This is a genomic window from Celeribacter sp. HF31 (assembly GCF_011806455.1).
Classification (GTDB): Bacteria; Pseudomonadota; Alphaproteobacteria; order Rhodobacterales; family Rhodobacteraceae; genus Celeribacter.
Map to the genome: position 1 here is coordinate 1 of NZ_JAATOT010000007.1, position 115,343 is coordinate 115,343.

A 115,343-nucleotide genomic window follows, 5' to 3' on the forward strand; every position below is an offset into this window, starting at 1 on the left:
ACACCGGGTCTTTGGGCGACACCTCCACGCTGGCTGAGCCCGCCGTCGTCGAGGAGCTGATCGCGAATTCGCTGTACCAAAAATCTGCGTGACATTTTCGCAGATATGGTAGGCTATTAGCATCACCCCCACGAAATGAGGGGTGATGCGCCCTCACCCCAAGGGAACGCCAGAAACGGGAAACTGGAGTGAGATGGCAAAAAGAGCGGGTCCCGCGAGGAGGCGGGGGTCGTGATTTAAAGGACCCGAATGGTTTCAAAAGCCTCGGGTTTGGGACAAAAGGGAGGACCGCACTCATGGCGGAAAATTCAGAAAACAATGCCTATTGGTCGGCCAACAAGCGGATCATCGGCATCTCATTGGTGATTTGGTTCATCTGTTCTTTCGGCTTCGGCATTCTGCTGCGCCCGATGCTTGCGGGCATCAAAATCGGCGGCACGGATCTCGGCTTCTGGTTCGCCCAGCAAGGCTCGATCCTCGTGTTCCTCGTGCTCATTTTCACCTACGCGGCGAAGATGAACAAACTCGACAAGCAACATGGCGTGGACGAATAAGGAGCATCATCAATGGATCAGTTTACCCTCAACCTTATCGTTGTGGGCGCGACCTTTGCGCTCTACATCGGTATCGCGATCTGGGCCCGCGCGGGTTCCACATCTGAATTCTATGCGGCGGGCCGGGGCGTACACCCCGTCGTCAACGGCATGGCCACGGGCGCGGACTGGATGTCTGCGGCCTCCTTTATCTCCATGGCGGGGATCATCTCTTTCGGCGGCTACAACACCTCGGCCTACCTGATGGGGTGGACCGGCGGCTACGTTTTGCTCGCTATGCTGATCGCGCCTTACCTGCGCAAATTCGGCAAATTCACCGTGCCCGAGTTCATCGGCGACCGTTTTTATAGCCAAACGGCCCGCACCGTGGCCGTGATCTGCCTCATCACCGCGTCCCTGACCTACGTGATTGGCCAGATGACCGGCGTTGGCGTCGCGTTCTCGCGTTTCCTCGAAGTGGACAACACCACCGGGCTCCTGATTGGCGCGGCCATCGTGTTCTTCTACGCCGTCATCGGCGGCATGAAAGGCATCACCTACACCCAGGTGGCACAATACGTCGTGTTGATCACCGCCTACACCATCCCGGCGATCTTCATCTCGCTCAAGCTGACCGGCAACCCGGTCCCGCCGCTTGGCCTGTTCGCAGACGCCAAGTCCACCGGCCTGCCGATCCTCGAGACGCTGAACGGCATGCTCGAAGACCTGGGCTTTGCGGAATACACCCGTCAGACCGACACCACGCTGAACATGTTCCTGTTCACCGTGTCGCTGATGATCGGCACTGCGGGTCTGCCGCACGTGATCGTGCGCTTCTTCACCGTGCCGACCGTGGCGGATGCCCGGTCTTCGGCCGGTTGGGCGCTTGTGTTCATCGCGCTTCTCTACCTCACCGCTCCGGCTGTGGGCGCCATGGCGCGCGTCAACCTGATCGACACCTTCTACCCGAATGGCACGCAGAGCGAAGCTGTGTCCCTCGACGCGATCGAGAACAGTGAAAGCCTCGACTGGGTGCGCAACTGGGAACAAACCGGTCTGCTGGCCTTTGATGACAAGAACGGCGACGGTCTGATCGAGTACAACGGCTCTGCCGACAACGAGTTGACCGTGAACCGCGACATCATCACGTTGGCGAACCCGGAAATCGCGAACCTGCCGGGTTGGGTGATTGCTCTGGTCGCGGCTGGTGGTCTTGCTGCTGCTCTGTCGACCGCAGCCGGTCTGTTGATGGCGATCTCTTCCGCTGTCTCTCACGACCTCATCAAGTCGCAGATCAACCCCTCCATCTCGGAAAAAGGCGAGCTGATGTCGGCGCGTGTCTCCATGGCCGTGGCCATCGTGATCGCGACCTACCTGGGCCTCAACCCTCCGGGCTTTGCGGCGCAAACCGTGGCTCTGGCCTTCGGTCTGGCAGCATCGTCGATCTTCCCGGCACTCCTGATGGGCATCTTCTCGAAGCGCGTGAACAACAAGGGCGCCGTGGCCGGCATGATCGCTGGTCTCGCTGTGACCGTTGTTTACATCTTCCTGCACAAGGGCTGGTTCTTCATCCCGGGCACCAACTCCTTTGACGACAGCGATCCGCTTCTGCTGTCGATCAAATCGACCTCCTTTGGGTCCATCGGTGCTCTGGTGAACTTCGTCGTGGCCTATGTGGTGTCCAACGCCTCGGATGAGCCGCCGGCGGAAATCCAGGAACTCGTCGAAAGCGTCCGCATCCCGCGCGGTGCTGGCGGAGCCGTCGACCACTAAAAAGGTTTGGGCTGGCGTCATCGCCAGTCCATCTTCATATTGGGCGCGGGGGTCATCTTCCGCGCCCTTTTTTGAACCGCTTTTTCCGGGAGGCCAGCGATGAGCGCCACAGCCAAGATCATCGACTTCCTTCAGATCACCCACCCTTATGACGTCCTGCCACAAAGTGAATTGGCCGAGCTTGCCACCGGGTTCTCGCGCAAGACCTATGCCGAAGGTGAGGTGATCTACGCCCATGGCGAATTGCTCGAGGGCCTCTATCTGATCAAGGACGGCACTGTCGAAATCACCGACGCCAATGGCGCGCAGATGTCGCTGTTGCAAAAGTCGAACCATTTCGGCGAGCGCGGGCTTTTGCGTGACGGCATGGCGGCGACCACAGCGACGGCGGCCTCTGCCTGTACGGTGCTGTTGCTCACGCCCGAGGCCTTCAAATCCGAAGTCTCCGCGAACCCTGAATTTGCCCGCTACTTCAATCGCGGCCAGGCCCGACCCAAAGCGGCCTCAGGCCTCATGACCCAACATGTTTCCGATCTCATGGCGAAGGCGCCGGTGAGCTGTGCGGAGACGACACCGATTGCCGAGTGCGCGCAGCTCATGCGCGACGCGAAAGTGTCCTCCGTCGCGGTGACCGAGGGCGAGCGCCTCCTGGGCCTCGTCACCGTGCGCGACATGACGAACAAGGTGCTGGCCGAGGGCAAAGACACCGCCCTGCCCGTTTCCGCCATCATGGCGAAAGACCCGATCACGCTCACCCCCGGCGCGCTTGGCACCGATGTGATCCACGTCATGCTGGAGAACCACATCGGGCACCTGCCCATCGTCGAAGGCGGCAAGCTGGTCGGCATGGTCACCCAGACAGACATCACGCGGTTCTTTGGATCGAGCCAGACCCAAATGGTCTTCGATCTGAGCAAGGCCGAAAGCATCGCCGATATGGCCGCCGTCACCGCGCGCCTGCCCGAGTTTCTCATGCAGCTCGTCGGCAGCCATCTGGCCCATGATGTGGTGACGCGCAAAATCACCGACATCGCCGATATCGTCACGCGGCGCCTGCTCAAAATGGCCGAAGAAGACTTCGGCCCCGCCCCCGTGCCATACCTCTGGGCCGCCTGCGGCTCCCAAGGCCGACGCGAACAGACCGGCGTGTCGGATCAGGACAATTGCTTGATCATCGACAACGCGGCGACGGACGCGGACATGGACTACTTCCGCAAATTGGCACGCTTTGTCTGCGACGGGTTGGACGCCTGCGGCTATGTCTATTGCCCGGGCGATATGATGGCGATGGCCGACCGCTGGTGCCAACCCCTCTCGGTTTGGGAGAGCTATTTCAACAAATGGATCGCGGCACCGGACAATGAGGCACAGATGCTGGCTTCTGTCATGTATGACCTGCGCCCCATCGCGGGGGACGAGAGCCTGTTCACGCCCTTGCAGAAAACCGCTCTGGAGGCCGCGGCGAAAAATTCGATCTTCGTCGCGCATATGATTTCGAACTCTCTGAAACACACGCCGCCTCTGGGACTGCTCAGGGGCTTTGCGACGATCAAATCCGGCGAGCATCGCAATCGGCTCGACATGAAAGCCAACGGCGTCGTCCCCATCGTCGATTTGGGCCGGGTCTACGCGCTTCAGGGCAAGCTGACCGCCGCCAACACCCGCGCGCGGATCGAAGGCGCGATCGAAGCCGGGGTGATTTCGGAAACCGGCGGCAAGGACCTCTTGGCCGCCTATGACATGATCGCCACTGCGCGCCTCGAACATCAGGCCGAACAGGTCCGCAGCGGCCGCAAACCCGACAATTTCCTGAGCCCTTCGGCGCTTCCGGCGTTTGAACGCTCCCACCTGCGCGATGCCTTCGTCATCGTGCGCACCATGCAATCTTTGCTCGGATCATCCTCCGCGCGCTCATAACAAAGAGGGTCAAACCCCATGCTTCTCGAATTTATCGCCACCATTTCCGCAGGCGTCGGTGCCGCCGGGATCATCCTTGCGCTGCAAAAACTCTTGCGCCTGCCGATGCCGAAATGGGCGATGCCCGCCGCCGCCGGTCTCGCCATGCTGGCCTTTACGATCTGGTCGGACTACTCGTGGTTCTCGCGCGCCGAACAAGGGCTTGGCGAGAGCAAGATCACCGCCATGACCGTCGACAAGCGCCAGATCTGGCGGCCCTGGACCTTCGTGTTCCCGGTCACCACACAGTTCATCGCCTTGGACAAAGAAGGCGCCAAGGTCGACGGCGCCATGGTGGAAACCGACATGTATCTTTTGGCCCGCCGCTCCGAAAGCGCCATCGTGCCGGTGGCTTTCGACTGCCTCCTGTCGCGCCGCGCCGACACCGTCGGCTTGCCGGAGGGCGATCTCTCGGGCGCGACATGGTATGACATGGACGAGAATGAACCGATATTGCGGACGGCTTGCGATGAGTTGAGGTAGCATCATCAGAAGGGGAGGAGGAGACATATGGCAGATCAAAAGCGCATCCTTCTGGTTGAGGATGAGGACAATATCGCCATCGCCATCGAGGTGTTGTTGACCCGCGCGGGCTATGAGCTTTTGCGCGTGTCCCATGGTGATCAGGCTCTCCCCAATATTCGCGCGCAAAAGCCCGATCTCGTGCTTCTTGACGTGACGCTTCCGGGGCTGTCGGGCTATGAAGTTTGCCAGCGTCTGCGCCGCGATGCCGAATTGGCCCACATCCCCGTATTGATGATGTCCGCGCGCGCCTCCGAGGCCGAACAGCGCAAAGGCGTGGCCATGGGCGCGAATGCCTTTTTGACGAAACCCTTTGCCATGAGTGATCTTTTGGGCTCCGTCGCTCGCCTGATCGCAGGAGGTGCGCATGAAAATTGAACACTGGTCTTTGCGGCTACGGGTCTTTCTATTTTTCGCCTTTCTTGCCATCGTCGCGATCTCCGGCGAGGCCGTCGGGCTTTACCTCGGCTTTGCCCGGATGGACAACCCCGGCGCCATAGACGGGTTTGTCTTTGCCGGCGTGATCGCGGGCTTTGCCACGTTGGCCGTGGTGGCCTGGGTCTGGTTCCTGTTCGACGAACACCTCGCCCGCCCGATCCAGCGGCTCGCGGGTGGCATGCTGGCGCGGGCGCATGCAGATGTCGATGACTCTCTGGACGAGAAAACCGCGCGATATCTGGGCGACTTGGCCCCCGCCGCGCGCGCGGTGACGGAAAACCTCACCGCCACGCGCAACAAACTGGCCGAAAGCGTCGCGCAGGAAACCACCCGGCTCATCGAGGAAAAGGAAAAGCTCACAGCACTTTCTGCCGAGATGCCGCTTGGGATCGTGCTTGTCTCCGGCCATCACAAGATCGCGTTCTATAATGGTGCGGCCGCCGATCTCATGTCTGCCGATCACGCCCCCGGCCTCGATCATTCGATTTTCGATTTCCTGCGCGCGCGTCCGATTCAATCGGCCTACACGCGGCTTTGCGCGGGCGAAGGCGGCGATGGGCATGTGCTGCCCCTGACGGTTGCCACCACGCATGGCGGCGAGGTGCTCTCCGCCCGCATGCGCCTGATGCATGCTCCGAATGAGGGCGACATCACGCCGCCCTATGTGCTGACGCTCGATGATGTGACCTCTGACCTCACGGTCCATGCCGAACGCGAGAAACTCCTGTCGCGCCTGTTCGCGACGCTGCGCCCCTCCATCGCCTCTCTGCAAACCACGCTGGCCGCGCGCGACGCCGACGACAGCCTGCGCAGCGATCCGCGTCTTGACCGCGCTTTGGTCGATGAGATGGAGAAACTGACCCGCGTCATCGCCACGCTCGACGATCAATATGAGGCGGGCAAAGCGAACTGGTGGCCGATGGCCCAAGTGCGCAGTGCCGAGTTGTGCGATGCGCTCTCTGCGCAGTTGCAACAAGATGACATTCCGCTGGCTGCTGATGCCTCCGACGCCATGGCGCTCACCTTGGATGCGGTTCAGATCATCACGCTTCTGTCCCATATCGCCCGACACATCACCCGCACCGGCGGCCGCGCGCTGTCGTTTTTGATCAGCCGCGACGAGGGCGGTGGCGCGATGCTGGCGCTGGGGTGGAGTGGCGATCCCTTGTCGGTCGATCTGTTGGAAAGCTGGCTGTCTGAGACCCTCGACGTGGGCCTCGTCGACATGAGCGGACGCGATATTCTGGAGGCTCATGGCACGGAGATCTGGCCCGAATTCGGTCGCGCGTCGCGCGCGGTTCTGAAACTTCCGATCCGCGAAGCCCGTCGTTTGCGCCGCACCTTGGGCGATGGCCGTCGTGCCGTGACCTATGACTTTGATCTTCTATCGAAAACCCCACCAAAAGAGTTGATGGACACACCGCTCTCGGACCTGTCTTATGTGGTCTTTGACACGGAAACCACCGGACTGTTGCCGTCCCAAGGCGACGAGATTTGCCAGATCGCCGCGCTCCGTGTGGTGAATGGCAAGGTGATCGAGACCGAAGCCCTCGACCAGCTTGTGAACCCCGGTCGCACCATTCCGAAATCCGCCACGGAGGTGCATCACATCACCAACGCCATGGTGAAGGACGCGCCCAAAATCGACGTGGCCGGACGGCAATTGCACAGCTTTGCCAGAGGTGCCGTGTTGGTCGCCCATAACGCGCCGTTTGATTTGGAATTCCTGCGCCGTCACGAGGCCGAGATCGGCGCGAAATTCACCAATCCCGTGCTCGACACCGTGCTTTTGTCCGCCATCGTTTTTGGCCAATCCGAAGAGCACACGCTCGATGCGATCTCCAAACGTCTCGGCGTCAAAATCCCGCCAGAGGCACGTCACACCGCCATGGGGGACACGATTGCGACGGCGGATGTGTTTATCAAATTGCTGCGCATGGCCGAGGAAAAAGGCATCCGCACCTTTGGCGATGCCCTCACGGAGATGCGCAAACACAAACGGCTTTTGCAAGATGCCAATGAGCCCGCGTAGGTCAGATTAGCGCACGAATTTTGCCGACCGCCTCGCGGTGATCGAAAAACGGCACATGGTCTGGCGGCATGTCTTTGTGGAGGGCCGCCTCGACTTCGGCCAGAACAACACGCGTGACAAAAGGCAGATCAAACGCCCGCGCGCCCTCCAACGTCACCCATTGCAGAAGCGACAGCTCATCCTCGGCACGGGAGAAATCATCCGGGTCATTGGCGATATCCTCGGCCTTGATCAGGAAGAACCGCGCATCGAACCGGCGCGGGCGGCCCGGCGGCGTGATGGCGCGAAAGATGAACTCCGCCTCGCGGGTTTCCTTGAGCAACAATCCGGTTTCTTCGCGCAATTCCCGCACCGCTGCCGTGACCAAAGCCGATGCCAATTCCGGCGAGGCCTCCGCCGACAATCGGCGCAGGGTTTGCGGGTCCAGTACCACGGGGGCCGCGAAATCTTCGGCATCCACTGCGCCACCGGGAAAAACGAATTTGCCGGGCATGAACACGGCACTGCGCCCCCGTTGCCCCATCAACACGCGAGGCCCCTCTGCGCCGTCGCGCAAGAGAACCACCGTGGCGGCATCGCGAATGGGAACATTTGTCATCATGACATCAGCCTAGCGATCCGTCAGGGTTCGCGGAAGGCCTCGCGTGATTTGTAGAGCGGTTTCAGCAGATATTGCAAAAAGGTTTTCGAGCCGGTGTGCAATTCGACCTGCGCGCGCATGCCGGGGCGGATCTCGATCCGCTGTTGCCGCTCCGTGAGGCTGTCGAGATCGACGGTGGCGGTCACCCGATAATAGGGCTGCGCGTTCGGATCACGTTCGTCTTTGAAGGTGTCGGCGGAGACCACCTGAACCTTGCCCTTGAGCGCGCCGTAGATGGTGTAATCATAGGCCGAAAGCTTGATCGTCGCGTCTTGTCCCGGCTCAATATGGGCGATGTCTTCGGGCCGCACCTGTGCCTCGATGAACAGCTCTTCGTCGACGGGAATGATCTGGACCAATTCCTCGCCCGGACGGATCACGCCGCCGATGGTGGTCACCGTCAGGTTGTTGACGATGCCGCGCATGGGCGCCGTAATCACGGTACGATCCAATTGATCATTCGCCAGCGTCAGCGCCTGTTTCACCGACGCAATTTCCTTGAGCGTATCGGAATATTCCTCGGCGCGCTGCAAATCGGCCTGTGTCACGATCTCATTATATTTGAGCTGCGCGTCCGAATGTGCCTTGCGTGCGCGGGTCACCTCGATCAGAGCAACCACGTTTTTTTGCAGCATATCTTCCATCAGGGACCGCTCGTTTTCGGCCTGTTGGAGCACCGCCATGGCGCCGTCTTTACGGGCGAGATAATCGGCGACGCGAGCGCTCAAAAGCGCTTGCTCAGAAGCCACGACATCGGACGCACGCGCGGCCAGATCATCGGACACATCAAAGGCCCCCTCACCCGCCATCTCCGCCTCAAGCCGCAGTTGACGCACATTCAAAGCATCAAGCTTTTCCTGAAGATCATCGGCGGAGGTGCGAAACTCCGTGCCTTGCAAACGCGCAAGCACCTGTCCCTGCGCAACCTCTTGGCCCTCATGCACCAAAAGCTCGGACAGGATACCGCCTTCGAGGTTCTGCACGATCTGCGGGCGGGAGCTTGAGATCATCTGACCGTCTGAGCGCACGATCTCATCGACCCGCGCAATCGCCGCCCAGAGCAGGAACGCCAACACGATCAGCCCCACGATGCGGATCACCCAACCAGGACGATCCATGTCGCGATCCAGCATGTCGTCGAGCGTGACCATTACGCTTGCCCGCCAGGACTTTGGGATTTCGACAGATGCGCCATGACCTGATCACGCGGGCCATCTACCACCATGCGACCGCCCTTGAACACCATCGTGCGGTCCGCCAGCCCGACGATGGGCATACGATGCGTCGCGATCACGGCGGTGCGGCCCGAAAGCCAAGACTTCAAACGGGTCACCAAGGCGGTTTCAAGCGCCTGATCCAAGGCTGCGGTGGGTTCATCGAGCAGGCACACAGACGGGTTCTGCAACCAAAGCCGTGCCCAGCCGATGGATTGCCTCTGCCCGACCGAAAGCCCTTCGCCGCCGTCGCGAATTTCGAGATCGAGCCCGCGGTGATGCCCACGGACAAAAGCACCAAGCCCCGCGAAATCCAGCGCGGCCAAAAGACGGTCGTCATTGCGTTCCAGACCGCTCAGATCGAGGTTGTCTCGCAGGCTCCCGGCAAAGAGCCGCACATCTTGGCCGAGATAGCCGACAGAGCGGCGAATGTCGCGCGGGTCGATCTGACTCATCTCTGCGCCATCGAGCAGCACACGCCCCTGCGTCGGCGCATAAAGCCCCGCAAGCAGTTTGAGAAATGTGCTTTTCCCGGATCCATTGGCGCCCAGAACCGCCACAATCTGTCCCGGTTTGACATCAACGGCCGGCAGATCCAACGTCGGCGCACCTTCCGGGTCATAGCGAAACTGCGTCTCGCGCAGGGCATAGGCGCCGGTGATCTCAGCGCGTCGCAGGAAGTTGCGATCCTCGCCCGAATCTTGCGGCGCGGTCGCGATCGCATCCAGCCCATCGAGCGCGGTTTTGACATTGGTCCACCGCGCCATGGTGCCCGAAAGCTGCGTCAGAGGCGCCAAAGTGCGCGAGGTCAAAATGCCGGTGGCGATGATCGTCCCCACGGTGAATTCACCCGCAAAAACAAGGTAAGTCCCGGCCACAACGGCCAGAACATAGGTGAGCTGTTGCACCGCTTGCGACCAGAAGGTCAACACGCCTGCCAACTTGCGTTGCTCCGAAGATTTCGCGGCGGACAAGAGGTTCAGCTCGTCCCAGATGCGGCGCACGCGCTCTTCGCCGCGCTGGGTCTTGATCGTGTCCAATTCGAAAACGGCTTCGTGCAGCAAACGTGTCGCTTTGGCCGAGGCGCCTTGGGTCTCCTGCGTCAGACGCATCATGCGTTTTTGCATGAAATAGCCGGGGACGACCATGATCACCGCGCCTAGGCCCAAGATGATCACCACCGGCCCGGCGATAGACGCCACCAAGGCGAAGAACAGGAAAATAAAGGGAATATCGGCGACAGAACCGATGGTGGAAGCGGTAAAGAATTCGCGCACCGAGCCGAATTCCCGCATCGCAGAGAATAGCCCTGTCGGCGTGGTCGGACGTGCATCCGAGCGCATCCCCAGGAGCCGCGACATCAACATGGATTGCACGCGCATCTCGATCTGACGCCCGGCACCGTCCATCAATCGCGAACGAGCGAGTTTCAAAACCGCCTCGAAACCGATGGCCAAAGCGGCCCCCAGCGCCAACACCCAAAGCGTCGCCTGCGATTGATGCGGGATCACGCGGTCATAAACCTGGAGCGAGAACATCGCGACCGCGACGGCCAGCATATTGGCCACCAGAGAGCCCAGAGCGATCTCGCCGATCTGACGTTTGAACGCACCAAATTGGCCCCAAAACCAATGCTGTTTTGATATTTCAGGCACATAACTGGCGGCAATTGTCTCAAGCGACTTTCCGGCCCGCACCGCGACACCGGAGAAGAACGGCGCGAATTCGGTCAGAGGCACCTCGGCGCGCTGATCCGGCGCGCTTTGATCGAAGAGGGTGAGAACCTGGCCTTTTTGTTTCAGAACCAAAACCACATGACCCGAGGACATATAGGCCAGAGCGGGCCAGAATTTCGCACTCAAAGATGTTGGTCGCGCCACCTCGGCCTTGAGCCCCGTCATCTCCAACGCGCGGGCCATCGCCTCGGGCGTAACATCGTCGCCCGTCTGATCGGCGAAACTTTCCAACAGGTCGGAGACCATCGCGCGTTGACCAAACTGTGCTGCCATATGGGCGACAAGCTCGGCGCGCTGGATGTGGCGACGCGAGAAAACCGGCTGAGGACGCGGCGCAGGCTCTGGAGCACTTTCGACCGCGCGCTGTGCGGGCGCTTCAACGATCTCTTGGGGTGCAGGGGCCGGCGCAGGACCAGGGGCTTGCGTTTCGGGGAGCGCAGCAGCTTGCGCCTGTGTCGCCTCCACCTGACGCGCTTTGGCGGCGGCTTTCACCTCGGCCTTGACCTCTGCCGCATCGCGTTTCGGTTTGCGGGTCGCATCGGCAGCTTTGCGGGCCTTTTGCAACCGCTCGGCCTTGGCGGCCTCCCGTGCCAAACGCTCTTCTTCGCGCGCCTTGGCGCTCGCGTCTTCGCGGGCACGGGCCTCGGCGGCGGCTTCAGCGGCCTTCGCACGCAGGGCCTCTTTGGCCGCGCGCTTTTTCTCGGCCAAAGGATCGGCGGATGTCGATGCAGGCGCAGCGCGTGTGACCGGTTTCACCTCCGTCTTCGGCGCGCCAAGATGCACCGTCAATGGCGCTTTCGGCGCTTTGACCTCGTTCGACACATCCGTCGGCACAGAAGGCTTCGCGGAGGTGAGTTTAAAGGCGAGTTTCGGGGCTTTGCTCAAATCGACGCCCCATCTGCCAGAGCCCCGTTGACGCGGGCGATTTCCAACTCGGTCAAGGCAATTTCATATTTCAGATCAATGTGTTTCAACTCTTCGCGGATCATCTGTTCGTAGACGTTCAAAACGTCCATGACGGATTTCTGCCCGGCCTCGAATTGATCCTGGAAAATGCGGTAATTGGCGCGGGTCTGTTGCACCAGATCGGCGGCATCGCGTTCCTGACGTCGCAGCGCCGTGAGGTGATTGGTCAGCCGCGCATCCCGGCGGGCGGCGGTTTCACGGGCCTTGTCGATGGCCGCGGTGGCCGCCGCCTCACGCGCCCGGCTGGCTTCCATTTCGGCGGAGGTGCCAAGGCCGAGGCCCGCACCCGCATAGTCCACAGACGAGCTGTTGCCCTGCCCCAAAAGCGTTGAGGCGCTGAGCGTCGGCAGCATGGCGGCCCGTTGCGCTTGAGCTTCGGCGACGGCACGTTTGGCCTCGGCCTCGGCCCGCAAAACCTCAAGAGAGGTCAACCCCGAGGGCGGCAAAGCCACCCCGGTTGCCTGATCCAAAGCCGGCAAAGCGGCCCCACCGGTCAGCGCCGCCAATTCGGCGCGCGCGCTGTCTTCGGCCTCGCGGTGGGTGCGCGCCTCATGTTCCATTTCCGAGATGATCGAGCGCACGACACGCTGATCCGACAGGCTCGACGCACCGCCTTTGACGCGCTCCGTCACCACGCGGTTGAACTCATGCATCCGGCCCAGCCCGCGCTCGGCCATACCAGCCTTTTCGCGCGCTTCCGAGATGGTGATATAGAGCGTCAGCCCCTCGTAGAGCCGGTCGTTCATGTCCTGCGACAGAGCGACGGCAGAGACCTCGACGTCGGCTGCGGCAAAGGCGCGTTCGGCCCGGCGCTTGCCATTGTCGTAAAGCGTCATATCAACCAAAAGCCCGGCGGCCACCTGTCCCAGCGCATCGAGCGAGATCGAGGGCCCAATGGTGGGCAGCCAGTTCTTGGACCGGGCGACAGCGCGCATTTTGGACGCCCGCAATTCGGCCTCGGCCACCCCCGAAGAGGTGGAGAGCACGGCCTCGGCGACCCTGTCGTAGGCAGAGCCATCCCGCAAAACGGAACGCCGCGCGAGAAGATCGGAGATGATCGGAGAATTCGTGTCGGTGTTGGCGGCTGTCAGGCTTGGGGTCGTGCTGTTGCTGGCGGTCCCTTCACCTTTTAGGGCAGCGACAGGTTTGATGTCAGACAGCCCGCCCAGCATGCCGGAGGAGCCGACACAGGCCGACAGGCACATTGCCGCACCGATCAGGATGCTGAGCTGTGTCCGAACTGTCATTGCCTATGCCCCCACGTGCCTTCGGTCTGGCGGGGGATGTCCCCCGCCAAATTTTGCTCTTACGGCAGAACCACCTCGATATCGTGATCGACCAGCACCTGATCATCGCCCAGCGTATAGATGTCGTAGGTCTGCCCGTCGATCAGAGCGGACTGCCCCGTCACCGACGCCCCTTCGAGCACCACACGGTCGTCTTCGCCGCCATGGATGGTCAAGGTGCCCTCCTCGCCGATCAGTCGGTCCAGATCGGCGGCGGAGAGCGTCACTTCGCCCCCGTTGACGAATTGCAGATCGATCGCACCGAGGTCGAACTGCTCAAGCCCCGCATTGTCGATGTCGACCTCGAAATAGGCGCCGTCGGGACGTTCATTCGTGGTGTCGAGCACCAAAAGCGTGTCCGAGCTGTTGCCCGCAGCATCCTCGGAGGCGATCACGATCTGGTCGCCGTTCGAGACGTTGGAGCCGAAGTTCAGCAGCGTCTCAGAGCCGAGATCGTAATCCGCATGGGTGATTTCAGAAGACGAACCGTCCTCGTCCAAGGCGTAGACAGAGATGTCATCATCGGTCTCGGAGATCGAGATCGAGCGGACCCCATCGACGCCGCGCGTGACAGACTCGACCAGAGGCGCCTCGATGTCGGTGTCAACGGTGATGGTGGAGGTCTCGGAGCGCGTGTTGCCCGCCGCATCCGTGGCTTCGATCAGCACGTTGGCCTCGTAAGAGCCCTCCGCGATCTCGCCCGGCGCGTAAGACACTGTCCAGCTGCCGTCCTGCGCCACAGAGGCCAGACGGCGCACGCCACCCATCGTGACATAGACGGTCGAGCCCGGTTCGACATAGCCCGTGAGCGTCGCGCCGGATTGCATCTCGGCCAGGTTCAGGAACGGATCGCCATTGGCATCGCCCGAGAAGCCCAAAGCATTGACGAAAGTGTCATAGCTGATCGTCTCGCTGAGAGACGAGGTGTTGCCCGCCGGGTCGGTGGCCGAGATCACGACATTGGCCGCGCCCTCGCCGGACGGCAGGGCCGAGGCCGGAAGCGTCGCGCTCCAGTTGCCAGCCGCATCGACGGCGGCCATGTAGTTTTGACCTTGGAACGACAGGGTGACGGTGGAGCCAACCTCGACGGTGCCGGAAAGCGCCACGCCAGAGGCCGCCTCTGCGGCATTGACGATACCATCGGCGCCGCCCTGGAGGCCGGTTTCCGCGAAATTCGACACATAGGTGTCGATCTCCACGGCGGATTGAACCGTCGTCGCGTTGCCCGCGCCATCGGTCAGCGTCGCGGTGACAGTGCTGTCATATTCGCCGGACACGATCTCGGAGGCCGCGAAGAAGGCCGCGTAGGTGCCCCCCGAGGTCGAGGTGACCGTATGAGATACACCAGCCAGCGTGACGGTGACCGTCTCGCCCGGCGTCGCCGTGCCGGTGATCCAGACCCCATCGGAGGCCTCGGAGGCGTTGATGACATTGTCGCCCTCGATGGGCGTGGTCAGGGTGATGTTGCCCGCAACCGTGTCGACATGAACCACGCTGGTGGTGGTCGCCGTGTTGCCGGCCGCATCGGCGGAGACGGCGGTGAGCGTTGTGTCATATTCGCCGCCCGCAATCGTGCCCGCCGCGTAGCTCGCGGTCCAGTTGCCGGAGGCATCTGCGACGGTCGTCACCGAGACACCGGCCAGCGTCACGACCACGGTCGCGCCGGCTTCGGCGGTGCCGGTAAAGCTCATCGACTGTTGGCTCTCGGAGAGGTTCACGGTCTCGTCGCCGCCGGAATGACCCGCATCGATGGCGACGCCTGTTACGGTGTCGATGTCGAAAGTTCCGGTCGCGGAGGTGCTGTTGCCCGCCAGATCGGTGGAGGTCGCGGTGACTTCCGTGCTGTAGGTGCCGTCCGGCAGGGTGCCGTTTTCATAGGTCACGGACCAGGTGCCGTCCTCGCCCACAGTGGTCGTGCGGCTCACGCCCTCAACCGTCACGGTGACAGACGCACCCGCCTCGCCCGTACCGGTCAGGGTCACGCCCGCCGCCATTTCTGCGGCGTTGACCATGCCGTCGCCGCCCGTGCCGCCATCGACAGTCAGGTTGGTTTCGAGGTCGATCAGAATGTCATGCGTATAGGTCGCGGCATTGCCATAGGCGTCGGTGACCGTCGCGGTGACCGTGCTGTCATAGGTGCCGGACGGCAGAGTGCTGCCGTCGAAGGTGACCGTCCAGGTGCCGTCTTCAGCCACGGTGGTTTGCAAGGTCTGGCCTTCCAGCTCGACCACCACGGTGGCGCCGGCTTCGGATTGGCCGGAGATCAACACATCGTCGCTGGCCTCACTGATATTGACGACATCGTCGCCTTCGACGGTGTCAAAGCTCAGGTCCTCGGCTTCGGTGTCGACGATCAGCGTGTCGGTCACGGTGGTCGTGTTGCCCGCCTCGTCGATGGCCGTCACGGTGACGCCGGTGGTATATTCGCCGGTGTCGATGGTGCTGCTGTCAAACGTGGTCGTCCAGGTGCCGTCCTCGCCGATCACCACGGTCTGCGAGGTGCCGTTGATCTCGACCGTGACGGAGGCGCCCACTTCGCCCTCGCCGGAAATCGTGTAGCTGCCGCCATCGTAGATCTCGCCATTCACATAGTCGTCGGTGCTTTCGACACCCGACAGGATGCTGACATCCGGCGGCGTCGTGTCGGGGGTGCCACCGCCGCCATTGCCGTCCTCGTCGAGCAAATCGTCCACCACCGCAACACCGGCCACACCCGCGGCCGCGGTTCCAAGACCAAGCCAACCGAGCCCCGCCGCAGCCACGGGGGCCACGACCGGCTCGACCCGTTCGAGATCGAGGAAGGCCAGTTGATCGTATTCGCTCCATTTGCCCGTCAGATCGATGTCCATATAGCTCGCAACGAGATCCCCCTCGCCCTCGGCCATGAAATCGACTTTGGTCATCATGCCATGTTCCGACAGCAACAGCTCATGTTCGCCGTCGAAATAGCCGTCCAGCACGATCACCTTGCCGCCGATCAGCTCGATCACGAGATCGTCGCCCTGGCGCACATAGCCAGAGATCGCCGCACTCGACATGTTAAGGGAGATATCTTCCACTGCCTGAACCGAAAGGGTTTCACTGGGACCGGAAAGGGAAAGCGTGCCTGAGGTTACTGTGCCCGCTTGATCGCGGACGAAATATTGTATGCCCAACATCGTACCAATTCACTTTTGCTCGATAGGTGAACCGCACTTCATTTTAAACGGTGCGGTTGACTGCTTGTTTCGGCGTCAGATTACACAAAAGTGATTCGCTCGCTAGGGGAGAAATACCTCGTCCGTCTTAATTTTAACAAAAATAACACAAAATCAACGGCAGGTTGTGCCCGACTTTGCAAAATATAGCGTAGCTTCCCAAATCTAGACTCCAGAACCGCACAACAGCTTGCGACCCTTAAACTGCGGCCCGCATCCGACGCAGCCGAAGCGCATTGGACACCACAAAGACCGACGACATCGCCATCGCGCCCGCGCCCAACATGGGCGACAATTGCAGCCCGAAGGACGGGTAAAGCACGCCAGCGGCCACGGGAATGAGCGCGGCGTTATAGGCGAAGGCCCAGAACAGGTTCTGGCGAATGTTGCCCATGGTTTTGCGGCTGACATCCACGGCGGTGACCACAGCGCTCGGATCACCGCCCATGAGCACCACATCCGCCGCCTCGATGGCCACATCGGTGCCGGTGCCGACTGCGATACCGACATCCGCCGAGGCCAGCGCGGGCGCATCGTTGATCCCGTCGCCGACAAAACCCACGGCACCATGGCTTTCTTTCAGGGCCGCGACGGTTTTCGCTTTGCCTTTCGGCAGAACTTCGGCCTCGACATGATCAATGCCGAGATCGCGCGCCACGGCCTCCGCCGCGCGGCGCGTGTCGCCGGACACCATCGCCACTTTGATGCCGCGGGCATGAAGCGCCTCAATGGCTTTGCGCGACGCCGGACGGATCGGATCGGAAATGCCAAGAACCATCGCAGCCACGCCGTTTCGCGCCACAAGAACCGGAGTGCGACCTTGGTCGGCCAGATCGGCCAGCGGCGCTTCAAAGGCCGTGACGTCGATCTTTTCGCGGGTCATTAGACGCATGTTACCGACCAAAAGCGAGACCTCTCCGATCTCCGCCTTGATGCCGTGGCCTGCAATCGCGCGAGCCTTGTCCACCTCCGGCAGGTTAAGTCCGCGGGCCTCGGAGGCGCGTTCGATGGCACGGGCAATCGGGTGTTCGGATTTTGCCTCGACGGCAGCCACTTCGGCCAAAAGCGCGGCCTCGTCGCCCACCAGCGTCACAAGATCGGTGACATCCGGGCGGCCTTCGGTCAGCGTGCCGGTCTTATCAAAAGCGATGACTTTCACCTCTTGCAGCCCTTGCAGCGCGTCACCTTTGCGGAACAAGACGCCAAGCTCAGCGGCGCGCCCCGTCCCCACCATGATCGAGGTCGGCGTCGCCAGCCCCATCGCGCAGGGACAGGCGATGATCAGAACCGCAACGCCTGCGACCAGAGCATGCGCCAGCGCGGGCTCCGGCCCGACGGCAAACCAGATCACAACGGTCACGGCGGCCAACGCCATCACGGCAGGCACAAAATACATTGTCACCTTATCCACCATCGACTGGATCGGCAGCTTAGCGCCCTGCGCCTCTTCGACCATGCGGATGATCTGTGCCAGCATCGTGTCCGCACCGACTTTTTCCGCGACATAGGTCATCGCGCCCTCGCGGTTGACCGTACCGGCAATCACCGGGCTGCCTTCGGTCTTGGCGACCGGGATCGGTTCGCCCGAGATCATCGCCTCATCGACATGGCTCTCGCCCGTGAGCACCTTGCCATCCACCGCGATTTTTTCGCCCGGACGCAGGTGTAGCACATCGCCCACAACGACCTCTTCGATCGGCAGTTCGATCACCTCGCCGTCGCGCTCGACCCGCGCGGTTTTGGCCCGCATGCCCGCGAGTTTGCGAATGGCCTCGCCGGTTTGTCCTTTGGCGCGTGCTTCCAGAAAGCGGCCCAGAAGGATCAGGGTGACGATGACGGCGGCGGCTTCGAAATAGACGTTCTGTGCGCCCATCGGCACGATCTGCGGCCAGAAAGTCACGACGGTCGAATAGACAAAGGCCGCGCCAGCGCCCAGCGCAACGAGCGCGTTCATATCCGGCCCGCCCTTCAACAGAGACGGAATGCCTTTGGCGAAAAACACCCGCCCCGGCACGGCCAGAACCACAGCGGTCAAAGCAAATTGCACCATGCGCCAGAGCCACTCCGGCACGGTCATCATCCACCAGTGATGCAGCGCCGGGATCAGATGCCCGCCCATTTCAATGATGAAAATCGGCAAGGTGGGCGCGGCAGCGAGGATCAATTTCGATTTGAGCGCGCGGGCCTCATCGGCTTTGCGGTTCTCCGGCGCGGCGTCGCGGTCGATGCGCGGCTTGGCCTCATACCCCGCTTTCGCGATGGCTTTTGTCAGGCTCTCGACATCCTGAACGCCACTTAAATAGCTAACCGTCGCCGTCTCTGCCGCCAGATTGACGGAGGCCTCCGTGACGCCCTCTTCCTGCGCCAAGGCGCGTTCAACACGGCCAACACAAGACGCGCAGGTCATGCCATGGACATCGAACACCAACTCCTCGACGCGGGCCGGATAGCCCGCTTTGTCCAGCACCGTCACCAGATCGGAGACCTTCACCGCATCGTCAAAGGACACCTCCGCCGTCTCGGTCGCGAGGTTCACATTGGCACGCGTGACACCTTCGGTGCCTGTGAGCGCGCGTTCGACGCGGCCCACGCAAGAGGCGCAGGTCATACCTTCGACGGAAAGACGGGTGCTGTGCATTTTGTGGCTCTGGATTTTGGAACAAGTTTGGCTACATATTTAGGTCAATGCATGCGTGGAGGCGAGGGCGCCCCCGCATAAACCTACGATTTCTCTCAGAAAGGTGACATTATGTCTGTCTTTTCCGTCCCCGACATGAGCTGTGGCCATTGCAAGGCCTCGATCACCGAAGCGCTGGAGGCCATCGACGACACGGTCGAGATCGACGCCGATATGGACGCGCGCGAGATCGACGTGTTTTCCGAAGCGGGCGACGAGGCCATTCTGGTCGCGCTGAAAAACGCGGGCTACCCGGCAACGCTCAAATCCTGATCTTGCCCCTTCCGGCCCATTGCAACCCCTTCCGCGCCACGCGATAAAGGGGTGAACACGGGATCGGAGGGCGCAGGTCATGGCAGAAGCGGGTCTTTGGACGGGAACAGAGCTGCGGCTCTGGGACTTGAATCACCCAAAGGCTGCTCCGCAGACTGTTTCGCTGCCGGATGGTTTCTCGGAAGAGACCAGCCCAAACCTCATTGCAGGCACTCATGCGGCGCCACGCCCCCTGCCCTGCGCGGCTCTGCCCGAAACTTTGGCGTCCGGCACCATTCCCCCGCTCATGCAGACCAATCCCCTGACCGTCACCCGCGGCGAAGAGGTCGCCATGGCGGGGTTCATTGCGCTCAATCCCAAATTCGACGGCATCCTCTGTTTGCCCGGAGCGCAAAGCACGCTTTGGGCGCATGTGAGCGCCGAAGAGATCGTCTCCATGCGACGATTTCTGACCGGGGCGATGGTGTCGGGCGCGCTTAACGCGGAACTGACACGGGCAGACGAGGACGCCTTCAAAGACGCGCTCTCCGACACGATGTCCCGCCCGGAAAACGCCGCCTTGAGGTTGGCGAGTGCGCAGGCGGAAATGTCGCAAAACGGCATGAGCAAAGCCGAAGCCGCGTCCCGCGCCAGCGCCGCTTTGATCGGCGCGGAATTGGCGGCGACACGGGCCTATTGGCTTGGGCAATCCGTGGCGATTATCGGTGCGCCCCTGCCCAGCGCGCCTTACCTTCTCGCCTTGGAAAGCCAATTCGTTCCGGTGGTTCTCGCCGATGAAACCGAGATGTACCGCGCGGGCTTCCAATTGGCCCGAGATCGGATCAGCGGATGAAGGCCCAATTCGGCAAGCTCCGCGACGGGCGGACCGTCGATGCCATCACGCTCTCAGCAGGCGATCTTTCCACCACGATCCTAACCTATGGTGCCATTCTCAACGACGTGCGGCTGCGCGGCGTGCCCTATGGCTTGACGCTGGGCAGCCCAGAGATCGCCGCCTATGAACACGGACCGATGAATTACTTCGGCGCCATTGTCGGCCCGGTCGCCAATCGCATCGCCGAGGCGCAGGCCATGCTGGACAGTGAGATCTTGCAGTTCGACGCCAACGAAGGGCCGACCACGTTGCACGGCGGACACCACGGGCTTTATACCGAGCTGTGGGGGATCGCGAGTCTGACGGCGACCTCCCTGACGCTCACCCTGACCCTGCCCCACGGCAAGGGCGGCTTTCCTGGTAAACGTCTCTTGACCGCGCGCTATACGGTGTCGGCGCCCGCCACTTTGACGCTTGAGCTGACGGCCACGACGGATGCGCCGACGCTGATGAATCTGGCCAATCATTCCTATTGGAACTTGGACGGCACGCCGACCACCGATGGGCATCGGCTACAGGTCTTTGCGGATCGTTACCTGCCGATCGATGCGCGGATGATCCCGACGGAGATCACAGCGGTCGCCGGCACGGGCTTCGATCTTCGCGAGGGGCGCGTGCTCAGCCCGTCGGATGCCCAGCGCTATGATCACAATTTCTGCCTCTCGGACACGCGTGGCACGATGAAGCCCGCTGCCGTGTTGCGCGGCACCTCTGACATAGAGATGCGGATGGACACGACCGAGCCGGGGCTACAGGTGTTTGACGCCGCCCCCATTGGCAGCGGCGATTTTCCCGGTCATCGTGGCGTGCCGGAGATCGGCTTTTGCGGTGTGGCGCTGGAGGCGCAGGGCTGGCCGGATGCGCCGAACCGCCCCGAATTCCCCTCCGTCAGGCTCGACCCGAATGAGACCTACCGGCAGGAAACACGCTGGCAGTTCTCGAAAAAATAAGGCGGGGAAATTCCCGCCTCATCTTCCTGTCTCACCTTAAAGCGCGCCCTCGTACCATTTGCGAATGGCCGCGCGGCTGTCATCATCGAGATACATATAGCTGCCCGCCGGCGGCATCGCATGGGTCACCCCGGCCTGAAGCCAGATCTCTTTTGCCAGCGTCGCCACCTGCTGCGTGGTCTCCAAACGAATGCCCTTGGGCGGAGAGGCCATGCCCTCCCAATAGGGCTCTTTCGCGTGGCACATCGAACAATTGGTGACGACGATGTCATGCACATCCTCGAAGCCTTCAGCAGTCGCGAATTTCTGTGCCATCGGGCCAAGGGCCGCCTCGTCTTCGCCGTCGTCCTGCATGTAAATGCCAGCGGTCGAGAGCCACATCACGATCAGGAACAGACCGACAGTGGCCCCCCAGGTCCACCACAGCATCCCCTTGCGCGCATGCATGGTGTTGAAGAAATGCCGAATGGTGACACCCATCAGGAACACGAGGGCCGCGATAATCCAGTTGTATTTCGACGCAAAGGCCAGCGGGTAGTGGTTCGAGAGCATCATGAACAACACCGGCAGGGTCAGGTAATTGTTGTGTGTCGAACGCTGCTTGGCGATCTTGCCGTATTTCGGATCGGGGGTGCGCCCTGCCTTCAGGTCCGCGACAACGATTTTCTGGTTCGGAATGATGATGAAGAACACATTGGCGCTCATCACCGTGGCGGTAAACGCGCCCAGATGCAGAAACGCCGCGCGGCCCGAGAAGACCTGCGTATAGCCCCAGGCCATCGCCACGAGGATGATGTAGAGAAATATCATCAGCCGTGTGTTGTCATCGCCGAATTTGGATTTGCACAGAAGATCATAGAGAATCCAGCCGATCGACAGCGACACGATGGAGACAATCACCGCCACCCAAGGCGCCATTTCCAAGACGTTCGGATCGACGAGATACAGTTCTGCGCCCAGGTAATAGACCACAGCCATGAGGGCCGCCCCCGAAAGCCAGGTGGCGTAGCTTTCCCATTTGAACCACACCAGATCCTCGGGCATCCGCGCCGGGGCAACCATGTATTTCTGGATGAAATAGAAGCCGCCGCCATGGACCTGCCACTCCTCGCCAGAGACGCCCTGGCGCCGGTCGGAAGACGGATGCAGCCCCAGATCGAGCGCGATGAAATAGAAAGACGAGCCGATCCACGCAATCGCGGTGATCACATGGACCCAGCGCAGGGCAAATTCGGCCCATTCCCAGAAAATCGGTAATAAACTCATCTTAACTCCCCCGGTAGGTCGAATAGCTGAAGGGCGATAGCAAAAGCGGCACGTGATAATGACTGTCGGGGTCGTTGATCCCGAAGCGGATCGGAATTTGATCGAGGAACAGCGGCTCTTCGCCCGCTTGACCCGTGCGTTTCAAATAATCGCCCGCGAAAAAGATCAGCTCATAGGTGCCGGTTTGGAATTTCTCCGCCGGCAGGATCGGCGCATCTGTGCGCCCGTCGCCGTTGGTGACGGCGGTCGCGATTTTCTTGTGGCTGTTGCCGGACACGCGATAAAGCGCGATCTCGATCCCCTCGGCCGGGAGGCCCTTGGCCGTGTCGAGAACATGGGTGGTTAAAAAACCGGACGTCATGGAGAAGCTGCCCAAATTGTTAGCGTTTCATTGCAAGACTGTCGGAAAGCTTTGAGCGCGGCAACAATCATTCTCGCCAGATTGCATACAAAAGAGTATTCGATATTCACAAGCCTACCAATTAGTCAAAAAACACGAAGGCCAAAGGAAATGCCGAAAAATCCACCGCGTTATGTTCGCAACATGTCTGGCTATGGCGCGAAGGCCCCCGATCCGCAGTGGCCGGGTGGGGCGAAAGTCGCGGTGCAATTCGTGTTGAACTATGAGGAAGGCGGCGAGAACTGTGTCCTGCATGGCGATGAGGCGTCCGAGGCCTTTCTGTCGGACATTGCCGGGGCCGCACAGTGGCGTGGCCAGCGCCACTGGAACATGGAATCCATCTACGAATATGGCGCGCGCGCCGGGTTCTGGCGGCTGCATCGCCTGTTCACCGGGGCGGAAATCCCGGTGACGATCTACGGCGTGGCCACTGCCCTCGCACGCTCCCCCGAACAGGTCGCCGCGATGCAGGACGCGGGCTGGGAGATCGCATCCCATGGCCTCAAATGGGTCGAACACAAGGACATGCCCGAAGACGAAGAGCGCGCCGCGATTGCCGAGGCCGTGCGTCTCCACGAGGAAGTCACAGGCGAGCGCCCCTATGGCTGGTACACCGGACGCTGTTCCGAGAACACCGTGCGTCTGGTATCTGAGGAGGGCGGGTTTGACTATGTGTCCGACACCTATGACGACGACCTGCCCTATTGGCTCGAAGTCGGCGACCGCGATCAGCTGATCATCCCCTATACGCTTGAAGCCAACGATATGCGCTTTGCCACGGCGCCGGGCTATATCACCGGCGAGCAGTTCTTTACCTATCTCAAGGACGCCTTCGATGTGCTCTATGCCGAAGGCACGGAAAACACGCCGAAGATGATGAACATCGGGCTGCATTGTCGCCTTATTGGCCGTCCGGGCAAATTGGCAGGGCTCAAGAAGTTCATCGAGTATATCAAAGGCTTCGACGATGTCTGGACGCCGCGGCGCATCGACATCGCGAAACATTGGGCCGCGACCCATCCGCATCGGCGCAAAGCCAAGCCGTCTCAGATGTCCAAAGACGATTTCGTCGCCAAATTCGGGGCCATCTTCGAGCATTCTCCTTGGGTCGCGGAACGGGCCTGGGGGCTGGAACTCGGCCCCGCGCATGACACCTGGATCGGCGTGCATTCCGCGCTCTGCCGCGCCTTCCGTTCGGCTTCCGTGGCGGAAAAGGACGGCGTGTTGATCGCGCATCCCGACTTGGCCGGAAAACTCGCGCAGGCCAAGCGCCTCACCGCCGAGAGCACCTCGGAACAGGCCTCTGCGGGCCTTGACGCCTTGACCGACGACGAGCGCGCCACCTTCGAGCGGCTCAACAGGGAATATACTGAAAAATTCGGCTTCCCCTTTATCATCGCCGTGAAAGACAATACCAAGGAGACAATCCTCGCGGCCTTCCACGCCCGGCTGGAACACTCCAGAGACGAAGAATTCAAAACGGCCTGCCAGCAGGTCGAACGGATCGCGTGGCACCGTTTGCAGGATATGGACCTCTAAGAGACCCCGATGAGCTACGAATACACCTATTGCGCCCCCACGGGCGGCCTGCCCGATCAGAACAACCACGCCCGCGAACGCGCCGTGTTCACCAACTCCTATGCCGTCATACCGCATGGGGTGATGTCGGATATCGTGGTGAGCTATCTGCCCGGCTGGGATAAAACCCGCGCCTGGACTTTGGCCCGTCCGCTCACCGGTTTTGCCGAAACCTTCGCGCAGCTGATCGTCGAGGTCTCGCCCGGTGGCGGTTCGACCGACCCCGAGCCCGATCCGATGGCGGAATGCGTGCTCTTTGTGCTGGCTGGCCACATGCGCATCACCATCGGCGCACGGGCCTATCAGCTCGACCCGGGCGGCTATGTCTTCATCGCGCCGGGCGACAAATACACCGTGCAAAACGACCATGACACGCCCGCGACCTTCGTTTGGATTCGCAAGCGCTACGAACCCGCGCCGGGGATCGACGCGCCCGAAAGCTTTGTCACCGCCGATATGGAAAAACCGCCGATCGAGATGCCCAATACCTCGGGCTATTGGTCCACCTCGCGCTTCGTCGATCCGCATGACCTGCGCTATGATTTCCACGTCAATATCGTGACCTTCCTGCCCGGCGGCACCATTCCTTTCGCGGAGACCCATGTGATGGAGCACGGTCTCTACGTGCTTCAGGGCCGTGGCGTTTACCTTTTGAACCAAGACTGGGTCGAGGTCTCAGAGGGCGATTTCCTCTGGCTGCGCGCCTTCTGCCCGCAGGCCTGTTATGCCGCCGGTCGCCGCCCCTTCCGCTACCTGCTCTACAAAGACGTGAACCGTCACGCGAAGCTGGAGCTGGGGTGAGCTGTAGATGACACGCAGCATCACAACAGAGCCACTCACACCGGAGGCCTTCGCGCCTTATGGTGATGTGATCGACGCCAAAGGCGCGCCGGACAAGGTCATCAACCAAGGCAAATGCGGGCGCTACCACGACCGCGCCTTGATCGATGTGACGCCGGACACCGGCGGGCGCGTCGGCGTGTCGGTGTTTCACGCCGAGTTGCGGGAGTTTCCCTACACGCTCGACCTGATCGAGCGTCACCCGGAAGGCTCTCAGTGCTTTGTGCCGATGTCTGCCGATCCGTTCCTGATCATCGTCTCCGATGGCCCCGACGCCCCGCCCCGCGCGTTTCTCAGCGACGGCACGCAGGCGATCAATTTTCACAAGGGCACATGGCATGGCGTTCTGACCCCGCTGTCCGGCAACGGCCTGTTCGCCGTGATCGACAGAATCGGCGAAACCGCCAACCTCGAAGAGCATTGGTTCGCGACGCCGTGGCTGGTCACGCAGGGCTGATCCCGCCTTGTTTTACGCAGGTTGCAGCAATCTGCAATTTTCGGGCAATTTCCCTCTTGACCCTCTGAGCCGATCCGTCTACCTACGCGGCACTTCGGCGGAGTAGCTCAGTTGGTTAGAGCAGCGGAATCATAATCCGCGTGTCGGGGGTTCAAGTCCCTCCTCCGCTACCATATCCCCTCAGCAAGACCCTGGAATGATGTCGCTTTTCGAAAAGCTTCAATCTGTTCCCACCATTTTTCCACACTTTGGGCAATGGTTCACCTCCTGAACATTCTCCGAGTTCTCGAAAGAGTCCGCGCTTTTAAGAGGCGCCTGACCTGCATTTCATGGCTGTCTGATCATGAGCATTCAAAATCCACGCGGTGGATGCCGCCCCACCGCGTGACGCTCGGGCTTATCCGCGCACGCGCGACCAGATGCGATCATAGGCGCGGGTGGCCTCTTCCGAACACAGTTTGCCGAAATGAATCTCCGCATCGGCAGGCGGTGTGAATTCCGGCGCCTCGGCGACAGCGGCATCGAGATAGGCCAGACCACCCGGCATGCCATTCGGCGAGCCGGTGTAGGCCGACAGGATCGCAGCGTTTTCAGGCGCCATCAGGAAGTTGATAAAGCTCTTGGCATTTTCGGGATGCGCCGCCGTGGTCGGGATCACGACATTGTCCGCCCAGCCGTAAACGCCCTCTTTCGGATAGAGGTATTGCAACGTCTCCTTTTCGCCGCGCGCCTGATAGGCCGCCCCGCTCCAGGCCTGCGCCGCGACCACCTCGCCCGAACCGAGCAATTCGGCCACACCGGAGGCGTCATAGACTTTCACATAGGGTTTCTGTGCCATCAACAGATCGGAAACGGCCTGAAGATCCTCGGGCGCGGCGCTGCATTGCTCTTTGCCGAGATAGACCATCGCGAGATTGATCACTTCGGAGGCGGACCCCGACATGCCGATCTTGCCCTTCAAGTCTTCGGGCGGCTCGAACACCACCGAGAGGCTGTCGAGCGGTCCGGAGTAAACGCCCGTATCGACACTGACCGAGGTGGTGCCCCAGTTCCAGACCACCGAATAGACATTGCCCACATCCCAATCGGGCGTCTTCCAGTTCGCGCCAAGGTTCACGTAATTCAGCATCTCGCTGGCGTGGATTTCCTGAACGAGGCCCTGTTCGATCATGATCGGCACGAAATCCGCCGAGGCGACGGCGATGTCATAGCCCGATGACCCTGCGGTCAGCTTGGCCAAAAGCGTTTCGTTGCTATCGTAAGTGTCGAGCGTCACCTGGATGCCCGTCTCGCTTTCGAACTTCTCGACAAGCTCTGGCGCAATGTAGCCCGCCCAGTTGAAGATCGTCAGCTCCTTGGCCTCGTCAGACTGGGCCGCGGTGGCTAAGACCGCTGTCGCAACGAGGATGGAGGAGGATCGAAGGCAGCGGTGGAGGTGTGTCTCGGGAGTCATCTTGGCAGTCATGGCGTTGTGGTCTCCTGTTGGGAAATATTTTTTGATTTTGGCGCCCTGCGTGGGCGATTGAGGCCCTGCGCCACGGCGGCGAGGACCAGAGAGACGACCAGAAGGAGGGTCGAGATTGCATTGACTTCGGGGGTGATGCCGCGCCGGATCATGCCGTAAACATAGACCGGAAGCGTCGTCGTCCCGGCATCGCCCAAAAGCGCGCTGAGCACGAAATCATCGAGCGAGACGACAAAGGACAAAAGCGCACCACTGACGATCCCCGGCGCCAGAAGCGGCAGGGTCACGCGGCGAAACACCGCGACGGGTGGCGCGTAAAGATCGCGGGCGGCGTTTTGCAAGCCATCGCCAAGCCCCTGAAGCCGCGCGCGGATCGGCATCATGGCGAAGGGGATGCAAAACACGATATGGGCGAGGATCAGATTGCCCAGACCCAGCCGGAGATGAATGCTGGCGAAGAACACCAGCGTGGTGACGGCGGTGACGATCTCCGGCACGATCAGCGGCAGTGCGACAAGGCCAGCCATGAAACCACTGCGCCGCGTCGAGAGCGTTTCGAGCGTGAGGGCCGTCAGGGTCGCAATCGCCGTGGCCACAAGCGTCGCAACGGTGGCGACGAGAAGACTGTTCACCGCCGCGCGTCGGATGTCGTCATTGACCAGCACCGCGCGGAACCACCGCAGCGACAGCCCGTCCCAAACCGTCACAAGCGTGCCACCGTTGAACGCATAGACCCCCAACACCAAAAGCGGCGCGTAGAGAAAGGCCAGCATGACAAAGGCATAGGGGCCAAGACCGGGAGACCTGCGCCAGCGCTGCGACATCATCGGCGCCCTCCCCGACGGGCCGCGCCCGCCCAGAGCAGGAGAAGGATCGCCGCCGTCAAAAGCGTCGACAGCGCCGCACCAAAGGGCCAGTTGCGACCGCTGGTGAACTGGATCTGGATCAGGTTGCCGATCATCAGATGCTGGCCGCCGCCCAAGAGATCGGGGATGATGTAATAGCCGATCGCGGGCGCCAGAACCATGAGCGCCCCCCCCGCGCAGCCCCGGAAGCGCCAGAGGCAGGATGATCCGTGTAAAGACCTGCCACCGCCTTGCGTAGAGATCAAAGCCTGCGTCGATCACCCGCGGATCGATCCGCTCCAACGCGGCATAGACCGGCAGCACCATGAAGGGCAGGAAGTTGTAGACGAGGCCCAAAAGGATCGCCCCGTTGTTGTACATCAGGCCCAAAGGCGCCTCGGTGAGACCCAGCCCCTGAAGCCCCTGATTGATCAACCCCTGATCGCGCAGCAAAAGCACCCAGCAATAGGTGCGGATCAGGCTGTTCACCCAAAACGGCAGGGTGATCAGGAAAATAAGCCGCATGCGCAGGGCCTTCGGACGGGTCGCCACATACCAGGCCAGCGGAAGTGCCAGGAGCGCGCAAAGCACGGTGGTCGCCCCCGCAAGGCCGATGGAGCGCAGGAAAATCCGCAGATAGAGCGGGTCGAACGTGAGGCTGTCGTCCCAGTCGCGCTGGAACACAAGCTGCACATAGGCCGCCACGCTGAATGGTCCTTCGACGCCCCCGTAAGTGCCCGCAGTCAAAAAAGAATAGACCACCGCATAGCCCAAGGGCACCAGCATGAAGACCCCGATGATCAGCGCCGCGGGCAGAAGCGAGAGAACCGTGGAGCCGCGTCGAGTCATGTCACTGCTCCAGCCAAAGCTGGGCGCTGTCGTCCCAGTCGAGATGGACCACCTGCCCCAGGGACAGAGGCTCCCACGAGGGCTCAAGACAGTGCAGCATTAAGCCGGTCACATGGGTCACGGTCAACTCATAGCCCCGGCCCAGAAACCGGCGTTCTGTGACGACGCCCGACACCCGCCCGGCGCCCGGTCGAACCGTCACCGCCTCGGGCCGGACCATGATCACGCCTGTCGCAGGACCATCGTTCAAAAGCTCCGCAGGGATCAGATTGGCCTCGCCCAGAAAATCCGCGACAAAGCTGTTCGCGGGCCGGTGGTAAAGCTCTTCGGGACTGGCCACCTGACGCAGCTTGCCATAGCGCAAGACGGCGATCCGGTCGGAGAGCGACAGCGCCTCCTCCTGATCGTGGGTGACCATGATAAAGGTGATGCCCGCCTCGCGATGCAGCCGCGCCAATTCGCCCTGCATCTCTTTGCGCAGCTTGAGATCGAGCGCCGACATCGGCTCATCGAGCAAAAGCACACGCGGCTCCGGCCCCAGCGCACGGGCCAGCGCGGTGCGTTGTTGTTGCCCGCCTGACAGTTCCTGCGGGAACCGCGTGCCGAAGCCCGCGAGCCCGACAAGCTCCAACACCTCCGCCACCCGCCGATCCGCTTTGGCGCGCGGCCAGCCCAGCATCTCAAGGCCAAAGCGGATATTTCCAGCCACCGTCATATGCGGGAAGAGCGCGAAATTCTGGAACACCGTGTTGACCGGGCGGGCATAGGGCGGCACGCGGGTCACGTCTTTGCCGTCGATGAACACCGCGCCATAGGTCGGATCCTGAAAACCGCCGATCAGCTGAAGCAAACTGGTCTTGCCACAGCCGGAGGGCCCCAGAAGCGTAAAAAATTCCCCGGTCCGGATCTGAAGATGGACATCGTCAAGCGCCGTCACATCGCCATATTCGAGGCGAATGCGATTGAGGCTGACAATGATGTCCTCACCAGAGATCGGGGGCTGTTGCATCATGCCTCGCTCGAGATGTGCCAGAGGTTGATGCCAAGGTCCTTGGCCTCACCGTCGATCAACGACAATTCCTCGTCCGAGAAATCCAGATTGGCGCAGGCCGCGAGGTTTTCTTCGAGCTGGCGGACACTGGAGGCTCCGATCAGGGCCGAGCTGACCACAGGAGTGCGCAGGGTCCAGGACAGCGCCATCTGCGCGAGGCTCTGCCCGCGCGCCTTGGCGATTTCGGTCAGGGCGCGGATATGCGCAAACGTGGTCTCGTTCAGAAACTCCGGTCGCAAAGAGCCATCCTTGGCCCCGCGCGAATCCTCGGGAATGCCGTTCAGATAGCGCGTGGTCAACAGCCCCTGCGCCAGCGGCGAAAAGGCGATGAGACCGATGCCCAGCGCCTCCGCCGTCTCGGTCAACCCGGCCTCGATCCAGCGATTGAACATTGAATAGGAGGGCTGATGGATCAAAAGCGGCGTGCCCATGTCTTTGAGAATGGCCACCGCCTCGCGGGTACGTTCGGGCGAATAGCTCGAAATCCCGGCATAAAGCGCCTTGCCGCTTTGAACCGCGTGATGCAGCGCGCCCATGGTTTCCTCAAGCGGCGTCTCGGGATCGAAGCGATGCGAGTAGAAGATATCAACATAGTCGAGCTTCATGCGTTTGAGCGACTGATCGAGGCTCGCCAGCATGTATTTGCGCGAGCCCCATTCGCCATAGGGCCCCGGCCACATGTCATAGCCCGCCTTGGTCGAGATCACCATTTCATCGCGATAGGCGGCGAAATCTTCGATCAGGATGCGGCCGAAATTCTCCTCGGCGCTGCCATAGGGCGGGCCGTAATTGTTCGCGAGATCGAAATGCGTCACACCGAGATCAAAGGCCCGGCGCAAAATCGCGCGTTGGGTCTCAAACGGTGTGACGTCACCGAAATTCTGCCACAGTCCAAGGGAAATCGCCGGAAGCTTGAGCCCGCTGCGCCCGACCCGGCGATAGGGGGTTGGTTCATAGCGATGGTCTGAAGCGACATAGGGGGATGTCATTGGGGGCTCTCCTTTTGGGCGGGGTTGGGCCAGGATCGGTCAAAGTGCGGCAAGGATGTGATCGCCCGCCCCACCCCCGTGAGGCAAGCGACATGGGATGCGGCGTGTCGCGCCTTGATGGAAACGCACAAGAGGCGCGTCGTTTTTCATGGCAATGCCCCGAGAACGGGCAGAGACGGTTTGATCAGTCACCTCGCGATGACGCCTGGGCAAAAAGGTCTGGCTCATGCGCTCCCCCCCGGCGTCCAGCGCATCTGTGCCGCCGGGTGACTTTCCGGAAGCCGGGCCTGCCCCTGCCCGAACAGCCGTTCGCGGAAGGTGGACGGGTGGCGTTCCCGCCGCATCAATCCCATACGCTGAAGCTGCGGCACCACATCGCGGATCAGATCGGCATAGGAGCCGGGCGAAACAAAGGGCGTAAAGTTGAACCCGTCGAGACCGGTTTCCGCCACGATCTCGGCGATCTCTTCGGCGGCTTCTTTGCCCGTCCCCGTCACGATCAATTCGCGCATGCCCCGACGCAGGAAATCCGCCACGGCCTCCTCGACCGCGACACCTTTGTAGCGCTCGACCTGGGTCTGACTGCCCTCGGTTGTCACATCCGAGAACGAGCCTTTGGGGGCCAGTTTGGCCAGATCGACGCCGGTCATCATGGCGTAATAGGCGCGCATCGCCTCCGGATCGATCCAGGACAGATATTCCTCAAGCCGCTCTTCGGCATGGGCCCGGCTCAGCCCCGTCACTACGGTAAGCCCGGAGATCGCCTTGATCGCATCGGCGCCGCGTCCGTTGTCTTTGGCGCGTTGGCGCAGGTCGTCGATCTGCTCACGCAGCATGGCGCGATCCTTGCCCTGCACAAAGATCACCTCGGCATTGGCCGCCGCAAAGCCGCGGCCCTTCGACGAGGCCCCCGCCTGCACCAGAACCGGCGTGCGTTGCGGCGAGGGTTCACAGTTGAAATAGCCCTGACAGGTGAAATGCGTGCCGTGATGATCGATGGCATGTACCTTGCGCGGGTCGGCGTAGATCCGGCGCGCCTTGTCCGCGATCACAGCGCCTTTTTCCCAGGAACCCTCGAACAGCTTGTAGCTCAGCTCGAGATATTCCTGCGCCATGTCGTAGCGCGCATCATGTGGAACCTGCTTTGTCCCGAACAGGCGCGAGACGACGGCGCTGCTCGTGGTGACCACATTCCAGGCCACGCGCCCCTTGGTCAGGTGATCGAGCGTCGCGAAACGGCGGGCGTTGGCGTAGGGCGGCTCGAAACTCGTGGAGGAGGTGCAAATGAAATTGAGGTCTTTCGTCACGGCGGACAGTGCCGGGATCAAAAGCATCGGATCGTTTTTCGGCAATTCCACCGCCTGCTCGAAGGTGGCGTCGGGCACCTCGCCGTTCAGATCCGGGTAGCCATAGGAATCGGCCAGAAACAGAAAATCGAAATAGCCGCTTTCCAGAAGCTTCGCCAATTCGGTCCAATAGGACAGGTCCTTGTAGCGGAAGGTGGTCTGTTCGGGATGCGCCCAGAGACCCTGACTGGTCAGGTTCACCTGATTGATCTCGAAAGCCCCCAGAATGATCTGTTTCATCGCAATCTCCTACCTTATCCAATCCTCGATATCGGCCAACAAAGCCTCGCGGGTGGCGAGGCTCATCCCCGTGGCCCGCGCGCCGGCACGGGCAAATTCGGCCAGCTCCGCATCCGTCATGCTCCAGACATGGCGCGCCACCTCGAACTGGGCGGTGACCCCGGCGCCGAACCACAGTGAATCATCGGCGTTGAGCGTCACCGGCACGCCCGCGCGCAGCAATTTTGGTGCCGGGTGATGCGCCATATCGGGCACCACGCCGAGCCGCAGATTGGAGATCGGGCAAACGTCGCAAACGATCTGATCGTCGGCCAGGCGTTTGACCGTGTCCTCGGACTCGATGGCCCGAAACCCATGGGCAATCCGTGTGGCGCCCAACTCATCGAGCGCCTCTTCGACACAGTCCGCACCGCCAGTCTGGCCCGCGTGGCTGATGACCGGCAGACCCACGGCCTGCGCGATCTGGGCCGAGCTGCGAAACCGGCGCAGGTTGCCCGGCTCCAGAAACCCAGCGGTGCCAAGACCGTTCACGCCCCGCCCGGCGTATTTCGCGGCAATCCTTGCCAGTTCCCCGGCGATCTCAAAATCCGCATCCGTGTTGATCGTCACCAGAGCACCGATCTCGACGCCACTGTCCGCCGCCGCCTCGGCAAAGGCCATCAACATCGCGCGCGTCACCTGTTCGAGCGAGCCCAGCCGAGGTGCGTAAAGCTGCGGCTCGATGGCGGGTTCGATGTAACGCACCCCCTCGCGCGCCTCGCTCAGGATCAGCGCCCGGCAGAGCATCGCCAGATCGTCGAGCGAGCGGACAAGGTGCGGCACCTGCCCATAGGCATCGAAAAACGCCCAGACATCCGTGAACGCTTCGGGCACGCGAAAATCGATCCCGGACTTGCGCGCCAGTGCCTCGACCGCATCCAGCGGATAGGAACCGTCGAGATGCACATGGAGATGCGTCTTCGGCAGGTCACAAAGCGAGCGTTGCCGCGGGGGCGCGGCCTGGGGCAAAATATCATCGTGCATTGGTGCGTCTCGTGTCGGCGGGCAAGCGTCCGTCACCTCTCTTATTGTGAAGAAGGCTAAAGGGACTCGACGCAGGCGGCGACTTCGGATTTAGTCACCGCATATAAGCGCGAATTATGAGCGCGCGCCCAGATCAACCGCCACAACGACATCTCTCATGACCGATATTGATCTTCGATTGCTGCGCTTTTTTGTCACCGCCGTGGACTGTGCCACCTTCTCGGCCGCCGCGCGCGAATTGGGCGTGACGCAACCCGCGCTCAGCCAGGGCGTGAAGCGGCTCGAAGATCTCGTCGGCGCCCAGATCATCGACAGATCGCCCCAGGGCTCCGCCCGCCCCTTTCGCCTCACCCCCGTCGGGCAACTTCTCTATGACGATGCCACCGAGCTTTTGGCCCGCGCGGGCTCCGTGCTCAATCGCGCCCGCGCCAATGCCACGCGCACGGTCTTGCGCGTCGCCTTCGGGACGAGCACCCCGAGCGCCTTGATCGAACCTCTGTTGGCACTGGCAGGTAAACGCGAAGAGCTTGATCTTCAGCTCCATTTCATGGGCTGGGGGGACGAATACGACGCGCTTTTGCGGGGCGATGTCGATATGATTTTCACCCATTCCGCGCCGCTGATCGACGTTCCCGACTGGGTCACGACAGCCGTCGCCCGCGTCCCGCGCGTCGCCGTTTTCGCCCGCAATCATACCCTCGCCGCCCATCCTCATTTGACCATGTCAGACATCGAAGACGAGCCGATTGTCGATGCGCTGGCCGACCGCGATTTCTGGATCGTGAACCCGAGACCCAGCGGCAAAGCCCCTCGCACCGTGGGGCCGCGCGCCCGCAGTGTCGATGAGATGCTGACCTTCGTGGCGACGGGCACTGGTATGGGGATCACATGCCGCACGGTGGCCGAAAAACATGCCTGGCCGAACATCGCCTATGTGCCGATCGAAGATATCGAGCCAACCGATGTCTTCACCGTCCGCCGCGCCGCCCCGCCCGGGACGCCCTCTGCGGGCTTTTTTGCCGCCTATGAAGCACAGTGTGACGGGCTCCTGCCCTGATCCCACCTTTCGCGCAGGCCACGACCCTGCGTAACCGCTTTTCGTTGCGCCAAGTTGCGAGTAACATCACGCCATGTCTGCGCCCGCACCCTCCCATCGAGACATCGACCCCGACAGGATGATCGCCTGCCCGGCCTGTGACGCTTTGCTGGTCGACCGGGATGTGGCGATGGGCGATACCGCCTCTTGCCCGCGCTGCGGAACAGTGATCGAGGCGCCGCGCCCGCTGGCGATGACCCGGATCATCATGCTGGCTCTGGCCGCGCTCATTTTAATGATCGCCGCCGTGTTCTTTCCGTTTCTGGAACTGGGCGCGGCGGGCATGGTGCGACGCAGTTCGCTTTTGGACACGGTGATGGCCTTTGCGACCGGACTAACAGCCCCCTTGACCATTGCCATGGCGGCACTGATCGTGATCCTCCCCGTGACACGGTTTCTCACCCTTCTATATGTGTTGGGACCGATGGCCTTTGGCTGGCGCCCCGCGCGTCATGCCGCAGGCGCCTTTCGTCTGGCCGAAGCGCTCAGGCCCTGGGCCATGGCGGAGGTCTTTATCGTCGGCGTCGCCGTGGCGCTGGTCAAAGTGGCGGGGCTGGCGCATGTCTCTTTGGGGCCTGCGTTCTGGGCCTTTGTGGCCTTGGTCATCGTGACCGTGTTGAAAGATAATTTTATGAGCAGAGTGACCGTTTGGAAAACACTGGACGCCCGCCGCACATCCTGACCGCGCGTGACGCGGGCCTTGTCGGCTGCACGCATTGCGGCAAGGTGCATCCGCCCTCTGCGGCGGTCTGTGGCCGGTGTGGCGCAGCACTTCATGCGCGCGACATCGCCAATCTGCAAAAGGTCTGGGCCTGGCTGATCGCCGGGATGGTGGTCTATATCCCCGCCAATCTTTACCCGATGCTTTCGACCGCCAGCCTCGGCCACACCACCGAGAACACCATTCTGGGCGGCGTGATCGAGCTGATGCATCATGGCTCTTACGGGGTGGCCGCCATCGTCTTTGTCGCCTCGATCATCATTCCGGTCGCCAAATTCATCGCCATCGCCTTTCTCGGCCTGACCACCACGCGACGGGTCCGCATGTCGGCGCATCATCGTCACGTGCTGTTCGAAGTGGTTGAGTTCATCGGGCGCTGGTCGATGATCGATGTCTTTGTTGTCGCCATCCTCTCCTCTCTGGTAAGGCTGGATTTCGCCGCGACGATCACACCGGGGATCGCCGCGATCAGTTTCGCGCTCTCTGTGGCCTTCACCATGATGGCGGCCCTGAGTTTCGATGAACGCCTGATTTGGGATGCTTTGGAAGATGAGTGACACAAATGAGCAAAAGCCCGACACCGGCCCCGCAGACCTGGTGATCTCGCCGCCCAAACGCAGCTTTTGGCGCAATCTTTCCTATGTTTGGCTGGTGCCTCTCGCGGCGCTCGTCGTCACGCTCTTCATCGCTTGGCAAAGCTGGGCCGAACGCGGGCAGAGGATCGAAATTCTGTTCGAAAACGCCGCAGGGATCACGGCGGATGAAACCACATTGCGCTATCGTGACGTCGAAATCGGCATCGTCGAGGATGTGAAATTCGCGCCTGATCTGGCCTCCGTCGTCATCGGCGCGCGGATCGACCGCACCGTCGCCGCCTCGCTGCCTGAAGATGCGCAATTCTGGATTGTCCGCCCTGAAGTCTCCGCCAGCGGCATCACTGGCCTCTCCACCGTGCTCTCGGGCGCCTATATCCAGGCCGCTTTCGATCCCGTGCCCGAGGCGAAAGCCACGCGTTTTACCGGCCTTGAGGACACGCCGCTGATCCTGCCCGGCATGCGCGGCACGAAAGTGACGCTGCGCACCGACTCCGGCACCCAGCTCACCCCCGGCGCGCCGATCTTTCACCAGGGCATTGAGGTTGGCAAAATCGAAACCCCGCGCCTGACAGAAAGTGGCGAGGGCGTCATGGTCGATGCCTTCATCAACGCGCCTTATGATCGCCGCCTGACCAGTGCCGCGCGGTTCTGGCAAGTCTCCGGCTTTTCGGTCAACATCGGCCCCAGTGGGCTGAACCTCTCGATCGGCTCGATTGCCAGCCTTGTGCGCGGCGGCATCGCCTTTGACACGGTGGTCTCCGGCAGTGAACCGATCCGCAGCGGGCAGGTGTTCGATCTTTACGACGACGAAGACACAGCGCGCGCCAGCGTGTTCCGCGAGGAAATCGAGAATCCGGTCGATCTGACCGTCGAATTCGACGAATCCGTCAGCGGTCTGACGGCGGGCTCTTCCGTGGTCTATAAAGGCGTCAAGATCGGCTCGGTGTCCTTCCTCGGCGCCTTCATCGAAGAGCGCAATAACAGCCAAGAGGTCGTGCTGCGCTCGGTGATCTCCATCGATCCGCAGCGGCTGGGCCTCGATGCCGAAGCCCCGACCGCCGAGGTGATCGCCTTTTTCGCCAATGCCGTCAAAAACGGGCTGCGGGCGCGTTTGGCGACGCAGAGCATCTTTAGCCGCTCTTTGGTGGTCGAGCTGGTAGAATTGCCTGATGCCGCACCGGACACTCTGGGCATTTTCGCGGAAACTGCGCCGCTCCTACCCTCTGTCGCCTCCGATCTGCCGGATGTCGGCGCCACCGCCGAGGGGCTTTTGCAGCGCGTGAACGACCTGCCGGTCGAGGAGTTGTTGGATCAAACCATCGCGACACTCGCAGCCGTTGAGAGCCTCGCGGGGGATGAAAACCTGCGCGCGGCGCCCGATGCCTTTGTCGCGCTTTTGGATGACGCGCGCGGCCTCATCGGCAGCCCGGAGACCCAGGCCCTGCCCGCTGAGTTGAACACCGCCGTCTCGGAACTGCGCGCCGTCGCGGAACAGCTGCGCCAGGCCGATGCGGTGAACCGCCTTGTCGCCGCTCTGGACGCCGCAGAAGAAGCCGCCACCTCCGTCACGGATGTCGCGGCCAATATCGACACGGCGACCGAGACCCTGCCCGCTCTGATCGCGGATTTGCAGGCGCTCACCGAAAAAGCCAATGCGCTTGAGGTCGAACAATTCCTCGCCGCCGCCTCCGCCTTTCTCGAAGGCGCGGATCGGTTGATCGACACGCCCGACATGCGCGCGCTTCCGGCCAGCCTCACGGGCGCGTTGGATGAGGCGCGCGAGGCTTTGGCGGAATTGCGCGAGGGCGGCTTGATCGAGAACACAAACGCCACGCTGGCCTCCGCGCGCGAAGCGGCCTCGGCGGTCGAAGATGCCACCGCGAATCTGCCCGAACTGTCGCGGCGGATCGAGGCGCTGGTGGCCGAGGCCGAGCGCACCCTGTCGGATTACGGGTCGCAATCCAGTTTCAATCGCGAGACGATCTCGTCGCTGCGCGAAGTGCGCGCCGCGGCAGAAGCGCTCAGCAAACTCGCCCGCGCCATCGAGCGCAATCCCAATTCCCTCTTGTTTGGACGGTGACAGAAATGCTTCGTTTTCTCCCCCTCGCTCTTCTTGCGCTGACTGCATGTGGCGGCACCGAACCGCGCTATCTGATCGACAGCGCGCCCACAGAGACCACGGCCGAGACCGCTCAGGTGCGGATGCAGGTGGCGACGCTGGAGATGCGTGAGGTCTCCTTGCCCGCCTATGCCGAAGAGTCGCAGATTTTGATCGAAGGTGCCGATGGTGCCCTGACGCCTTTGGACAATGCGCTTTGGGCCGACGAGCCGCGCCGGGCCGTGACCCTGCGTCTGGCGGAGGCGATTTCGCGGGGCGGCTCCGCCACGGTCGCCGCCGAGCCTTGGCCGCTTGAGACGCCCGCCCAGGCCGCCGTGCATGTGCAGGTTTCCGATATGGTCGCGCGGGCGCCGGGACAATCAGGGGGACAATTTGACCTGAAAGGCCAGTTTGCGATTTCCTCTTATGACCATGTTGTGCGAGAACGGATCAGACGGTTCGACATCTCTGTGCCGATGCCGGACGCGAGCCCCGCAGGCATTGCGCGCGCCTCGGGTCAAGCGCTGCAAAATTTGGCGATTGAGATCACCCAAGAGCTGCGTCGGTGATTTGTCCCCGATTAAATTCCTGTCAAGCGATATCTACATATTGACACCAGACCACCTCAGGAAGCTATATGATGTTGCTTCGGTTCCATCGACTCGCGTCGGTGGCTAAGAGGGAAGATCGGTGTAAATCCGGCACTACCCCCGTAACTGTAAGCGGTGAGCGCGGTTGAAAACGCCACTGGGGCCGCCCTTTGAAAGGGTTCCTGGGAAGGCCAGCCAAGCCATGATCCGCGAAGTCAGGAGACCTGCCAAAGCGGAACAGAACCACGAACGGAGGGTTCGGGGGCGCGGGGTTTTCCGCTGTCCTCGGCACGACACAAGAGGACAAAGAGCAATGACCGCCCAGACCGCGACCATCACCGACACCATCATCGTTTACTCGAAACCCGCCTGCGTGCAATGCACCGCCACAACGCGCGCGCTTGACGCCAAAGGCATCAGCTACGATGTGATCGACCTGACCCAGGACGACGACGCCATGTCCCATGTGACCGGCCTCGGTTACCGTCAGGCGCCTGTTGTCGTCGCCGGTGACGATCACTGGTCCGGCTTTCGCCCCGACATGATCGCACGCCTGTCCTGATCCGATGTCAGACGTGTGTCCAGAGGCATCGCTGCCGACCTGCTTTCCGGATATCGTCTATTATTCTTCCACCTCGGAAAACACCCTGCGCTTCGTCGAAAGGCTCGGCCTTCCGGCGAAACGCATTCCGATCTCTCCGAAGGTGACAGGGCCGGTGATCGACCGGCCTTTCGTCCTGATCTGTCCGACCTATGCGGATGGCGAGGGACGCGGCGCGGTTCCGAAACAGGTGATCCGCCTCTTGAACGATCCCGACACCCGCGCACTGCTGCGCGGCGTGATCGGGTCTGGAAACCGAAATTTCGGCACTTTGTTTGCCAGCGCGGGCGATGTGATCGCCCGGAAATGCAATGTCCCGCTCTTGTACAAATTCGAGCTGGCGGGATTTGACAACGACATCGCGCGGGTTCGCGCCGGATTGGAACAGATGGGCCGGAACCTCGGCCTCGCACAAATGGGGGATGCGCCATGCTCGACGATGGCTTGAAGAGCGGCCAGAAAGCCGGCCAGAAAACCGACCTGAATGGCACCACGGATTATCACGCGCTCAACGCAATGCTCAATCTCTACGACGAAAACGGGCATATCCGGTTTGAGGCCGACCGCATGGCGGCACGTCAGTATTTCCTGCAGCATGTGAACCAGAATACCGTGTTCTTTCACTCGCTCGACGAGAAGCTCGGCTATCTCGTGGAGGAAGGCTATTACGAGGCGGCGGTTCTGGACCAATATTCCAAGAACTTCATGCGCAAGATCTGGGATGAGGCCTATGCCAAGAAATTCCGCTTTCCGACTTTCCTCGGCGCCTTCAAATATTACACCTCTTACACGCTGAAAACCCGCGACGGGCAGCGGTATCTTGAGCGCTATGAGGACCGTGTGGTGATGACCGCTCTGGCTCTGGCGCGCGGTGACGAGGCGCTGGCGCTGTCCTTCATGGACGAAATGCTGTCGGGCCGGTTCCAGCCCGCAACACCGACGTTTTTGAACGCCGGCAAGAAATCCCGTGGCGAGTTGATCTCGTGCTTTCTTCTGCGTCTCGAAGACAACATGGAAAGCATCGGTCGCGGCATCAACTCCGCGCTGCAACTGTCGAAACGCGGGGGCGGTGTGGCGCTTTTGCTGACCAACATCCGCGAGCACGGCGCGCCGATCAAAGGCATTGAGAACCAGTCTTCGGGTGTGATCCCGGTGATGAAGCTGTTGGAAGACAGCTTTTCCTACGCCAACCAATTGGGCGCACGTCAAGGTGCCGGTGCCGTGTACCTGAACGCGCACCACCCTGATATTATGCGGTTTTTGGACACCAAACGCGAAAACGCCGACGAGAAAATCCGCATCAAGACGCTGTCTCTCGGCGTCGTGATCCCCGACGTGACCTTTGAGTTGGCCAAGAAAAACGCCGACATGTATCTCTTCTCCCCGCATGACGTGGAGAAAGTCTACGGCGTGCCCTTTTCTGAGATCTCGGTCACCGAGAAATACGAGGAGATGGTGGACGACAAACGCATCCACAAGAAAAAGATCAACGCGCGGGAATTCTTCCAGACCATCGCGGAGATTCAGTTCGAAAGCGGCTATCCCTACATCATGTTCGAGGACACAGTGAACCGGATGAACCCGATCGCGGGCCGGATCAACATGTCGAACCTCTGCTCCGAGATTTTGCAGGTCAACGAGGCCTCCGAGTTCAACGACGACCTGTCTTACAGCCACCTCGGCACCGATATTTCGTGCAACCTCGGGTCTTTGAATATCGCGAAAACCATGGATGGCAAGGATTTGGGCCAGAGCGTCGGCACCGCCGTGCGTGCGCTGACCGCCGTGTCGGAAATGTCGGCGATTGACTCCGTGCCGTCGATCCGGCGCGGCAATGACGAAAGCCATGCCATCGGCCTGGGCCAGATGAACCTGCATGGATTCCTCGCCCGCGAGCACATCCATTACGGCTCCCCCGAAGGCGTCGAATTCACCTCCGTCTATTTCGCCGCCGTCGCCTATCATGCGATCCGCGAGAGCAACGCTTTGGCGCGCGAACATGGAGAAAGCTTCAAAGGCTTCGCCGACAGCGACTACGCCAATGGCAGCTTCTTCGACAAATACACCGATCGCGACTGGTTGCCGGAAAGCGAGACCGTGAAGGCGCTGTTCGAGGGTATGGACCTGCCGACCCGCGAAGACTGGGCGAAACTCAAAGAAGCGGTGATGAAGGACGGGCTTTACAACCGCAACCTTCAGGCCGTGCCGCCGACCGGGTCTATCTCCTATATCAACAATTCGACCTCCTCGATCCATCCGATTGTGTCGAAAGTTGAAATTCGCAAAGAGGGCAAAATCGGCCGCGTCTATTACCCGGCCGCCTTCATGTCGAACGAGAACCTTGAGTATTACCGCGATGCCTATGAGATCGGGCCGGAAGCCCTGATCGACACCTATGCCGCCGCCACGGAACACGTCGACCAGGGCCTTTCCCTGACGCTGTTCTTCCCGGCAGAGGCCACCACGCGCGACATCAACAAAGCGCAGATTTACGCGTGGAAAAAAGGCATCAAGACCATCTATTACATCCGCTTGCGTCAGGCCGCCCTTGAGGGCACCGAGGTGCAAGGCTGCGTGTCCTGCACGCTCTGAGGAGGCACTTATGAAAGATATGACCGATATCCGCATCCCGCGCGCCATCAACTGGAACCGCCTGGAAGACGACAAGGACCTCGAGGTCTGGAACCGTCTGACGGTGAACTTCTGGCTGCCGGAAAAAGTGCCGCTGTCGAACGACATCCCAAGCTGGGCAACGCTCAAAGATTTTGAGAAAACCCTGACAATCCGGGTGTTTACCGGCCTCACGCTTTTGGACACGATCCAGAACACCGTCGGTGCGCCGTCGTTGATGCCCGACGCGGTGACGCCGCATGAAGAGGCCGTTCTGACCAACGTCGCCTTCATGGAGGCCGTCCACGCACGCTCCTATTCCTCGATCTTCTCGACGCTCTGTTCGACGAAAGAGGTGGACGAGGCCTTCCGCTGGTCCGAGGAAAACCCGCATTTGCAAGCCAAGGCGCGGGCCATTCTTGAGACCTACGCACCCGGGAACGATCCGCTGAAACGCAAGATCGCTTCGGTGTTCCTCGAAAGCTTCCTGTTCTATTCGGGCTTCTACCTGCCGATGTATTGGTCGTCGCGCGCAAAGCTCACGAACACGGCGGATCTCATTCGCCTGATCATCCGCGACGAGGCGGTGCATGGCTATTACATCGGCTATAAATTCCAGCGCGGCATGGAAAAGCTGCCGGAGGCCGAACAACAGGCGCTCAAGGACTATGCCTATAGCCTGTTGTTCGAACTGTACGAGATCGAGAACCAATACACCGAGGAGCTTTATGACGAGATCGGCTTGACCGAGGACGTCAAAACCTTCCTGCATTACAACGCCAACAAGGCGCTGCAAAACCTCGGCTTCGAGGCGCTGTTCCCGCCGGAGGTCTCCGAGGTGAACGCAGCTATTTTGGCCGCTCTCAGCCCCGACAGCGAGAACCACGACTTCTTCTCCGGGTCGGGCTCCAGCTACGTGATCGGCAAAGCGGTCGCGACCGAGGACGAAGACTGGGATTTCTGATCTCGGGCATCGCAGACACAAAACGGCAGGCCGCGAAGCCTGCCGTTTTTCATTTGTATTTAAGCCCTTAGCGGATCGCCAAACCCGCCTCGTCAAACAGATGCGTGCGGCCCTCGCCGAATTTCAGCCCGACCTTTTCGCCCGGCTGATGCGGCGCGTCGCCCAAATCGCGAATGGTCATCTGCCCCGCGCCATTCTCCGCATCGACGATAATGTAGGTGTCGGCGCCCAAGTATTCGACCACGTCGACCACTCCATCGAGATCGCCCTCGCCGGGCGCAACGATGGAGATGTGCTCAGGACGAATGCCCAGATCTTTGCCCTTGTCACCAAGCCCTGTTGAGGCCGCCGGGATGACGTTCATTTTCGGGCTGCCGATAAACTGCGCCACGAAGAGGTTGCCGGGGCGCTCGTACAGCTCTTTCGGCGAGCCGACCTGCGCGATCTTACCCGCCTCCAACACGACGATCCGGTCGGCGAGCGTCATCGCCTCGACCTGATCGTGGGTCACATAGATCATCGTGGATTTCAGCGAGCGGTGCAGTTTGGCAAGCTCGTAGCGCATCTCGACCCGCAGCGCCGCGTCGAGGTTCGACAGAGGTTCATCGAACAGAAACGCCGTGGGGTCACGCACGATGGAACGCCCGATAGCAACCCGCTGACGCTGCCCGCCGGAGAGGTCTTTCGGGCGTCGGTCGAGATAGTCGTCGAGCTTCAAAACCCGCGCGGCCTCGTCGACCTTTTGCTTGATCACATCCTTCGGCTCACCGGCGGCTTTGAGCGCAAAGCCCACATTGTCGCGCACCGACATATGCGGATAAAGCGCGTAAGACTGGAACACCATCGCGAGACCCCGCTTCGACGGCGGCTCGGCGGTGGCATCCCGCTCGCCCACGAAAATCTTGCCGCGAGAGGTCTCTTCCAGCCCCGCGATCATCCGCAACAGCGTGGATTTCCCACAGCCGGACGGCCCCACGAAAATGATGAATTCGCCCTCGTCGATCTTGAGATCAACGCCCTTGATCACCTGCACATCGCCGAACCATTTCTCGACGGCCTGTAGCTCAATGCTCGACATCGCTTACTCCTTCCCAGTCTGTTGCGGGGCACGGGTCTGACCGCACCACGTCAGCCAGACGGCAGCCGTCCAGCCAAAGGAGGCCCCGCCACAGGGCGTGCCATCCATCGGATCGTAATATTCCCAAAAACCACCGCCCTCGATGAGGCGCGCGGTCTCGTCACGTAGCCGCGCTTCGGCCTCTGTGCGGCCCATGTCCTTGAGCCCCATGGCGATGAGCGAATTGACCACCGGCCATGTCGGCCCGCGCCAATAACGCCGCGGCTCGAACCGTTCACTGTCCGGGTCGGCAGACGGAATGCCGTAGGACACCTTGTCCCAAATCCGCGCGAAATGCGCGTCCAGCGCCGGGCGCGAGACGCCCGCGAGATAGGACAAAAACGCCCCCGATCCCAAAACATTCGCGAACTTTCCAGTCCGCATATCATAGGCGTCGAACCAGCCTTTTTCGGCGTTCCACATCTTGTCGAGCCCCTCGCGGAGCTGCGCCTCTTGCGCCTGCAAATGGGTGACATCTTCGCCCAAGATACGGCCCAAGGCGATCAGGTCAGAGAAGGCCCGCAGGAGCACGAAGCTGATCCCCGGATCGGCCATCAGAAACGGGCCGTTCTCGACCATCTCGCGGTCATCCCAATTCACGGAACGGCCAAAGGCCAGGATCGCCAGATAGCGGTCGTAATCCCATTTCTGCGGGCGTTCCTCCACCTTCACATGGGTGGTGTCGCGGCGCAGGTAGGGATCGTCCTCATTGATCGCGATGCCCTCCATGCCGAGGTCCCAATCAGGGCAGTTGTCCCGCCCGCTCTCCCACGGATGGATGATGGCGACAGGCCCGTCTTTGCAGCGTTCCCTGATCCACCAATCGTGCCAGGCGACCAGCTTCGGATAGAGCGATTTCACATGCGGCAGGCCCGCTTCCGGGTCCATGTCATAGATTTTCCGAATGAGCGTCGCGGCCACAGGCGGCTGCGAGATGCCCGAGGTCGGCGGCTCATGGGTGGCGCCCCAGACCTTGGGCCCCGGAAAGTAATCCGGGTCGACCTTGTGGAAAATGATATGCGGCACCATGCCGGTGTCCCATTGCGAGGCGAACAACAGATGCACCTCCTGCCACGCCCGCGCCATGTCGAAAGTGGCATATCCCCAGGCAGAAAACATGCTGTCCCAATTCCACTGATAAGGATAAAGCCGCGCGGTCGGGATGGTGTAGCCGCCACGATCATTGCCCAAAAGGACATCGCGGGCGGCTTGGTCGATGGGGTTTTGATGTGTCATCCTTTAACGCTCCCGGCTGTCAGGCCTTTGGTCATGAATTTCTCAAGCCCCAAGAACAGCGCCATGATCGGCACGGTGGCGATCACCGAGCCTGCCATGAGGTGTTGCCGTGGGATTTCCGACGAGTTGAGCGAGGCGATCCCGCGCGTCAGGGTAAATTTCGACGGATCGTCCAAGAGCATGAAGGCCAAGAGGAACTCGTTCCACGCGATCATGAAGACGTAGAGCGACACGGAGGCGAGTGCCGGAAGGCTGAGCGGCAGGGTGATTTTCCAGATCACCTGAAGCCGCGAGAGACCATCCATCAGCCCGGCTTCTTCGATCTCTGCGGGCAGGCCGCGGAAGTAGCCTTGCAGCATATACAAAGCCACCGGGATCGTCGTCACCGGGTAGATCATCACGATGCCGGTGATCGAATTGCGCAGCCCCATCATCGAAAAGGCGATGTAGATCGGCAACGCCAGAACGATCATCGGCACCATATAGATCAAGAGGATAGACCGCGAAAACGCCGCCTGCCCCCGGAACCGAAGACGCGCCACGGCATAGGCACCGGGGATCGCGAACAGGAGCGTGATGAACACGGTCAGCACGGAAATGTAGAACGACGTCCACATATAGGAGCCGAAATTGAACTCCGTGATCAGTTCGACATAGGACCGGAACAGGCCCCAGCCCTGCGACAGATCAATGGAGAAATCCAAGGGGTTCTGCATCAGTTGCGCCTGATTTTTCAGGCTGGTCATCACCATCACATAGAAGGGAATGACCACGATGGCGGTGAAGAAGATATAGCCAAAGCCCCGGAGCGTGCGGATCACAGCCTCCTCGAATTCATGGCGGGTGAGCGCACCCAGGGTCAGCTCTTCGACGAAGACCTTGAGCGGCCAACCGATGCCGATCCCCATGAACACAGCCGCCGCAACGCGCGCCACCGAGGACACGTTGCCGGTCAAAACCGGACCGATCCCAAGCGACAGGGCAATAAAATAGACCACAGAGAGCACGGCAGAGGCGACCAAAGTCGTCCCGCCCCAGACAAGCGCCAATCCCGTGGGAATGCCAAAGATCACGGACCACGTCAGGGAAGGCCGGAACGCCTCGCCGGTGGCGAAACTCATCGCCACGGCGACGGTCACCGCGATGACGAAGGTCCACAAAACGCCCAAGGCGGGGCCGGTGAGATATCCAAAACGGAGGTGTTTCATAGCCCTTCCTCCTTCGACATGAATTTGAAGAAGAACACGGAGAACAACAGCAGACAGGCAAAGATCACCACGGCCACCGCAGCGCCCGCGCCGATGTTCGACACAGCAAAGGCCTGTTCATAGACATTCACAGTCAAAACGCGCGTTCCCGCGTTGCCGCCGGTCAAAAGGAAAATGTCGTCGAACTTGTTGAACGTCCAAATGAAGCGCAACAGGAAGAGCACCGACAAAATACCCAAAAGCTGCGGCATACTGAGATACCAAAATTGCTGGAACGGCGAGGCGCCATCCATATCGGCGGCCTCATACATATCGGTCGAGATCGACTGCATCCGGGCGAGGATGAAGAGGAACGACAGCGGGAAATAACGCCAGATCTCAAACAGCGTCACCATGATCAGCGCCAAGGGCCGCTCGCCAAAGAAGTTGATCGCCTGATCCGTCACCCCCATCTGCACCAAAAGCGCATTGGCAGAGCCGGAGAAGGGATCGAAAAGCAAAATCCACGCAAAGGCCACCGCGATCACCGGCGCCACATAGGGAAAGAGGTAGAGCCCGCGCAGAATGCCCTGTCCTTTGAAGGAGTGATTGAGCAGCAAGGAGGCGAAAAGCCCCATGACCAGCGCCCCCACCGTGCCGAAGACCGTGTAAAACAGGGTTACTCCAAGGACGTTAAAGAACTCGCCGCCGTCAAACACGGACACAAAGTTCTTTAAGGTGAACTCATTGTTGGTGAGCACGAAAGAGGCTTTGCCATCGACCTGAACCGGCGTGTCCTCGACATCGCTATCCGTATCGAACCAGGCCTGCTCGGTCACGACAGGGATGTTCAGTGTCTCACGATAGCCGCCCTCCCAATCGCCCAGATCGCAGGACAACAGGCCTTCGGCGATCTCGCAGCGCGGGTCCAACTCACCCGCCAATGTCAGCCCCTCGGGCCAAGCGTCTTGCAATGTCACGCCGGTGATTTCGGAACTCGGGGACGAGTTGCGCAGCCGGTATCGGAGCGTCGCCTCATCGCCCGCTGCCGCAGGGCGCCCGCGCAGGTCTTCGCGCACAACCGTGTCCGGCGCCCGCAAATCCGACAATGAGACGGGTTTCACGGAAATCCAGAAGATCGCCAAAAGCGGCAGGATCACGACCAGTGAAACGGCGAGGATGGTGGGGGTCAAAAGGCCCCAGGCAAGGCGCGCCTCGGAACGGGCCAAAGGCCCGGCCCCGCGCGGAGGTCCGATGTCCGACATGGAAAACTCCCTGTCTGTTCTGAAAGAGAGGGGGTGCGCACACCGCACCCCCGATAAGCGCTTATTCGATCGCGCCCAGTTCGGCGTTCATCTCGGCCACGGCCGCGGCCGCGTCGATTTCACCGTCGATATACTCACGCACCACGCGGTTGATGACCTGAGAGTTGATCATCTTGGAGGCGAGCGTCAGTTGACCTTCGGTCACGCCCCACCGCTGCGCCACGTCGAGACCGGCGACGATCTCGTCGATCATGTCCTGCGCGTAAAGTTCGCCCAAAGGCGCTTTGCGATCCACACCGACCGGAAGTTCGGCCCATTCCTTGGCGAACAACTCCGGGTCATCTGCCGTGCCACGACGCACCGGGAACTTGCCCTCGGGCGCGATGGACAGCGTCTGGGTATAGCCCTCATCCATGGAATACATCACGAATTCCTCGGCCGCATCCGTATCTGCATCCGACGTGATGCCGAAATAGCGGATGTCGCCCCAGGCCGCGCCGTCCGGGTTGGACGGGCCGGAGAAGGTCGTCACGATGCCGGTTTTCGACGCCAATTCGCCGGAAGTCGGATCGTCGTTGATGGTCGGCGGAGCACTGTCGCGCAGGCCGGCCAGCTCATCGAGGATGAAGGGCGACCAGATGATCATTGCCGCATTGCCGGAGAAATAAAGCGTGCGGGACTGATCCCAATAGAGATCACCCGGAGGCGAGGCATTGGCGATGGCCTTATAGAAATCAAGCACTTCGGTGGTTTTCGCCTCATCCAAAGGCGCGAAACCGCCCTCGTCCACCGGGCTCACACCATTGGCGAGGAAGACATGTTCCAACACCTGCGACATGAAGTTTTCGTCCACTTTCGTCGCGGCAACGAAGCCATACATTTCCGGCGGGTTGTGCAGTTTTTCGAGAGCCGCTTCGACAGCCGCATAAGACGTCGGTGCCTCAAGGCCTGCTTCGTCGAAGAGGTCTTTGCGGTAGACGATCATCTGCGTCCAGCCATCGACCGGCACGGAGGCATAGCCGTCATCCATCGCCGCCATGCCCAAAGCGCCGGAGGCAAAGGTGTCGACGCCCAGCTCTTCGATCACATCGGTGGCCGCGTCCATATCGAGGATCCCGGCCTCGGCCCAAGGCAGCGCATATTGCAGCGGGTGATAGATCACATCGGGCAGGTCACCTGCGGCAAAGGCGGCTGTGGCGCGGGTGCCAAGCTCGGATTCTGTCACCGGGATCACCTCGACCGCCGTGCCGGTTTTCTCTTCGAACGCTTTCGCCATTTCTTCTTGCTTTGCAAGGCGATCCGGCTGTTCCTCGGTGGTCCAGAACCGCAATGTATCAGCACTTGCCGCAAAGCTGGTCAGTGCCAGCGCGGTCGCCGCACTTGTCAGAAGGATGTGTTTTTTCAGTGTCATCGCTCTCTCCCTGAGTTGATGCATTTAATCGTTACGAATGGGATCGGCCGTCAGGCGGATCACATGTTGCGCCAGCTCTTCTGGCATCTTGCCCGGACGCCCCGTCGAGCCCCCCGGACGAAAATCTGCCGCGATCAGCTCCTGCTGAAGCGGGGCGTTCAGGTCGCGGAGCCGCGCCATGAGCATTGCGCCCAAAGCGGCCCCGGCTTTTCGGTTGTCGACGGCAAAGGTGGCCAAACGCGGCCACATCGCCTGCGCCTCCGGCGAGCCGTCATAACCCACGATCGACAGGTCAGAGCCGATCTGGAGCCCCATCTCATGGGCGACATCATAAACCCCGCGCGCCAAAGTGTCGGTGGCACAGAGAATGGCGGTGGGCGGTTGCTCCAGAGCCAAAAGTTGGCGCGTGGCCTTGGCGGCTTCTTCCGGGTCGAGCACCTCTTCGATCATCAGAGCCGGATCGAACGCCAGCCCCTCTTGCGCAAGCCCCGTGCGATAGCCGTCGCGGCGCAGATGCGCATAGGCGTAGTGACTGGCGGAGCCGATATAAGCGATCCGCTCATGACCAAGCTGCGCAAGCCAGGTCACAGCCTCGACCATCGACACTTCGCTCTGAGCATCAAAATAGGATGTTTCTACGTGATTTTTGCTGCGCCCATAGCAAATATAAGGCGCATCTTCGCGATCCAGAAAGGCGATGCGCGGATCGTCCCACAACACACGTGGCAAGATGAACCCATCGGCTTTGCGGTGCAAAATCAGGTCGCGCATGATCCGCAAGGTGTCGCCTTCGCTCTCGGAGGTCGCGATCGTCAACGTCCAACCCTCAGCGGAAGCGGCCTGCGTCAACCCGGCGAGGAATTCGGCCAGAAACGGCGCGTGGGCATCATGTTCGGACAGTTCGATCACAAGACCCAGAGAACAGCTGCGCCCGGTCTTGATCGCCTGCGCCTGGCTCAGCGGGCGATAGCCCATCGCCTGGGCGGCACGAATGACGCGAATGCGGGTGGTTTCGGAAATATCCGGGTAGCCGTTCAAAGCACGGGAGACCGTTCCCTTCGTCAGGCTCAGCGCCTGAGAAAGATCGGTGATCGTCACCCGCGCGTTGTCGCGGGAGCGTCGATCCGGTTTTACGTCTGACCTCACCTGATTCGCCTCCTCCCTCTCACAAGAAACGCCGAAACCGGTTTCGGCAACGTGTTTTTATCAAATAGTCCATTTTGGCATTGCAGCAAAAATGCTGCGGCGCCAAAATGGAAGCTATTGATTGTGAGGGAAAAATTCAGGCGATGCGGAAGACCTTGGCCGCCTCTTCCTTGGACATATCGGCCTTGTCATGGGTTGAGGTCACACGCCCCCGCTCCATGAAAACAAGGCTGTCGGCGAGGTCGTAAGCGAACTCGAAATACTGCTCCACCAGCACGATCGCCATGTCGCCCCGGTCGCGCAAAAGCGAGATCACGCGACCGATCTGCTGGATGATATTGGGCTGAATCCCCTCGGTCGGCTCATCCAAGAGCAAGAGCTTCGGCTTGATGATCAACGCGCGGGCGATGGCCAATTGCTGTTGCTGACCGCCGGACAAATCGCCGCCGCGCCGGTTCATGAACTCCTTGAGGATCGGGAACAGCTCGAAGATTTCATCGGGGATGACATGTTCGGATTTTGGTAGACAGGTGAACCCGCTCTCAAGGTTTTCCCGCACCGTCAAAAGCGGAAAGATCATCCGCCCCTGCGGCACCACGGCGAGGCCCTTTTTCGCCAGTTCGTGCGCGGGCGCACGCCCGACATCTTCGCCATCGAGCATCATCGAGCCCCCGGAACGCGGATGGGTGCCGGAGATCGCCTTGAGCAAGGAGGTTTTGCCAACGCCGTTGGTGCCCATGACACAGGTCACCTTTCCGGCCTCGGCCGAAATATCCACGTCATAGAGGATTTGCGAGCCACCATAGTGGAGAGAGAGGTTTTTCACATCGAGCATGGTTATCTCTCCTTATCGACCCAGATAGACGTCAATTACGTCCTGGTTTTGCGTCACGTGATCGAGCGAGCCTTCGGCCAGAACCGATCCCTCGTGCAGCACGGTGACCTTGCAGTCGAGGCGCCGGACGAACTCCATATCGTGTTCGACCACCACCACAGCGCGGGTTTTCGCGGCCTCTTTCAGGATGTCCGTCGTGTGCTCGCGCTCGCCCAAGGTCATCCCGGCGGCGGGTTCATCGACCAGCAAAAGCTTCGGGTCCTGCGCCAAGAGCATGCCGATCTCCAGCCATTGCTTTTGACCATGCGACAGCTCGCCGGATTTGCGCTCCAACTGATCGGACAGACCGATCTCGGAGGCCAGTTCCTCGACCTTCGCGAGGTCTTTGAACTTTGGCCGAAAGAACAGAACCTTCAGCGGATTGCGGTCATTCTTGACCGCCATCAGCAGATTTTCGAACACCGTCTGGTCCTCGAACACCGTCGGGCGCTGAAATTTGCGGCCAATCCCGGCGCGCGCAATCTTGGCCTCGTTCATGCCGATCAGATTGCGCGACAGCTCGCCCCAGAGGACCTTGCCCTCATCGGGTTTCGTCTTTCCGGTCACGATGTCCATGAAGGTCGTCTTGCCCGCCCCGTTGGGCCCGATGATGGCGCGCATCTCGGCGGGACCGATCTCAAAGGACAGGTTGTTGATCGCCTTGAACCCATCGAAAGAGACGGAAATGCCGGAGACTTCGAGAAGTGTGCCTGTGTTGCTCATTTCTCCGCCTCCTCTTCGCGCAGGCTGCCTTTGTCGGGACCAAGCGGCAGGCCATGCCGGTTCGGCGACATGCGATGCGTGATCAGATCGAACAATCCGCCGATGCCTTTGGGGGCAAACAGGGTGACGAGCACGAAGGACAGGCCCAGAAGCACAAGCCACCAATCGACCCATTTGATCGTGTAGAACCCGAGGTTGATGTCGGGCGCTTGCCCGCCGGTGAAATAGGTCGAGACCAGCGAGACGAACCCGGCGCCGATCGCCGCGCCGTAGATGCGGCCACGTCCACCGATGGCAACCCAGACCGCGAGGTAGATCGAGGCGATGGGGGCGATCTCGGCGGGGTTGATGATGCCCGCTTGCGGATAATAAAGCGCGCCACCGATGGCCGCGATCACGGCGGTGAGGGTGAAGATGAAAAGTTTGAAGCCTTCGACCGAATAGCCCAGGAACCGCACCCGCGCCTCGTCGTCGCGGATGCCGCGAATGACGGAGCCGAATTTGCCGGAGACGATGAAGGCGGCGATCAGATAGGTGAGCAAGAGCGCGAAAGCCGAGGCCCAGAAGAACCAGATCGAGATATTGTCCTGCGAGATCGCATCCGCGCCGGGCAGGTTTTGCAGGCCCGAGAGACCGTTGTTGCCGCGCAAGCCGCTGTCATTTTGAAAGAGGTAAAGCGAGAGCGCGAGGGTCATTGCCTGGGTCAGGATCGACAGGTAGACGCCCGTGACCCGCGAGCGGAAGGCCAGCCAGCCGAAGACAAGCGCGAGGAGGCCGGGCACCAGCACGACCAAGGCGATCTGCGCCCAGAAACTATGCGCAAACGTCCAGATCAGTGGGAAATCCGACGAGCCGACGACACCGAAAATCTGCGTCCCGATGGCGTCCGAGATTTCCGAGGGCGTGGGTGGCAGGGCGGCGTTGGCCATGCTCTCAACCACGATGATCTCGGTGCGCGCATACATCAGCCACATGCCGATCATATAGCCGCCCAGCCCGAAGAAGGCGAAATGGCCCAAGGAGAGGATGCCCGTGTAGCCCCAGACCAGATCCATCGCGATGGCCACGAGCGCGAGGCAGAGTGTCTTGCCCAAGGTCTTGACGAAAGAGGTCGAAAGCGCTCCCGTGCCATAGGCCTCCGACATGAAGGTGACGGCGAGAGTGAAGATCGCGAGGAGCCCGATGAACACCATAAGGGAAGGGTTTTTCTTGAACATCGTCATGTCTTTAATCCCCCGCCGCACGGCCCTTGAGGGCGATGATGCCCTTGGGTCGGAACTGAATGAAAATGATGATGAAAACGATCATATAGGTCTGCGCCGCCAATGTGTTCGACGGGTTGAACCATTCGATGCCCTTTTGCAGGAAGCCGATCATGGTGGCGCCCAAGAGCGTGCCCCAGATGTTGCCAACGCCGCCGACGACCACGGTCATGAAGCTTTGGACGATGTAGTCGGAGCCCAGCTCGGAGGTGACTTTGGCGTAGAGACCGATGGCCACACCAGCAATGCCCGCAATGCCAGAGCCGAGGCCGAAGGTCAGCATATTCACCTTATCGGGGTTGATGCCCATCGACGCCGCCATACGCGGATTTTGCGTCACGGCGCGGGTCTCAAGGCCCAAACGGGTTTTCTTCATGATGAAGAGGAACACGCCCAGGAAGATCAGCGCGAGGATGAAGATCGCGATACGGATGTAGGAAATCGACACAACGTCGTTGAAGGACAAAGCGCCATCAAGCCACCCCGGAGAGGTCAGCGGGCGGGCCTGAGTGCCAAAGATGTTTTTCGCCAACTGTTGCAGTGCAATGGAGACGCCGAAGGTCGCCAAAAGCGTCTCCAGAGGCCGGTTGTAAAGCCAGCGAATGATCAGCCGCTCCATCGCCACCCCGGCGGCAAAGGTGACGGCAAAGGCCAGAGGGATCGCGAGGAGGATCGAGACGGTGTAATCCGGCACGATCTGTTGCACGACATAGCCGGTGTAGGCGCCCATCATGATGAATTCGCCATGCGCCATGTTGATCACGCCCATGACGCCGAAGGTGATCGCCAACCCGATGGCAGCGAGGAAATAGATCGAGGCCAGAGAGAGACCATCGAGAGAAAGATCGAAAAACTGGTTCAGGCCTACGGCACGATTGATCGACGCAAGCGTCGCCTCGGCGGCATCGGTGACGGCCTTTGAGGGTTCATCATAAACCTCGGCAAACTTCGCGCTGGCGACGGCCGCCTCCATCGTGAAATCCGGATCGAAAGCGGGCGCCACACCCTCTTGCGCCAGCGCCGCATAGGCGCGGTCGCGCGCGTCCTGCGTGTTCAACTCGGCCAAAGGCACACCGGCAACGGCGCCATTTTCGATATGGCTCTCCAACGCGGCTTTACGCTCCGCCAAACTGGGTTGCGGTTCGATCACCCCGGCAGACACCAAAAGGTCATAGCCCTCTGAGACGGTTAAGTCAGGCGACCCGGCGCGCAGCTCGCGTTTGACGTTGGCGCTCTCGGGCAGCCCCTCCGCGGGGACGATTTTCGTCGTCAGAACCGGGTTGAGGGCAGCCCGCGCGTCGAGAGACAGCGAGCCTTTGAAGCCTTCGATGGCCTTTACGCGTGCCGCGTCATCCGGGTCGAAAGAAATGGTCAACAACCGTTCGGTGGTTTCTTTGAGAGCTTTGATCTCAGGATTGGTCTCCCCCTCAATCGACGCGCGCAATGGCGCGAGGTGTGAGGCCTCGCCGTCACGTTGAATCGCCAATAAAGCCTCACGACGGCGTTCAGCATCGGGATCGTTCAACTGGAACTGCACCAAAGCCGCGCCGATCATCGCGCGGATGCCGGAGTTCGGTTTCAATTGCTCCAAATCGCCTTTGTCCGCCGTGCCGACACTTTCGCCCGTGGCAAAGTCGATCAGCTCATAGGTGGAACTGTCGACCCGTTCCGCCTTGAAAAACAGCCCATCGCTTTCCCGTTGCCACATGTCCTTGGCTTGCCAGGCCTGCAGCACATCCTGCGCCGCAGGCAGGCCGGAGCCCGCGATGGCGTCAATCGCCGGAGCAATGGTTTTACGTGACGATTGGGCGATGACCTCGGCGTGCTCTTGCAGCACATCCTGAATGGTTCGATCCTGCGCCTGTGCCGCAAGGCTACAGGTGAGCAGCAGGCAAGCTGCAATAAGGCTGCGAAGCATGAAATGTCTTTCCAAGCGGGAGGAAGAGAGGGCGAGACCCGCCCTCTCCGAATGCGTCAGATCAGCTTAGTAGTTGGATTTGAGCTGAACGCAGGTCTCGGTCTCGGTGTTGTACATCCCACAGCCGAGGTCTTTCCAATCGGATTTGAGCACGGCGCTTTCCGGCAGATAGTCGGTCCAGGCGTCACCCGGCACTTCTGGGGTCTGGGAGATGATGTCGAACTGACCGTCTTCGAGGATCTCACCGATCAGCACCGGTTTCGACAGGTGATGGTTCACGTTCATGATGGCGGTGCCCCCGGTGAGGTTCGGGAATTCCTGACCGTACATCTCGGCGCGCACGGCATCGACATCGGTGGAACCGGCGGCTTCGACGGCGTTCACCCACATGTTGAAGCCGATGTAATGCGCTTCCATCGGGTCGTTGGTCACACGCGAGTCATCTCCGATATAGGCATGCCAGGCGTCGATGAAGGCAGCGTTTTCCGGCGTGTCGGCGGACATGAAATAGTTCCAGGCGGCGAGGTGACCGACGAGGTTGGAGGTGTCGAGACCCGACAGTTCCTCTTCGCCCACGGAGAAGGCCACAACCGGGATGTCATCGGCAGACACGCCAGCCGCGGCGAGTTCTTTATAGAAGCCGATGTTCGCGTCGCCGTTGATGGTGGAGATCACGCCGACTTTCTTGCCGTCCGCGCCCAGCGCCACGACGTCGGCCACGATCTTGGACCAGTCAGAATGGCCGAAGGGCGTGTAGTTCACGAAGATGTCTTCTTCCGCGATGCCTTTGTCTTTCAGATAGGCTTCGAGGATGTTGTTCGTGGTGCGCGGATAGACGTAGTCGGTGCCGAGCAGAGCGAATTTTTCAACGCCAAGCTCATCGAGGAAATAATCCGTGGCCGGGATCGCCTGTTGGTTCGGAGCAGCGCCGGTGTAGAACACGTTCTTGGACGATTCCTCGCCCTCGTACTGCACCGGGTAAAACAGCAGGCCGTTGAGCTCTTCGATCACCGGCAGCACGGATTTGCGCGACACGGAGGTCCAGTTGCCGAAGATCACATCGACATCATGCACGGTCAGAAGCTCGCGCGCTTTTTCCGCGAACAGCGGCCAGTCGGAAGCCGGGTCGACCACGACGGCTTCGATCTCGCAGCCCAGAACACCGCCCTTGGCGTTCTGCTCGTCGACGAGCATCAGCATTGTGTCTTTCAGCGTGGTTTCCGAAATGGCCATCGTCCCCGACAGCGAATGCAGCACGCCCACTTTCACCGGGCAATCGGCAGCCATCGCGCCGGAGGCGATTGCGGTGCTTGCAAACAGAGCAGAGGCCAGAGTGGCTTTGAATTGAGTTTTCACTTCCATGTTCCCTTGTTGGAAGCCGCAGAACTGTCACGCTTCTCACGAATGAGATATCCATCTTTTTGTTTTTTATGGATAAAACGCCAACAGCCCCCTTATGCAGCGTTAAAGATTTACATCTCTTGCGCCTCCGCCGAAAAGGCTTTGACGCATGTCCCCGCGGCGGGTGGTGATCCGTTTGACCGCTCGGTCGAAGGCTCCCCGCGCACCGCACAGGCAGTCTGATGTTCACCCAAACGCGCACACAAGACTGTATACAAGCGAACAGCGTGCAAATGGGTCAGGTCGCAAAAACCGCCCAAATTTTAGTCACACAAAGCCGCTGATGACGCATTGCTGCGCGCCTCCAAAATCAGGTCCGACCACATATGTGAGGGCACGAATCCATCGCGCGCACCGCTGGTTACGCCAGAAAATAAGGCTCTAAACACAAAATTAGGAGCTTGCTGCCATGGTCCACTCAACCGGTTCGATGCCCGGACCGCGCACCGACGTGAACACAATGACTGGAAAGTGTTGGATCAGATGACGACGACGCATGATTTGAAACATCGTATTGGCAACATTTTCGGCTCTGTCGCCGCTAAGATTCTCGGGATCTTATTTGCGCTCGTGGGCACAACTCTCGCGGCCATTCTGGTCTCCGGTTCCCTGATCTCCACGATCAACGATGAGGCCGAAACTTTGGTCACCTCGTCGCTACCGCCCCTGGAAACCGCTTCTGAGATTTCCAATGCGGTCTCGTCGCTGAAGGATACCGTGAACACATTGTTGATCACGAACTCCTACTTGGCGATTCAAAGCGCGTTGAACGATGTTGAGGCCGCAAGTGCGCATCTTCAAAGTCACATGCAAGAAGTAGATCATGCAAAATATCCAGGCCTTGACGAAGAAATGGCAACACTTGCCAGCAATCTTTTGACCCTGGAACAAGCGCGGGCGCAGGAGCTTGAGGCGCAAAAAATGAACATGCAGGCGCTTGCAGATTTGAGTCAGGGTGCCCGTGCGCTGAGCGATGACCTGCAGGCTCGTATTGAAAGTGCCTCATTTTCGCTCCTGCTGGCGGGCAACACCGCCACCTCGAAATCAAGCCGCAACCTGAGCCATTTGCTCAAACGTGATGTTGACGCGCTGAAACTCGCCCTGATGCTGAAAGCCGAACTTAACCTTTCCGTTGGCCTGACACAGGCTTTGCTCGAGACCAATGATTTCGGCCTGCGCACAGAACTTCATGATAAGGCGCTCGCGGGACAGGCCCGCATCGAGACGATCCTGAGCGATATGCAAAAGAACAAAGCGGCCAAAGGCTATGTCGAAACGCTGCGTGAAGCCTTGGCTTTTCCCGCCGAATTTCTCGCCTTGGCACCGTCTGAAATGAAAATTCGCGCGCGCCTTTTGCATACGGCGCAAAACGATCTCGATGCCGAAGTGTCCCAAATTGTCGAGCAAACGCTGATCACTCTGGACAAAGAAAGTGCCGAAGCCATGGACACCAATGAGGCCGTGCTCAAAGGCCTCCTGGACACAGATGTGCGTCGCATCACCGATTTGGCGCGCATCGACACCACCATTAAAACCGTTCTGATCAAAGCCATGCAAGGTGCCGCATCCAACAACAGCGGTTACATTCAGGCGCTTCAGTTCGAAATCGATGAGATCACGCCCAAACTCGAAGCGGATATCGCCAATCTGCCCAGTGAGCTCCACGCGATCCTGTCTTCCGTTTTGGCTCAGGTGGATCCCGAAACCGGTCTGCTCGCGACCCGTCTTAAAACCCTGACGGCGCGTAGCGAAGGTTTCCTTGCCACATCTGCCGTCTCTGAGGATCTTCTGAAGATTTCCGAGATCGTCGTGCAGATTTCCAGCGATTCCATTGCCGACATCTCGTCAGCGAGTCAGGTTCTGATGTCAACCGCACAGGGTGCGTCGAAAACCATGGGGGGCATCACCGCCTTCGCCATCGCTATTGTTCTGGCGGCACCTATCCTGACCTATCTCTTCATCATGCGACCGCTCAGCGCCGTCACAGCAAGCACCGAACGTCTTGCTGTTGGGGAAATGTCCGAAATCAAGCGTGTCGGCGGTCGTTACGGCGAGATCGCGCGACTGTTCTCCGCCCTCACCGTGTTCCGCAACAACTTGGTCGAAAAGGAGCGTATGGAGGCGGAAACCGCTGAGCGCAAACTGAGAGAAGCTGAGGCGAAGGCCCAAGCCGCAGAAGACGCGCGTGCTCGGGACGCCGCCGAGCAAGAGCGCAAACTTGAACAGGAGCGCCGGGAAAGAGAACAAGAAGCCCGTGCAGAAGCCGAACGCCGCAAACTCGAAGACGCCGCCGAAGCGGAACGCAAAGCCCGTCATGCCGAACAAACGATGGTTGTCGATGCTTTGGCCGACGGTTTGCGTCGGCTGTCCAAAGGCGACGTGCGCCTGACAATCGATCAGGTCTTCCCCGAAGGGTATGAGCAATTGCGTCAGGATTACAACGCTGCGGTCCTGTCCCTGAGATCCGTGGTCGAAAAACTTTCGGGCACATCGCAAACAATCCACACAAATTCGAGCGAAATTTCGAATGCCGCAAACGATCTCTCGCAACGCACGGAACGCGCTGCCTCGATGTTGGGCGAAACCGCCTCGGCTCTGACCGAATTGACTGCCGCAGTCAAATCCGCAGCCGATGGAGCAGCCTCTGCCAATGACACGGTAAGCGGTGCGAAAGCCAATGCGCAAAACGCAAGCACCGTCGTGCAACAAGCGATCTCTGCCATGGATGCGATTTCCGACTCCTCAGACAAGATTTCGAAAATCATCTCCGTCATTGACGACATCGCGTTCCAGACAAACCTTCTTGCCCTCAACGCTGGTGTGGAAGCGGCCCGTGCTGGCGATGCAGGTCGTGGCTTTGCCGTCGTGGCCTCCGAAGTTCGCGCATTGGCACAAAGATCGTCCGAGGCAGCCCGCGAGATCAACGCCTTGATTTCCGTTTCGGGGCAAGAAGTCGGACGCGGTGTCACCCTCGTCGATCAAACCGGTGAAGCCCTGCGCTCCATTGTTCAGGATGTTTCCGTGATCTCCACACATATGGCGGAAATCGCCACCTCTGCCGAACAGCAATCTGCGGGAATTTCCGAAATCAACAGCGCCGTTGCCAATCTCGACCAAACCACACAACAGAACGCGGCCATGTTCGAGCAAACGACAGCCGCAAGCTTCTCGCTCGCACATGAAGCTTCTACTTTGAACGATATCGTCGCGCAGTTCGTTTTGAACGACACAGACGTGGATCAACGTTCGTTGGATGATGACGAGGAGCCTGTGTCCATGGCATCATAGATCCCTCTCAGGGGGCAAAAGGGTGATGCCAGAATACGCAGTTGCCAGACTTTTGCCCCTGAATGAATTCATATGCAAAAAATACAATCTGGATATGTTCTCACGTCATGGAATCTGGATAAAACCTTGATATGTCTCAAGGAAGATAAACGACACATGGGTGCAACTGCACCTAGTCAAATATCCCAGCACAGCAAGGATTGCACGTGACCATATTCCAGAACGTCCCATTCGATCAGCTTCAGGTCGGAATGGAAGCCGAGGTCCGACGCCTATGCGTCGCAGATGACCTTTACGTCTTCGCCCATGCCTCCGGAAACCTGAACCCAATGCACCTTCCTCACGAAGATGGTGATAAGGATGGCAAACCCGAAGCCGTCGCACCGTCTTTTTGGGTCGGCTCTCTCATTTCAGCAGTGCTGGGCAACAATCTTCCCGGCCCAGGAACGCTCTATAAATCTCAGAACCTGAAATTTCTCGGGCGCGCGCATGCTGGCGACGAGTTGATCGCCAAAGTCAAACTGATCCATAAGGGCGATGCACGAAGCGCAATTTTCGAAACGACTGTGTCTCTCACCGACGGCACCCTCTTGGTCGAAGGCGAAGCCGAAGTGATCGCGCCTGCCACATCCGAAAGCTTCGACATTCATGATGTCCCTGGGCTGACCGTCGAAAGCCATCGCCACTTCGACAAGCTACTCGACATGACTGCAGATTTACCCGCAACCCGCATGGCTGTGGTCGCCCCGGAAGAGCCGAATTCACTACGCGGCGCCATGATGGCGGCCGAACACAATCTGATCACGCCCATTCTATTGGGCGATCAGGATAAAATTCGCACGACAGCTAAAGAACTTGGGATGTCCCTCGACGGCATCGAATTGATCCATTGCGCAACACACCGCGAAGCCGCGCAACTGGCCGTCACCATGGTCCGCGAAGCCCGCGCCAGTGCGATTATGAAGGGCCACCTGCATACGGACGATCTCTTGCGTCCCATCCTAAGCTCGAATGGCGGCCTCAAAACCGGGCGACGTCTCAGCCATATTTTTGTAATGGATGTGCCCGGTCTCGATCATCTTTTGATGGTTTCGGATGCCGCGATCAATATAGCCCCAGACCTGCCGACCAAAGTCGACATTGTACAAAACGCGATCGATCTGGCGATCAGCCTCGGCATTGAAACGCCGAAAGTCGGCGTCCTCTCCGCCGTTGAAACCGTCAATCCGAAGATTCCGTCGACCTTGGATGCGGCAGCGCTTTCAAAAATGGCGGACCGCGACCAGATCAAGGGCGGGATTGTGGACGGCCCGCTGGCCATGGACAATGCGGTCAGCCTGACCGCGGCAAAGACCAAGGGCCTCAGAGGCGTTGTCGCAGGACATGCTGAAATTCTGGTCGTCCCGAACCTCGAAAGCGGCAATATGCTCGCCAAGGAATTGACTTTCATCGCGCATGCCGAAGCCGCAGGTGTCGTGATCGGCGCGCGGTGTCCAATTGTTTTGAACTCGCGGTCTGACAGTGACAAATCCCGCCTGGCCTCCTGTGCCGTCGCGGCCCTTCACGCCAAACGCGCGCGGGAGATCACCTGATGGGGCAACGCATTCTCACGATCAACGCGGGCTCATCTTCGGTCAAATTCGCGCTCTACACCTCTGGCGAAACGCCTGATTGTCTGGCGCAAGGTCTGGTACAAGGCATCGGGTCCACCCCCAGTTTCAGGTTCAAATCCGGGGGGCCGGCGGACACAAAACTCATCGACGCGAAAGATCAGACACAAGCGCTTGAAATCATTCTCCAAGAAATTACGCCTCTGCTCGACGGCCAGGATGTTGCAGGCGTCGGGCACCGGATCGTCCATGGCGGCCCCCTGCGCGCCACGCCCACGGAATTGACCGACGACGTACTGGCAGATCTGGCGACCTTCAACCCGCTGGCCCCGTTGCACCAGCCACACAACCTGTCGGCGGTCGAGGCGGCGAAAGAGGCTTTCCCTTACGCGCTGCAAATCGGCTGTTTCGACACCGCATTTCACCGCAATCATCCCTGGGAAAACGACATCTACGCCATCCCGCGCAAATATTACCAACAGGGTGTGAAGCGCTACGGCTTTCACGGGCTGAGCTACGATTATGTCTCGCACCAACTCGTGCGGGATCACCCCGAGCTGCATGGCAAGCGGATCATCATGTGCCATTTGGGCAGCGGCGCCTCGATTTGCGCGGTCAACAACGGGGTGTCTATCTCATCCTCCATGGGATTTTCCCCGCTCGATGGCATCCCGATGTCCACACGTTCCGGGCATCTCGACCCAGGCATCCTTTTGTACCTCATGGAGACAGAGGGCATGACGGCCAAGGACCTGACCCACATGCTCTATTACGAATCCGGGCTTTTGGGCCTGTCCGGCATCAGCCATGACATGCAGGTGCTCGAGGCTTCGGACGAACAAGGCGCCAAGGATGCGGTCGAGTATTTTGTCTACCGTGTGCGACGCGAGATCGGCGCCATGGCGGCGACACTTTCGGGCATTGATGCGCTGGTGTTCTGTGGCGGCATCGGGGAAAATTCACCGAACATTCGCCTTCAGATCATCGAACGGCTCGGCTTTTTGGGCATCGAACCCGATGTCGAAACCAACGCCCGAAACGCCACCCTGATTTCCAAAGGCGCCACGCCTGTCTTCGTTCTGCCAACGGACGAAGAACAGGTGATCGCCAATGCCGTGGCCAAGGCGCTTGTTCCTGCGCACTGAACGCTTGATTCAGCTCTCTGCGCTCCGCAACACACGTGCGGGGCGCACCCGCATGGCGCGCCATGAGAACAAGAGCGACGTCAAAGACGTCACGAAAACGCCACCCAAAATGATCCACAGCGCAGCCCCAAGCGACAAGGAGAAATCGGCCTCCATCACGAAATGGATCACCGCCCAGGCCGCCGTCGCCCCAGTGACCAAGGCCACGATCCCCGCGCCCAAGCCAAGGATCAACGCGCGCAACGCAAAACTCGCCAAAATCCGTGCCCGCCGCGCGCCCAAGGTTTTCAACACCGCCGCCTCATAGCGCCGACGCTCCTCGCCTGCCGCCGCCGTGCCGATCAAAACCACGGCGCCGGTCACCAGCGTCGCAATCGCACCCAGTGTTGTAGCACTCGCAATGCTTTGCAACACGGAGACCACGCGGTCGATGGCATCACGGACGCGGATCGTCGTGATGTTCGGATAGGCCCGCGCCAGATCGCGGATCAGGGGGGCTTCGGCCTCTTCTTCGGCATAGATCGTCGCGATCCATGTGTGCGGCGCACCTGCGAGGGCGACCGGATTCATGGTCAAGACAAAGCCCATTCCGGCGCCGGAGAAATCCACATTGCGAAACGAAGTGATCGTCCCGGTGATGTCGCGCCCGAGGATGTTAACCGTCATCTCATCGCCGAGTTTCAAGCCCATTTCTGCGGCTTCTTCGGCGGCAAAACTGATCTGCGGCGTGCTGTCCTCAGCGCGCCACCACGTGCCTTTTGCCACCTCTGTATTGTCAGGCGGTGTCTCTGCGTAAGTGATACCGCGATCTCCGCGCAGCACCCAGTGAGGACCCGCGACCTCTTGGGCATCACGACCATTGATCTGGGTGATCAGCCCTCTGAGCATCGGCGCACTTTCGAACCGGGTCACGTCGGGATCACCTGTGACCCGCGCGGTGAGACCCTCGATCTGATCGGGCTGAATGTCGACGACATAATAGGAGGGGGCGCGTTCCGGCAGTTCCTGCGCAATCGCGCCGCGCATATTGGCGTCGATCTGACCGATGGCCGAAAGCACCGTGAGACCGAGCCCGAGAGAAAGCACGACGGAGACGGCTTCGCCCCCCGGTCCGCCGATAGACCCAAGAGCCAAACGCAGGGGCAGAGGCGCGCCCCGCCAACGTGACAGGCGGCGCGCAATCGCAGTCAGGGCACGGCCCGCCAAGACGAGGAACACAAAGGAGACGGCCAGCCCGGCGAAGGCCCAGAGCACGAGGCTTTTGCTGTCGGAAAAACTGACCGCCACACCGATAAGGAGGGCAATCAGCAAGACAATCGCCACGAGATAAGGCCAACGTGGCCAGCCCTTAAGGCCGAAAAACGCATCACGATAGAGAGCCGCCGGGCGAATGCGCTCGGCTCGCGCGAGGGGCCACAGCACGAAAATCGCGCTGGCGAGAAAGCCGTAGAGTGCGGCCTCGACGAGGGGCATGAGATGCGGCGTCGCCTCGACCGGAACCGGCAGTAGCGTGCGGATGATCGGGAAGGCAATCAGCGGCAGCAGGGCCCCGATGATAAGCCCGCCCAGAATGGCAAAGCCCGACAGGGTGCCGATCTGAAACGCATAAGCGAGAAAGATCGTGCGTCGCTCGGCCCCCAGAGTTTTCAGCGTGGCGATGACCGAGATTTTCCGATCAAGATAGGCGCGCACGGCGGCGGAGACCCCGACACCGCCGACGGCCAACCCAGCCAGACCGACGAGCACCAGAAAGGAACCGAGTCGATCCACGAACCGGTTCACGCCGGGGGCACCGTTGCGGGAATCGCGCCACCGAAAACCGCCGGAAGCGACTTCGGATTCGGCGCGGGTTTTGAGCGCATCGAGATCGGTGTTGTCCGGTAGATCGAGCCGGTAAGCGCTTTCGAACAGGGTACCGGGCGCCAAGAGACCGGAGCTTTGCAAGGCGCTCAGAGAGGTGATGCTGCGCGGACCAAGCGAGAACCCCGCACCCGCGCCATCCGGTTCGCGAGTCAGCTCGGCCATGACGACAAAGGGCACATCGGCCAAAGTTACACGGTCGCCGACCTTAAGGCCCAGCCGTTCAAACAACATACGATCCAGTACAATGCCGGGCACACCGTCCTGACCGGCCAGCGCCTCTGACAGCGGGATATCCGGGGAAAGCCCGACCGTCCCGATCAGGGGATAGGCCCCATCGACGGCTTTCACCTGCGTCAGCGCGCGGTCTTCGCCCGCGCCCAGCATCGAGCGGAAATCGGCAATTTCGGAAAGCGCCAGAGAGTGGCTTTCCATCCATGCGCGCTCGTCCTCAGTGGCAAAGCGGTAGGTGAATTCCATCTCCGCATCACCGCCCAAAAGCGCAGCCCCTTCGCGGGCGAGGCCTTTGGAAATCCCGTCGCGCGCAGAGGTCACCGCCGCAATCGCCGCGACGCCCAACAGAAGACTTAGGATCAGAACCCGGAAACCCTTGACCCCCGCGCGCAATTCGCGCCGGGCGATGGTCCATGCCAGCCGCGTGCTCACGCCTGCGCCTCCGCGTCGATCCGACCATCGCGCAATCGCACCACACGGTCACAGCGCGCCGCGAGGTCCGAGGAATGCGTCACCATCACAAGGGTCGCCCCATGACGATCCCGTAAGCCCATCAAAAGCTCCATGATCGCCTCGCCCGTGGCGCCATCGAGATTGCCCGTCGGCTCATCGGCCAACAAAATCTCAGGACGCGGCGCAGAGGCCCGCGCCAAGGCGACACGTTGCTGTTCGCCGCCCGACATTTGTGCCGGGTAATGATCAGCGCGTGCATCAAGTCCAACGGCCTCCAGCTCCGCTCGCGCGCGCTCGAAGGCGTCCGTCACGCCCGCAAGTTCCAGCGGGATCGCCACATTTTCCAAGGCCGTCATCGTCGGAATGAGGTGGAAAGACTGGAACACCACCCCCATATGATCCCTGCGAAACTGCGCCAGTTGATCTTCGTTCATCGCGCTCAGATCGTGCCCGAGCACCGACATCCGACCACGGCTGGCCCGTTCCAGCCCGCCCAAAACCATGAGGAGCGATGATTTGCCCGACCCCGACGGCCCGACAAGCCCAAGCGTCTCGCCGCGTTTGACCTCCAGCGAAATGCCACGCAAAATGTCGACTGGCCCCGCATTGCCATCCAGAGACAGCTGGATATCCTGGGTGACGATGATCGGCTCTGTCATGATGGGCCTCAAGGGAGATGTCTTTTGATCTTAAACACATATGGGGCCGCCCGCCGCATCGGCAACCGACTCTCTCTCATGATGGTCAAGATTGTCTTGATGAGCCTACCCGCGATGGCGGCCGCCGAACCTGTGCGTATCGTGGCGCTCGGTGACAGCCTGACGCAGGGCTACGGGCTTATTCAACAGGACGGATTCACGGCGCAGCTGCAAGGCTGGCTCGACGCGCATGAGGCCGAGGCGACCATCGTGAATGCGGGCGTGTCGGGTGACACGACGGCGGGCGGGCTGAGCCGGGTCGATTGGACGTTGACCCCGGACATCGACGGGATGATCGTCGCGCTTGGCGGCAATGACCTGTTGCGTGGGCTGTCTCCGGAGCTGTCGCGGGCCAATTTAAGCGGGATTTTGCAAGCAGCAGAGGCAAAAGACATCCCCGTTTTGCTGGTCGGCATGCAGGCCCCGGGAAATTATGGCGCCGAGTACAAAGCCCAATTCGATGCGATCTACCCGGAGCTGTCCGAAGAGTTCGGCACGCTCTATTTCGAGGGGTTCCTGAAACCGCTCACCGACTTGGACACCTGGGAACAGATGCTCAAAACTCATATGCAACCTGACGGCATTCACCCGAATGCAACCGGCGTGTCGGTCATTGTCGAGGCGATGGGACCAACGGTTGCCGAACTGGCCGATCTGGCGCGAGATTGAGTTTGTTCAGGGCTTTGGGTGATCGTCATAATCGCCGGTGAGGATGCGGTTCGCGTCCCCGTCCGGGTCGTCATATTGGCGCGAGCGGATCGACCAGAAGAACCCCGCAAGCCCGAGCCCGCCGAGAAAAATCGAAATCGGGATGAGATAGACGAGTACGTTCATGGTTTTCCTCTGAGGCGCAAAGCATTGAGCGACACGGTGATCGAGCTGAACGACATCGCCAAGGCGGCGGCCAAAGGCGTGGCAAAACCGGCCAGTGCAATCGGCACAGCGATCAGGTTGTAAAGCGTCGCGATGTTGAAGTTTTCCTTGATCCGCTTTGTCGCGGAAACGGCGACCTGCGTGGCCTCTCCCAGTGGGGCCAGCGTTTTGCCCAAAAGCACCATGTCGGAGACGACCCGCGTCGCTTCCAAAGCAGAGGCCGGCGAGATCGACACATGGGCGGCGGCCAGTGCTGCGGTGTCGTTGAGACCATCGCCCACCATCAGAACCTTGCGGCCAGAGCGGGTCAATTCACCGACGCGCAGGGCTTTGGTCTCCGGCAGGCATTCCGCATCCCAGGCTTCGATCCCGATCCGTTTGGCAATGTCGGCCACGGCGGCGGGCGCATCGCCGGAGAGCAGGACCACATCTTTGCCCTGAAGTTTCAGCGCAGCGACCGCTTCAGCGGCGCCGTCACGCAAATGATCGACGAATGCGAAAGCGACAGGGGCCTCCTCACCAATCTTGAGATAAGTGGCGGTTTGAGACAGAGCCTCAGCGCCAAGCCAAGTGGCGCGGCCCAAACGCACGGTTTCGCCGTTCAACGCGCCCTCAACGCCCTGCCCCGGCACCTCAACGATATTGGTCACATTGGCCGGGGTCACATCGGCGGCACGGGTGGCGTCGTAGAGCGCGGCGGACAAAGGATGCGCAGAGCCTGCGGCCAAGGCCATCGCCACGCCACGCGCCTGCGGCGGGATATCGCGGAGGTTCGACAGCTCCGGCTTGCCTTCTGTCAGAGTGCCGGTCTTGTCGAAAACCACCGTGTCGACTTCGGCCAGACGCTCGAGCGCGGTGGCGGATTTGATCAGCATCCCCGCGCGGAACAGCCGCCCCGAAGCGGCGGTGGTCACGGCGGGCACGGCGAGACCCAACGCGCAAGGACAGGTGATGATCAGAACCGCAACCGCGATGTTCAAGGAGTGGCGCACATCGCCCGTGGCGATCATCCAGCCGATGAAGGCGGCGAGCGACAGGATATGCACGGCAGGTGCATAAATCTGTGCCGCGCGGTCCGCCAAAGAGGTGTATTTGTTGCGCGAGGTTTCCGCCATGGCGACGAGATCGGCCATGCGGTGCAGCGAGCTGTCTTCGCCCGCGGCGGTGACTTTCACCACCAGCGGCCCAGTCAGATTGACCTCGCCTGCGGAGACGATGGTGTCCAGCCCGGCTTCAACCGGAAGGCTTTCGCCAGTCAGCAAAGAACGGTCCAACTCGGACGCGCCTTCGACGACGATGCCGTCCACAGGCACGCGCGCGCCGGGCACGACGCGGACCAAGGCACCTTTGGCCAGATCGGTGATCGACACCACAGTGCCGTCGGCCAAGGTGGCGCGGGGCACTTCGAGCGCGGCAAGTTCTTCGGCGGCGGAGCGGGCCACGGAGCGGGTGCGGTAATCGAGATAGCGCCCGGCCAAAAGGAAGAAGGTCAAGGACAGCGCCGCATCGAAATAGGCGTGCCGCCCGGATTCCATGGTCTCGAACAAAGACATGCCGCCCGCCAGAAGAATCGCGAGCGAAATCGGTACATCCATGTTGAGGCGCTTGGCCTTCAGCGCGGTCCAGGCGGAGCCAAAGAACGGCTGCGCGGCATAGGCGATCGCCGGCAAGGCGATGGCGGCGGAGATCCAGTGAAACATGTCGCGGGTGACATCGGAGGCGCCGGACCAGACCGCGATGGACAAGAGCATGACGTTCATCATCGCAAAGCCCGAGACGGCAATGCGGGTCAGGATGGCGCGGCCTTTCTTGTCGGTCTCGGTGGCGGAAATCGCACCCGCATCGAGTTCGTAGGCCTCGTAACCTGCGCGGGTCAGCGCGCCGATCAGCGTGTCGACGGAGACATCTTCGTCGGCCTCAACCTGCGCGCGTTTCAAGGTCAGGTTGACTCGTGCGGCGCGCACGCCGGGCTGTTTCGTCAACTCGCGTTCGACGCCCGAGATACAGGCCGCACAATAGATCGCGGGCAGAGACAGGACAAACCGAGTGTCACGCACATCGCGCGCATGCGCCGCCTCTTCGGCGGCGGGGGCGGCGACACAGGCCGGGCAGGCCGAGATTTGGACCTCAGACATGCTTGGTCTCCCGCGCTCAGCGCTTCACATGAATGACGATGCGCTGGGTGAAATGCGTGCCATCCACCGCCTTGGCAACCATGCGGTAGTTCCAGTTGCCCTCGGCCAACCTGCCGGTTTCGGCCACGTAAGCCTCGCCGTTGAACACGAACTCGGGGTCCTGATCCTGCGCCACCGTGGTCGCACGCCCCAATGTGCCGCTGATCTCAGCGACCTCGACAGGGTTGCCTTCCGCATCGCGGATATAGACGAAGAGGTTTTCCTGATCGTCCACCGCCTCGACGGTCCAGCCCAGAGCTTCCTGAGCTTCTTTGTCGCGGTTGAAGGTCTGGGAGACGCCGTAGGAGTTGGCGGTCTCGAGGCCCGGAAAGGTCTTCACGGCCTGGACGGCCATGAAGATGTTGACACCGATGATGATGGCAAAGGCCGACACCGTGATGATGAGGACGTGTTTGCCGGTAATCTCTTTTCCAGTGATTTCGCGTGCCATGTTTATTGCCCTCGCCCATTGAACACCGAGTCGACTGAGACGCGTTCATTGGACACGTCGTCTTCGACCCAGAAAGTGAACTCTGTACGGTCGGACATCGCGGGCTCAGAGCCTGCGGGGGCTTCGACATAGGCGCGCACGATCCGCATTTCGTCGGCATCCACCGGGATCGTGTCGCCCGCATCCGTATCGGAATCCTGCAACGTCACCGTCAGAGTATCGTTGCCTGTGACACTAACACGGAACTCGCGGGTTTCGCCATGCTTGTTGCGCAGACGCAGATCGTAAATGTTGCGGATCGCACCATCGGATTGCAGGACGTAGGTCGGGTTGCGCACCGGCGCCACGGTCATGTCGATGTCGGCCCGAATGAAGAGCGCGAACAGCAAAGCAAAGCCCACTGCGGACCAGAGCACCGTGTAAAGAATGGTGCGCGGGCGGAAGATATGTTTCCAGACGGGCTTCGGCTCTTGACCCGCGATCTCGCGCGGTTCGTCCGTCAGCGCCATGTAGTCGATGAGGCCGCGCGGCTTGCCGATTTTGTCCATCATCTCGTCGCAGGCATCGATGCAGAGCGCACAGGTGATGCACTCAAGCTGTTGCCCGTCGCGAATGTCGATGCCCATCGGGCAGACGTTCACACAGGCCATACAGTCGATGCAATCGCCGAGGTTCTCTGCGCCCGCGCCTTTGCGATGCTTGCCACGCGGCTCGCCGCGCCAGTGACGGTAGCCGACAACAAGGGTGTCTTCGTCCATCATCGCGGCCTGAATGCGCGGCCATGGGCAGGCGTAGATACAGATTTGCTCACGCGCGATGGCGCCAAAGAAGACGGTGGTCGCGGTCAGGATCGCCATGGTCAGATAGGCCACGGGATGGGCGTGCCCGGTCACCAGATCGACCAAAAGCGTCGGCGCATCGGTGAAATAGAACACCCAGGCCCCGCCGGTCGCCAGACCGATCAGAATCCACGAGAGGTACTTGATCGCCCGCAGGCGGACTTTGCGGAAGTCCCATTTCTTTTGACGATGCAGACGCAGACGCGCGTTGCGGTCGCCTTCGATCCAGCGCTCGACCAGAATGAAAAGATCGGTCCAGACGGTTTGCGGGCAGGCATAGCCACACCAGACACGCCCGGCGGCGGAGGTAAACAGGAAGAGGCCAAGCCCCGCCATGATCAACAGACCCGCGATGAAATAGAATTCATGCGGCCAGATCTCGATCCAGAAAAAGAAGAACCGACGATTTGCCAGATCGATCAAGATCGCCTGATCCGGAAGCTCGGGGCCCCGGTTCCATCGGATCCACGGCGAGAGGTAATAAATCCCCAGCGTGATCGCCATGATGATCCATTTGAGGTTCCGAAACTTACCCTTCACACGACGCGGGAAAACCGGTTCGCGGGAGGCATAGAGTTTTTCTTCGGGAGGGGTGTCGGTAGAGCTCATGGAGCATTGCCTTTTCACACTGTTCGCGTTTGCACCTTATTGCGGGCGAGGGGTTTACAGAGCCTTGATATGAATCAAACTTTTGTGAGACCCGCGTAAAGATGCATCAAAAACGCGCCTTTTTCCTGCGACATCCTGCCTCACGCAGGCAGGTGCGGCGCAACGATGTAGAGGGGAAAAAGCCGCAGCACTGACATGCCGCGGCTTTCAAGATTTGTGGACACCGACCCCGAAGAAACGCGCGAACAGGATCAAGGGCCGGTGCCGCAACCCGGGCGTTGCCGCCCGGATTTCGGTGTTATTGACCGCCGCCCAGCTGGTGGACGTAGAGCGCGGCTGCGTTCACTTCGGCTTGCGACAGACGCTGACCCCAGGCCGGCATCACGCCGAAACGGGCGTAGTAAACCGTCTCGTAGACCGTGTCGTGATCGCCACCGTAGAGCCAGATGGCGTCGGTCAGGTTCGGCGCACCTTGGTAGATGTCGCCTGTGCCGTCTTCGCCATGGCAGGACGAACAGTTGATCTCGAACACTTCTGCGCCAGCAGAGGCGAGATCGACATCATATGTCCCGCCCACGAGGTTGGTGCCATCGCCTTCGGGATCGGACAGGGACATGGCAAAGGCCACGACCTGATCGATTTCCTCTTCGGTCAGCAACTCGTCGGCGCCGAATTTCGGCATTTCGGAGTAGCGGGCCTCATCGGTTTCGTTACGAACACCGTGCTGCACGGTATAGGCAACTTCGTCGATGGTGCCGCCCCAAAGCCAGTCGTTGTCCAACAGGTTCGGGTAGCCAACGTTACCGGCGGCACCGGAACCGTGACACTGCGAACAGTTGGCCCGGAACACGGCAGCGCCCATGTTCACACCGTAGTTGTGCACATCGGAACCGACCTCGATCGTCGTGATATCGGCTGCGGCCAGTTCGGCGTTCACGGCCGCGTTCATCTCCTCGAAAGAGGCGATTTTGTCGGCCACCTGGGCCCGAGTGGACCAGCCGAGCACCCCGGCAGTGGCGCCTTTGACCAGCGGCCATGCGGGCATGGCGATGGTGTAGGCAATGCCCCAGACGATACAGATGTACCAGATGATCAGCCACCAGCGCGGGAGCGGGTTGTTGAGTTCCTCAATACCGTCCCACGAGTGGCCTGTGGTTTCCACGTCTTTCTTGCTCATGTCCTCGCCTCCTTTTCGGCGGGTTTGTCTTCATGCCGGAAGATGATGTCGGCCGTGTCACGATGTTCCTTGCGCGAGCCCGGACGAAACGCCCAGAACACGACGCCCATAAAGAACATGAACATGGCCAAAAGCACCCAGCTGTCGGCAAATTCGCGAAGGATGTGATAATCCATCTCATCAGCTCCTTAGCGAGACGCGTCGGGCGTGAAGGTCGAGAAATCGACCAGCGTTCCGAGCATCTGCATGTAGGCGATAAGGGCATCCATTTCCGTGATTCCGTCCTGACCGTCGAAGTTTGACACGACAGCGCCGGGGTAGCGTTCCAGAAGGCCATCAGTGTCGGCCCACGGGTCAGCTTGCGCTTCGAAATCTTCCTTCGCGACCTCGATCATCTCGTCGGTGTAAGGCACACCCACGATGCGATGCGTGGACATCAGATCCTCGATATACTCGGGCTCGATGTAGCGGTCGGCGAGGAACCCGTATTTCGGCATAACCGATTCCGGTACCACGGATTGCGGGTTGGTGAGGTGATCCACATGCCAGGCGTCCGAATAGCGACCGCCCACACGGGCAAGGTCGGGTCCGGTCCGCTTGGAGCCCCACTGGAACGGGTGATCGTATTTCGATTCCGCTGCCAGCGAGTAGTGACCGTAACGTTCCACCTCGTCACGCATCGGGCGGATCATCTGCGAGTGACAGACATAGCAGCCTTCCCGCACATAGATTTCCCGACCGGTGAGCTCCAGCGGGGAGTAGGGGCGCACGCCCTCTACATCCTCGATGGTGTTTTCCAGGTAGAACAGCGGAGCGATCTCGACGATCCCGCCCACGGTGACGACCAGAAGGGCGCCAACCATGAGAAGCGTTCCGTTGGTTTCGATGATCTTATGCTTATCAATGAGAGCCATATTCGAAACCCTCCCTTATTCGGCCGGCACGGCAGCAGCTTCGTCCGCTTTCACGGGGCTGCGACGCACGGTCATGACGAGGTTGTAGCACATGATGATCGCACCGGTGAGGTAGAGCACCCCGCCCAAAGCACGCACCACATACATCGGATGCTTGGCGGACACGGTGTCGGCAAAGGCGTTCACGAGGAAGCCCTGGCTGTCGACTTCGCGCCACATCAGGCCTTCCATGATGCCCGTGACCCACATCGACGCGGCGTAGAGCACGATGCCGATGGTGGCGAGCCAGAAGTGCCAGGACACGAGACCGAGAGAGTAGAGACGCTCACGGTTCCACAGACGCGGCACGAGGAAATAGAGAGCCCCGAAGGTGATCATGCCGTTCCAGCCCAGAGCACCGGAGTGCACGTGACCGATGGTCCAGTCGGTGTAGTGAGACAGCGAGTTCACGGCCCGGATCGACATCATCGGACCTTCAAAGGTCGACATGCCGTAGAAGCCCACGGAAATCACCATCATACGGATCACCGGATCGGTGCGTAGTTTGTCCCAGGCGCCCGAGAGCGTCATCAGGCCGTTGATCATGCCGCCCCAGGAGGGCATCCAGAGGATCACGGAGAACACCATGCCCAGCGTCGAAGCCCAGTCGGGCAGCGCGGTGTAGTGCAGGTGGTGCGGACCGGCCCAGATGTAGATGAAGATCAGCGCCCAGAAGTGGATGATCGACAGCTTGTAGGAGAACACCGGGCGTTCGGCTTGTTTCGGCACGAAGTAGTACATCATGCCCAGGAAGCCTGCGGTCAGGAAGAAGCCCACGGCGTTGTGGCCGTACCACCACTGCGTCATCGCGTCCTGAACACCGGACATCACCATGACCGAGCGCGAGCCCAGGATCGAGATCGGAATCGCCAGGTTGTTGACGATGTGCAGCATCGCGATGGTGATGATGAAGGACAGGTAAAACCAGTTGGCGACGTAGATGTGCTTTTCTTTGCGCTTAAAGATCGTGCCCATGAAGGCCAGCAGATAAGCCACCCAAACGATGGTCAGCCACAGGTCGATGTACCATTCCGGCTCAGCGTATTCTTTCGACTGGGTCACCCCCATCAGGTAGCCGGTTGCGGCCAGCACGATGAAAAGGTTGTAGCCCCAGAACACGAACCAACCGAGGTTGCCGCCCCAAAGACGCGCCGCCGAGGTGCGCTGCACCACGTAGAAGGAGGACGCGATCAAGGCGTTGCCGCCAAAGGCGAAAATCACCGCGGAGGTGTGCAGCGGGCGCAGACGCCCGAAGTTGCCGTGACCCTGCAGGAACTCAAAGTTCAACTGCGGGAAAGCAAGCTGGAAGGCAATGAACGTCCCCGCGAGGAAGCCCACAACGCCCCAGCCGGCGGTGGCGATGACACCGGCGCGCACAACGCCGTCAAGATAGCCGGTCGGAGCCGGTTTGACGTCACCCGTCGTGCGCAGGGTGTAGATAAAAGTGATGGCTGCTGCGGCCATAAAGATGAGCGCGTGCACCTGATAGGCAAAATCACGCCCGTAGTTTGCGGCAAGGCCGAAGAGAATCACGGCGATCCCCAGCACTGCCAGCTTGATATAGTTCCACATGTTGCGTCCCTTCGTTCATTCGCCCTGTTCTTTGGGCATAGTCGTCCCGCGTTCGACCCACGGGTGCCGACAGTGAGCGGTTTGTCTCACATCTCTGTGACCAGCCTTGATCTGAGTCAAAACACTCACATTTACAATTTTTCTGCGTTAAATTCCCAGTCTCTCTCTGTCGAACCGCGATGATCCGTCGCAGCCCCTATTCGCATGGCAATTCTGCCCTCTCTCAGCCATTTCACAAAGGCAAAATGCAACCCTCACGTGCACAAATCGTAAAGAGCGGCATTTTTGTTGATCTCAATCAATGCGATAATCAATGGATAGACTCATGATCTGTTCAGAAACGATAGATACGCGAATGGAGGCGGACATGCCCTTCAAGACCATCACAACCATCATGTGCAACATGGAAGCCGACCGTCACGCTCTCGATGCGGCGGTGGCTCTGGCCCGACGCGAAGAGGGACATCTCGACGTGATTTGCCTCGGCCTCGACCGGACCCAGCCGGGCTTTTATTACGCTGGCACCAACGCCATGGCTTTGCAGGACAACCTGCAACAGGCGCAGGCCGACAGCAAAAAAATCGAAGAGGAGGTCAAGGAGTACCTCAAAGCCGAGGAAATCCCCTGGGTCACCAACCCGGTGACAGCCCAGATGGCTGGCCTGACACCGCAGCTTGCGCATTACCTGCGCTTCTCCGATGTGGTCGTCCTGCCCCGCCCCTATGGCGCCGGTCGCGGGCATGAACACGAAGAGATTCTCGAAGCCGCGCTCTTCTCCGGCCATGTGCCCGTGCTCGTCGTCCCCGATGGCGTGAATGTGCCTGACAAGATCGACCGTGTGGTCGTCGCTTGGAACGAAAGCGCCGAAGCTCTTGGTGCTGTGCGCTCGGCTCTGCCGATCCTGCAAAAGGCCGATCTGGTGGACATCACCATCATCGACCCGCCGCAACACGGCCCCGACCGCTCCGATCCGGGTGGCTCTCTGTGCCAGATGCTCGTGCGTCACGGCGTGCGTGCCGAGGTTTCCGTTCTGGCCAAAACCATGCCCCGCGTCTCCGACGTGTTGATGCGTCAACTGACCGACAAGGATGCCGATATGCTGGTGATGGGGGCCTATGGCCATTCGCGGTTCCGCGAATCCATCTTGGGTGGCGCAACCCGGCACATGCTTGAGCTTGCCGAGCTACCGGTGCTGATGTCGCACTGACATCTCATTGATCAAAAAGAAAAACGCGCCTCAGGGCGCGTTTTTTCATGCTTTTCTATCGATCTGATTTCAGATCATCAAACCGCCGTCGGTGTCGTCGCCGGTTTCGATCTGAAGCCGGTCGTAATCCGGAATCACCACCTTGCGTTTGCCCTCAAGTGTGATCACCCCATCGCGTTTCAGCGCGGAAATCTGTCGCGACACGGTTTCCAGCGTCAGCCCGAGATAATCCGCCATCGCCTCCCGCGTCAGCGGCAGTTCGAAATCCATGCCGTCGCCCGCCGTGGTCAGCTCAAGCGAGGCTTCACGCCGCGCGATAATGGCCAGCAGAGAGGCAATCTTTTCCCGCGCCGTCTTGCGCCCGAGAATCAACATCCACTCCCGCGCCGCATCCAATTCGTCGAGCGTCATTTCCAAGAGGCGCTGACTGACATGCGGCGTACGCAGCATCATCTGCTCAAAGGGTTTGCGGCGGAAACAGCACAGCGTCAGATTGGACACCGCGACCACGTCATACGGCGCCGCATCGCGCCCCGGACGCCCGAGGAAATCCGACGGCAGCAACAGCCCCACCATCTGGGTCCGCCCATCTTCCATCGCCTGGCTGAGGGACGCCACACCGGTCACCACAGAGGCCACGAAGTCCATCCGGTCACCGGACCAGACGATCGGCTGGCCCGCCTCATAGGAGCGATAATATTTGATCGCATCCAGTTCCTCGAGCTCATCAACGTCGCACCGCGCACACACGGCCCGGTGGCGGATCGGGCAGGAACCGCATTCTTTGTGGTTAAATGTCATGTCGCTCATTCGTGCGCTCGCAATTCTTGATCTGAGTCAATGCACCAGACCTATGATTCACTAGAGCGTATCCCTATGAACAAACACACGCAACTCCGCAAGCTCGGCCTCTTCGATGCCCGTGTGCCTCGGTACACGAGCTATCCGACAGCGCCGCATTTTGGCAACACAACCTCTGCGGAGGATGTGCAAGGCTGGCTGAATTCCCTGAATTCTGCACAGCCAATCTCGCTATACGTGCATGTGCCCTTCTGTCGGCGCCTCTGCTGGTTCTGCGCCTGCCGCACGCAGGGCACGAGCACAGCGGGCCCCGTGGCCACCTATGTCGAGACGCTCAAGGCGGAATTGGCGCTGATCAAGGCGCAGCTTCCCGAGGGCATTGAAATCGGCCACCTGCATTGGGGCGGCGGCACGCCGACGCTTTTGGAGGCCGAGATGATCGCGGACCTTTCCGCCGCGATCCGCGATGTGGCGCCTTTCGCGCAGGACTATGAGTTCTCCGTCGAGGTCGACCCGAACGAGATCGACGACGCGCGTCTCGATGCGCTGGCCGAGGCGGGCATGAACCGCGCCTCCATCGGCGTGCAGGATTTCGACCCGCAAATTCAGGAAACCATCGGTCGCATCCAGTCCTATGAGACGACGAAAGCCGCCGTCGACGGCCTGCGCGCGCGGGGCATCCGGTCCTTGAACGCCGATATTCTCTATGGCCTGCCCGGTCAAAACCCTGAGAAAATCTCCGAAAGCGTTCAGAAACTTCTGTCGCTCTCACCCGACCGCGTGGCGCTTTTCGGCTACGCCCATGTGCCGTGGATGGCCCGGCGTCAGAACATGATCCCGACCGACGCGTTGCCGACGCCCGAGGAGCGGCTTGAGCTGTTCAACATCGCGCGCGAGCTGTTTGTCTGGGACGATTACGCCGAGATCGGCATCGACCATTTCGCCAAGAAAGGCGACGGGCTTGAGGTCGCACTTCGCACCGGCAAGCTGCGCCGCAATTTCCAAGGCTACACGGACGACAAATGTCCCACCATGGTGGGCGTCGGCGCGTCCTCGATTGCGAAATACCCGCAAGGCTATGCGCAGAACCAGCCGTCGACCTCGAAATATCAGGCCGAGGTGCGCGCCGGAAATCTGCCCATCGCAAAAGGCCATGTCTTTAGCCAAGAGGATCATTTGCGCGGTCGGATCATCGAGGCCTTGATGTGCGACTTCCGCGTCGAAGCCGCAGAGTTGGCGCAAGATTTCGGCCTGACGCAAGACGCCTTCAACGGCTTCGCCATGGGCGTGCAGGACGCCTTCCCCGAGATGCTCGACATCTCGCCAGAGCGCATCGTCATTCGCGAAGAGGCCCGGCCACTCACCCGCATGATCGCCCGGCATTTCGATGCCTACGACATGACTCAGGCGCAGCATTCCTCGGCGGTTTGACCCCCGTTCACTCCCCGTTCAAAGACCCGCTTATGGCGGGTCTTTTTATGTCCGCCCCTTGCCTTCGCCCCTGAATTACAGGACACCCGGCAGAGCAAACGGAGACCAACCATGGACATTCTTTCCCGCCTCAAAGCGATCACGCCCTATGTGCTCACGGGCGAAGACGCACTGCCCTATGGTCGCGATTGGGTCGGGAAATACGAGACCGCGCCGCTCGCCGTGGTGCGCCCCGGCGCGACCGAAGAGGTCTCCGCTATTTTGACCCTTTGCCATGAGACCGACACGCCCGTGGTGCCGATGGGCGGCAACACCGGGCTGACCGGCGCCACCGCTGCGGAGGGCGCCTTGGTCCTGTCCCTCGACCGGATGCAAACCATCCGCGAGATTCGTCCCGAGGCGCGCCTTGCCGTGGTCGAGGCCGGTGTGATCCTGCAGAACCTGCACGAGGCCACCGCCGAGCATGGCCTGACCTACCCGATGACCTTCGGCGCGAAAGGCTCCGCGCGGATCGGCGGCACATTGGCAACCAATGCGGGTGGCTCCAACGTGCTGCGCTATGGCAACACCCGCGATCTCTGCCTCGGCATTGAGGTTGTCTTGGCCGACGGACGTGTGCTCGATCTCATGAGCGAGCTGCACAAGGACAATTCGGGCTACGACCTGCGCGATCTGATCATCGGCTCCGAAGGCACGCTGGGCGTGATCAGCGCCGCCGTGGTAAAACTCGCGCCCCTGCCCCTGGCCTATGCCTCCGCCATGGTCACCGTGCCGGATCTCTCCGCCGCGCTCGATCTTTTGAACGCACTGCAAACCCGCACGGGCGGGATGGTCGAGGCGTTTGAGTATATGCCGCGCGACTATATGGCGAATTTGAAACGCTTCCGCGCCGACCTGACCCCGCCTTTGGGGCATAATCAGGACCACACGATTTTCCTGGAAGTTGCCTCGACCATGGCGCGCGACTGCACCCCCGATGAGACCGGCCAACTGCCGCTCTCCGCGCATCTCGAAGAGACGCTGGGCGAGATGTTCGAAGAGGGTCTGGTGCTCGACGCGGCGCTGGCACAGAGCGAGGCGCAACGCCGCCTGATGTGGGAGATCCGCGAAGCGGCGGCGGAAATATCGGTGGCGATCAAGCCGGTGGTGATCAACGATCTCTGCCTGCCTCTGGATCAGATCGAGAGCTTCCTGAGTCGCGCCAAGACCACGCTCAGCGCGCTTGATCCCGGCTTTGGCACCTGCGTCGTGGCCCATCTGGGCGATGGCAACATTCATTACACGGTCTATCCGAGCGCGCCTGATCTTGCCGATCCGCTGATGGAAGCGGTGGAGGACATCGTGAAAGACATGCGCGGCAGCTTCTCCGCTGAACATGGCATCGGGCTGTCGAAACTGCCGTCGATGCGGCGGCGCAAGGACCCGGTGGCTTTGGAGATGATGCGCGCAGTGAAGGCGGCCTTCGATCCGAAGGGAATTTTGAACCCCGGAAAAACGCTGCCCTAAGCGTTATTTCCAGTCAAAGAACCCGGCGCCCGCACGCGCCAAGAGCTTCGCCGCCAGTTCAATCCCCATCGCAGCCCCATCCTCGACCGCACCGGAAATCTCATCCGTCAGGCTTTCCGAGCCATCCGTACGCAGGATTTCACCACGCAGCCGCAGCGTGCCACCCTCGATTTGCGCCAGACCCGCAATCGGGGTTTGGCAGGAGCCGTCGAGTTTGGCTAGAAACGCGCGCTCACAAGCCATCGCCTGCCCCGTCGGGACATGGTGCAGCGCGGCGAGCATCTCGGCGATATGGCTGTCGCTCTCACGGTGCTCAATCGAAATCGCCCCCTGCGCCACAGCGGGGAGCATCTCTTCGGCACTGACCGCCTGGCGCGGCACGTCGTCATAGCCCAGACGGTTGAGCCCCGCCATGGCGAGGAAGGTCGCGTCGGCCACGCCCTCTTCGAGTTTTTGCAAACGGGTCTGAACCGAGCCGCGGAATTCAACGACCTTGAGATCGGGCCGCTTGTTCAAAAGCTGCGCTTTGCGGCGCAGGGACGACGACCCAACGGTCGCGCCCAACGGGAGATCGGCGAGCGCTTTACCGTCTAAGGTGATGAAAGCATCAAAGGGGTTTTCACGCTCCAGGAAAGTGCCGAGCACCAGACCCTCAGGCTGTTCCACCGACATATCTTTCGTCGAATGCACCGCAATGTCGACCTCGCCGGACAACAGCCGGTCCTCGATCTCTTTGGAGAACAGACCCTTGCCGCCCAACTCGCGCAGCGCGCGATCCTGCACCCGGTCACCCCGCGTGGACACCGTCACGACTTGGAAGGCCTCAAGCGGCAGATCGAAGGCCTTCATCAGCAAGTCCCGCGTTTCATTCGCCTGCGCCAGCGCAAGCGGGGAGCCACGGGTGCCGATTTTCAGCGGTTGAGCGGGGGTCGGAAGCGTCATTGTCATGGCCAAGGCTTACCTGCGGCGGATCGGCCTGACAAGCGGGGAAAGTGCCTTGTGTGCTTGACAAATCCGCGCAAGGCAGGGACCAGTGCAGGGCAGTATGAATGGGAGGCCGCAGATGACCGAGCAGAAGACCGACAAGACGATCCTGAAAGCTCTGAGAGGCGAAACGCAAAAGGTTCCGCCGATCTGGATGATGCGTCAGGCCGGGCGGTATCTGCCGGAATATCGCGCGACGCGCGCCGAGGCGGGGGATTTCCTGTCGCTGTGCTACAACTCCGATCTGGCCGCCGAAGTGACGCTTCAGCCGATCCGGCGCTTTGGGTTCGATGCCGCAATCCTCTTTGCCGACATCCTTTTGCTGCCACAGGCTTTGGGCGCCGATCTCTGGTTCGTCACCGGCGAAGGCCCACGCCTCTCGACCATCACCGAGGACGCGGATTTTGCCAAACTCAAAGGCAAGGACGACATCCACGACACGCTCGCGCCGATCTATGAAACGGTGAAAATCCTCTCGGGCGAATTGCCGAAGGAAACGACACTCATCGGCTTTGCGGGCGCACCCTGGACCGTGGCGACCTATATGATCGCCGGGCGTGGCACGCCTGACCAAGGCCCTGCGCATGCGCTGCGCGAAGGAAATAATGCGCTGTTCGAAAAGGTCATCGACCTTCTGACCGTCTCGACCATCGAATATCTCGACATGCAAATCCGCGCGGGCGCTGAAGTGGTGAAAATCTTCGACTCTTGGGCCGGGAGCCTCAAGGGCGAGGCCTTTGAAAAATACGCCGTCGAACCAGCGCGGATCATCACCCGCGAATTGAAGCGCCGTCATGGTGACATCCCGGTGATCGGCTTCCCGCGCGAGGCGGGCGATGGCTATATCGGGTTCCATGCCAAGACCGGCGTCGATTGCGTCGCGCTCGACAATTCCGTGACGCCCGAATGGGGCGCGGAACATGTGCAGGTGGACGGCTGTGTGCAGGGCAATCTGGCGTCCTCGCATATGGTGACGGGCGGTCAGGCCCTGATCGACGAGGTGCGCCATGTGCGTGACGCCTTCTCGAAAGGCCCGCATATCTTCAACCTCGGCCATGGCATCACGCCGGACGCGGATCCGGACAACGTGAGCCTGATGATCGAGACCTTGCGAGAGACCGTCTGACCCGCAAACCCCATATCAAACGCCCGTCACGACAAACATCGTGGCGGGCATTCTGGCTCAATCAGTGTCGAGATCAGCTGGCCGAATTTCCCTGCGTCGGCATATCAGACAGACTGAAGCTCCCCACGACGACGGAATCCTCAATCGCTTTCAACGAGAGGTTGGCCTGATAGAAATCGCCCTTGTCAATCTGATCGGAGGCCTCCTGCGCCGCCTTCATGCTGCCATTCACCGGCAAGAGCAAAGCGGTGTAATCGACGTCAACCTTCGCGAGTTTTAGCACTTCGAGTGCCTTTTGCTGATCGCCCTGAGCCAAATGCTCACCGGCTTTCGTCATATCGTCCTTATTGTCCTCTGTCGGCACGAAGCCTTCCGCGAGTGTGACCGATGTGTCAAAGGGCACGTAGATGTCGTCCTTGTCGGCTGTCTTGTCCGCAGCAACCTGAAGATCCGTCGCCGTGGATTGCGCGCCCGTCAAATCGTCAACCGCCGTCGAGGCCAGCGTTTTGGCCGCATCCGTATCGCCCTCGAACAAGGCGAGCCGCGCGGCATGGATGTTTTTCAACGCATCCAACGCCTTTTCTGAGGTTTCAAAGGCCAGCTTCTCCTGTGTTGCGGAGTGTGTTGCGGAGTCTGTCGCCTCCGCCGTGGGCGTCGTTGCCGTGTCTTCGGCAAAGGCCGCCAAAGCGGGAGAAAGCGCCAGCATGCTGACAAGACCAAGACCAACGAGTTTCGAGTGAGTTTTCATAACGTGTTTCCTTTGATGTCATATCTCAGGCGTGTTCCGTCTGATGAACAACAGGTGGGAACTGCATGGCGGAGCACAACCGCTACAAGCCATTGAAACACATCAAAGAAATCTAACGTCAGAAAACCAAATTGTGAGATGACGTGTTCTCCATCTCTTGTCAGAGAGGAGAAACAGGCCATTTTTGGGGTTTAAAAGGGACCATCGGCCTCAGCGCGGCGTGAACGCGCTGCCGCGCAAAGCACCGAGTGCGAACTTTGCCCTCACACCCATTTCGCCATCGGCGGCAGGGACATCAGGACCGCATCCGGGTTGTGGCCGGTCTCGAGCCCGAATTTCGTGCCGCGATCATAGACAAGGTTGTATTCGGCGTAGAGGCCCCGGTGGACGAGTTGGCGATCCTTGTCCGCCTCAGTCCACGGGGTATCGCGGCGTTTTTCGGTGACGCCGAGGAAGGCCGGAAGGAATGCGCGGCCCACGTCCTGGGTGAAGGCAAAATCCTTTTCCCACTCCCCGGTGTTCAGATCGTCGTAGAAAATGCCGCCGACCCCACGCGCACGCCCCCGGTGTGGGATGTAAAAATACTCGTCCGCCCAGGCTTTGAAGCGCGGGTAATAGTCGGGATCATGCGCATCGCAATGTGCCTTTTGCACCGCATGAAAGGCCGCCGTGTCCTCGTCATATTCGATACAAGGGTTCAGGTCAGACCCGCCACCGAACCACCAGCCATGCGGGGTCCAGAACATCCGGGTGTTCATGTGCACGGCAGGCGTATGCGGGTTCTGCATATGCGCGACCAAGGAAATGCCCGCCGCCCAAAAGCGCGGATCGTCTTTCATCCCCGGCAGGCCTTTGCGCGCGGCCATCGCCATCTGGGCGCGCTCACCCAAAGTGCCGTAGACGGTGGAAACATTGACGCCCACCTTCTCGAACACGCGCCCGCCACGCATGACGGACATCAATCCGCCGCCCGCGTCCGAGCCGTCTTCCGACGCGCGTTCCGTCTCGGTGACTTCAAACCGGCCTGCATGATGCCCGGCGAAAGGGCCGCTCAGTTGAGTGTCCTCCAACGCCTCGAAAGCCGAAACGATCTGATCGCGCAGGCTACGAAACCAGGCGCTGGCCCGCTGTTTTTCGGTCGTCATCTCTTGGCTCATCGGGCGCGTATCCTTTCGTTTCCGCCTTATGTCTCGGCGCGGCACGCCAGAGGTAACAGCAATCCTGCGGCGGCGGCAAGTTCCCTTCCCATGCGACGGAAACGCGCTATGGTGACGTAAGACGTCAAAAGGAGACTCGTTATGCGTTGGCTCATTCCCCTCGCCATTGTGCCGCTGCTCGCGGCCTGTTCCGAACAACAAATGTGCATCTCGCGCGCGACCAAGGATTTGCGTCAGGTGCAGAGCTTTATCGCAGAGTCCGAGGGCAATCTGGCGCGCGGCTACGCCTTGGTCGAAAAGCAATATATCGACTATGACATCGAGCGGTGTGGCACCACCGATGAGGGCAAGGCGATTTACTGTCGCGAACCTGACATTGAGACACGCCGTGTGCCCAAAGCCATCGACCTCGATGCCGAGGCCGCGAAACTCGCCGCTCTCAAAAAGAAAGAGGCGCAGCTTTCGGTTCAGGCGCAGGCCGCCGTGGACTCCTGCAAGATCCAGTATCCTGAATAAGGTTCAGTGCGTGGGCGCAAGGACCGGATCCACAAGGGTCCGGCCACCATCCACCGTCAGGATTTGCCCGGTCATGAAGCCGGAACAATCCGACGTCAGATATTGCACCGTCTCCGCCACTTCCGAGGCGGGGGCGACGCGGCCCAGAGGCGTTTTCGAGACGATCTCGCCACGATAATCCGGGTTTTCGGCCAACATATCCTTGAGGCTCGAACTCATCACCGACCCGAAAGCCACGGCATTCACCCGGATGCGATGCGGCGCGAGAGACACCGCCATGGCGCGGGTCATCTGATCGACCGCCGCCGAGGAAATGGAAAAGGCCAAAAGCTCCGGCTGACAGCGTCGTGCCGCGATGGACGACAGGTTGACGATGGAGCCGACCAGCCCTTCGTCGTCGGCGGATTTCTCCGAATTCTTGATCATCCATTTCGCCACCTGCTGCGTCAGGCGCAGCGAGGTCATCAGGTTCTGTTCCAGAAGATCGGCGACATTGTCGTCCTCGACCGACAGCGGGGCGCTCATCAACACCTGACGTGAGGCATTCACGAGGATGTCGACCCCGTCGAAAGCATCAATCGTGGCGGAGAGCAGATTGGCGATGGTGAGTTTCTGGCGCAAATCCCCGGCGAAATAGGCCAGCTTGGTCTCTTCGGCCTCGGCCTCCTCACCGTATTCGGCGATCAGGCTGGCCTCATCCATATCGGCGCACATCACATAGGCGCCCTGTTCCAGAAAATGCCGCGCCACGGAAAGGCCGACACCATTGGCGGCCCCTGTGACGATGGCCACCTTGCCCTCAATCGAAAAGCTCATCAGAGACTCCCTGTTGTGTTAGCGCCGAGACTAAAGCTTTGTGGCCGCTCTGCGAAGGGGTTTCGCAGCGTGAAGCAATTTGAAACCGCCGGTGACGGCAATCTCATCGACCGTGCCAAAGAGAGAGGCAAGTGTCGCCTCATAGGGCAGTTGCCGGTTGGCGACCAGCCAAAGCTGGCCCTGCGGTGTGAGCATGCCAGCCGCCGCCGCGATAAAGGCCTGACCCAGCGCCGGATCTGCCGCCCGCGAGGTGTGAAACGGCGGGTTCATAATCACTGCATCCAAAAGGTGCGGCGGTTTGAATTTGGTGGCGTCTTCCCAATGGAACTGCGCGCGGTCGTCCGCGATATTGTCCTTGGCGGAGGCAATCGCGGCGGCTTCGGCCTCGACCAAATGCAGCTCTTTCACACCTTCGCGCGCCAGAATAGCCCGGGACAGATAGCCCCAGCCCGCGCCGAGATCGGCGATACGCGCCGGAAGTTTGGCGGGCAAAGCCTCGGCCAGCGCCTCGGACGCTTTGTCAATGCGGTCGACGGAGAAGACCCCCAAACGAGTCGTAAACCCGTCAATCAGATGGAGCGGTCCGGGATTCGCCCAGTCCGAAAAATCACCACCCGAGAACCGGATCGCCTTGCCATGCGCTTTGGACACGACCTGCGTCTCGACCCGTTTCTTGATGTCTTTCCAGAGGCTGTCGATGCCATCGGTCTTTTGCCCGTCGACAATGACCTGATCCGCGCGCAGGACGGCGTCGGCGATCAACGCACGCGCTTCGGCCTTGGCGCGTGGCACGGCGACGATGGCGAGATCGAATTGGCCTTGGGCCTCGGTCACGACTTCATAGCCTTGCGCCTTGAAGGCGCCGACATCGGGCTTGAAGCCCTGCACGATCTGAACCTCGGCGCCTTTCAGCGCAGAAAGATCGGCGTCGGAGCGTGGGCGATAGATCACCACGCGGGCCGGGACGGCTCCGTCGAGCAGGAGGGAAAGACGCGGGGACACCATGTCAAACAGGCGAAACGCCTATTCCTTTTCCATGGTGCATTGCAGCGGATGCTGATGGCGGCGAGAGAAATCCATGACCTGCGCAACCTTGGTCTCGGCGATCTCATGCGGGAACACACCGACGACCGCGAGGCCCTTTTTATGCACGGTCAGCATGATCTCGGTCGCCTGCGCATGACCGATGCCGAAGAACCGTTCGAGCACCAGCACGACGAATTCCATCGGTGTGTAATCGTCGTTGAGCAACATGACTTTGTAGAGCGGCGGGCGCTTTGTCTTGGGCTTGGGTTTAAGCGCAAGTCCGACATCGCCGTCCTCATCCGAACGGTCGTCATTGTCAGCCATCATCTGCGGTGCGCGGATCATCGGGCCTCCGATTGTCGCTTCTCTTGGATCTGAGTTTGTATGCGCCGATATATAGCCCCTTTTGCGCATGAATAAAGAGCGTTATGCCCAAACCGGTAAAGGAGCGCCGACCGGATGACCGAAAAATTCGCCACAATCGCCTTTGATGCCGACGACACACTTTGGGAAAACGAACAGTTTTTCCGCATGACGCAGGAACGTTTTGCCGCCCTTCTGGCCGATTTCACCGAGCCCGATCATCTCTCCGAGCGACTTCTGGCCGCCGAGCGTCGCAACCTTGGGGCCTATGGTTTCGGGATCAAGGGCTTTGTCCTCTCGATGATCGAAACCGCGATCGAGGTGACGGAGGAACGCGTGCCAGCCTCCGTGATTCAAGAGTTGATTTCGGCGGGGCAAGAAATGCTGCGCCACCCGATTCATCTATTGGACGGCGTCGAAGAGACCGTTGGCGCGCTGGCCGAGGACTACGAGATTCTCCTGGTCACCAAGGGCGATCTTCTGGATCAGGAACGCAAACTGGCGCAATCCGGGCTGGGCGATCTTTTCGATGGGATCGAGGTGGTCTCCGCCAAGACCCCCGCCGTCTACAGCACCATTTTCGCCCGCCACAATGTCGCCCCCGAGCGCGCCATGATGGTCGGTAATTCGATGAAATCCGACGTCATTCCGCCGATTGAGGCCGGGGCCTGGGGCGTTTTTGTGCCGCATAACTTCACCTGGGAAATCGAACATGCCGAGGCGCCTCTGGGCCATCCGCGTTTTCACGAATTGCCGCGCCTGACCGAATTGCCAGCGCTCATTGAGGCGATTCAAAAAACTTGCGCTTGAACAAACCTTGATCTGGTATTCTCGTGCCGCGCGGACACCACATTTGGCGTTGCATGTCTGCATCCCCTGAAAACCCTTGAAAATTCATTGTTTTCTCACGCCAAAGCCTGTGCTAGCCTTTGCGTCATAAGCTGGGCGAAATGATCCGGCATGACGAGGCAGAGTTATCATGAAGAGCAACGTGCAAGCGCGGGGTGTCCTGCGTGCCGTTTCAGGGCGTATTTTTCCTCTCCTACTGATCGCATTCGCGGTGATGGTCTCTGTGACCTCGCGCGCCATGGCGGCCGAATATGCGGCCCTCGTGATGGATGCCCGCAACGGCAAGGTGCTTCATGCCACCAACGCCGACACGCGATTGCATCCCGCCTCTCTCACCAAGATGATGACGCTCTACATCGCCTTCGAGGCGATTGAGCACGGCGAGATCGGGCTCGATGACATGGTCACCGTGTCGCGCAATGCCGCCTCTGAACCGCCGTCGAAACTTGGCCTCAAGCCGGGTCAGAAGATCAAACTGCGCTATCTCATCCGCGCCGCCGCCGTGAAATCCGCCAACGATGCCGCCACCGCCATCGGCGAGGCCATCGAGGGCTCCGAGGCCGCCTTTGCACGTCGGATGAACCGCACCGCCAAGGAACTTGGCATGTCGCGCACGACGTTCAAGAACGCGCATGGTCTGACGGAAGCCGGCCACCTGTCGACTGCCCGCGACATGACCGTTCTGGGGCGCCACCTGTTCTACGATTACCCGGAATATTACAACATTTTCTCGCGCAAGACCGCCGATGCCGGTGTGCGCACCGTCACCCACACCAATTCGCGATTCTTGAGCTCTTATGCTGGCGCGGACGGGATCAAGACGGGCTATACCTCGGCCGCCGGGTTCAACCTCGTGGCCTCTGCGCATCGTGGCAACGAGCGGATCATCACCACCGTATTCGGCGGGCGCTCCACCGTGTCGCGCAACGCCAAAGTGGCGGAGCTGATGGATTTGGGCTTTAAACGCGCGCCCAGCCGTGTGGCCGTCTCGAAACCCGCCAAGCCGCCCTATCTGGGCAAGGTCGGCGGCGCCGTCATGGTCGCAGGCACCCAAGACGATCCGCGCGTGGCCTCCAAGGTCATTCGCGTGAACATCAAGATGACGTCGAGCCCGCTGCCGAAACCGCGCCCGCTGCAAGGTCTAGCGCCGGAGGAGGAGGAAATGCTCCTCGCCGCCTCTGACGATGTGTTCAATGCGCTTGCCAAGGCTGAGGAAGAGGCCGCTCTTCTGGCCGCTGCGACCAGTGCCGCCGATGAGGCCAGTACGATTCTGGCGGAAACAGCGCGCGCGCAGCAGGCGCCGACGCCGTCGATTGTCCCGGTCAGCGCCCCGGCTGCGCCCAGCATCTCTCCCCTGCCCCGTCCGGAACGCATCCAGCTTGCCTCCGTTGAACCGACCGCCGCGGCGCTCATGCCGGAAACCACAGTGGCGTCGGCAGTGGTGCCAGAGGTCACACCCGAGGTGGTCACGCGCATCTCAACCTCCGGCAACCGCTATTGGGGGATCAATATCGGGACCTATAATTCCGAATATGCCGCCCGCAAGGAGCTGTTGAAAACCGCTCTGACAGAGATCGAAATGCTCGATGGCGCGCTGCGCAAAGTTGTGCGGACCAACCGTGGCTTTGACGCGAATTTCCTCGGCATGACGGAGGATATGGCCGCGATGACCTGTCGTCGCCTGGAGGCCCGTGGCACGGACTGTTCGACGGTTGGCCCCTCTTAATCAGGCCCGTCTTAATCCGGCCCAGAGTTCATGAAAAAGGCGACCCTTGTGGGTCGCCTTTTTCATTCCCAAGATGCGCAGCATTCCCCCTCCCCCGCATTAAGGTTAATCAGATTAAGGTTAATGCGTCAGAGAGCGCCCCGAGATGGGCGCATATTTAAGGGGGATGGCCGTTCTCAGACGCCCGCGCCCTCTTCCACCTTGAGATCAAGCGCAGCACTGACCAAGGCCTTGGTATAGGCCTCTTTCGGCGTCTCGAAAATCTCTTCTGCCGAGCCCATCTCGACCACATCACCGCGCTTCATCACCAGAACCTGATGCGACAGCGCCCGCACCACGCGCAGGTCGTGCGAGATAAAGAGATAGGCCAGCTTGTGTTTGACCTGAAGTCGGCGCAACAGCTCTACGATCTGCACCTGAACCGTCATGTCCAGCGCGGAGGTCGGCTCGTCCAGAACCACCAGACGCGGGCGCAGGATCATGGCGCGGGCGATGGCAATCCTCTGACGCTGACCACCGGAGAATTCATGCGGATAGCGGTGCCGGGTCTCGGGATCGAGGCCCACCTCGCGCATGATGTCGATCACCGCCTGCTCATTCGAGGCATAGCCCTCAACCCGATGCACACCGAGGCCCTCGGCGATGATCTGTTCCACCGTCATCCGGGGCGACAGCGAGCCGTAGGGGTCTTGGAACACGATCTGCATATCGGCGCGCAGCGGGCGAAGTTTGCGGTTGGACCATCCTTGAATGTCCTGTCCCAGAACCACCACCGGCCCCTGCGAGGAAATCAGCCGCATGATGGCCAGCGCCAGCGTCGTTTTGCCGGAGCCGGATTCGCCGACGATGCCCACGGTTTCGCCTGCCCGCACCGACAGCGTCGCGGCATTCACCGCCTTCACATAGCCCACTGTTTTACGCAGAAACCCACGTTGAATCGGGAACCAGATGCGCAGATCTTTGGTCTCTGCAACCACCTCCGAACCTTCCGGCACGGGATCAGGATGACCGGTGGCCTCGGCGGCCAAAAGCATTTGCGTGTAGGGGTGCTGCGGTTTGTCGAAAATCTCTGTCGTGACCCCGGTCTCAACGATCTCGCCGTTCTTCATGACACAGACCCGATCGGCGAATTTGCGGACGATGTTCAGGTCATGGGTGATGAAGAGCATCGACATGCCGAGGCTCTGTTTCAGCTCGGCCAGAAGTTCGAGGATTTGCGCCTGAATGGTCACATCCAAAGCCGTGGTCGGCTCATCCGCGATCAGCAATTCGGGACGGTTCGCGAGCGCCATGGCGATCATGATCCGCTGCCTCTGCCCGCCGGACAATTGGTGCGGGTAATCCTTGAGACGGCTTTCCGGTTCGTGGATGCCGACCTGATTCAAAAGCTCAATCACCCGTTCCCGCGCTGCCACACCCGTCATACCGTGGTGGATCAACAGCACTTCGGAGAGCTGTTTTTCCAGCGTGTGCAGCGGGTTGAGCGAGGTCATCGGCTCCTGGAAGATAAAGCTGATGTCATTGCCACGCAATTTGCGCAGCTCCTTCTCGGAGGCACCGACAAGCTCCTGACCCTGATAGGTGATCGATCCACTGGTCACAGCCGTATCAGGCAACAGGTTCACACAAGACAGCGCCGTCACCGATTTGCCGGAGCCGGATTCACCCACCAGCGCCACGGTTTCGCCCTTCTCGACCGAGAAAGACACGCCTTTGACGGCCTCGACCACCTGGCCGTCCTGACGAAAGCCGACCCGCAGGTCTTTATATTCCAAAAGGCTCATCGAAAGGTCTTCCTCGGGTCAAACGCATCCCGCACGCCTTCGAAAATGAAGACCAGAAGCGAGAGCATGATGGCATAGGTGAAAAAGGCGGTGAAAGCGAGCCAAGGCGCCTGAAGGTTCTGTTTCGCCTGAAGCGTCAGCTCGCCCAACGAAGGCGCAGACGACGGCAGGCCAAAACCCAGAAAGTCGAGAGAGGCCAGCATGCCGATGTTGCCGGTCACGATGAAGGGCAGCATGGTCAAGGTCGCCACCATCGCATTGGGCAGCATATGGCGGAACATGATGGTCCAGTTGCCGACGCCCAGCGCACGCGCCGCACGGATATATTCGAAATTCCGCGCGCGCAGGAATTCGGCCCGAACGACGCCCACAAGAGTCGTCCATCCGAAAAGGATGGTGACAAGGACCAAAAGCCAGAAACTTCGCCCCAAAATCGCGAAAATGATGATGATCACATAGAGCTGAGGCATCGCCCCCCAAACCTCCAAAACGCGCTGGAAGATGAGGTCGGTGCGCCCGCCGAAAAAGCCTTGGATCGCACCGGCAATGATGCCCACGACAGAGGAGACGAGCGATACGATGAGCGTGAAGAAAATCGACAGGCGGAAACCATAGATCACCCGCGCGACGACATCGCGTTTGGTGTCATCGGTGCCCAGCCAGTTTTGGCGCGTTGGCGGCGAGGGTGCGGCCCCCGGTCCTTCAACCTGCGTGTTGTAGGAATAGCGAATGGGCGGCCAGATCATCCAGCCCTTTTCGATCTCTTCGCCATCGACCACGCCATCTTGCGCGTCCTCAATATAGGCCTCGGGATCGTCGAAACAGTCGACCAGACCGCCGGTCTCGATCAGGCATTGCACCTCGGGATAGCGATAGACGGCCTCCGTGCGAAAATCGCCGCCGAATTCAGTCTCCGGGTAGAATTTGAAGATCGGCATGTAATAGCCGCCGCGATATTGCACGAGGATCGGTTTGTCATTGGCCAGAAACTCGGCAAAGAGCGACAGGCCGAAGAGGATCGAAAAAATGATCAGCGACCAATACGCGCGGCGGTTCGATTTGAAATTCCGCCAGCGACGGCGATTGAGTTCGGACATCTTCATGTGTCCCTCCGCTCGAAATCAATGCGCGGGTCGACGAAGACATACATCAAATCCGACAGGATGCCGATCAACAGACCGATGAGACCAAAGAAGAACAGAGTGCCGAAGATCACCGGATAGTCACGTGCCAAGGCGGCTTCATAGCCCAGACGCCCCAAACCATCGAGGGAGAAGAGCGTCTCGATGATCACCGACCCGCCGAAAAACACACCGAGAAACAGCCCCGGAAACCCCGCAATCACGATCATCATCGCGTTGCGGAAGACGTGGCCGTAGAGAACACGGCTCTCGGGCAGGCCCTTGGCCTTGGCGGTGACCACATATTGTTTGCGAATCTCGTCGAGGAAGGAGTTCTTGGTCAAAAGCGTGAGTGTGGCGAAGGACGAGATCACAGAGGCCAGAACCGGCAAAGCGATGTGCCAGAAATAATCGCCGATCTTGCCCAGCAAAGACATCTGATCCCAATCAGGCGAGGTCAGGCCGCGAAGTGGGAAAATCTGCCAATACGACCCACCCGCAAACAGAACCAAAAGCATGATCGCGAAAAGAAAGCTCGGGATCGCATAGGCGGCGATGATGATGCCTGAGGTCCATGTGTCAAACTTCGACCCATCACGCACGGCCTTGCGGATGCCCAGAGGGATGGAGACCAGATAGGAAATCAGCGTGGCCCAAAGCCCCAGAGAAATCGACACCGGAAGCTTGTCCCAGACGAGATCCAAAACCCCCTCGGATTTGAAATAGCTCTCCCCGAAATCGAACCGCATGTAGTTCCACATCATCGTGAGGAAACGCTCAAGCGGCGGTTTGTCGAGGCCGAATTGACGCTCCAGATCGGCGATGAATTCGGGTGGAAGGCCACGCGCGCCGGCGTATTCGCTTTGATAGGCGGTGTTTTCGGCCAGATTGGAACTGCCCGCATCGGCCTGCGTGCCGGTGATCGTCTCGAACACATCGCCCTCGCCCTGCAAATTGGCGAGCACCTGTTCGACCGGACCGCCCGGCACGAATTGAGTCAGCGCGAAATTGACCACCATGACCCCGATCAGCGTCGGAATGATCAGCAGCAAACGCCGTAGAATATAGGCTCCCATGAACCGTCCTGCTCTTTATTGTTTTCTCAGCGTCATTGTTTTCTCAACGTCTTTACTTCAACGCGCCTGCCGCACGCAATTCCGCTTCGCGGTCGGCATTGACCCACCAGAAATCCAGATAGCCCAGATCGAGCGGCGGCATCGTGTCCTCATCGGGGTGCTCATACATGTCGTAATAGGCGACCCAATAGCTGTCGTTCATATGGGCTGGCACGATGAAATAGTCATAGCGCATGATCCGATCCGCCGCCTTAACCATCGCCGCCATGTCGTCATAGGTGTCCGCGTTCAAAAGCTCCTTGCCGATTTTGTCGATCGCCGGGCTGCAATAGCCGGCCGGATTGAAAATATCGTCCACTTCGTCGCAGCCGTATTTCTGCAAGAAACCGGAGCCTTCCTCGAACCCGTTCGAATAACCATCGAAGATCATGTCAAAATCAAAACTCTGGCGACGAGCCTGATACTGGTTCGGGTCGATCCGGTTATAGCGCGCGTCCACGCCCAGCGCGATCAGGTTCTCGACATAGGGCTTGATGATCCGATCCCAGGACGGGCTGTAGTGTAGCAGTTCGACAGAGAGGAGCTCCCCATCTGCGTTGCGCATCTTGCCATCATCGCCGGGGGTATAGCCCGCCTCTGCCAAAAGAGCCGTGGCCTGACGCATGTTGCGACGGTCCAGCGAGCGTTCGCCGGAGCTGTGCGGCAAAAGCGCGTCCTCGGTGAAGATCGCCTCGGGCAGGTCGTCCTTGACCTCCTCGAGCACGGCAAGCTCCTTGCCCTCCGGCAGGCCGGTCGCCATGAGCTCCGGCGTCTGCCAGAAACTTTCACGCTGGGTAAACAACCCGTATTGCAGCGTCTCGTTGGTCCAGGTGAAGTTGTACATCAGCCCCAGCGCAAGCCGCACATTGCGGTCCTGCAATTTCTCGCGCCGCAAGTTGAACAGGAACCCGCTCGCACCGGGAATGCTCCCGTTATGCAGTGTTTCCTTTTTCACCCAGCCATTCTCAAGCGCCGGAAAATCGTAACTCGTCGCCCAGACCAGCGAGGAAAATTCCTGACGGAAGGTGATGTCACCGGCTTTGAAGGCCTCGAACGCTGCAATCGTGTCGCCGAAATAGGTCACGCGAATGGTATCGAGATTGTTGCGCCCCACGTTGAACGGGTGATCCGCGCCCCAATAGTCGGGGTTACGGGTGTATTCGACCCACTGCCCCGGATCGTAAGAGGTCAGCATATAGGGACCGGTCCCGGGCGAGGTCTCGTAGCGTTTCTCATCGAGGCGGTGACCGGTGTCCTCGAACCAGGCTTTTTTCATCACCAGCGTCGCGCCCGCCTGACCGATCAACCCGCTGCGCGGAATGTCCGGTTGGAATGTGAATTTGACGGTGTGATCATCGAGCGCTTCGACCTTTTCGATCATCGCGGAAACACCCGAACGCCAGGACGGCGTGCCCTCGGCGATGAATTTGTTGTGGGTGTAGACCACATCCTCGGCGGTCATCGGCGTGCCGTCGGAAAAAGTCACATCGTCACGCAGGTGGAAAATCACCCAATCCTTGCTCTCCGGATATTCGATGGTCTCGCAAAGCACACAATAGCTGGCGGATTTATACTCATCCGCGGTCCCGCTCATCAGGCGCTCATACATCGAAGACGACAGAGAGGCGGGCGTGCCCGAGAGCGTGGAGAAAGGGTTCAGACTGTCGAATGTGCCCACGGTGCCAAGGATGATCTCGCCGCCTTTCGGGGCCTCCGGGTTGACGTAATCGAGATGATCGAAGGGCTCGGCGTATTTCGCCTCGTCCCAGTCGGAATACCAGGTCGAGGTGATGATCTTGTCCGCCCCCTCGCTGTCCGCGACGTTCTGAGCCTCCTGGGCCAAGGCCGCCCCGGACAAAAGGCCAAGCGTTGCCATGAGAGGAAAGACGCGGGCGAAGGGGCGTTGGATCATATTCGGGTCTCCGGGAGGCGTTGAGGACGTCAGGGGTCTTGCAACAGACGGTAATGTGCCGGACCACCGGGATGCAAGTTACATGCGCTCGAATTTGCGTGATCGGGGTGCCTGACCCGGTCCTGCGCAAAACAAAACCCCCGCTGGTGCGGCCAGCGGGGGTCTCAAAATCTGCACGCGATGCGCGGATCGCGCCGTTTAGCCGGAGATCGACTGAAGATAGGCCACGATGTTGGCGCGGTCTTCGACCTTTTTCAGACCTGCAAAGGACATCTTGTTGCCCGGCACGGCGTCTTTCGGGCTTTCCAGATAGGCGTTCAGAGCCTCAGCATCCCAAACGCCGCCATGGGTCGCCATCGCATCGGAGTAAGCAAAGTCGCCAACGGACGCCAGCTCACGCCCGAACACGCCATCGAGGTGCGGCCCCGTGCCGTTCGAGCCGTCCACCTTGTGACAGGCTTTGCATTTGCCAAAGACTTTCTCGCCCTTGGCCGGATCGGCAGAGGCCAGAAGCTCGTCAAAGCTCACTTCGACCACTTCTTCTTCTGCGGCATCGTCATCGCCGGTGGCAACGACATAGGACTGAAGCTGTTCGCCGTCATGTCCTGTGGCGTCCATGGCATAGATGGAAGTGGCGGCCCAGTTGCCGAGAAGGAAGATCAGGAATGTGCCGCATACGCCGCCCACGATCTTGGTAAGGGTCATAGTGTTGAACATATTGCGTTCCGTTCATATAGGTTCGTCGCGCGATATCTACCCGCTTCCAATGCTTCATTTCAAGGTATAAGACCGAAACCCGGACAAGTTAGCGCAGATCAAACGCAGGAAAAGGGATAAATATGGCCGCTCGCATCGCATTTCAGGGGGAACCCGGGTCCTATTCGCATCAGGCCTGCGCCGATGCCCGTCCCGATTTCGAGCCGCTGCCCTGCCCGACCTTTGAGGATGCGATGGAGGCCGTGCGCTCCGGTGCCGCAGATCTGGGCATGATCGCGGTCGAAAATTCGACCTATGGCCGGGTGCAGGACGTCTATCATCTGTTGCCCGATTCCGGTCTGCACATCATCGACGAAACTTTCGTGCGCGTGCATGTGAACCTCTTGGGTCTACCCGGCACGAAGGTGTCCGACATCAAGACCGCCCGCGCCATGTCCGTCCTTTTGGGCCAGGCCCGTGGCTTTATCCGCGACCATGGCATCACGACCGTCAACTGGTCCGACAACGCCGCCGCCGCGCGCTCCGTGAAAGAAGAAGGCAATCCAGAGATCGGAGCCTTTGCATCCGAGCTTGCGGGTGAGATTTTCGGCCTCGACGTCCTCGCGCGTCACATCGAGGACCACAAACTCAACACCACGCGCTTCCTGATCATGGCGCGCGAGCCGAATTACGAACGCCGAGCCGACAAGATGGTCACCGCTTTCATGTTCCGCGTCCGCAACATTCCCGCCGCGCTCTACAAAGCGATGGGTGGGTTTGCGACCAATGGCGTCAACATGACGAAACTGGAAAGCTACATGGTGGACGGCGTCTTCACCGCGACGCAGTTCTACGCCGACATCGAAGGCCACCCGGAGGACGACAACGTCCGTCTGGCGCTGGATGAGCTGCGCTACTTCACGGAAATGGTGGAAATTCTGGGCGTCTACCCAGCCGACCCGCGCCGGACCTGAGACGCCTGTAAACAGGGTTAAAGCGTTTTTCGTTTCATCTGAACCAGATTGAGCGAAAAACGTTGCCAAACCGAATTGATATTACTGCGTTTCAGCGCTTCGGCGCGCCCTGATACTGATCCGACAGGTGTTCGCAGTATTTCTGGACCCGTTTCTCAAAGCGTTTCTGCAGGGTCGCTTTCGCAAATTTCACCGATTGCACCAGGATGCGTGCGGAAAGCGTCTTGGGCCGCACCTCATAGCCGATCGTCACCCGTGTGCGCTGCGGCGACAGGGGCACAAGCTCGGTCTTGACCTCCATGTTCAACCCGCCGGAGACTGCCGTTGCGGTCAGCGCATTCGGCGCGTCGCATTCGACGATCTCGGCATCTAGATCGCGAATCTTGCCGCGAAACGGCACTTTAAGCGTCCAGCCCGCCCCGACATCGCGCGGCTGGTGCGGCGACTTGCGCGCCACCTCAATCCCACGGCGCATGGCCTGACGTTCGAGCCCTTCGAAATCCGTGAAATGTTCGAAAACGAACTCTGCCGGGGCTTCAATGTCCTGACGCGTCGAGAATTTCATGCCTGCTCACCTGTTACCTTCCGCAGATAGGTTATTCCGTTATTCCCAATCATCCGCAAGCCACTTGGCCATCAGAACCTGCGCGATGGCGCCTTTTCTTGCGGGGGCAATCTCCGGGTGTTGCCCGGCCATCGCTTGGGCAAGCTCTTCGCGCCGCACCCAGCGCGCATCCTCGATTTCGACCGGGTCGACGATAATCTCCGTGCTCTCTGCCTGCGCGCGACAGCCCAACATCAGGGACGCCGGGAAGGGCCAGGGCTGGCTGGTGACGTAAGAAACCTTGCCGACACGCACCCCGGCCTCTTCAAAGACCTCGCGCCGCACCGCCGCTTCGATGGGTTCGCCCGGTTCGACAAACCCGGCCAAAAGCGAATACATCCGCTCCGGCCAGTTGGCGTTGCGGCCCAAAAGGACAGAATTGCCACGTGTCACCAGCATGATCACCACCGGATCGGTGCGCGGGAAATGCGAGGTCCCGCAAGCGGAGCATTCTCTTTGCCAGCCCCCTTGCGACATCTCCGTTTTGGTCCCGCAAGCGGCACAAAATCCGTGGCTGCGATGCCATTCGAACAGCCCCCGTGCCGTGCCCGCCATCTCCGCCTCAAGCGGCGTCAGCGTCGTCATCACCGCGCGCAGGTCTTGGAATGTCAGCCCGTCCAGCTCCTTGAACACCACGCTTGCGCTCGACCATGGCGAGGGCTGTACAGCATCCGCTTCGGTGGCCAAGGGCTCGAAGGCACTGACATCACGAGCAAAAACCGGCTGACCGCTGGGCAAAAGGCCAAGAAAAAGCTCCTGCGCCTCAGCCGACACGAATGCATCCGCGCCGCGCAGCGCCAAGGCGCCCTCCGCATCCGTCGGCACATGCCCGCGCCAGATCGGCATCACAAGCGCATCCACCTGACCCCGCATCACGTCGGCCTTGGCCCGCAAATGCGCGGCCCTGTTCAATTCTCCGCCCGCGAGCGGCACCAAATCCTGTTTCATGTGATTGGCTTACGCCCGGTTGCCTATCTGGACCAAGACACCCTGACGTCTCGGCAATCGCGACACAGATTTTCTGTTGCTATTTTGCGACAAAAGTTAATAATACAACTTAAAGTTGCGTCCTTAGCTCAAATGGCAACCCAAAATGGATTGCCTGACATGATTGTATTGGTAAATTCGAGAGTGTCACATCTTTGTCTTGTGACCGGCTGATGGTCGCATCACCCTGTAGTCAGGCACCGTTTCAAGACATGGAGTAGTCAGATGAACCATCTGAAAAAACACATAAATCGCCGAGGCTTTCTGTCCGGCACAATCGCAGGAACTGCTTTGATTGCTCTTCATCCCTTTTCGGCCCGCGCCAGCGCCAATCAGGCGCATTTGCGGATCATGGAAACCACGGACCTGCACGTCCACGTGTTTCCCTATGACTATTACGCCGACAAGCCTGTAGATACGGTCGGCCTCGCCCGCACCGCCGCGCATATCAATAACATCCGTGTCGAGGCGACCAATGCGATGCTTCTGGACAATGGCGATTTCCTGCAAGGCAACCCGATGGGCGACTTCATCGCCTATGAACGCGGCATGAAAGAGGGCAATATGCACCCCGTCATCACCGCGATGAACACGCTGGGGTTTGACGCCTCGACCTTGGGCAACCACGAATTCAACTACGGCATCGACTTTTTGATGAAGGCGCTGGCGGGCGCGAATTACCCGGTGATTTCCGCCAACGTCGTCAAGGAAATGGGTGCCACGCCCCGCGACGACGTCACGCTTTTGCCGCCCTATGTGATCCTCGATCGCGAGATCACCGACGGCGCGGGCGAGACGCATCAGATCAAGATCGGTCTCATCGGCTTCGTGCCGCCGCAGATCATGATGTGGGATCGCAAGAACCTCGAAGGCAATGTGAATGCCCGCGATATTGTCGAGACCGCCCGCGCTTATGTGCCCGAGATGAAAGAAAAAGGCGCCGATCTCATCATCGCGCTGAACCACTCCGGCATTGGCTCCGCCGAGCACACCGAAGGCATGGAAAACGCCTCCGTGCCGCTCGCAGAAATCGACGGTGTCGATGCGCTTTTGACCGGCCACTCGCACCTCGTCTTCCCCTCGCCAACCTATGACGGCTACGCCGCCGTCGACAGCCAAAAGGGCCTGATCCATGGCAAGCCTGCCGTGATGGGCGGCTATTGGGGATCGCACCTCGGTGTCATGGATTTGCTTTTGGAATATGAGGGCGGCGCATGGCGTGTGGTGACCAGCGAAGTCGAGACCCGTCCGATTTCGCGCCGCGAAGAGGACCGTTCGATCACGCCGCTGGTGGAAAGCGTCGAGCCTGTGCTGGCCTCCGTCGCGGACATCCACGACCAAACGCTGGCCTATGTGCGTCGCGCTGTCGGCAAAACCAACGCGCCTCTGCACTCTTACTTCGCCCTCGTCGCCGATGATCCGTCGGTGCAGATCGTCTCCAACGCCCAGCTTTGGTACATCAGCGAGATGATGCAAGGCACGGAACACGAAGGCCTGCCGATCCTCTCCGCCGCCGCGCCCTTCAAGGCCGGTGGTCGTGGAGGCCCGGAATATTACACCGATGTCGCGCCGGGCGATGTGGCGATCAAAAACGTCGCCGATCTCTACCTTTACCCGAACACCATTCGGGCTGTGCGCATCAATGGCGTCCAACTCAAAGGCTGGCTTGAGCGCTCCGCCGGCATGTTCAATCAGGTCGAGAGGGGCGCGACAGATGCGGTTCTGCTGAACCCCGACTTTGCCTCCTACAATTTCGACGTGATCGACGGGGTGGACTATCAGATCGACATCTCGCAACCGTCGCGCTTCACCTCAAGTGGTGAGCCGCTGAACCCCGACGCCTCGCGGATCGTGAACCTGACCTTCAACGGCGCGCCCGTGACCGACGACATGGAGTTCATCGTCGCCACCAACAACTACCGCGCAGGCGGCGGCGGCACCTTCCCCGGTGCCGATGGGTCCACGGTGATTTTCGAAGGTCCCGACACCAACCGCGACATCATCGTGCGCTATATCGTCGAACAAGGCACCGTCAATCCGACCGCCGACAACAACTGGTCTCTGGCCCCTCTCGGCGACACCACCGTGTTGTTCGAAACCGGCCCTGCGGCCCGCACGCATCTCTCCGATCTCAAAGGCCTGGCCATTGAGGACGCGGGCGAAGGCGCCGACGGATTCGCCCAATTCCGCATCACGCTCTGAGCCGATCTGGTCCAATTGCGCGCATTTCGAGAAAGCGGCCGCATCTTGTGGCCGCTTTGTTGTTTACCAAATGGGCAAATAAAATTTTTCCGCCACTTTTTTACGCAGGCGTTAAGGTTGTATACATGATTGTGAACCTCAATCTCGCAGGCGCCCGAATGGCACGCCATTCTGAGCCGGAACGACACAGAGGATTTTTCAGGGGAAATGAATGTTCTATAAATCCATCACCACCATGGCCGCCTTCGCGCTGAGTGCAAGTGCCGCCACCGCCGAGACCGCGATGCCTTTCGCGCTCGACTGGAAATTCGAGGGCCCCGCTGCCCCCTATTTCACCGCGCTGGAAAAAGGCTATTTTTCCGACGTCGATCTGAGCGTTGAAATCTCCGCAGGTCAGGGCTCGCTCGACGCCATTCCGAAAGTCGCCACCGGCGCGTTTCCGGTCGGCATGGCGGACATCAACAGCCTCGTGAAATTCCTCGACCAAAACCCCGGCGCGCCGGTCATCGGCATGATGATGATCTATGACGCGCCCGCATTTGCCGTGGTGGGCCGTAAATCGCTGGGCATCGAAACCCCGAAAGACCTCGAAGGCAAAATCCTCGGTGCGCCGCCGCCGGATGGCGCCTGGGCGCAATTCCCGATCTTTGCTGCCGAGAATGATCTCGACATGGACAAGATCACCGTCGAGCCGGTCGGTTTCCCGACCCGTGAGCCGATGCTCGCCGAGGGCAAAGTGGACGCCGTCACCGGCTTCAACTTCTCGTCCTTCCTGAACCTCGTGCGCCTCGGCGTGCCGGAAGATGACATTTCGACGATCATGATGTCGGATTACGGGGTGAACCTTTACGGCAACGTGTTGATCGTGAACACCGATTTCGCCGCCGAGAACCCGGACGCAGTCAAAGGATTTGTCTCTGCCGTGACAATGGGTTGGAAAGACGCGATGGCCGATCCGAAGGCCTCGGTCGAATATATGATCAAGTACAACCCGGCCTCTGATCTGGACCTGGAAACACGCCGCCTCGAATTGGCGCTCGAAGGCAATGTCTACACCGACTACGTCGCCGAGCATGGCATGGGCGGCATCGACGCGGAACGTTTTGAGGGCTCTTTGGAGCAGCTCAAAATGGTCTACGAGTTCAATGCGGACCCCGACGCGAGCCTCTACTTCACCGAAGAGTACCTGCCCGCCGCTGACGCGCGCATGCTGAAGTAATCGACCGCGAAGACTTTGGCGGGCGCGGGACCTCAAAAAGGCTCGCGCCCGTTTTCATGCGGGCAAAAAGAGCGGACAGAATGGCAAATCTCATAGATATCAAAGGCGTGACCCACGCCTACAAGACCGACAACGGCCCCCTGCCCGTTCTCGACGACCTCAACATTTCCGTCCCCGAAGGCGATTTCTGCGCCGTGGTCGGCCCGTCGGGCTGTGGCAAATCCACGCTGACGAGGCTCATCGCCGGGCTGATGAAGCCGGATCAGGGCGAAGTTTGGCTGCATGGTGAGCGCGTCACCAGCCCGCGCTCGACCGTCGGCATGGCGTTTCAGAATCCTGTGATGCTGGAATGGCGGACGATCCTTCAGAACGTGTTGCTGCCGCTGGAGATTGTGCCGAACAAGATGACGAAGAAACAGAAAGAGGAACGTGGGCGCGAGCTTTTGGCGCTTGTCGGCCTTGAGGGGTTCGAGGACAAACGCCCCTCCGAACTTTCGGGGGGCATGCGTCAGCGGGCCTCTTTGTGTCGCGCTATCGTCCACAAGCCCGACGTGTTGATCATGGACGAACCCTTCGGCGCGCTTGATGCGTTTACCCGCGAAGACCTCTGGCAAACCATGCATGCGCTGCGTGCAGAGGAGCCCTTCACCGGCGTGCTGATCACCCACGATCTGCGCGAAAGCGTTTATCTCGCCGATGAGGTCATCGTGCTCTCAGGCCGGCCGGCGACGACGCAGCATGTGGAGAACGTCAAACTCGACGGGCGCACTGATCTTGAGGTGATCTACACCCCCGAAGCGACCGAGATTTTGCACCGTCTGCGCCACCAGATCGAGATCGCGCAAGGGCGTGCAAAAGACGAGGAGGCAGCCTAATGAAAACCTTCCGCAAGATCGCCACACCGACCCTCGCCATCCTCATCTTCCTCGCCTTTTGGGAGTTCATCGTCTGGGTGAACCAATGGCCGAACTATAAAATGGCCTCCCCCTCCGACCTAATCCCGGCCTATACAAAGTATTGGAATCTCTTCCTGATTTACGGCTGGCAAACCCTCTGGCGCACCGTCGTCGGGCTTTTGGTTGCCGTCGTCTTCGGCACCTTGATCGGCATGATCATGGGCTTTTCGCGCACCATGCGTGACGCGCTTTATCCGCTTTTGGTGGGCTTTAACGCCATTCCGAAAGCCACCGTTGTCCCCGTGATCGCCCTCATCCTGATTGGCCAGCACGATCTGAACACCGTGCTGATTGCCTTCATGATCTCGTTCTTCCCGATCTCGGTCGCGGTCTCCATCGGCCTGTCGACTTTGGAGCCGGAATATCGCGACATCCTGCGCTCTCTCGGCGCGTCGAAATGGACGATTTTCTGGAAGATTGCCCTGCCGAAAACCCTGCCGGAATTCTTCGGTGCGCTGAAGGTCGCGGTGACGCTCGCCTTCATCGGCACCAACCTGATGGAGATCGTCGAGCCGCACGGCAAAGGCCTCGGCCACCTGTTCGACAGCGGCAAGATCAACGCGGATTATCCGCTGATGTTCGCGGTGCTGATCGCTTTGGCCTTCCTTGGCATCCTGCTCTACTACATCGTCGTGGCGCTGGAAAAAATCTTTGCCGGTTGGGCGGAACGCCCACAGGGATAAGATCAAAAGGGGCGCCGATCTGGCGCCCCTTCTCATTCTGCGTGAAACGTTCAGAGCTGACGTGTCGCGAAGTACCAATCCACGACCTTCTGCCCTTCCGGCGCCTCGGCCAGTTTCGCCTGCGCGGCAGCGGCAGTCGGCGGGGTCGGCACAATCACCGCATCCCCCGGCTTCCAGTTTTCCGGCATCGCGCATTTGTTCTCATCGGCAGCTTGCAGCGCCACCACGAGGCGATGGATCTCATCCACGGAGCGGCCCGCGTTCATCGGGTAATAGACCATGGCGCGCAGGATGCCATTCGGGTCGATGATGAACGTCGCCCGCACCGCCGCCGTGTCCGAGGCCCCCGGCTGGATCATGCCATAAGCATGCGCAACCTTCATCGACAGATCGGCGATGATCGGGAATTTGATCTCGACGCCCCAGTTTTCCTTGATGTTGAGCATCCAGGCGATGTGGGAATAATGGCTGTCGATGGACAGACCCAAGAGCTCGACCCCCATGGCATTGAACTCATCCTGTTTGTTCGCAAAGCCGATGAATTCCGTGGTGCACACGGGCGTGAAATCCGCCGGGTGGGAGAAGAGGATCAGCCATTTGCCTTTGTAGTCGTCGAGGGTTTTCACCCCATCGGTGGTCAGCGCCTCAAACGCCGGGGCAGGTTTGTTCAGTTGCGGGCCGGTGATGGTTTCGATGTGATCGGTCATGTCTTTGTCCTTTGTTTTATTGGTGTTTTTCGTTCCAAGGCGTCGCCGCCCTTTCGATGACACAGAGATAGACCTTGCGAATTCATTGTTGAAACGAATAAAAAAGATCAAAGTAATTGAGAAATTCGATCAATGATTCTGCCCACCCTGCGCCAGCTTCGCTTCCTCACCGCCCTAGCCGATGAGCTACATTTCGGTCGTGCCGCCGAGCGTTGCTTTGTCACGCAATCAACCCTCTCGAGCGGCCTCAAAGAGCTCGAAGACATCCTCGGCGCGACCATCGCCGAGCGCACCAAGCGCAGCGTTTTGATGACTCCGCTGGGCGAAGAGATCGCGGCGCGCGCTCGCGTGATGCTGGCCGAGGCGCAGGACATGGTGGAGCTGGCACAAAGCCAATCCGGCACGTTGCGCGGCACCTTGAAACTCGGCACCATTCCCACAGTAGGACCGTTTCTCTTTCCCCGCCTCTTGCCGCGCCTGCGTCAGGACTACCCCGATCTGCGGCTTTATATGCGCGAAGAGCTGACCGAGAACCTGATCTCGGGGCTGCGCGCCGGGCGGCTGGATGTGATCCTGATCGCACTGCCGTTCGAGACCGGCGATCTGGAGATGGAAAGCCTGTTCGAAGACGATTACCAACTTGCCACAGCGCCAGGCCATCGGCTGATGTCCGACCGCCCGATCGGTGGGCCAGATTTGGATGATGAGACGCTTTTGCTTTTGGAGCGCGGGCACTGTCTGCAACGTCACGCGCTGTCGGCCTTCCCGGAGAGCCACGCGAAACAGGATGAAACCTTTGCCGCCACTTCGCTGCCGACTCTGGTCGCCATGGTGGAGGAAGGCCTCGGCATCACGCTGTTGCCGCAGCTGGCGATTGACGCAGGCGTGACACGCAACACCGACATCCACCTGACACCGCTTTTCGGCACCAAACCGCGAGAAGTGGTTCTGGCCTGGCGCAAAAGCTCGGCGCGAAGCGCGGACTTTCACCGTCTGGCGGAGCTTTTGCGCGAAGAGCGCACCCGCCTGTCCTCCTGAACCGCCCTCTTGCGAATCCAGAGCATGACGACTATGTAACGCGGTGAGAGGTTGGCGCGGGCGAGCGCCTCGCCAACCCGGTCAGGTCCGGAAGGAAGCAGCCGTAACGAGCCCCGCTTGGGTCGTTGTCCAGCCTCTCACCTGAACCTTAACTGCATGCCGAGGAGGAAATTGATGATTGTCGTGACCGCCCCTCGGGCAGCCGCTTAAGGCCTATTCCCATCATCGGACTGCCCGAAACCGTTCCCTTCCGCCGCTCGTTCGGCGCGGAAGCCCTTTCGCGTTTTGCAAGGCAGACCAATGACATCTAATCTCCAAACTCTCGGCTGGTCCCAGTTTTTCAACGGCCAGCTCGATCTCACCGAAGTCGAATCCCTCACCCCCGTGCGCCTCACTGAGGTGCGCCGCCGCTCCGTCGTGGCGTTGACGCCCGAGTTGGAGCGTCGGGAAATCGCGCTCACTGGCGATCACGTGGCGACCGACATGGCCGTCGGCGATTTCGCCCTCACCGATGGCGAACGGCTCATCCGCGTGCTCGACCGAAAAACGGTGATCTCCCGCAAAGCTGCAGGCGTCGCGGCCCAAGCCCAATTGATCGCCGCCAATATCGACACACTGTTCATCACCACCTCCTGCAACCTCGATTTCAACGAAGCGCGGCTGGAACGCTACCTCGCCATCGCGATTGAGGCAGAGGCCACGCCGGTGATCGTCATCACCAAATCCGACAAGCCCGAAGACATGCCCGTCGAGGTCTATGAGGACCGTGCCAAGGCCCTCTACGAGGGCGCCGAAGTCCTCTTGATCAACGCCAAATCGCCCGCCGACATCGCCCGGCTTGAAACCTATTGCGGCACGGGGCAGACGATTGCTCTGGTCGGCTCGTCTGGTGTGGGCAAATCCACCATCGCGCGCGGCCTCACAGGCGAAGACATCGAGGTCGGCGACATTCGCGAGGACGATGCCAAAGGGCGGCACACAACGACGGCGCGCTCGATGCACCGGATGCACGCGGGCGGTTGGCTGATCGACACGCCGGGGATGCGGGAACTGGCGCTGCATGACGCGTCTGAAGGCATCGCGACGCTGTTCGAGGACATCACCGATCTTGCCACCGCGTGCAAATTCTCCGACTGCCAACACCAGACCGAGCCAGGCTGTGCCGTGCGCCGCGCGGTGGAGGCCGGAGATCTCGATCCGGACCGTGTCGAGCGCTGGCGCAAGTTGGTGGACGAGGATACGCGGAACTCCGAGACCATCGCGGAAGCCCGCGAGCGGGGGCGGAAATTCTCCAAAATGGTGAAAACCACCATGAAGGCGAAAAAGGCCCGACGCGGCGAGTGAGCCGCTCTGAATTGAGGTTGCGGGGAGAGGTCCCCGCCCTTACCTTAGAGCGGAACACAGAAAAGGGCCCTCGCATGACCGACACCACCACCGGCTACAAGGTACTGGCGCGCAAATATCGCCCGGAAACCTTTGTCGATCTGATCGGTCAGGACGCCATGGTGCGGACGCTCAAAAACGCCTTTGCCGCTGACCGGATCGCGCAGGCGTTCATCATGACCGGCATTCGTGGCACCGGCAAAACCACGACGGCGCGGATCATCGCCAAGGGCATGAACTGCATTGGCCCCGATGGCACCGGCATGCCGACAACAGACCCCTGTGGCACCTGCGAACATTGCGTGGCCATTTCCGAAGGGCGTCATGTCGATGTGATGGAGATGGACGCCGCCTCGCGCACGGGTGTCGGCGACATTCGTGAGATCATCGATTCGGTGCACTACCGCGCGGCCTCGGCGCGCTATAAAATCTACATCATTGACGAGGTGCACATGCTCTCCACGAGTGCGTTCAACGCGCTCCTGAAGACCCTCGAAGAGCCGCCCGCCCACGTCAAATTCATCTTTGCCACGACCGAGATTCGCAAAGTGCCGGTGACGGTGCTGTCTCGCTGTCAGCGGTTCGATCTGCGCCGGATCGAGCCGGAGGTGATGATGAACCACCTCGCCGGGATTGCCGAAAAGGAAGGCTCGGAGGTGGCGCAGGACGCGCTTGCCCTGATCACCCGCGCCGCCGAAGGCTCGGTGCGCGATGCGCTGTCTCTCTTGGATCAAGCCATCTCTCATGGCGCTGGCGAAACCACCGTCGATCAGGTTCGCGCTATGCTGGGCCTCGCAGATCGCGGCCGTGTGCTCGATCTCTTCGACATGATCATGGCGGGCGATGCCGCAGGCGCGCTTGAGGAATTGGGCGGGCAATATGCCGATGGCGCCGACCCTCTGGCCGTACTGCGCGATCTGGCGGAAATCACCCATTGGGTGTCGGTGATCAAGATCACGCCCTCCGCCGCCGAAGACCCCACCATTGGCCCCGACGAGCGCGCGCGTGGGCTTGAAATGGCCGAAAAACTGCCGATGCGGGTGATGTCGCGCATGTGGCAAATGCTGTTGAAAGCGATCGAAGAGGTCTCCGCCGCCCCCAACGCGATGATGGCCTCTGAAATGGCGATCATCCGGCTGACCCATGTTGCCGACCTGCCGATGCCGGAAGATCTGGTGCGCAAACTCAATGAACAAAACCCGCCGCCCAGACCGCCCTCCGGTCCGGCGGGTGGTGGTGCCCCTGCAGGTGGGGGCACGACGACACATGCGCAAAGCACATCCATGGCCCCACGCGGTCCCGTCCATGGCGCAACCATGAGCTCCGGGGCGGCGACTGCCCCCGCACAAGCCCCCGATCTGGCGCTGTCACGCTTCGTGAGCTTTCAGGCCGTCGTCGATCTCGTCGGCGAGCATCGCGACATGAAGCTCAAGATCGACATGGAAACGCATATGCGGATCGCCAATTTCCGTCCAGGTTTCATCGAATTCGAACCGGCGGGCGAGGCTCCTGCGGATCTGGCCCAGCGCCTGCAAAGCCGCCTTTTGGCCTTTACCGGGCACCGCTGGGCGGTGACCATCGCCAAAGCGCCCGAAGGCACACAAACCATTCGCGAGATTGACGAAGCCGATCAGCGCGCGCTTGAGGCGGAGGCGAAACAGCATCCCGTGATTGCGAAAGTGTTCGAACTTTTCCCCGATGCGAAAATCTCCGATATTCGCACCCCGGAAAAAATTGCCTCTGAGGCCGCCACTGAGGCGCTTCAGGAAGTCGAAGATGAATGGGACCCGTTCGAAGAGTGAACGCGGCCCGCATGATTTAGGAGAAACGTGATGTTGAAAGGCCTCGGTGGCCTCGGCGATATGGCCGGGATGATGAAAAAAGCCCAGCAAATGCAAAAGGATATGGCTGAGCTTCAGGAAAAGCTCGACACCATGACCGTGGTGGGCGAAAGCGGCGCGGGTCTGGTGAAAGCCACGGCGACCGCCAAGGGCAAGCTCACGGCGCTGGACATTGATCCGTCGATTTTCCATCCCGATGAGAAAGAGGTGGTCGAGGACCTGATCCTCGCCGCGATCAAGGATGCCCAGGCGAAAGCCGCCGAGAAATCCGAAACCGAGATGAAATCCCTGACCGAGGGCCTTGGCCTTCCGGCCGATTTCAAGATGCCGTTCTAAAAGGTGAGCGGACGGCAGGACATCGAAGATCTGATCGATCTCATGGCGCGCTTGCCGGGGCTTGGACCCCGGTCGGCGCGGCGTGCCGTTTTGCACCTGATCCAGAAACGCGGGCGGTTGATGCAACCTCTGGCGCAGTCCATGCAACAGGTCGCGGACAGCGCGCGCGAATGCCTGCGCTGCGGCAATATCGGCACCGGCGATCTCTGTGACATCTGCGTGGACGAGCGCCGCGCCAATGGCGAATTGTGTATTGTTGAGGATGTCTCCGATCTTTGGGCGATGGAACGCGCGGGCGTGTTCAAAGGCCGCTACCATGTGCTGGGCGGGACGCTCTCGGCGCTCGATGCCATCGGGCCGGAGGAGCTGCGCATTCCCCTGCTGGTTCAGCGCGTGGCCGATGAACAGGTGCGCGAGGTGATCCTTGCGCTTGGCGCCACCGTCGATGGCCAGACGACGGCGCATTACATTTCCGACGAATTATCAGGGCGCTGCGAAGTCAGTTCTCTGGCCCAAGGTGTACCTGTCGGGGGCGAGCTTGATTATCTCGACGACGGCACGATCACCGCCGCGCTCACGGCCCGCAAACGCCTCTAAAACCTTATCTGATAACAAAAAACCCGAAGCCGAGGCTCCGGGTTTGGTTTTTCCAAAGGAGGCGCCTTTTAGGCGTCGTCGTCCTCGTCATCCGAATCCGGCAGGTTGAAGAAGCTGTCGGCATCCGGCACGCTCTCGTCGCGCTCATCCTCGTCGTCTTGCGACAGGGAGAAGGTCTCCAACCCGGAAATCGCGGTCGGCATTTTCGGCTCATCGGCATCCGCCGTCAGCGAATCCTCGGTGGACAGAAGCTTGCGACGTTCGTCATCCGTCATATTGGCGGCGATGTTTTTCGCAGCTTTCTGAACGGCGGCATCCAGCTCTGTCTGTTTGCACAGACCCAGAGCCACCGGGTCGATCGGCTGCATGTTGGCGATGTTCCAGTGGGTGCGTTCGCGGATCGACTGGATCGTCGGCTTCGTTGTGCCCACGAGTTTCGCAATCTGGCCGTCAGACAATTCCGGGTGGAATTTCACCAGCCAGAGGATCGAATTCGGACGGTCCTGACGTTTCGACAGCGGCGTGTAGCGCGGGCCACGACGTTTCTCTTCGCCCTGAGCGGCCGCGTTGAACTTGAGTTTCAAACGGTGCATCGGGTTTTCTTCCGCCGTTTTGATCTCTTCGGCAGTCAATTGATTGTTCGACACCGGATCGAACCCACGCACGCCGCCCGCGACGTCCCCGTCGGCGATGCCCTGAACTTCCAGCTCATGCAGACCACAGAAATCGGCGATCTGTTTGAAGCTCAGCGTGGTATTGTCGACCAGCCAAACAGCGGTGGCCTTTGCCATAATCGGTTTTGCCATGGGTCACACTCCTTAAAAATGCGGCTCTCCCCGAATACACCTTTCCCGTCGCCTCAAAGGGCTTTCCCCGGCTGGGGACGGTTCTCGTTGTCGGGGAACTTGGCGGCTGTATAGTGCGGATCGAGAAAAGAGGAAAGAGAAAATGCGTCACCGCATCGTGAGTGCCCTTGTGGGGTTTGGACTTTTGACTGCCGCGCCCGGTTTCGCCGACGGCGAGCCTGCGGGGGATTTCGACTATTATGTGCTGTCGCTGTCCTGGTCCCCCACCTGGTGTGCGCTCGAGGGCGAGGCGCGCAATTCGCCGCAATGCGATCAAGACTTCGGCTGGGTGCTGCACGGTCTCTGGCCGCAATACGAGCGCGGCTGGCCGTCTTATTGCAACACCACCGCCCATGATCCGTCAAAACGCGAAACCGCCGCCATGGCCGACATCATGGGCACCTCAGGGGCGGCCTGGTATCAATGGAAAAAACACGGCCGCTGCTCCGGCCTGTCCGCGCAAGATTTTCTCGCACTGTCCCGCGAAGCCTACACCCGCATCACCCGACCCGAGGTGTTTCGCACCCTCAAGAACGACGTCAAACTCCCGGCTTCCGTTGTCGAGGACGCCTTTCTCATGGACAACCCCGGAGTTGAACGCAACGAAATCACCGTCACCTGCAAGGCCTCGCGCATCCAAGAAGTCCGCATCTGCCTGACCCGCGATCTGGAGCCACGAAAATGCGGCACAGATGTCATCCGGGACTGCACGCTGGACGATGCGCTTTTTGAGGCCATAGACTGAGTATTTCGGCTGCAATGAAAACAGCCTTTGCCTTCATTGCAGCTTTAAATACTCAAATTTCGAGAACGATCTTGCCGATATGCGCGCCGCTTTCCATATGCGCATGCGCTTTCGCAGCGTCATCCAAGGCATAGGTGCTGTCCATCACCGGGCCGACCTGCCCCGCTTCAATGAGCGGCCAGACTTTGGTCAAGAGAGCCGCTGCGATTTTAGCCTTGGCCTCATCCGATTGCGGGCGCAGCGTCGAGCCGGTGAGCGTCAGGCGTTTCATCATCACCTGCGCGAAGTTCACTTCGGCCTTGGAGCCTTGCAGGAAGGCGATATTGACCAAGCGGCCTTCCATCGCCAACGCTTTGATATTGCAGGGGATATAGCTGTCGCCGACCATATCTAAGATAAGATTCATGCCGCCTTCGGATTTCACGACGTCGACGAAATCCTCCTCACGGTAGTTGATCGCGCGCTCGGCACCCAGCCCTGCACAGGCTTTGCATTTCTCATCGGAGCCGGCAGTGGCAAACACCCGCGCGCCAAAGGCCCGCGCCAATTGGATCGCGGTCGTGCCGATGCCGGACGAACCACCGTGGACCAGAAACCGCTCTCCGGCCTGCAAGCCGCCCCGCATGAAGACATTCGACCAGACCGTAAAAAACGTCTCCGGCAGGCAGGCGGCCTCTTTCAAAGACATGCCTTTGGGCACCGGCAAAGCATGCGCCGCAGGGGTCGCGACATATTCGGCGTAGCCGCCGCCGGGCAAAAGCGCGCAAACGTGATCACCAATTCGCCAGTCGCTAACTGCTGCCCCCAGAGCGACAACCTCCCCCGCGCCTTCGAGACCCGGAAGGTCCGATGCACCGGGCGGCGGGTTATAAAGCCCGGCACGTTGCAGCGCGTCAGGCCGGTTCACGCCAGCATAGGCCAATTTGATCACGATCTCGTCGGCTTTGGGTGTCGGCACAGGACGGGTGCAGGGTTTGAGAACCTCCGGCCCGCCTGCTTCGGAAATTTCGATCGCGCGCATCATCTCTGGCAGGCTCATTCAGACGCCCCTCCGGCAGTTTGCGTGCCGCTTTGTGTACCCGGCACATCGTCGCGACCCACACCCGCAGGCGCTTTGACCATCGACAAAACCGCATTGGGCAGCGCGAACATCGCAGACAGCGCCTTATTGCCCCGCACTGTGGCTTTGGCTTTCTCGATCTGCATCACATCATCGATGCGCCGGTCGAGAAAGGCTTTGGTGTCGACAAAGCCTTCGCTGTCATCGCCCAGCCAAAACAGCACGGTCGAGGCGAAGACACCCGACAGTGTCGCGCGTTTCGTGTACCAATTCACATCATTCGAACTGTCACCCAAAGCAGTCCAGATCGCATCCGCCGTTTCCCACACCAGCTTTGTCCCTTCAGCCGCGTAGATCGGCAGGGAGAAAAGCGACATGCCGCGTCGCACCACTTCGCGATCCACCGATTGCAGCCTGATCCACACCGCGTGCGCAATCCGGTCGCGAAACCGCATTTCTGAGAGATCCGCCGCTTCGAGCGCCGCCACCATCTCACGGTCGCCCCGTTTGTGATAAGCCGCCGCCAAATCGACCGATCCACGCGGGGCCGCGACCTTGGCCAGTGCCTCGGACACCCCCGAATCAGTCACGGCAGATGTAAAGGTCTCCGGCCCCCAACCATCGAAAACCACGTGAATCAGCGCCGCATCGAGCAGTTTTTCACGGGTCGGATCGGGATAAGCGGTGGTTGGCATGTCTTTGTCCTCCTTCACGGTCTCGGGCATAGTAGACAAGCTAGGATGACTTTGCTATACGGCCACTTCCTGCAATTTTTGCAAATCTAACTTAGGAAGGTGGTGACACCACATGCAGGTTAGCGTTCGTGACAACAACGTCGATCAGGCCCTCCGGGCTCTGAAGAAAAAACTTCAACGCGAAGGCGTTTTCCGTGAAATGAAGCTCAAGCAACATTTCGAGAAGCCGTCCGTGAAGAAAGCGCGCGAGAAGGCCGAGGCCGTCCGCCGTGCCCGCAAGCTGGCTCGTAAAAAAGCTCAGCGCGAAGGCATGCTCTAAGAGCGAGTTCGACGTTTCGAACGGTCCTTTTGGGACATTGAACAGATAGACCTCCCGACAGACCTCTGTCGGGAGGTTTTCTTTTGCCGACAGGATATGCGACACGAAAACGGGCGCGAGACACCGCGCCCGCTCCGTCAAAACCTACGCCTCAGATCAGCTTGTGAAATCGGTGATCACCGTCACCCCGTTCACATTGAAATTCGACATATCGTTATAGACATCAATGATCCCCGACAGGTTGGTCGTCGCGGTCACAAGATCACCTGGCTGCAGTTTTTTCGTCGCCACCTGGCTCAAGAGATAGGGGAATTCGCTGCGCGGCATACCGAAAGAGCCGAGGAAGGAGACTTCATCCGCGATGATGCTGTTCACCGTGATCGGAATTTCGCCCTCTTTGCCCATCGGAGTCATACCGATCTGCACCGCGCGGCCCTTGCGCTGGACGCTTTTGAGCGAGCTTTGAAGCGTCGCATTGATGCCCAGCGCATCGATGCTGACATGTGCGCCGCCGTGGGTGATCTCCTTGATCGCCTCGACCGGATCGGTGTCCTTGCTGTTGACCGCATGCACCGCGCCCATCCGCGTGGCGAAGTCGAGCTTGTCCTGCGCGATGTCCACCGCGATGACATTGGCGCCCGCAGCCGTCGCGATCTGAATCGCCGACAGACCGACACCACCCGCGCCATAGACCGCGACCCATTCGCCGGGCTTGACCTGACCGACGCTGAGCACACCGTGATAGGCGGTCATGAAACGACACCCCATACCAGCGGCCTGTTCAAAGCCGACCTCTTCCGGCAGCGGAATAAGGTTGAAATCGGCGACCGGCACGTGGGCATATTCCGCGAAGCCGCCATTGTAGGTGAACCCCGGCATGGTCTGATTGTCACAAACGTTGGAATGGCCTTCGAGACAATGATGACAGGTGCCATCGCCACAGGTAAAGGGCACGACCACCCGGTCACCCACCTTGACCTTGTGCACGTTCTTGCCCACCGCTTTCACGATGCCGCTCATCTCATGCCCGCCGATCATCGGCAAAGGCGCGAGAAATCCGGTCCACTCGCCTTTCCAGCCATGCCAGTCGCTGCGGCAAATACCACAGGCTTTCACCTCCACGATGGCCCCATCATCGGTCAGCTCAGGCTCAGGAACGTCTTTGATTTCAAGAGGTTCATTGAAGGCGGTCAGAACTGCTGCTTTCATTTTGCATATCCTTTCTTGCGTCGCATCCGCCCCCTCCTCTCAGGATTGGCCAGAAATTCGACAGCACAGGTTACACCAAAATCTGCGGCGAAAATTTGCACCATTCCCATGGAGGGAAGACGGTTTATGCGATGCAGATGGTGATCCTTTTTCTGCGCAGGACCACGTCGCGGCACATGCAAACAGGCACGACCTGTCTCAGTTCCGAGACAGGTCGTGCGGTAGTATTCTAAGAGATCGAGACGTCGTCAGGCGCCGCCTTTTGTCAGATCAGCCTTTACGGCGCGGCGTGGCATCGCCCCCGCGTGCGGGCGGCTTGCCGCCTTTGCGATGCGGTTTCTTGCCTGCCGGTTTGGAGCGATCGAATTTCGGCTTCTCGAACTTGGCCTTGGGCTTACCCGCCCCAGCCGGAGCTGCGCCACTTCCAGAGCCCCCGCCCACACGCGGTTTGCGCGCAGGCTTCGCGGGCGCATGGACCGCATCGTCGCGTTCCCTGCGCGGCTTTTTCTCATAGGGCGTCTTGGCGGCGGGCTTTTTGTCGAACGACCGCTGCGGACGCTCCTGCCCCTCGAGATACTCCTGCGAAGAGACATTCCCACGCGGTTTGTCAAAGCGCTTCTTCGGCCCACCTTTACCGGGACGCCCCGCAGGGCTTTGACGCGGTGCAAAGGCCGGTGCGCCGGGCAGAGCAGTCACGGTGATCTCGTCTTCGAGCGACGCATCGGGACCGAGGTGGTCCATGAAGCCCGTCAGAGCCGACTCTTTCAGCTCCACAAAGGTCTCATCGTTCTCCATGCGGATTTTGCCGATCTGGGCTTTCTCCAGATTGCCCGCCCGACACAAAAGCGGCAAAAGCCAGCGCGGCTCGGCGCGCTGGTTACGCCCGACAGACAGCGACACCCAGGCCGACGGGCCGAACTCGGCGCGCGGGTCTTGCGGGCGTTTCGCGGTGTGGACGTTCAACTCCTCAGGCGCGGACAGACCCGCACGATAGAGACGCAGACAAGCGACCGCGATCTGTTCCGGGGAGAAACGGTCGTGGAGTTTTTCGGCGAATTGCAGCTCACCTTCCGTCAGCTCCGCCGCCCAGGCCGGATCGTCCATCAAGCGGCTTTCATCGAGCGCGAGGATTTCCTCGGCGGTCGGCGCATATTTCCATTCCGCGTCGATCTTTGCCCATTTCAACAGGCGCGCGGCTTTTTTCGCCACATTGTCCGGCGCGATCAGGGCGGAAATACCTTTGCGACCGGCACGGCCCGTCCGACCGGAGCGGTGCAACAGGCCTTCGGTGTTGGTCGGCAAATCGGCGTGAATCACCAGTTCCAGATTGGGCAGGTCGATCCCGCGCGCGGCCACGTCGGTGGCGACACAAACGCGGGCCCGCCCGTCGCGGAGTGCCTGCAACGCATGGCTGCGCTCGTCCTGGGACAGCTCACCGGAGAGGCTCACGACGGCAAAGCCACGGTTGGCGAAGCGTGCGGTCAGACGCGCCACAGCGGCACGGGTGTTGGCAAACACGATAGAGGTCTGGCTGTCGTGATAGCGCAGCAGGTTGATGATCGCGTGCTCTGCGTCGCGCGGCGCACATTGGATCACCTGATAGGAAATGTCGCTGTGCTGTTCGCGCTCGCTGATCGTGGTCACGCGCACGGCATCGCGTTGATAGGTCTTGGCAATTTCGGCGATGGATTTCGACACGGTGGCAGAGAACAACAGCGTGCGACGGTCCTCGGGCGCTTCGCCCAGCATGAATTCGAGATCTTCGCGGAAGCCCAAGTCCAGCATCTCGTCGGCTTCATCGAGCACGATGGCGCGAATGTCCGAGAGGTCCAACGCACCACGCGTGATGTGATCGCGCAGACGGCCCGGCGTCCCGACCACGATATGCGCG

General features: G+C 60.3%; 99 protein-coding genes, 1 tRNA gene, 1 other RNA gene and 1 riboswitch (1 of these 102 running past the window's edge). Of the genes, 46 read left to right on the top strand and 55 right to left on the bottom strand.

Annotation, left to right across the window (positions count from 1 at the left end; genetic code table 11):
• The first annotated feature begins 296 nt into the window (after positions 1 to 296).
• From HCZ23_RS15010 to HCZ23_RS15035, 6 genes are all read left to right on the top strand, one after another.
• Positions 297 to 554 carry a DUF4212 domain-containing protein gene (locus HCZ23_RS15010; protein ID WP_167602563.1) on the top strand — a complete coding sequence of 86 codons (258 nt, stop codon included), beginning with the start codon at positions 297 to 299 and terminating at the stop codon, positions 552 to 554.
• 12 nt (positions 555 to 566) lie between these two features.
• Positions 567 to 2,306 (top strand): sodium:solute symporter family protein, encoded by a 1,740-nt coding sequence (locus HCZ23_RS15015; RefSeq protein ID WP_167602564.1) that lies wholly within the window; start codon positions 567 to 569, stop codon positions 2,304 to 2,306.
• Positions 2,307 to 2,405: 99 nt separating this feature from the next.
• Complete coding sequence (locus tag HCZ23_RS15020; RefSeq protein WP_167602565.1) at positions 2,406 to 4,223, top strand: DUF294 nucleotidyltransferase-like domain-containing protein; 1,818 nt, start codon at positions 2,406 to 2,408, stop codon at positions 4,221 to 4,223.
• A gap of 18 nt (positions 4,224 to 4,241) precedes the next feature.
• Positions 4,242 to 4,745 carry a hypothetical protein gene (locus HCZ23_RS15025; protein ID WP_167602566.1) on the top strand — a complete coding sequence of 168 codons (504 nt, stop codon included), beginning with the start codon at positions 4,242 to 4,244 and terminating at the stop codon, positions 4,743 to 4,745.
• Between the two features lie 27 nt (positions 4,746 to 4,772).
• Positions 4,773 to 5,162, top strand: coding sequence for a response regulator transcription factor (locus HCZ23_RS15030; protein ID WP_167602567.1), 390 nt, complete (start codon positions 4,773 to 4,775; stop codon positions 5,160 to 5,162).
• On the top strand, positions 5,152 to 7,254 hold the full coding sequence (locus HCZ23_RS15035; protein ID WP_167602568.1) for an exonuclease domain-containing protein: 2,103 nt from the start codon (positions 5,152 to 5,154) through the stop codon (positions 7,252 to 7,254). The genes HCZ23_RS15030 and HCZ23_RS15035 overlap by 11 nt, the downstream gene beginning before the upstream one ends.
• Position 7,255: 1 nt before the next feature.
• Here HCZ23_RS15035 and HCZ23_RS15040 read toward each other — a convergent pair whose 3' ends face one another.
• The 6 genes from HCZ23_RS15040 to HCZ23_RS15065 form a co-directional block, all read right to left on the bottom strand.
• The gene (locus tag HCZ23_RS15040; protein ID WP_167602569.1) at positions 7,256 to 7,855 is read right to left on the bottom strand and encodes an NUDIX hydrolase; all 600 of its coding nucleotides are present in this window, start codon (positions 7,853 to 7,855) and stop codon (positions 7,256 to 7,258) included.
• A 20-nt stretch (positions 7,856 to 7,875) separates the two neighbouring features.
• Complete coding sequence (locus HCZ23_RS15045; protein WP_167602570.1) at positions 7,876 to 9,045, bottom strand: HlyD family type I secretion periplasmic adaptor subunit; 1,170 nt, start codon at positions 9,043 to 9,045, stop codon at positions 7,876 to 7,878.
• Positions 9,045 to 11,729 (bottom strand): ATP-binding cassette domain-containing protein, encoded by a 2,685-nt coding sequence (locus tag HCZ23_RS15050; RefSeq protein ID WP_254870334.1) that lies wholly within the window; start codon positions 11,727 to 11,729, stop codon positions 9,045 to 9,047. The genes HCZ23_RS15045 and HCZ23_RS15050 overlap by 1 nt, the downstream gene beginning before the upstream one ends.
• A complete protein-coding gene (locus tag HCZ23_RS15055) occupies positions 11,726 to 13,057 on the bottom strand; it encodes a TolC family protein (RefSeq protein ID WP_167602571.1) in 1,332 nt (443 codons plus the stop codon). Before HCZ23_RS15055 ends, HCZ23_RS15050 begins: the two co-directional genes overlap by 4 nt.
• Before the next feature lie 59 nt (positions 13,058 to 13,116).
• The gene (locus HCZ23_RS15060; RefSeq protein WP_167602572.1) at positions 13,117 to 16,134 is read right to left on the bottom strand and encodes an Ig-like domain-containing protein; all 3,018 of its coding nucleotides are present in this window, start codon (positions 16,132 to 16,134) and stop codon (positions 13,117 to 13,119) included.
• A gap of 358 nt (positions 16,135 to 16,492) precedes the next feature.
• The gene (locus tag HCZ23_RS15065; protein WP_167602573.1) at positions 16,493 to 18,931 is read right to left on the bottom strand and encodes a heavy metal translocating P-type ATPase; all 2,439 of its coding nucleotides are present in this window, start codon (positions 18,929 to 18,931) and stop codon (positions 16,493 to 16,495) included.
• 111 nt (positions 18,932 to 19,042) lie between these two features.
• Here HCZ23_RS15065 and HCZ23_RS15070 point away from each other — a divergent pair, with 111 nt between their 5' ends.
• From HCZ23_RS15070 to HCZ23_RS15080, 3 genes are all read left to right on the top strand, one after another.
• The gene (locus HCZ23_RS15070; RefSeq protein ID WP_167602574.1) at positions 19,043 to 19,243 is read left to right on the top strand and encodes a heavy-metal-associated domain-containing protein; all 201 of its coding nucleotides are present in this window, start codon (positions 19,043 to 19,045) and stop codon (positions 19,241 to 19,243) included.
• 79 nt (positions 19,244 to 19,322) lie between these two features.
• Positions 19,323 to 20,075, top strand: a complete 753-nt coding sequence (locus tag HCZ23_RS15075; RefSeq protein ID WP_167602575.1) for a 2-dehydro-3-deoxygalactonokinase — start codon at positions 19,323 to 19,325, stop codon at positions 20,073 to 20,075.
• Positions 20,072 to 21,067, top strand: coding sequence for an aldose epimerase family protein (locus tag HCZ23_RS15080; RefSeq protein ID WP_167602576.1), 996 nt, complete (start codon positions 20,072 to 20,074; stop codon positions 21,065 to 21,067). The genes HCZ23_RS15075 and HCZ23_RS15080 overlap by 4 nt, the downstream gene beginning before the upstream one ends.
• 36 nt (positions 21,068 to 21,103) lie before the next feature.
• On the opposite strand, the gene HCZ23_RS15085 is transcribed toward HCZ23_RS15080, so the two are convergent.
• The gene (locus tag HCZ23_RS15085; RefSeq protein WP_167602577.1) at positions 21,104 to 22,333 is read right to left on the bottom strand and encodes a urate hydroxylase PuuD; all 1,230 of its coding nucleotides are present in this window, start codon (positions 22,331 to 22,333) and stop codon (positions 21,104 to 21,106) included.
• A gap of 1 nt (position 22,334) precedes the next feature.
• Complete coding sequence (gene uraH / locus HCZ23_RS15090; protein WP_167602578.1) at positions 22,335 to 22,694, bottom strand: hydroxyisourate hydrolase; 360 nt, start codon at positions 22,692 to 22,694, stop codon at positions 22,335 to 22,337.
• 150 nt (positions 22,695 to 22,844) lie between these two features.
• Here uraH and puuE point away from each other — a divergent pair, with 150 nt between their 5' ends.
• The 4 genes from puuE (at position 22,845) to HCZ23_RS15110 (ending at position 25,781) form a co-directional block, all read left to right on the top strand.
• The gene (puuE, locus tag HCZ23_RS15095) at positions 22,845 to 24,272 is read left to right on the top strand and encodes an allantoinase PuuE (protein ID WP_167602579.1); all 1,428 of its coding nucleotides are present in this window, start codon (positions 22,845 to 22,847) and stop codon (positions 24,270 to 24,272) included.
• Positions 24,273 to 24,281: 9 nt separating this feature from the next.
• Entirely contained in the window at positions 24,282 to 25,112 is an 831-nt protein-coding gene (locus HCZ23_RS15100; RefSeq protein ID WP_167602580.1) for a bifunctional allantoicase/(S)-ureidoglycine aminohydrolase, read from the top strand.
• Between the two features lie 7 nt (positions 25,113 to 25,119).
• A complete protein-coding gene (locus HCZ23_RS15105) occupies positions 25,120 to 25,608 on the top strand; it encodes an ureidoglycolate lyase (RefSeq protein WP_167602581.1) in 489 nt (162 codons plus the stop codon).
• Between the two features lie 96 nt (positions 25,609 to 25,704).
• Positions 25,705 to 25,781: transfer RNA gene (locus HCZ23_RS15110), tRNA-Met, on the top strand.
• 224 nt (positions 25,782 to 26,005) lie between these two features.
• Here the strand turns inward: HCZ23_RS15110 and HCZ23_RS15115 are convergent.
• The 6 genes from HCZ23_RS15115 to add form a co-directional block, all read right to left on the bottom strand.
• On the bottom strand, positions 26,006 to 27,073 hold the full coding sequence (locus tag HCZ23_RS15115) for an extracellular solute-binding protein (protein ID WP_167602582.1): 1,068 nt from the start codon (positions 27,071 to 27,073) through the stop codon (positions 26,006 to 26,008).
• Positions 27,070 to 28,767, bottom strand: coding sequence for an ABC transporter permease subunit (locus tag HCZ23_RS18160; protein ID WP_254870336.1), 1,698 nt, complete (start codon positions 28,765 to 28,767; stop codon positions 27,070 to 27,072). Before HCZ23_RS18160 ends, HCZ23_RS15115 begins: the two co-directional genes overlap by 4 nt.
• A gap of 1 nt (position 28,768) precedes the next feature.
• Positions 28,769 to 29,779, bottom strand: a complete 1,011-nt coding sequence (locus tag HCZ23_RS15130; protein WP_167602584.1) for an ABC transporter ATP-binding protein — start codon at positions 29,777 to 29,779, stop codon at positions 28,769 to 28,771.
• Positions 29,776 to 30,807 carry an L-glyceraldehyde 3-phosphate reductase gene (gene mgrA / locus HCZ23_RS15135; RefSeq protein WP_167602585.1) on the bottom strand — a complete coding sequence of 344 codons (1,032 nt, stop codon included), beginning with the start codon at positions 30,805 to 30,807 and terminating at the stop codon, positions 29,776 to 29,778. Before mgrA ends, HCZ23_RS15130 begins: the two co-directional genes overlap by 4 nt.
• A 224-nt stretch (positions 30,808 to 31,031) precedes the next feature.
• A complete protein-coding gene (locus HCZ23_RS15140; protein WP_167602586.1) occupies positions 31,032 to 32,393 on the bottom strand; it encodes an NtaA/DmoA family FMN-dependent monooxygenase in 1,362 nt (453 codons plus the stop codon).
• Positions 32,394 to 32,402: 9 nt separating this feature from the next.
• Complete coding sequence (gene add, locus HCZ23_RS15145; protein WP_167602587.1) at positions 32,403 to 33,416, bottom strand: adenosine deaminase; 1,014 nt, start codon at positions 33,414 to 33,416, stop codon at positions 32,403 to 32,405.
• 157 nt (positions 33,417 to 33,573) lie between these two features.
• Between add and HCZ23_RS15150 the strand changes: the two genes are divergently transcribed.
• From HCZ23_RS15150 to nrdF, 9 genes are all read left to right on the top strand, one after another.
• Positions 33,574 to 34,473, top strand: a complete 900-nt coding sequence (locus HCZ23_RS15150; protein ID WP_167602588.1) for a LysR family transcriptional regulator — start codon at positions 33,574 to 33,576, stop codon at positions 34,471 to 34,473.
• Positions 34,474 to 34,546: 73 nt separating this feature from the next.
• On the top strand, positions 34,547 to 35,194 hold the full coding sequence (locus HCZ23_RS15155) for a paraquat-inducible protein A (protein ID WP_167602589.1): 648 nt from the start codon (positions 34,547 to 34,549) through the stop codon (positions 35,192 to 35,194).
• Positions 35,161 to 35,790 carry a paraquat-inducible protein A gene (locus tag HCZ23_RS15160; protein WP_167602590.1) on the top strand — a complete coding sequence of 210 codons (630 nt, stop codon included), beginning with the start codon at positions 35,161 to 35,163 and terminating at the stop codon, positions 35,788 to 35,790. The genes HCZ23_RS15155 and HCZ23_RS15160 overlap by 34 nt, the downstream gene beginning before the upstream one ends.
• A complete protein-coding gene (locus HCZ23_RS15165) occupies positions 35,783 to 37,909 on the top strand; it encodes an MlaD family protein (RefSeq protein WP_167602591.1) in 2,127 nt (708 codons plus the stop codon). The genes HCZ23_RS15160 and HCZ23_RS15165 overlap by 8 nt, the downstream gene beginning before the upstream one ends.
• A 5-nt stretch (positions 37,910 to 37,914) precedes the next feature.
• Positions 37,915 to 38,496: a membrane integrity-associated transporter subunit PqiC gene (locus HCZ23_RS15170; RefSeq protein ID WP_167602592.1), complete on the top strand. Its 582-nt coding sequence runs from the start codon at positions 37,915 to 37,917 to the stop codon at positions 38,494 to 38,496.
• Between the two features lie 63 nt (positions 38,497 to 38,559).
• A riboswitch (cobalamin riboswitch) is annotated at positions 38,560 to 38,764 on the top strand.
• Positions 38,765 to 38,830: 66 nt separating this feature from the next.
• Entirely contained in the window at positions 38,831 to 39,079 is a 249-nt protein-coding gene (gene nrdH, locus HCZ23_RS15175; protein ID WP_167602593.1) for a glutaredoxin-like protein NrdH, read from the top strand.
• Between the two features lie 4 nt (positions 39,080 to 39,083).
• On the top strand, positions 39,084 to 39,566 hold the full coding sequence (nrdI, locus tag HCZ23_RS15180; RefSeq protein ID WP_167602594.1) for a class Ib ribonucleoside-diphosphate reductase assembly flavoprotein NrdI: 483 nt from the start codon (positions 39,084 to 39,086) through the stop codon (positions 39,564 to 39,566).
• Entirely contained in the window at positions 39,548 to 41,710 is a 2,163-nt protein-coding gene (gene nrdE / locus HCZ23_RS15185) for a class 1b ribonucleoside-diphosphate reductase subunit alpha (RefSeq protein ID WP_167602595.1), read from the top strand. Before nrdI ends, nrdE begins: the two co-directional genes overlap by 19 nt.
• A gap of 10 nt (positions 41,711 to 41,720) precedes the next feature.
• Positions 41,721 to 42,692: a class 1b ribonucleoside-diphosphate reductase subunit beta gene (gene nrdF / locus HCZ23_RS15190; protein ID WP_167602596.1), complete on the top strand. Its 972-nt coding sequence runs from the start codon at positions 41,721 to 41,723 to the stop codon at positions 42,690 to 42,692.
• A gap of 67 nt (positions 42,693 to 42,759) precedes the next feature.
• Here the strand turns inward: nrdF and HCZ23_RS15195 are convergent, their stop codons facing one another.
• The 11 genes from HCZ23_RS15195 to urtA form a co-directional block, all read right to left on the bottom strand.
• Positions 42,760 to 43,770 (bottom strand): ABC transporter ATP-binding protein, encoded by a 1,011-nt coding sequence (locus tag HCZ23_RS15195; RefSeq protein WP_167602597.1) that lies wholly within the window; start codon positions 43,768 to 43,770, stop codon positions 42,760 to 42,762.
• A 3-nt stretch (positions 43,771 to 43,773) separates the two neighbouring features.
• On the bottom strand, positions 43,774 to 45,045 hold the full coding sequence (locus tag HCZ23_RS15200; protein ID WP_167602598.1) for a hypothetical protein: 1,272 nt from the start codon (positions 45,043 to 45,045) through the stop codon (positions 43,774 to 43,776).
• The gene (locus HCZ23_RS15205) at positions 45,042 to 46,253 is read right to left on the bottom strand and encodes an ABC transporter permease subunit (RefSeq protein ID WP_167602599.1); all 1,212 of its coding nucleotides are present in this window, start codon (positions 46,251 to 46,253) and stop codon (positions 45,042 to 45,044) included. The genes HCZ23_RS15200 and HCZ23_RS15205 overlap by 4 nt, the downstream gene beginning before the upstream one ends.
• Complete coding sequence (locus HCZ23_RS15210; RefSeq protein ID WP_167602600.1) at positions 46,250 to 47,497, bottom strand: carbohydrate ABC transporter permease; 1,248 nt, start codon at positions 47,495 to 47,497, stop codon at positions 46,250 to 46,252. The genes HCZ23_RS15205 and HCZ23_RS15210 overlap by 4 nt, the downstream gene beginning before the upstream one ends.
• Before the next feature lie 61 nt (positions 47,498 to 47,558).
• Positions 47,559 to 48,908, bottom strand: a complete 1,350-nt coding sequence (locus HCZ23_RS15215) for an ABC transporter substrate-binding protein (RefSeq protein ID WP_167602601.1) — start codon at positions 48,906 to 48,908, stop codon at positions 47,559 to 47,561.
• A 24-nt stretch (positions 48,909 to 48,932) separates the two neighbouring features.
• Positions 48,933 to 50,054: a LacI family DNA-binding transcriptional regulator gene (locus HCZ23_RS15220; RefSeq protein ID WP_167602602.1), complete on the bottom strand. Its 1,122-nt coding sequence runs from the start codon at positions 50,052 to 50,054 to the stop codon at positions 48,933 to 48,935.
• A gap of 136 nt (positions 50,055 to 50,190) precedes the next feature.
• The gene (urtE, locus tag HCZ23_RS15225) at positions 50,191 to 50,889 is read right to left on the bottom strand and encodes an urea ABC transporter ATP-binding subunit UrtE (protein WP_167602603.1); all 699 of its coding nucleotides are present in this window, start codon (positions 50,887 to 50,889) and stop codon (positions 50,191 to 50,193) included.
• 12 nt (positions 50,890 to 50,901) lie between these two features.
• Positions 50,902 to 51,651, bottom strand: coding sequence for an urea ABC transporter ATP-binding protein UrtD (urtD, locus tag HCZ23_RS15230; protein WP_167602604.1), 750 nt, complete (start codon positions 51,649 to 51,651; stop codon positions 50,902 to 50,904).
• Positions 51,648 to 52,868 carry an urea ABC transporter permease subunit UrtC gene (gene urtC, locus HCZ23_RS15235; RefSeq protein WP_254870337.1) on the bottom strand — a complete coding sequence of 407 codons (1,221 nt, stop codon included), beginning with the start codon at positions 52,866 to 52,868 and terminating at the stop codon, positions 51,648 to 51,650. The genes urtD and urtC overlap by 4 nt, the downstream gene beginning before the upstream one ends.
• 10 nt (positions 52,869 to 52,878) lie before the next feature.
• Positions 52,879 to 54,831 (bottom strand): urea ABC transporter permease subunit UrtB, encoded by a 1,953-nt coding sequence (gene urtB, locus HCZ23_RS15240; RefSeq protein ID WP_167602606.1) that lies wholly within the window; start codon positions 54,829 to 54,831, stop codon positions 52,879 to 52,881.
• 66 nt (positions 54,832 to 54,897) lie between these two features.
• Positions 54,898 to 56,193: an urea ABC transporter substrate-binding protein gene (gene urtA, locus HCZ23_RS15245; protein ID WP_167602607.1), complete on the bottom strand. Its 1,296-nt coding sequence runs from the start codon at positions 56,191 to 56,193 to the stop codon at positions 54,898 to 54,900.
• Positions 56,194 to 56,715: 522 nt separating this feature from the next.
• On the opposite strand from urtA, the gene HCZ23_RS15250 reads away from it, so the two are divergent.
• From HCZ23_RS15250 to HCZ23_RS15260, 3 genes are all read left to right on the top strand, one after another.
• Positions 56,716 to 59,520 carry a methyl-accepting chemotaxis protein gene (locus HCZ23_RS15250; RefSeq protein ID WP_167602608.1) on the top strand — a complete coding sequence of 935 codons (2,805 nt, stop codon included), beginning with the start codon at positions 56,716 to 56,718 and terminating at the stop codon, positions 59,518 to 59,520.
• 200 nt (positions 59,521 to 59,720) lie between these two features.
• Positions 59,721 to 61,112 (top strand): bifunctional enoyl-CoA hydratase/phosphate acetyltransferase, encoded by a 1,392-nt coding sequence (locus HCZ23_RS15255; protein WP_167602609.1) that lies wholly within the window; start codon positions 59,721 to 59,723, stop codon positions 61,110 to 61,112.
• The gene (locus HCZ23_RS15260; protein ID WP_167602610.1) at positions 61,112 to 62,275 is read left to right on the top strand and encodes an acetate/propionate family kinase; all 1,164 of its coding nucleotides are present in this window, start codon (positions 61,112 to 61,114) and stop codon (positions 62,273 to 62,275) included. The genes HCZ23_RS15255 and HCZ23_RS15260 overlap by 1 nt, the downstream gene beginning before the upstream one ends.
• Positions 62,276 to 62,284: 9 nt before the next feature.
• Here the strand turns inward: HCZ23_RS15260 and HCZ23_RS15265 are convergent, their stop codons facing one another.
• Positions 62,285 to 64,801 carry an FtsX-like permease family protein gene (locus HCZ23_RS15265; RefSeq protein WP_167602611.1) on the bottom strand — a complete coding sequence of 839 codons (2,517 nt, stop codon included), beginning with the start codon at positions 64,799 to 64,801 and terminating at the stop codon, positions 62,285 to 62,287.
• Entirely contained in the window at positions 64,798 to 65,481 is a 684-nt protein-coding gene (locus HCZ23_RS15270) for an ABC transporter ATP-binding protein (protein ID WP_167602612.1), read from the bottom strand. Before HCZ23_RS15270 ends, HCZ23_RS15265 begins: the two co-directional genes overlap by 4 nt.
• An 81-nt stretch (positions 65,482 to 65,562) precedes the next feature.
• On the opposite strand from HCZ23_RS15270, the gene HCZ23_RS15275 reads away from it, so the two are divergent.
• The gene (locus HCZ23_RS15275; RefSeq protein WP_167602798.1) at positions 65,563 to 66,189 is read left to right on the top strand and encodes an arylesterase; all 627 of its coding nucleotides are present in this window, start codon (positions 65,563 to 65,565) and stop codon (positions 66,187 to 66,189) included.
• A 6-nt stretch (positions 66,190 to 66,195) separates the two neighbouring features.
• Here HCZ23_RS15275 and ccoS read toward each other — a convergent pair whose 3' ends face one another.
• The 8 genes from ccoS to ccoN all read right to left on the bottom strand — a co-directional run bounded on the left by ccoS (position 66,196) and on the right by ccoN (position 74,168).
• Positions 66,196 to 66,354, bottom strand: a complete 159-nt coding sequence (ccoS, locus tag HCZ23_RS15280; RefSeq protein WP_167602613.1) for a cbb3-type cytochrome oxidase assembly protein CcoS — start codon at positions 66,352 to 66,354, stop codon at positions 66,196 to 66,198.
• Entirely contained in the window at positions 66,351 to 68,528 is a 2,178-nt protein-coding gene (locus HCZ23_RS15285; protein WP_167602614.1) for a heavy metal translocating P-type ATPase, read from the bottom strand. The genes ccoS and HCZ23_RS15285 overlap by 4 nt, the downstream gene beginning before the upstream one ends.
• A 16-nt stretch (positions 68,529 to 68,544) precedes the next feature.
• Complete coding sequence (locus tag HCZ23_RS15290; RefSeq protein ID WP_167602615.1) at positions 68,545 to 69,018, bottom strand: FixH family protein; 474 nt, start codon at positions 69,016 to 69,018, stop codon at positions 68,545 to 68,547.
• 2 nt (positions 69,019 to 69,020) lie between these two features.
• Positions 69,021 to 70,466, bottom strand: coding sequence for a cytochrome c oxidase accessory protein CcoG (gene ccoG, locus HCZ23_RS15295; RefSeq protein ID WP_167602616.1), 1,446 nt, complete (start codon positions 70,464 to 70,466; stop codon positions 69,021 to 69,023).
• Between the two features lie 298 nt (positions 70,467 to 70,764).
• Positions 70,765 to 71,643 carry a cytochrome-c oxidase, cbb3-type subunit III gene (ccoP, locus tag HCZ23_RS15300; RefSeq protein ID WP_167602617.1) on the bottom strand — a complete coding sequence of 293 codons (879 nt, stop codon included), beginning with the start codon at positions 71,641 to 71,643 and terminating at the stop codon, positions 70,765 to 70,767.
• Entirely contained in the window at positions 71,640 to 71,819 is a 180-nt protein-coding gene (locus HCZ23_RS15305; RefSeq protein ID WP_167602618.1) for a cbb3-type cytochrome c oxidase subunit 3, read from the bottom strand. The genes ccoP and HCZ23_RS15305 overlap by 4 nt, the downstream gene beginning before the upstream one ends.
• A 12-nt stretch (positions 71,820 to 71,831) precedes the next feature.
• A complete protein-coding gene (gene ccoO, locus HCZ23_RS15310) occupies positions 71,832 to 72,557 on the bottom strand; it encodes a cytochrome-c oxidase, cbb3-type subunit II (protein WP_167602619.1) in 726 nt (241 codons plus the stop codon).
• 15 nt (positions 72,558 to 72,572) lie between these two features.
• Positions 72,573 to 74,168 carry a cytochrome-c oxidase, cbb3-type subunit I gene (gene ccoN / locus HCZ23_RS15315; RefSeq protein WP_167602620.1) on the bottom strand — a complete coding sequence of 532 codons (1,596 nt, stop codon included), beginning with the start codon at positions 74,166 to 74,168 and terminating at the stop codon, positions 72,573 to 72,575.
• 367 nt (positions 74,169 to 74,535) lie between these two features.
• Here ccoN and HCZ23_RS15320 point away from each other — a divergent pair, with 367 nt between their 5' ends.
• The gene (locus HCZ23_RS15320) at positions 74,536 to 75,375 is read left to right on the top strand and encodes a universal stress protein (RefSeq protein ID WP_167602621.1); all 840 of its coding nucleotides are present in this window, start codon (positions 74,536 to 74,538) and stop codon (positions 75,373 to 75,375) included.
• Between the two features lie 69 nt (positions 75,376 to 75,444).
• On the opposite strand, the gene fnrL is transcribed toward HCZ23_RS15320, so the two are convergent.
• Positions 75,445 to 76,185 (bottom strand): transcriptional regulator FnrL, encoded by a 741-nt coding sequence (fnrL, locus tag HCZ23_RS15325; protein WP_167602622.1) that lies wholly within the window; start codon positions 76,183 to 76,185, stop codon positions 75,445 to 75,447.
• A 66-nt stretch (positions 76,186 to 76,251) separates the two neighbouring features.
• Here fnrL and hemN point away from each other — a divergent pair, with 66 nt between their 5' ends.
• Both hemN and HCZ23_RS15335 read left to right on the top strand, forming a co-directional pair.
• Positions 76,252 to 77,607, top strand: coding sequence for an oxygen-independent coproporphyrinogen III oxidase (gene hemN / locus HCZ23_RS15330; protein WP_167602623.1), 1,356 nt, complete (start codon positions 76,252 to 76,254; stop codon positions 77,605 to 77,607).
• Positions 77,608 to 77,718: 111 nt separating this feature from the next.
• Positions 77,719 to 79,113: an FAD-binding oxidoreductase gene (locus tag HCZ23_RS15335; RefSeq protein WP_167602624.1), complete on the top strand. Its 1,395-nt coding sequence runs from the start codon at positions 77,719 to 77,721 to the stop codon at positions 79,111 to 79,113.
• Positions 79,114 to 79,116: 3 nt separating this feature from the next.
• Here HCZ23_RS15335 and hemC read toward each other — a convergent pair whose 3' ends face one another.
• A complete protein-coding gene (hemC, locus tag HCZ23_RS15340) occupies positions 79,117 to 80,061 on the bottom strand; it encodes a hydroxymethylbilane synthase (RefSeq protein ID WP_167602625.1) in 945 nt (314 codons plus the stop codon).
• A gap of 115 nt (positions 80,062 to 80,176) precedes the next feature.
• Between hemC and hemE the strand changes: the two genes are divergently transcribed.
• Complete coding sequence (gene hemE, locus HCZ23_RS15345; RefSeq protein ID WP_167602626.1) at positions 80,177 to 81,223, top strand: uroporphyrinogen decarboxylase; 1,047 nt, start codon at positions 80,177 to 80,179, stop codon at positions 81,221 to 81,223.
• A gap of 73 nt (positions 81,224 to 81,296) precedes the next feature.
• Here the strand turns inward: hemE and HCZ23_RS15350 are convergent, their stop codons facing one another.
• Positions 81,297 to 81,971: a YfdX family protein gene (locus HCZ23_RS15350; RefSeq protein ID WP_167602627.1), complete on the bottom strand. Its 675-nt coding sequence runs from the start codon at positions 81,969 to 81,971 to the stop codon at positions 81,297 to 81,299.
• Positions 81,972 to 82,234: 263 nt separating this feature from the next.
• A complete protein-coding gene (gene hemF, locus HCZ23_RS15355; RefSeq protein WP_167602628.1) occupies positions 82,235 to 83,128 on the bottom strand; it encodes an oxygen-dependent coproporphyrinogen oxidase in 894 nt (297 codons plus the stop codon).
• A 141-nt stretch (positions 83,129 to 83,269) separates the two neighbouring features.
• On the opposite strand from hemF, the gene HCZ23_RS15360 reads away from it, so the two are divergent.
• The gene (locus HCZ23_RS15360; RefSeq protein ID WP_167602629.1) at positions 83,270 to 83,644 is read left to right on the top strand and encodes a hypothetical protein; all 375 of its coding nucleotides are present in this window, start codon (positions 83,270 to 83,272) and stop codon (positions 83,642 to 83,644) included.
• Between the two features lie 3 nt (positions 83,645 to 83,647).
• Here HCZ23_RS15360 and HCZ23_RS15365 read toward each other — a convergent pair whose 3' ends face one another.
• From HCZ23_RS15365 to clpS, 3 genes are read right to left on the bottom strand one after another with little or no spacing between them, the layout of a single operon-like run.
• Entirely contained in the window at positions 83,648 to 84,460 is an 813-nt protein-coding gene (locus HCZ23_RS15365) for an SDR family NAD(P)-dependent oxidoreductase (protein WP_167602630.1), read from the bottom strand.
• Positions 84,461 to 84,490: 30 nt separating this feature from the next.
• Positions 84,491 to 85,465 (bottom strand): class I SAM-dependent methyltransferase, encoded by a 975-nt coding sequence (locus HCZ23_RS15370; RefSeq protein WP_167602631.1) that lies wholly within the window; start codon positions 85,463 to 85,465, stop codon positions 84,491 to 84,493.
• 18 nt (positions 85,466 to 85,483) lie between these two features.
• Positions 85,484 to 85,831, bottom strand: a complete 348-nt coding sequence (gene clpS, locus HCZ23_RS15375; RefSeq protein WP_167602632.1) for an ATP-dependent Clp protease adapter ClpS — start codon at positions 85,829 to 85,831, stop codon at positions 85,484 to 85,486.
• A 114-nt stretch (positions 85,832 to 85,945) separates the two neighbouring features.
• On the opposite strand from clpS, the gene HCZ23_RS15380 reads away from it, so the two are divergent.
• Positions 85,946 to 86,659 carry an HAD family hydrolase gene (locus HCZ23_RS15380; protein ID WP_167602633.1) on the top strand — a complete coding sequence of 238 codons (714 nt, stop codon included), beginning with the start codon at positions 85,946 to 85,948 and terminating at the stop codon, positions 86,657 to 86,659.
• Positions 86,660 to 86,828: 169 nt separating this feature from the next.
• Positions 86,829 to 88,424: a D-alanyl-D-alanine carboxypeptidase family protein gene (locus tag HCZ23_RS15385; RefSeq protein ID WP_167602634.1), complete on the top strand. Its 1,596-nt coding sequence runs from the start codon at positions 86,829 to 86,831 to the stop codon at positions 88,422 to 88,424.
• Positions 88,425 to 88,600: 176 nt separating this feature from the next.
• On the opposite strand, the gene HCZ23_RS15390 is transcribed toward HCZ23_RS15385, so the two are convergent.
• The 5 genes from HCZ23_RS15390 to HCZ23_RS15410 form a co-directional block, all read right to left on the bottom strand.
• Positions 88,601 to 90,208 (bottom strand): ABC transporter ATP-binding protein, encoded by a 1,608-nt coding sequence (locus tag HCZ23_RS15390; RefSeq protein ID WP_167602635.1) that lies wholly within the window; start codon positions 90,206 to 90,208, stop codon positions 88,601 to 88,603.
• Positions 90,205 to 91,311, bottom strand: a complete 1,107-nt coding sequence (locus HCZ23_RS15395) for an ABC transporter permease (RefSeq protein ID WP_167602636.1) — start codon at positions 91,309 to 91,311, stop codon at positions 90,205 to 90,207. The genes HCZ23_RS15390 and HCZ23_RS15395 overlap by 4 nt, the downstream gene beginning before the upstream one ends.
• Complete coding sequence (locus HCZ23_RS15400) at positions 91,308 to 92,405, bottom strand: microcin C ABC transporter permease YejB (RefSeq protein WP_167602637.1); 1,098 nt, start codon at positions 92,403 to 92,405, stop codon at positions 91,308 to 91,310. The genes HCZ23_RS15395 and HCZ23_RS15400 overlap by 4 nt, the downstream gene beginning before the upstream one ends.
• Positions 92,406 to 92,457: 52 nt before the next feature.
• Positions 92,458 to 94,356, bottom strand: coding sequence for an extracellular solute-binding protein (locus tag HCZ23_RS15405; RefSeq protein ID WP_167602638.1), 1,899 nt, complete (start codon positions 94,354 to 94,356; stop codon positions 92,458 to 92,460).
• A 198-nt stretch (positions 94,357 to 94,554) separates the two neighbouring features.
• A complete protein-coding gene (locus HCZ23_RS15410; RefSeq protein WP_167602639.1) occupies positions 94,555 to 95,073 on the bottom strand; it encodes a cytochrome c family protein in 519 nt (172 codons plus the stop codon).
• A gap of 122 nt (positions 95,074 to 95,195) precedes the next feature.
• On the opposite strand from HCZ23_RS15410, the gene HCZ23_RS15415 reads away from it, so the two are divergent.
• Positions 95,196 to 96,026 (top strand): prephenate dehydratase, encoded by an 831-nt coding sequence (locus tag HCZ23_RS15415; protein ID WP_167602640.1) that lies wholly within the window; start codon positions 95,196 to 95,198, stop codon positions 96,024 to 96,026.
• A 91-nt stretch (positions 96,027 to 96,117) separates the two neighbouring features.
• Here the strand turns inward: HCZ23_RS15415 and HCZ23_RS15420 are convergent, their stop codons facing one another.
• Positions 96,118 to 96,591, bottom strand: coding sequence for an SRPBCC family protein (locus HCZ23_RS15420; protein ID WP_167602641.1), 474 nt, complete (start codon positions 96,589 to 96,591; stop codon positions 96,118 to 96,120).
• Between the two features lie 39 nt (positions 96,592 to 96,630).
• A complete protein-coding gene (gene nudC / locus HCZ23_RS15425) occupies positions 96,631 to 97,578 on the bottom strand; it encodes an NAD(+) diphosphatase (protein ID WP_167602642.1) in 948 nt (315 codons plus the stop codon).
• 264 nt (positions 97,579 to 97,842) lie between these two features.
• On the opposite strand from nudC, the gene HCZ23_RS15430 reads away from it, so the two are divergent.
• From HCZ23_RS15430 to HCZ23_RS15445, 4 genes are all read left to right on the top strand, one after another.
• On the top strand, positions 97,843 to 99,819 hold the full coding sequence (locus HCZ23_RS15430; RefSeq protein WP_167602643.1) for a bifunctional 2',3'-cyclic-nucleotide 2'-phosphodiesterase/3'-nucleotidase: 1,977 nt from the start codon (positions 97,843 to 97,845) through the stop codon (positions 99,817 to 99,819).
• 211 nt (positions 99,820 to 100,030) lie between these two features.
• On the top strand, positions 100,031 to 101,038 hold the full coding sequence (locus tag HCZ23_RS15435) for an ABC transporter substrate-binding protein (protein ID WP_167602644.1): 1,008 nt from the start codon (positions 100,031 to 100,033) through the stop codon (positions 101,036 to 101,038).
• 80 nt (positions 101,039 to 101,118) lie between these two features.
• Positions 101,119 to 101,913 (top strand): ABC transporter ATP-binding protein, encoded by a 795-nt coding sequence (locus HCZ23_RS15440; protein ID WP_167602645.1) that lies wholly within the window; start codon positions 101,119 to 101,121, stop codon positions 101,911 to 101,913.
• Positions 101,913 to 102,677, top strand: coding sequence for an ABC transporter permease (locus HCZ23_RS15445; RefSeq protein ID WP_167602646.1), 765 nt, complete (start codon positions 101,913 to 101,915; stop codon positions 102,675 to 102,677). Before HCZ23_RS15440 ends, HCZ23_RS15445 begins: the two co-directional genes overlap by 1 nt.
• 50 nt (positions 102,678 to 102,727) lie before the next feature.
• Here HCZ23_RS15445 and HCZ23_RS15450 read toward each other — a convergent pair whose 3' ends face one another.
• Positions 102,728 to 103,384: a peroxiredoxin gene (locus HCZ23_RS15450; protein WP_167602647.1), complete on the bottom strand. Its 657-nt coding sequence runs from the start codon at positions 103,382 to 103,384 to the stop codon at positions 102,728 to 102,730.
• A gap of 132 nt (positions 103,385 to 103,516) precedes the next feature.
• Between HCZ23_RS15450 and HCZ23_RS15455 the strand changes: the two genes are divergently transcribed.
• From HCZ23_RS15455 to recR, 6 genes are all read left to right on the top strand, one after another.
• Positions 103,517 to 104,422, top strand: coding sequence for a hydrogen peroxide-inducible genes activator (locus HCZ23_RS15455; RefSeq protein ID WP_167602648.1), 906 nt, complete (start codon positions 103,517 to 103,519; stop codon positions 104,420 to 104,422).
• Positions 104,423 to 104,466: 44 nt separating this feature from the next.
• An RNA gene (gene ffs, locus HCZ23_RS15460) (signal recognition particle sRNA small type) lies at positions 104,467 to 104,565 on the top strand.
• A 157-nt stretch (positions 104,566 to 104,722) separates the two neighbouring features.
• The gene (rsgA, locus tag HCZ23_RS15465; RefSeq protein ID WP_167602649.1) at positions 104,723 to 105,766 is read left to right on the top strand and encodes a ribosome small subunit-dependent GTPase A; all 1,044 of its coding nucleotides are present in this window, start codon (positions 104,723 to 104,725) and stop codon (positions 105,764 to 105,766) included.
• A 17-nt stretch (positions 105,767 to 105,783) separates the two neighbouring features.
• Positions 105,784 to 107,607 carry a DNA polymerase III subunit gamma/tau gene (locus tag HCZ23_RS15470; protein ID WP_303048546.1) on the top strand — a complete coding sequence of 608 codons (1,824 nt, stop codon included), beginning with the start codon at positions 105,784 to 105,786 and terminating at the stop codon, positions 107,605 to 107,607.
• Positions 107,608 to 107,637: 30 nt separating this feature from the next.
• Positions 107,638 to 107,982: a YbaB/EbfC family nucleoid-associated protein gene (locus tag HCZ23_RS15475; RefSeq protein ID WP_167602651.1), complete on the top strand. Its 345-nt coding sequence runs from the start codon at positions 107,638 to 107,640 to the stop codon at positions 107,980 to 107,982.
• Between the two features lie 3 nt (positions 107,983 to 107,985).
• Complete coding sequence (gene recR / locus HCZ23_RS15480) at positions 107,986 to 108,579, top strand: recombination mediator RecR (protein ID WP_167602652.1); 594 nt, start codon at positions 107,986 to 107,988, stop codon at positions 108,577 to 108,579.
• Between the two features lie 68 nt (positions 108,580 to 108,647).
• On the opposite strand, the gene HCZ23_RS15485 is transcribed toward recR, so the two are convergent.
• Entirely contained in the window at positions 108,648 to 109,385 is a 738-nt protein-coding gene (locus HCZ23_RS15485; RefSeq protein ID WP_167602653.1) for a DUF1013 domain-containing protein, read from the bottom strand.
• 142 nt (positions 109,386 to 109,527) lie between these two features.
• On the opposite strand from HCZ23_RS15485, the gene HCZ23_RS15490 reads away from it, so the two are divergent.
• On the top strand, positions 109,528 to 110,169 hold the full coding sequence (locus HCZ23_RS15490) for a ribonuclease T2 (protein WP_167602654.1): 642 nt from the start codon (positions 109,528 to 109,530) through the stop codon (positions 110,167 to 110,169).
• A 52-nt stretch (positions 110,170 to 110,221) separates the two neighbouring features.
• On the opposite strand, the gene HCZ23_RS15495 is transcribed toward HCZ23_RS15490, so the two are convergent.
• Together HCZ23_RS15495 and HCZ23_RS15500 are read right to left on the bottom strand one after the other, a co-directional pair.
• A complete protein-coding gene (locus tag HCZ23_RS15495; protein ID WP_167602799.1) occupies positions 110,222 to 111,202 on the bottom strand; it encodes an NAD(P)H-quinone oxidoreductase in 981 nt (326 codons plus the stop codon).
• A 2-nt stretch (positions 111,203 to 111,204) separates the two neighbouring features.
• Positions 111,205 to 111,924, bottom strand: a complete 720-nt coding sequence (locus HCZ23_RS15500) for a COQ9 family protein (protein WP_167602655.1) — start codon at positions 111,922 to 111,924, stop codon at positions 111,205 to 111,207.
• Positions 111,925 to 112,036: 112 nt separating this feature from the next.
• Here HCZ23_RS15500 and rpsU point away from each other — a divergent pair, with 112 nt between their 5' ends.
• Entirely contained in the window at positions 112,037 to 112,243 is a 207-nt protein-coding gene (rpsU, locus tag HCZ23_RS15505) for a 30S ribosomal protein S21 (protein WP_058263026.1), read from the top strand.
• 156 nt (positions 112,244 to 112,399) lie between these two features.
• On the opposite strand, the gene HCZ23_RS15510 is transcribed toward rpsU, so the two are convergent.
• Together HCZ23_RS15510 and HCZ23_RS15515 are read right to left on the bottom strand one after the other, a co-directional pair.
• Positions 112,400 to 113,452, bottom strand: a complete 1,053-nt coding sequence (locus tag HCZ23_RS15510) for a zinc-dependent alcohol dehydrogenase family protein (RefSeq protein WP_167602656.1) — start codon at positions 113,450 to 113,452, stop codon at positions 112,400 to 112,402.
• Between the two features lie 270 nt (positions 113,453 to 113,722).
• Positions 113,723 to 115,343 carry the 3' portion of a DEAD/DEAH box helicase gene (locus HCZ23_RS15515; RefSeq protein WP_167602657.1) on the bottom strand. The gene runs 353 nt beyond the window's last position, so 1,621 of the gene's 1,974 nt are visible here — the last part of the coding sequence; its start codon lies off the right edge, out of view; the stop codon is at positions 113,723 to 113,725.

Coding starts and splice junctions, on each gene's coding strand:
- HCZ23_RS15360 (WP_167602629.1), top strand. CDS start 83,270: ATGCGTTGGCTCATTCCCCTCGCCATTGTGCCGCTGCTCGCGGCCTGT.
- urtB (WP_167602606.1), bottom strand. CDS start 54,831: ATGCTTCGCAGCCTTATTGCAGCTTGCCTGCTGCTCACCTGTAGCCTT.
- hemN (WP_167602623.1), top strand. CDS start 76,252: ATGAACAAACACACGCAACTCCGCAAGCTCGGCCTCTTCGATGCCCGT.
- HCZ23_RS15440 (WP_167602645.1), top strand. CDS start 101,119: ATGGCAAATCTCATAGATATCAAAGGCGTGACCCACGCCTACAAGACC.
- HCZ23_RS15115 (WP_167602582.1), bottom strand. CDS start 27,073: ATGACTGCCAAGATGACTCCCGAGACACACCTCCACCGCTGCCTTCGA.
- HCZ23_RS15420 (WP_167602641.1), bottom strand. CDS start 96,591: ATGAAATTCTCGACGCGTCAGGACATTGAAGCCCCGGCAGAGTTCGTT.
- HCZ23_RS15385 (WP_167602634.1), top strand. CDS start 86,829: ATGAAGAGCAACGTGCAAGCGCGGGGTGTCCTGCGTGCCGTTTCAGGG.
- HCZ23_RS15270 (WP_167602612.1), bottom strand. CDS start 65,481: ATGACAGAGCCGATCATCGTCACCCAGGATATCCAGCTGTCTCTGGAT.
- uraH (WP_167602578.1), bottom strand. CDS start 22,694: ATGACGTCCGGTTTTTTAACCACCCATGTTCTCGACACGGCCAAGGGC.
- HCZ23_RS15195 (WP_167602597.1), bottom strand. CDS start 43,770: ATGTCGAGCATTGAGCTACAGGCCGTCGAGAAATGGTTCGGCGATGTG.
- hemF (WP_167602628.1), bottom strand. CDS start 83,128: ATGAGCCAAGAGATGACGACCGAAAAACAGCGGGCCAGCGCCTGGTTT.
- HCZ23_RS15485 (WP_167602653.1), bottom strand. CDS start 109,385: ATGGCAAAACCGATTATGGCAAAGGCCACCGCTGTTTGGCTGGTCGAC.
- HCZ23_RS15445 (WP_167602646.1), top strand. CDS start 101,913: ATGAAAACCTTCCGCAAGATCGCCACACCGACCCTCGCCATCCTCATC.
- urtC (WP_254870337.1), bottom strand. CDS start 52,868: ATGTTCAAGAAAAACCCTTCCCTTATGGTGTTCATCGGGCTCCTCGCG.
- HCZ23_RS15020 (WP_167602565.1), top strand. CDS start 2,406: ATGAGCGCCACAGCCAAGATCATCGACTTCCTTCAGATCACCCACCCT.
- HCZ23_RS15285 (WP_167602614.1), bottom strand. CDS start 68,528: ATGTCTGAGGTCCAAATCTCGGCCTGCCCGGCCTGTGTCGCCGCCCCC.
- HCZ23_RS15060 (WP_167602572.1), bottom strand. CDS start 16,134: ATGTCGAGTGCGGCGATCTCTGGCTATGTGCGCCAGGGCGACGATCTC.
- ccoO (WP_167602619.1), bottom strand. CDS start 72,557: ATGGCTCTCATTGATAAGCATAAGATCATCGAAACCAACGGAACGCTT.
- HCZ23_RS15275 (WP_167602798.1), top strand. CDS start 65,563: ATGGTCAAGATTGTCTTGATGAGCCTACCCGCGATGGCGGCCGCCGAA.
- HCZ23_RS15335 (WP_167602624.1), top strand. CDS start 77,719: ATGGACATTCTTTCCCGCCTCAAAGCGATCACGCCCTATGTGCTCACG.
- HCZ23_RS15205 (WP_167602599.1), bottom strand. CDS start 46,253: ATGAAACACCTCCGTTTTGGATATCTCACCGGCCCCGCCTTGGGCGTT.
- ccoP (WP_167602617.1), bottom strand. CDS start 71,643: ATGAGCAAGAAAGACGTGGAAACCACAGGCCACTCGTGGGACGGTATT.
- HCZ23_RS15105 (WP_167602581.1), top strand. CDS start 25,120: ATGACACGCAGCATCACAACAGAGCCACTCACACCGGAGGCCTTCGCG.
- HCZ23_RS15320 (WP_167602621.1), top strand. CDS start 74,536: ATGCCCTTCAAGACCATCACAACCATCATGTGCAACATGGAAGCCGAC.
- HCZ23_RS15390 (WP_167602635.1), bottom strand. CDS start 90,208: ATGAGCCTTTTGGAATATAAAGACCTGCGGGTCGGCTTTCGTCAGGAC.
- ccoG (WP_167602616.1), bottom strand. CDS start 70,466: ATGAGCTCTACCGACACCCCTCCCGAAGAAAAACTCTATGCCTCCCGC.
- HCZ23_RS15380 (WP_167602633.1), top strand. CDS start 85,946: ATGACCGAAAAATTCGCCACAATCGCCTTTGATGCCGACGACACACTT.
- HCZ23_RS15025 (WP_167602566.1), top strand. CDS start 4,242: ATGCTTCTCGAATTTATCGCCACCATTTCCGCAGGCGTCGGTGCCGCC.
- urtA (WP_167602607.1), bottom strand. CDS start 56,193: ATGGAAGTGAAAACTCAATTCAAAGCCACTCTGGCCTCTGCTCTGTTT.
- HCZ23_RS15400 (WP_167602637.1), bottom strand. CDS start 92,405: ATGGGAGCCTATATTCTACGGCGTTTGCTGCTGATCATTCCGACGCTG.
- HCZ23_RS18160 (WP_254870336.1), bottom strand. CDS start 28,767: ATGACTCGACGCGGCTCCACGGTTCTCTCGCTTCTGCCCGCGGCGCTG.
- rpsU (WP_058263026.1), top strand. CDS start 112,037: ATGCAGGTTAGCGTTCGTGACAACAACGTCGATCAGGCCCTCCGGGCT.
- HCZ23_RS15100 (WP_167602580.1), top strand. CDS start 24,282: ATGAGCTACGAATACACCTATTGCGCCCCCACGGGCGGCCTGCCCGAT.
- puuE (WP_167602579.1), top strand. CDS start 22,845: ATGCCGAAAAATCCACCGCGTTATGTTCGCAACATGTCTGGCTATGGC.
- HCZ23_RS15215 (WP_167602601.1), bottom strand. CDS start 48,908: ATGACACTGAAAAAACACATCCTTCTGACAAGTGCGGCGACCGCGCTG.
- HCZ23_RS15475 (WP_167602651.1), top strand. CDS start 107,638: ATGTTGAAAGGCCTCGGTGGCCTCGGCGATATGGCCGGGATGATGAAA.
- nrdH (WP_167602593.1), top strand. CDS start 38,831: ATGACCGCCCAGACCGCGACCATCACCGACACCATCATCGTTTACTCG.
- HCZ23_RS15430 (WP_167602643.1), top strand. CDS start 97,843: ATGAACCATCTGAAAAAACACATAAATCGCCGAGGCTTTCTGTCCGGC.
- HCZ23_RS15210 (WP_167602600.1), bottom strand. CDS start 47,497: ATGTCGGACATCGGACCTCCGCGCGGGGCCGGGCCTTTGGCCCGTTCC.
- HCZ23_RS15350 (WP_167602627.1), bottom strand. CDS start 81,971: ATGAAAACTCACTCGAAACTCGTTGGTCTTGGTCTTGTCAGCATGCTG.
- HCZ23_RS15080 (WP_167602576.1), top strand. CDS start 20,072: ATGAAGGCCCAATTCGGCAAGCTCCGCGACGGGCGGACCGTCGATGCC.
- HCZ23_RS15500 (WP_167602655.1), bottom strand. CDS start 111,924: ATGCCAACCACCGCTTATCCCGATCCGACCCGTGAAAAACTGCTCGAT.
- HCZ23_RS15405 (WP_167602638.1), bottom strand. CDS start 94,356: ATGATCCAACGCCCCTTCGCCCGCGTCTTTCCTCTCATGGCAACGCTT.
- HCZ23_RS15200 (WP_167602598.1), bottom strand. CDS start 45,045: ATGACACATCAAAACCCCATCGACCAAGCCGCCCGCGATGTCCTTTTG.
- HCZ23_RS15260 (WP_167602610.1), top strand. CDS start 61,112: ATGGGGCAACGCATTCTCACGATCAACGCGGGCTCATCTTCGGTCAAA.
- HCZ23_RS15250 (WP_167602608.1), top strand. CDS start 56,716: ATGACGACGACGCATGATTTGAAACATCGTATTGGCAACATTTTCGGC.
- HCZ23_RS15070 (WP_167602574.1), top strand. CDS start 19,043: ATGTCTGTCTTTTCCGTCCCCGACATGAGCTGTGGCCATTGCAAGGCC.
- nrdI (WP_167602594.1), top strand. CDS start 39,084: ATGTCAGACGTGTGTCCAGAGGCATCGCTGCCGACCTGCTTTCCGGAT.
- HCZ23_RS15030 (WP_167602567.1), top strand. CDS start 4,773: ATGGCAGATCAAAAGCGCATCCTTCTGGTTGAGGATGAGGACAATATC.
- add (WP_167602587.1), bottom strand. CDS start 33,416: ATGCACGATGATATTTTGCCCCAGGCCGCGCCCCCGCGGCAACGCTCG.
- HCZ23_RS15155 (WP_167602589.1), top strand. CDS start 34,547: ATGTCTGCGCCCGCACCCTCCCATCGAGACATCGACCCCGACAGGATG.
- HCZ23_RS15290 (WP_167602615.1), bottom strand. CDS start 69,018: ATGGCACGCGAAATCACTGGAAAAGAGATTACCGGCAAACACGTCCTC.
- HCZ23_RS15045 (WP_167602570.1), bottom strand. CDS start 9,045: ATGGTCACGCTCGACGACATGCTGGATCGCGACATGGATCGTCCTGGT.
- HCZ23_RS15510 (WP_167602656.1), bottom strand. CDS start 113,452: ATGAAAGCAGCAGTTCTGACCGCCTTCAATGAACCTCTTGAAATCAAA.
- HCZ23_RS15150 (WP_167602588.1), top strand. CDS start 33,574: ATGACCGATATTGATCTTCGATTGCTGCGCTTTTTTGTCACCGCCGTG.
- rsgA (WP_167602649.1), top strand. CDS start 104,723: ATGACATCTAATCTCCAAACTCTCGGCTGGTCCCAGTTTTTCAACGGC.
- HCZ23_RS15065 (WP_167602573.1), bottom strand. CDS start 18,931: ATGCACAGCACCCGTCTTTCCGTCGAAGGTATGACCTGCGCCTCTTGC.
- clpS (WP_167602632.1), bottom strand. CDS start 85,831: ATGATCCGCGCACCGCAGATGATGGCTGACAATGACGACCGTTCGGAT.
- urtE (WP_167602603.1), bottom strand. CDS start 50,889: ATGCTCGATGTGAAAAACCTCTCTCTCCACTATGGTGGCTCGCAAATC.
- ccoS (WP_167602613.1), bottom strand. CDS start 66,354: ATGAACGTACTCGTCTATCTCATCCCGATTTCGATTTTTCTCGGCGGG.
- HCZ23_RS15040 (WP_167602569.1), bottom strand. CDS start 7,855: ATGATGACAAATGTTCCCATTCGCGATGCCGCCACGGTGGTTCTCTTG.
- HCZ23_RS15415 (WP_167602640.1), top strand. CDS start 95,196: ATGGCCGCTCGCATCGCATTTCAGGGGGAACCCGGGTCCTATTCGCAT.
- HCZ23_RS15165 (WP_167602591.1), top strand. CDS start 35,783: ATGAGTGACACAAATGAGCAAAAGCCCGACACCGGCCCCGCAGACCTG.
- urtD (WP_167602604.1), bottom strand. CDS start 51,651: ATGAGCAACACAGGCACACTTCTCGAAGTCTCCGGCATTTCCGTCTCT.
- HCZ23_RS15035 (WP_167602568.1), top strand. CDS start 5,152: ATGAAAATTGAACACTGGTCTTTGCGGCTACGGGTCTTTCTATTTTTC.
- HCZ23_RS15085 (WP_167602577.1), bottom strand. CDS start 22,333: ATGAGTTTATTACCGATTTTCTGGGAATGGGCCGAATTTGCCCTGCGC.
- HCZ23_RS15410 (WP_167602639.1), bottom strand. CDS start 95,073: ATGTTCAACACTATGACCCTTACCAAGATCGTGGGCGGCGTATGCGGC.
- mgrA (WP_167602585.1), bottom strand. CDS start 30,807: ATGACATCCCCCTATGTCGCTTCAGACCATCGCTATGAACCAACCCCC.
- HCZ23_RS15395 (WP_167602636.1), bottom strand. CDS start 91,311: ATGAAGATGTCCGAACTCAATCGCCGTCGCTGGCGGAATTTCAAATCG.
- hemC (WP_167602625.1), bottom strand. CDS start 80,061: ATGACAATGACGCTTCCGACCCCCGCTCAACCGCTGAAAATCGGCACC.
- HCZ23_RS15010 (WP_167602563.1), top strand. CDS start 297: ATGGCGGAAAATTCAGAAAACAATGCCTATTGGTCGGCCAACAAGCGG.
- HCZ23_RS15015 (WP_167602564.1), top strand. CDS start 567: ATGGATCAGTTTACCCTCAACCTTATCGTTGTGGGCGCGACCTTTGCG.
- nrdF (WP_167602596.1), top strand. CDS start 41,721: ATGAAAGATATGACCGATATCCGCATCCCGCGCGCCATCAACTGGAAC.
- HCZ23_RS15055 (WP_167602571.1), bottom strand. CDS start 13,057: ATGACAGTTCGGACACAGCTCAGCATCCTGATCGGTGCGGCAATGTGC.
- hemE (WP_167602626.1), top strand. CDS start 80,177: ATGACCGAGCAGAAGACCGACAAGACGATCCTGAAAGCTCTGAGAGGC.
- HCZ23_RS15130 (WP_167602584.1), bottom strand. CDS start 29,779: ATGATGCAACAGCCCCCGATCTCTGGTGAGGACATCATTGTCAGCCTC.
- HCZ23_RS15370 (WP_167602631.1), bottom strand. CDS start 85,465: ATGGTGTCCCCGCGTCTTTCCCTCCTGCTCGACGGAGCCGTCCCGGCC.
- HCZ23_RS15490 (WP_167602654.1), top strand. CDS start 109,528: ATGCGTCACCGCATCGTGAGTGCCCTTGTGGGGTTTGGACTTTTGACT.
- HCZ23_RS15170 (WP_167602592.1), top strand. CDS start 37,915: ATGCTTCGTTTTCTCCCCCTCGCTCTTCTTGCGCTGACTGCATGTGGC.
- nrdE (WP_167602595.1), top strand. CDS start 39,548: ATGCTCGACGATGGCTTGAAGAGCGGCCAGAAAGCCGGCCAGAAAACC.
- fnrL (WP_167602622.1), bottom strand. CDS start 76,185: ATGAGCGACATGACATTTAACCACAAAGAATGCGGTTCCTGCCCGATC.
- HCZ23_RS15140 (WP_167602586.1), bottom strand. CDS start 32,393: ATGAAACAGATCATTCTGGGGGCTTTCGAGATCAATCAGGTGAACCTG.
- ccoN (WP_167602620.1), bottom strand. CDS start 74,168: ATGTGGAACTATATCAAGCTGGCAGTGCTGGGGATCGCCGTGATTCTC.
- HCZ23_RS15305 (WP_167602618.1), bottom strand. CDS start 71,819: ATGGATTATCACATCCTTCGCGAATTTGCCGACAGCTGGGTGCTTTTG.
- HCZ23_RS15450 (WP_167602647.1), bottom strand. CDS start 103,384: ATGACCGATCACATCGAAACCATCACCGGCCCGCAACTGAACAAACCT.
- nudC (WP_167602642.1), bottom strand. CDS start 97,578: ATGAAACAGGATTTGGTGCCGCTCGCGGGCGGAGAATTGAACAGGGCC.
- HCZ23_RS15075 (WP_167602575.1), top strand. CDS start 19,323: ATGGCAGAAGCGGGTCTTTGGACGGGAACAGAGCTGCGGCTCTGGGAC.
- HCZ23_RS15435 (WP_167602644.1), top strand. CDS start 100,031: ATGTTCTATAAATCCATCACCACCATGGCCGCCTTCGCGCTGAGTGCA.
- HCZ23_RS15455 (WP_167602648.1), top strand. CDS start 103,517: ATGATTCTGCCCACCCTGCGCCAGCTTCGCTTCCTCACCGCCCTAGCC.
- HCZ23_RS15365 (WP_167602630.1), bottom strand. CDS start 84,460: ATGAGCTTTTCGATTGAGGGCAAGGTGGCCATCGTCACAGGGGCCGCC.